The 115,343-nt window shown below is 40.5% G+C and carries 121 protein-coding genes (1 of these 121 only partly in view); 28 read left to right on the top strand and 93 right to left on the bottom strand.

The features are described 5' to 3' along the window. The 10 genes in view from H0Z31_00890 to H0Z31_00845 are tightly spaced (at most 13 nt apart) and all read right to left on the bottom strand, a layout consistent with a single transcriptional unit that may run on beyond the window. Positions 1–1,302: the 5' portion of an NADH-quinone oxidoreductase subunit M gene (locus H0Z31_00890; GenBank protein ID MBO8175993.1), read on the bottom strand. It extends 195 nt beyond the left edge of the window; 1,302 of the gene's 1,497 nt are visible here — the first part of the coding sequence; its start codon is at positions 1,300–1,302; its stop codon lies off the left edge, out of view. 1 nt (position 1,303) lies between these two features. After that, on the bottom strand, positions 1,304–3,097 hold the full coding sequence (gene nuoL / locus H0Z31_00885) for an NADH-quinone oxidoreductase subunit L (protein ID MBO8175992.1): 1,794 nt from the start codon (positions 3,095–3,097) through the stop codon (positions 1,304–1,306). Between the two features lie 12 nt (positions 3,098–3,109). Continuing rightward, a complete protein-coding gene (gene nuoK / locus H0Z31_00880; GenBank protein MBO8175991.1) occupies positions 3,110–3,424 on the bottom strand; it encodes an NADH-quinone oxidoreductase subunit NuoK in 315 nt (104 codons plus the stop codon). Beyond that, positions 3,421–3,933: an NADH-quinone oxidoreductase subunit J gene (locus H0Z31_00875; protein MBO8175990.1), complete on the bottom strand. Its 513-nt coding sequence runs from the start codon at positions 3,931–3,933 to the stop codon at positions 3,421–3,423. The genes nuoK and H0Z31_00875 overlap by 4 nt, the downstream gene beginning before the upstream one ends. After that, the gene (gene nuoI / locus H0Z31_00870) at positions 3,930–4,349 is read right to left on the bottom strand and encodes an NADH-quinone oxidoreductase subunit NuoI (protein MBO8175989.1); all 420 of its coding nucleotides are present in this window, start codon (positions 4,347–4,349) and stop codon (positions 3,930–3,932) included. Before nuoI ends, H0Z31_00875 begins: the two co-directional genes overlap by 4 nt. A gap of 13 nt (positions 4,350–4,362) precedes the next feature. Continuing rightward, complete coding sequence (gene nuoH / locus H0Z31_00865; GenBank protein ID MBO8175988.1) at positions 4,363–5,358, bottom strand: NADH-quinone oxidoreductase subunit NuoH; 996 nt, start codon at positions 5,356–5,358, stop codon at positions 4,363–4,365. Next, positions 5,358–6,455, bottom strand: coding sequence for an NADH-quinone oxidoreductase subunit D (locus H0Z31_00860; protein ID MBO8175987.1), 1,098 nt, complete (start codon positions 6,453–6,455; stop codon positions 5,358–5,360). The genes nuoH and H0Z31_00860 overlap by 1 nt, the downstream gene beginning before the upstream one ends. 3 nt (positions 6,456–6,458) lie before the next feature. Continuing rightward, positions 6,459–7,346, bottom strand: a complete 888-nt coding sequence (locus H0Z31_00855) for an NADH-quinone oxidoreductase subunit C (GenBank protein MBO8175986.1) — start codon at positions 7,344–7,346, stop codon at positions 6,459–6,461. Then, the gene (locus H0Z31_00850) at positions 7,282–7,794 is read right to left on the bottom strand and encodes an NADH-quinone oxidoreductase subunit B (protein ID MBO8175985.1); all 513 of its coding nucleotides are present in this window, start codon (positions 7,792–7,794) and stop codon (positions 7,282–7,284) included. The genes H0Z31_00855 and H0Z31_00850 overlap by 65 nt, the downstream gene beginning before the upstream one ends. Further along, the gene (locus H0Z31_00845; protein ID MBO8175984.1) at positions 7,785–8,150 is read right to left on the bottom strand and encodes an NADH-quinone oxidoreductase subunit A; all 366 of its coding nucleotides are present in this window, start codon (positions 8,148–8,150) and stop codon (positions 7,785–7,787) included. Before H0Z31_00845 ends, H0Z31_00850 begins: the two co-directional genes overlap by 10 nt. A gap of 215 nt (positions 8,151–8,365) precedes the next feature. On the opposite strand from H0Z31_00845, the gene H0Z31_00840 reads away from it, so the two are divergent. The 3 genes from H0Z31_00840 (at position 8,366) to H0Z31_00830 (ending at position 10,721) form a co-directional block, all read left to right on the top strand. Next, on the top strand, positions 8,366–8,920 hold the full coding sequence (locus H0Z31_00840) for a hypothetical protein (protein MBO8175983.1): 555 nt from the start codon (positions 8,366–8,368) through the stop codon (positions 8,918–8,920). 126 nt (positions 8,921–9,046) lie between these two features. After that, positions 9,047–9,910, top strand: coding sequence for a hypothetical protein (locus tag H0Z31_00835; protein MBO8175982.1), 864 nt, complete (start codon positions 9,047–9,049; stop codon positions 9,908–9,910). Between the two features lie 160 nt (positions 9,911–10,070). Further along, complete coding sequence (locus H0Z31_00830; GenBank protein ID MBO8175981.1) at positions 10,071–10,721, top strand: DUF2642 domain-containing protein; 651 nt, start codon at positions 10,071–10,073, stop codon at positions 10,719–10,721. 83 nt (positions 10,722–10,804) lie between these two features. Here H0Z31_00830 and H0Z31_00825 read toward each other — a convergent pair whose 3' ends face one another. The 34 genes from H0Z31_00825 to H0Z31_00660 form a co-directional block, all read right to left on the bottom strand. Then, positions 10,805–11,209 (bottom strand): F0F1 ATP synthase subunit epsilon, encoded by a 405-nt coding sequence (locus tag H0Z31_00825; protein MBO8175980.1) that lies wholly within the window; start codon positions 11,207–11,209, stop codon positions 10,805–10,807. Between the two features lie 25 nt (positions 11,210–11,234). Then, a complete protein-coding gene (gene atpD, locus H0Z31_00820; GenBank protein MBO8175979.1) occupies positions 11,235–12,656 on the bottom strand; it encodes a F0F1 ATP synthase subunit beta in 1,422 nt (473 codons plus the stop codon). An 80-nt stretch (positions 12,657–12,736) separates the two neighbouring features. After that, positions 12,737–13,597 carry a F0F1 ATP synthase subunit gamma gene (locus tag H0Z31_00815; protein MBO8175978.1) on the bottom strand — a complete coding sequence of 287 codons (861 nt, stop codon included), beginning with the start codon at positions 13,595–13,597 and terminating at the stop codon, positions 12,737–12,739. A gap of 83 nt (positions 13,598–13,680) precedes the next feature. After that, complete coding sequence (locus H0Z31_00810) at positions 13,681–15,189, bottom strand: F0F1 ATP synthase subunit alpha (protein ID MBO8175977.1); 1,509 nt, start codon at positions 15,187–15,189, stop codon at positions 13,681–13,683. Positions 15,190–15,216: 27 nt separating this feature from the next. Continuing rightward, the gene (locus tag H0Z31_00805) at positions 15,217–15,753 is read right to left on the bottom strand and encodes a F0F1 ATP synthase subunit delta (GenBank protein ID MBO8175976.1); all 537 of its coding nucleotides are present in this window, start codon (positions 15,751–15,753) and stop codon (positions 15,217–15,219) included. Next, positions 15,750–16,277 (bottom strand): F0F1 ATP synthase subunit B, encoded by a 528-nt coding sequence (gene atpF, locus H0Z31_00800; GenBank protein MBO8175975.1) that lies wholly within the window; start codon positions 16,275–16,277, stop codon positions 15,750–15,752. Before atpF ends, H0Z31_00805 begins: the two co-directional genes overlap by 4 nt. A 152-nt stretch (positions 16,278–16,429) precedes the next feature. Continuing rightward, on the bottom strand, positions 16,430–16,642 hold the full coding sequence (gene atpE / locus H0Z31_00795; GenBank protein MBO8175974.1) for a F0F1 ATP synthase subunit C: 213 nt from the start codon (positions 16,640–16,642) through the stop codon (positions 16,430–16,432). Between the two features lie 60 nt (positions 16,643–16,702). Beyond that, positions 16,703–17,413 carry a F0F1 ATP synthase subunit A gene (atpB, locus tag H0Z31_00790; GenBank protein MBO8175973.1) on the bottom strand — a complete coding sequence of 237 codons (711 nt, stop codon included), beginning with the start codon at positions 17,411–17,413 and terminating at the stop codon, positions 16,703–16,705. Positions 17,414–17,435: 22 nt separating this feature from the next. Next, entirely contained in the window at positions 17,436–17,810 is a 375-nt protein-coding gene (locus tag H0Z31_00785; protein MBO8175972.1) for an ATP synthase subunit I, read from the bottom strand. 5 nt (positions 17,811–17,815) lie between these two features. Continuing rightward, positions 17,816–18,037 (bottom strand): AtpZ/AtpI family protein, encoded by a 222-nt coding sequence (locus tag H0Z31_00780; protein ID MBO8175971.1) that lies wholly within the window; start codon positions 18,035–18,037, stop codon positions 17,816–17,818. Positions 18,038–18,504: 467 nt separating this feature from the next. Beyond that, on the bottom strand, positions 18,505–19,629 hold the full coding sequence (gene wecB, locus H0Z31_00775) for a UDP-N-acetylglucosamine 2-epimerase (non-hydrolyzing) (GenBank protein ID MBO8175970.1): 1,125 nt from the start codon (positions 19,627–19,629) through the stop codon (positions 18,505–18,507). Between the two features lie 18 nt (positions 19,630–19,647). Further along, positions 19,648–20,277, bottom strand: a complete 630-nt coding sequence (upp, locus tag H0Z31_00770) for a uracil phosphoribosyltransferase (GenBank protein MBO8175969.1) — start codon at positions 20,275–20,277, stop codon at positions 19,648–19,650. A 266-nt stretch (positions 20,278–20,543) separates the two neighbouring features. Beyond that, a complete protein-coding gene (locus tag H0Z31_00765; protein MBO8175968.1) occupies positions 20,544–21,557 on the bottom strand; it encodes a PTS sugar transporter subunit IIC in 1,014 nt (337 codons plus the stop codon). A 49-nt stretch (positions 21,558–21,606) separates the two neighbouring features. Next, on the bottom strand, positions 21,607–22,581 hold the full coding sequence (locus H0Z31_00760; protein ID MBO8175967.1) for an L-lactate dehydrogenase: 975 nt from the start codon (positions 22,579–22,581) through the stop codon (positions 21,607–21,609). Positions 22,582–22,897: 316 nt separating this feature from the next. After that, a complete protein-coding gene (locus H0Z31_00755) occupies positions 22,898–24,139 on the bottom strand; it encodes a serine hydroxymethyltransferase (GenBank protein MBO8175966.1) in 1,242 nt (413 codons plus the stop codon). Between the two features lie 99 nt (positions 24,140–24,238). After that, complete coding sequence (locus tag H0Z31_00750) at positions 24,239–24,814, bottom strand: TIGR01440 family protein (GenBank protein ID MBO8175965.1); 576 nt, start codon at positions 24,812–24,814, stop codon at positions 24,239–24,241. A gap of 30 nt (positions 24,815–24,844) precedes the next feature. Further along, on the bottom strand, positions 24,845–25,291 hold the full coding sequence (gene rpiB, locus H0Z31_00745; protein ID MBO8175964.1) for a ribose 5-phosphate isomerase B: 447 nt from the start codon (positions 25,289–25,291) through the stop codon (positions 24,845–24,847). A gap of 323 nt (positions 25,292–25,614) precedes the next feature. Beyond that, entirely contained in the window at positions 25,615–26,898 is a 1,284-nt protein-coding gene (locus tag H0Z31_00740; protein ID MBO8175963.1) for a methyl-accepting chemotaxis protein, read from the bottom strand. Between the two features lie 22 nt (positions 26,899–26,920). After that, complete coding sequence (locus H0Z31_00735; GenBank protein ID MBO8175962.1) at positions 26,921–27,367, bottom strand: low molecular weight protein arginine phosphatase; 447 nt, start codon at positions 27,365–27,367, stop codon at positions 26,921–26,923. A gap of 619 nt (positions 27,368–27,986) precedes the next feature. Beyond that, the gene (locus H0Z31_00730) at positions 27,987–28,541 is read right to left on the bottom strand and encodes a manganese efflux pump (GenBank protein ID MBO8175961.1); all 555 of its coding nucleotides are present in this window, start codon (positions 28,539–28,541) and stop codon (positions 27,987–27,989) included. A 123-nt stretch (positions 28,542–28,664) separates the two neighbouring features. Beyond that, positions 28,665–29,714 carry a threonylcarbamoyl-AMP synthase gene (locus H0Z31_00725; GenBank protein ID MBO8175960.1) on the bottom strand — a complete coding sequence of 350 codons (1,050 nt, stop codon included), beginning with the start codon at positions 29,712–29,714 and terminating at the stop codon, positions 28,665–28,667. Positions 29,715–29,934: 220 nt separating this feature from the next. Further along, complete coding sequence (locus H0Z31_00720) at positions 29,935–30,378, bottom strand: hypothetical protein (GenBank protein ID MBO8175959.1); 444 nt, start codon at positions 30,376–30,378, stop codon at positions 29,935–29,937. A 146-nt stretch (positions 30,379–30,524) separates the two neighbouring features. Next, positions 30,525–31,202: a stage II sporulation protein R gene (spoIIR, locus tag H0Z31_00715; GenBank protein MBO8175958.1), complete on the bottom strand. Its 678-nt coding sequence runs from the start codon at positions 31,200–31,202 to the stop codon at positions 30,525–30,527. A gap of 125 nt (positions 31,203–31,327) precedes the next feature. Next, positions 31,328–32,191 carry a peptide chain release factor N(5)-glutamine methyltransferase gene (gene prmC, locus H0Z31_00710; GenBank protein ID MBO8175957.1) on the bottom strand — a complete coding sequence of 288 codons (864 nt, stop codon included), beginning with the start codon at positions 32,189–32,191 and terminating at the stop codon, positions 31,328–31,330. Further along, positions 32,188–33,267, bottom strand: a complete 1,080-nt coding sequence (gene prfA / locus H0Z31_00705; protein MBO8175956.1) for a peptide chain release factor 1 — start codon at positions 33,265–33,267, stop codon at positions 32,188–32,190. The genes prmC and prfA overlap by 4 nt, the downstream gene beginning before the upstream one ends. Before the next feature lie 118 nt (positions 33,268–33,385). Then, positions 33,386–33,814 (bottom strand): hypothetical protein, encoded by a 429-nt coding sequence (locus H0Z31_00700; protein ID MBO8175955.1) that lies wholly within the window; start codon positions 33,812–33,814, stop codon positions 33,386–33,388. Between the two features lie 57 nt (positions 33,815–33,871). Further along, positions 33,872–34,489 carry a thymidine kinase gene (locus H0Z31_00695; GenBank protein ID MBO8175954.1) on the bottom strand — a complete coding sequence of 206 codons (618 nt, stop codon included), beginning with the start codon at positions 34,487–34,489 and terminating at the stop codon, positions 33,872–33,874. Between the two features lie 160 nt (positions 34,490–34,649). Next, the gene (gene rpmE / locus H0Z31_00690; protein MBO8175953.1) at positions 34,650–34,850 is read right to left on the bottom strand and encodes a 50S ribosomal protein L31; all 201 of its coding nucleotides are present in this window, start codon (positions 34,848–34,850) and stop codon (positions 34,650–34,652) included. Between the two features lie 186 nt (positions 34,851–35,036). Then, positions 35,037–36,320, bottom strand: a complete 1,284-nt coding sequence (gene rho, locus H0Z31_00685) for a transcription termination factor Rho (protein ID MBO8175952.1) — start codon at positions 36,318–36,320, stop codon at positions 35,037–35,039. A 553-nt stretch (positions 36,321–36,873) separates the two neighbouring features. Beyond that, complete coding sequence (gene glpX / locus H0Z31_00680) at positions 36,874–37,839, bottom strand: class II fructose-bisphosphatase (GenBank protein MBO8175951.1); 966 nt, start codon at positions 37,837–37,839, stop codon at positions 36,874–36,876. Positions 37,840–37,937: 98 nt separating this feature from the next. Then, positions 37,938–39,224, bottom strand: coding sequence for a UDP-N-acetylglucosamine 1-carboxyvinyltransferase (locus tag H0Z31_00675; protein MBO8175950.1), 1,287 nt, complete (start codon positions 39,222–39,224; stop codon positions 37,938–37,940). A gap of 188 nt (positions 39,225–39,412) precedes the next feature. Then, positions 39,413–40,060: a fructose-6-phosphate aldolase gene (fsa, locus tag H0Z31_00670; GenBank protein ID MBO8175949.1), complete on the bottom strand. Its 648-nt coding sequence runs from the start codon at positions 40,058–40,060 to the stop codon at positions 39,413–39,415. Positions 40,061–40,235: 175 nt separating this feature from the next. Beyond that, the gene (locus H0Z31_00665) at positions 40,236–41,096 is read right to left on the bottom strand and encodes a fructose-bisphosphate aldolase (GenBank protein ID MBO8175948.1); all 861 of its coding nucleotides are present in this window, start codon (positions 41,094–41,096) and stop codon (positions 40,236–40,238) included. 159 nt (positions 41,097–41,255) lie between these two features. Next, on the bottom strand, positions 41,256–41,627 hold the full coding sequence (locus H0Z31_00660; protein MBO8175947.1) for a response regulator: 372 nt from the start codon (positions 41,625–41,627) through the stop codon (positions 41,256–41,258). A 249-nt stretch (positions 41,628–41,876) separates the two neighbouring features. On the opposite strand from H0Z31_00660, the gene H0Z31_00655 reads away from it, so the two are divergent. Further along, entirely contained in the window at positions 41,877–42,404 is a 528-nt protein-coding gene (locus H0Z31_00655) for a DUF2529 domain-containing protein (GenBank protein MBO8175946.1), read from the top strand. Positions 42,405–42,685: 281 nt separating this feature from the next. Here H0Z31_00655 and H0Z31_00650 read toward each other — a convergent pair whose 3' ends face one another. From H0Z31_00650 to H0Z31_00605, 10 genes are all read right to left on the bottom strand, one after another. Further along, positions 42,686–44,287: a CTP synthase gene (locus H0Z31_00650; protein MBO8175945.1), complete on the bottom strand. Its 1,602-nt coding sequence runs from the start codon at positions 44,285–44,287 to the stop codon at positions 42,686–42,688. A 248-nt stretch (positions 44,288–44,535) separates the two neighbouring features. Next, the gene (locus tag H0Z31_00645; protein ID MBO8175944.1) at positions 44,536–45,084 is read right to left on the bottom strand and encodes a DNA-directed RNA polymerase subunit delta; all 549 of its coding nucleotides are present in this window, start codon (positions 45,082–45,084) and stop codon (positions 44,536–44,538) included. A gap of 146 nt (positions 45,085–45,230) precedes the next feature. Continuing rightward, the gene (locus H0Z31_00640; GenBank protein ID MBO8175943.1) at positions 45,231–45,419 is read right to left on the bottom strand and encodes a hypothetical protein; all 189 of its coding nucleotides are present in this window, start codon (positions 45,417–45,419) and stop codon (positions 45,231–45,233) included. A gap of 170 nt (positions 45,420–45,589) precedes the next feature. After that, the gene (locus H0Z31_00635; protein MBO8175942.1) at positions 45,590–48,856 is read right to left on the bottom strand and encodes a methylmalonyl-CoA mutase family protein; all 3,267 of its coding nucleotides are present in this window, start codon (positions 48,854–48,856) and stop codon (positions 45,590–45,592) included. Beyond that, complete coding sequence (locus tag H0Z31_00630) at positions 48,834–49,508, bottom strand: TetR/AcrR family transcriptional regulator (GenBank protein MBO8175941.1); 675 nt, start codon at positions 49,506–49,508, stop codon at positions 48,834–48,836. Before H0Z31_00630 ends, H0Z31_00635 begins: the two co-directional genes overlap by 23 nt. Positions 49,509–49,538: 30 nt before the next feature. Next, entirely contained in the window at positions 49,539–50,678 is a 1,140-nt protein-coding gene (locus H0Z31_00625; protein MBO8175940.1) for an acyl-CoA dehydrogenase, read from the bottom strand. A 43-nt stretch (positions 50,679–50,721) separates the two neighbouring features. Then, positions 50,722–51,858, bottom strand: coding sequence for an acyl-CoA dehydrogenase (locus H0Z31_00620; protein ID MBO8175939.1), 1,137 nt, complete (start codon positions 51,856–51,858; stop codon positions 50,722–50,724). A 27-nt stretch (positions 51,859–51,885) separates the two neighbouring features. Next, complete coding sequence (locus H0Z31_00615; GenBank protein MBO8175938.1) at positions 51,886–52,737, bottom strand: 3-hydroxybutyryl-CoA dehydrogenase; 852 nt, start codon at positions 52,735–52,737, stop codon at positions 51,886–51,888. A gap of 15 nt (positions 52,738–52,752) precedes the next feature. After that, complete coding sequence (locus tag H0Z31_00610) at positions 52,753–53,943, bottom strand: acetyl-CoA C-acetyltransferase (protein MBO8175937.1); 1,191 nt, start codon at positions 53,941–53,943, stop codon at positions 52,753–52,755. A 253-nt stretch (positions 53,944–54,196) separates the two neighbouring features. After that, on the bottom strand, positions 54,197–56,311 hold the full coding sequence (locus H0Z31_00605; protein ID MBO8175936.1) for a 4Fe-4S dicluster domain-containing protein: 2,115 nt from the start codon (positions 56,309–56,311) through the stop codon (positions 54,197–54,199). A gap of 265 nt (positions 56,312–56,576) precedes the next feature. On the opposite strand from H0Z31_00605, the gene cls reads away from it, so the two are divergent. Together cls and H0Z31_00595 are read left to right on the top strand one after the other, a co-directional pair. Further along, positions 56,577–57,773, top strand: coding sequence for a cardiolipin synthase (gene cls, locus H0Z31_00600; GenBank protein ID MBO8175935.1), 1,197 nt, complete (start codon positions 56,577–56,579; stop codon positions 57,771–57,773). Between the two features lie 55 nt (positions 57,774–57,828). Then, positions 57,829–58,491 carry a diphthine--ammonia ligase gene (locus H0Z31_00595; protein MBO8175934.1) on the top strand — a complete coding sequence of 221 codons (663 nt, stop codon included), beginning with the start codon at positions 57,829–57,831 and terminating at the stop codon, positions 58,489–58,491. A 270-nt stretch (positions 58,492–58,761) separates the two neighbouring features. Here H0Z31_00595 and H0Z31_00590 read toward each other — a convergent pair whose 3' ends face one another. The 5 genes from H0Z31_00590 to speE (H0Z31_00570) form a co-directional block, all read right to left on the bottom strand. Next, entirely contained in the window at positions 58,762–58,941 is a 180-nt protein-coding gene (locus tag H0Z31_00590; protein MBO8175933.1) for a DUF1427 family protein, read from the bottom strand. A gap of 18 nt (positions 58,942–58,959) precedes the next feature. After that, the gene (locus tag H0Z31_00585) at positions 58,960–60,630 is read right to left on the bottom strand and encodes an arginine--tRNA ligase (GenBank protein ID MBO8175932.1); all 1,671 of its coding nucleotides are present in this window, start codon (positions 60,628–60,630) and stop codon (positions 58,960–58,962) included. Next, on the bottom strand, positions 60,627–61,073 hold the full coding sequence (locus H0Z31_00580) for a DUF1934 domain-containing protein (GenBank protein ID MBO8175931.1): 447 nt from the start codon (positions 61,071–61,073) through the stop codon (positions 60,627–60,629). Before H0Z31_00580 ends, H0Z31_00585 begins: the two co-directional genes overlap by 4 nt. Positions 61,074–61,262: 189 nt before the next feature. Beyond that, on the bottom strand, positions 61,263–62,135 hold the full coding sequence (gene speB / locus H0Z31_00575) for an agmatinase (protein MBO8175930.1): 873 nt from the start codon (positions 62,133–62,135) through the stop codon (positions 61,263–61,265). Between the two features lie 31 nt (positions 62,136–62,166). After that, the gene (gene speE, locus H0Z31_00570; GenBank protein MBO8175929.1) at positions 62,167–62,997 is read right to left on the bottom strand and encodes a spermidine synthase; all 831 of its coding nucleotides are present in this window, start codon (positions 62,995–62,997) and stop codon (positions 62,167–62,169) included. 344 nt (positions 62,998–63,341) lie between these two features. Between speE (H0Z31_00570) and H0Z31_00565 the strand changes: the two genes are divergently transcribed. Continuing rightward, complete coding sequence (locus tag H0Z31_00565) at positions 63,342–65,435, top strand: penicillin-binding protein (protein MBO8175928.1); 2,094 nt, start codon at positions 63,342–63,344, stop codon at positions 65,433–65,435. Between the two features lie 161 nt (positions 65,436–65,596). Here H0Z31_00565 and H0Z31_00560 read toward each other — a convergent pair whose 3' ends face one another. Both H0Z31_00560 and H0Z31_00555 read right to left on the bottom strand, forming a co-directional pair. Further along, on the bottom strand, positions 65,597–66,109 hold the full coding sequence (locus H0Z31_00560) for a YwhD family protein (GenBank protein MBO8175927.1): 513 nt from the start codon (positions 66,107–66,109) through the stop codon (positions 65,597–65,599). A gap of 30 nt (positions 66,110–66,139) precedes the next feature. Beyond that, on the bottom strand, positions 66,140–66,808 hold the full coding sequence (locus H0Z31_00555; protein ID MBO8175926.1) for a site-2 protease family protein: 669 nt from the start codon (positions 66,806–66,808) through the stop codon (positions 66,140–66,142). Positions 66,809–66,975: 167 nt separating this feature from the next. Here H0Z31_00555 and H0Z31_00550 point away from each other — a divergent pair, with 167 nt between their 5' ends. Continuing rightward, positions 66,976–67,161 carry a 4-oxalocrotonate tautomerase gene (locus tag H0Z31_00550; GenBank protein ID MBO8175925.1) on the top strand — a complete coding sequence of 62 codons (186 nt, stop codon included), beginning with the start codon at positions 66,976–66,978 and terminating at the stop codon, positions 67,159–67,161. A gap of 38 nt (positions 67,162–67,199) precedes the next feature. Here H0Z31_00550 and H0Z31_00545 read toward each other — a convergent pair whose 3' ends face one another. The 3 genes from H0Z31_00545 to H0Z31_00535 all read right to left on the bottom strand — a co-directional run bounded on the left by H0Z31_00545 (position 67,200) and on the right by H0Z31_00535 (position 69,516). Next, a complete protein-coding gene (locus H0Z31_00545) occupies positions 67,200–67,709 on the bottom strand; it encodes a YwgA family protein (protein ID MBO8175924.1) in 510 nt (169 codons plus the stop codon). Positions 67,710–67,741: 32 nt separating this feature from the next. Continuing rightward, positions 67,742–69,055: an HD domain-containing protein gene (locus H0Z31_00540; protein ID MBO8175923.1), complete on the bottom strand. Its 1,314-nt coding sequence runs from the start codon at positions 69,053–69,055 to the stop codon at positions 67,742–67,744. A gap of 236 nt (positions 69,056–69,291) precedes the next feature. Then, positions 69,292–69,516 carry a DUF1450 domain-containing protein gene (locus tag H0Z31_00535; GenBank protein MBO8175922.1) on the bottom strand — a complete coding sequence of 75 codons (225 nt, stop codon included), beginning with the start codon at positions 69,514–69,516 and terminating at the stop codon, positions 69,292–69,294. A gap of 222 nt (positions 69,517–69,738) precedes the next feature. Between H0Z31_00535 and H0Z31_00530 the strand changes: the two genes are divergently transcribed. Then, positions 69,739–70,425 carry an RsfA family transcriptional regulator gene (locus tag H0Z31_00530; GenBank protein ID MBO8175921.1) on the top strand — a complete coding sequence of 229 codons (687 nt, stop codon included), beginning with the start codon at positions 69,739–69,741 and terminating at the stop codon, positions 70,423–70,425. Between the two features lie 298 nt (positions 70,426–70,723). Here the strand turns inward: H0Z31_00530 and H0Z31_00525 are convergent, their stop codons facing one another. Together H0Z31_00525 and H0Z31_00520 are read right to left on the bottom strand one after the other, a co-directional pair. Further along, the gene (locus tag H0Z31_00525; GenBank protein MBO8175920.1) at positions 70,724–71,566 is read right to left on the bottom strand and encodes a lipoate--protein ligase family protein; all 843 of its coding nucleotides are present in this window, start codon (positions 71,564–71,566) and stop codon (positions 70,724–70,726) included. A 117-nt stretch (positions 71,567–71,683) separates the two neighbouring features. Beyond that, complete coding sequence (locus H0Z31_00520) at positions 71,684–71,923, bottom strand: hypothetical protein (GenBank protein ID MBO8175919.1); 240 nt, start codon at positions 71,921–71,923, stop codon at positions 71,684–71,686. A 113-nt stretch (positions 71,924–72,036) separates the two neighbouring features. Between H0Z31_00520 and H0Z31_00515 the strand changes: the two genes are divergently transcribed. Further along, on the top strand, positions 72,037–72,234 hold the full coding sequence (locus tag H0Z31_00515; GenBank protein MBO8175918.1) for a hypothetical protein: 198 nt from the start codon (positions 72,037–72,039) through the stop codon (positions 72,232–72,234). Between the two features lie 421 nt (positions 72,235–72,655). On the opposite strand, the gene pta is transcribed toward H0Z31_00515, so the two are convergent. Beyond that, positions 72,656–73,627: a phosphate acetyltransferase gene (pta, locus tag H0Z31_00510; GenBank protein MBO8175917.1), complete on the bottom strand. Its 972-nt coding sequence runs from the start codon at positions 73,625–73,627 to the stop codon at positions 72,656–72,658. Between the two features lie 227 nt (positions 73,628–73,854). Between pta and H0Z31_00505 the strand changes: the two genes are divergently transcribed. From H0Z31_00505 to gerQ, 3 genes are all read left to right on the top strand, one after another. Next, positions 73,855–74,607, top strand: coding sequence for a heme-dependent peroxidase (locus H0Z31_00505; GenBank protein ID MBO8175916.1), 753 nt, complete (start codon positions 73,855–73,857; stop codon positions 74,605–74,607). Positions 74,608–75,008: 401 nt separating this feature from the next. Continuing rightward, on the top strand, positions 75,009–75,437 hold the full coding sequence (locus tag H0Z31_00500; GenBank protein ID MBO8175915.1) for a cell wall hydrolase: 429 nt from the start codon (positions 75,009–75,011) through the stop codon (positions 75,435–75,437). A gap of 114 nt (positions 75,438–75,551) precedes the next feature. Further along, a complete protein-coding gene (gerQ, locus tag H0Z31_00495; GenBank protein MBO8175914.1) occupies positions 75,552–75,920 on the top strand; it encodes a spore coat protein GerQ in 369 nt (122 codons plus the stop codon). Between the two features lie 159 nt (positions 75,921–76,079). Here the strand turns inward: gerQ and H0Z31_00490 are convergent, their stop codons facing one another. Genes H0Z31_00490 through H0Z31_00475 form a run of 4 tightly spaced genes read right to left on the bottom strand, consistent with a single transcriptional unit; the run spans position 76,080 to position 77,377 of the window. Beyond that, entirely contained in the window at positions 76,080–76,217 is a 138-nt protein-coding gene (locus H0Z31_00490; GenBank protein ID MBO8175913.1) for a hypothetical protein, read from the bottom strand. Positions 76,218–76,250: 33 nt separating this feature from the next. Next, a complete protein-coding gene (locus tag H0Z31_00485) occupies positions 76,251–76,622 on the bottom strand; it encodes a DUF423 domain-containing protein (GenBank protein ID MBO8175912.1) in 372 nt (123 codons plus the stop codon). Positions 76,623–76,641: 19 nt separating this feature from the next. Further along, positions 76,642–76,923 carry a YwdI family protein gene (locus H0Z31_00480; GenBank protein ID MBO8175911.1) on the bottom strand — a complete coding sequence of 94 codons (282 nt, stop codon included), beginning with the start codon at positions 76,921–76,923 and terminating at the stop codon, positions 76,642–76,644. A 34-nt stretch (positions 76,924–76,957) separates the two neighbouring features. Further along, positions 76,958–77,377 (bottom strand): two pore domain potassium channel family protein, encoded by a 420-nt coding sequence (locus H0Z31_00475; protein ID MBO8175910.1) that lies wholly within the window; start codon positions 77,375–77,377, stop codon positions 76,958–76,960. Positions 77,378–77,757: 380 nt separating this feature from the next. Between H0Z31_00475 and speE (H0Z31_00470) the strand changes: the two genes are divergently transcribed. Beyond that, the gene (gene speE, locus H0Z31_00470; GenBank protein ID MBO8175909.1) at positions 77,758–78,606 is read left to right on the top strand and encodes a polyamine aminopropyltransferase; all 849 of its coding nucleotides are present in this window, start codon (positions 77,758–77,760) and stop codon (positions 78,604–78,606) included. Between the two features lie 41 nt (positions 78,607–78,647). On the opposite strand, the gene H0Z31_00465 is transcribed toward speE (H0Z31_00470), so the two are convergent. Then, entirely contained in the window at positions 78,648–79,328 is a 681-nt protein-coding gene (locus H0Z31_00465) for a uracil-DNA glycosylase (protein MBO8175908.1), read from the bottom strand. A 187-nt stretch (positions 79,329–79,515) separates the two neighbouring features. On the opposite strand from H0Z31_00465, the gene pdxK reads away from it, so the two are divergent. The 6 genes from pdxK (at position 79,516) to H0Z31_00435 (ending at position 84,119) form a co-directional block, all read left to right on the top strand. Beyond that, entirely contained in the window at positions 79,516–80,316 is an 801-nt protein-coding gene (gene pdxK, locus H0Z31_00460) for a pyridoxine/pyridoxal/pyridoxamine kinase (GenBank protein ID MBO8175907.1), read from the top strand. A gap of 20 nt (positions 80,317–80,336) precedes the next feature. Beyond that, on the top strand, positions 80,337–80,684 hold the full coding sequence (locus H0Z31_00455) for a YojF family protein (GenBank protein MBO8175906.1): 348 nt from the start codon (positions 80,337–80,339) through the stop codon (positions 80,682–80,684). Between the two features lie 22 nt (positions 80,685–80,706). Beyond that, positions 80,707–81,384 (top strand): bacillithiol biosynthesis deacetylase BshB2, encoded by a 678-nt coding sequence (gene bshB2, locus H0Z31_00450; GenBank protein ID MBO8175905.1) that lies wholly within the window; start codon positions 80,707–80,709, stop codon positions 81,382–81,384. A 318-nt stretch (positions 81,385–81,702) separates the two neighbouring features. Then, positions 81,703–82,431, top strand: coding sequence for an ABC transporter ATP-binding protein (locus H0Z31_00445; GenBank protein ID MBO8175904.1), 729 nt, complete (start codon positions 81,703–81,705; stop codon positions 82,429–82,431). Next, positions 82,421–83,437 (top strand): ABC transporter permease, encoded by a 1,017-nt coding sequence (locus tag H0Z31_00440; GenBank protein MBO8175903.1) that lies wholly within the window; start codon positions 82,421–82,423, stop codon positions 83,435–83,437. The genes H0Z31_00445 and H0Z31_00440 overlap by 11 nt, the downstream gene beginning before the upstream one ends. 31 nt (positions 83,438–83,468) lie before the next feature. After that, a complete protein-coding gene (locus tag H0Z31_00435) occupies positions 83,469–84,119 on the top strand; it encodes a TetR/AcrR family transcriptional regulator (GenBank protein ID MBO8175902.1) in 651 nt (216 codons plus the stop codon). Positions 84,120–84,400: 281 nt separating this feature from the next. Here H0Z31_00435 and H0Z31_00430 read toward each other — a convergent pair whose 3' ends face one another. Together H0Z31_00430 and H0Z31_00425 are read right to left on the bottom strand one after the other, a co-directional pair. Continuing rightward, on the bottom strand, positions 84,401–85,270 hold the full coding sequence (locus H0Z31_00430) for an HAD family phosphatase (protein ID MBO8175901.1): 870 nt from the start codon (positions 85,268–85,270) through the stop codon (positions 84,401–84,403). A gap of 68 nt (positions 85,271–85,338) precedes the next feature. After that, complete coding sequence (locus H0Z31_00425) at positions 85,339–86,001, bottom strand: DNA alkylation repair protein (protein ID MBO8175900.1); 663 nt, start codon at positions 85,999–86,001, stop codon at positions 85,339–85,341. 168 nt (positions 86,002–86,169) lie between these two features. Between H0Z31_00425 and H0Z31_00420 the strand changes: the two genes are divergently transcribed. After that, a complete protein-coding gene (locus tag H0Z31_00420) occupies positions 86,170–87,492 on the top strand; it encodes a short-chain fatty acid transporter (GenBank protein MBO8175899.1) in 1,323 nt (440 codons plus the stop codon). A gap of 38 nt (positions 87,493–87,530) precedes the next feature. On the opposite strand, the gene sda is transcribed toward H0Z31_00420, so the two are convergent. From sda to H0Z31_00405, 3 genes are read right to left on the bottom strand one after another with little or no spacing between them, the layout of a single operon-like run. Continuing rightward, entirely contained in the window at positions 87,531–87,704 is a 174-nt protein-coding gene (sda, locus tag H0Z31_00415) for a sporulation histidine kinase inhibitor Sda (protein ID MBO8175898.1), read from the bottom strand. Between the two features lie 36 nt (positions 87,705–87,740). Next, complete coding sequence (locus H0Z31_00410; protein MBO8175897.1) at positions 87,741–88,775, bottom strand: ABC transporter permease subunit; 1,035 nt, start codon at positions 88,773–88,775, stop codon at positions 87,741–87,743. Then, a complete protein-coding gene (locus tag H0Z31_00405) occupies positions 88,772–89,641 on the bottom strand; it encodes an ABC transporter permease subunit (GenBank protein MBO8175896.1) in 870 nt (289 codons plus the stop codon). The genes H0Z31_00410 and H0Z31_00405 overlap by 4 nt, the downstream gene beginning before the upstream one ends. A 391-nt stretch (positions 89,642–90,032) precedes the next feature. On the opposite strand from H0Z31_00405, the gene H0Z31_00400 reads away from it, so the two are divergent. Continuing rightward, a complete protein-coding gene (locus tag H0Z31_00400; GenBank protein MBO8175895.1) occupies positions 90,033–91,385 on the top strand; it encodes a YjiH family protein in 1,353 nt (450 codons plus the stop codon). Between the two features lie 226 nt (positions 91,386–91,611). Here the strand turns inward: H0Z31_00400 and brnQ are convergent, their stop codons facing one another. From brnQ to H0Z31_00380, 4 genes are all read right to left on the bottom strand, one after another. Further along, complete coding sequence (gene brnQ, locus H0Z31_00395; protein MBO8175894.1) at positions 91,612–92,961, bottom strand: branched-chain amino acid transport system II carrier protein; 1,350 nt, start codon at positions 92,959–92,961, stop codon at positions 91,612–91,614. Positions 92,962–93,211: 250 nt separating this feature from the next. Then, positions 93,212–94,162 carry an L-threonine 3-dehydrogenase gene (locus H0Z31_00390; protein ID MBO8175893.1) on the bottom strand — a complete coding sequence of 317 codons (951 nt, stop codon included), beginning with the start codon at positions 94,160–94,162 and terminating at the stop codon, positions 93,212–93,214. Between the two features lie 115 nt (positions 94,163–94,277). Next, entirely contained in the window at positions 94,278–95,468 is a 1,191-nt protein-coding gene (locus H0Z31_00385; GenBank protein ID MBO8175892.1) for a glycine C-acetyltransferase, read from the bottom strand. Between the two features lie 298 nt (positions 95,469–95,766). Then, positions 95,767–97,314 (bottom strand): AbgT family transporter, encoded by a 1,548-nt coding sequence (locus H0Z31_00380; GenBank protein ID MBO8175891.1) that lies wholly within the window; start codon positions 97,312–97,314, stop codon positions 95,767–95,769. Positions 97,315–97,615: 301 nt separating this feature from the next. On the opposite strand from H0Z31_00380, the gene H0Z31_00375 reads away from it, so the two are divergent. Beyond that, positions 97,616–98,836, top strand: a complete 1,221-nt coding sequence (locus H0Z31_00375; protein MBO8175890.1) for an amidohydrolase — start codon at positions 97,616–97,618, stop codon at positions 98,834–98,836. A gap of 53 nt (positions 98,837–98,889) precedes the next feature. Here the strand turns inward: H0Z31_00375 and H0Z31_00370 are convergent, their stop codons facing one another. Next, positions 98,890–99,963 (bottom strand): hypothetical protein, encoded by a 1,074-nt coding sequence (locus tag H0Z31_00370; GenBank protein ID MBO8175889.1) that lies wholly within the window; start codon positions 99,961–99,963, stop codon positions 98,890–98,892. 392 nt (positions 99,964–100,355) lie between these two features. Here H0Z31_00370 and H0Z31_00365 point away from each other — a divergent pair, with 392 nt between their 5' ends. The 3 genes from H0Z31_00365 (at position 100,356) to H0Z31_00355 (ending at position 103,945) form a co-directional block, all read left to right on the top strand. Then, positions 100,356–102,020, top strand: coding sequence for an alpha-glucosidase (locus H0Z31_00365; protein MBO8175888.1), 1,665 nt, complete (start codon positions 100,356–100,358; stop codon positions 102,018–102,020). A gap of 266 nt (positions 102,021–102,286) precedes the next feature. Next, positions 102,287–103,462 (top strand): glycosyltransferase family 1 protein, encoded by a 1,176-nt coding sequence (locus H0Z31_00360; GenBank protein ID MBO8175887.1) that lies wholly within the window; start codon positions 102,287–102,289, stop codon positions 103,460–103,462. Positions 103,463–103,597: 135 nt separating this feature from the next. Beyond that, entirely contained in the window at positions 103,598–103,945 is a 348-nt protein-coding gene (locus tag H0Z31_00355) for a DUF4260 domain-containing protein (GenBank protein ID MBO8175886.1), read from the top strand. Between the two features lie 5 nt (positions 103,946–103,950). On the opposite strand, the gene H0Z31_00350 is transcribed toward H0Z31_00355, so the two are convergent. The 4 genes from H0Z31_00350 to H0Z31_00335 form a co-directional block, all read right to left on the bottom strand. Continuing rightward, the gene (locus tag H0Z31_00350; protein ID MBO8175885.1) at positions 103,951–104,283 is read right to left on the bottom strand and encodes a hypothetical protein; all 333 of its coding nucleotides are present in this window, start codon (positions 104,281–104,283) and stop codon (positions 103,951–103,953) included. Positions 104,284–104,301: 18 nt separating this feature from the next. Then, positions 104,302–104,733 carry a threonine/serine exporter family protein gene (locus H0Z31_00345; GenBank protein MBO8175884.1) on the bottom strand — a complete coding sequence of 144 codons (432 nt, stop codon included), beginning with the start codon at positions 104,731–104,733 and terminating at the stop codon, positions 104,302–104,304. 18 nt (positions 104,734–104,751) lie between these two features. Then, positions 104,752–105,510: a threonine/serine exporter family protein gene (locus tag H0Z31_00340; GenBank protein MBO8175883.1), complete on the bottom strand. Its 759-nt coding sequence runs from the start codon at positions 105,508–105,510 to the stop codon at positions 104,752–104,754. A 250-nt stretch (positions 105,511–105,760) separates the two neighbouring features. Further along, on the bottom strand, positions 105,761–106,675 hold the full coding sequence (locus H0Z31_00335) for an EamA family transporter (protein ID MBO8175882.1): 915 nt from the start codon (positions 106,673–106,675) through the stop codon (positions 105,761–105,763). 201 nt (positions 106,676–106,876) lie between these two features. On the opposite strand from H0Z31_00335, the gene H0Z31_00330 reads away from it, so the two are divergent. After that, positions 106,877–107,767, top strand: a complete 891-nt coding sequence (locus H0Z31_00330; protein ID MBO8175881.1) for a TetR/AcrR family transcriptional regulator — start codon at positions 106,877–106,879, stop codon at positions 107,765–107,767. A 2-nt stretch (positions 107,768–107,769) separates the two neighbouring features. Continuing rightward, complete coding sequence (locus H0Z31_00325; protein ID MBO8175880.1) at positions 107,770–109,374, top strand: MFS transporter; 1,605 nt, start codon at positions 107,770–107,772, stop codon at positions 109,372–109,374. A gap of 134 nt (positions 109,375–109,508) precedes the next feature. Here H0Z31_00325 and H0Z31_00320 read toward each other — a convergent pair whose 3' ends face one another. The 7 genes from H0Z31_00320 to H0Z31_00290 form a co-directional block, all read right to left on the bottom strand. After that, positions 109,509–110,324, bottom strand: coding sequence for a hypothetical protein (locus tag H0Z31_00320; protein ID MBO8175879.1), 816 nt, complete (start codon positions 110,322–110,324; stop codon positions 109,509–109,511). 124 nt (positions 110,325–110,448) lie between these two features. Further along, a complete protein-coding gene (locus tag H0Z31_00315) occupies positions 110,449–110,616 on the bottom strand; it encodes a hypothetical protein (protein MBO8175878.1) in 168 nt (55 codons plus the stop codon). A 133-nt stretch (positions 110,617–110,749) separates the two neighbouring features. Further along, on the bottom strand, positions 110,750–111,235 hold the full coding sequence (locus H0Z31_00310; GenBank protein MBO8175877.1) for a DinB family protein: 486 nt from the start codon (positions 111,233–111,235) through the stop codon (positions 110,750–110,752). 59 nt (positions 111,236–111,294) lie between these two features. Further along, positions 111,295–111,915, bottom strand: coding sequence for a hypothetical protein (locus H0Z31_00305; GenBank protein ID MBO8175876.1), 621 nt, complete (start codon positions 111,913–111,915; stop codon positions 111,295–111,297). Between the two features lie 9 nt (positions 111,916–111,924). Beyond that, positions 111,925–113,121, bottom strand: coding sequence for a ParM/StbA family protein (locus H0Z31_00300; GenBank protein ID MBO8175875.1), 1,197 nt, complete (start codon positions 113,119–113,121; stop codon positions 111,925–111,927). A gap of 752 nt (positions 113,122–113,873) precedes the next feature. Continuing rightward, positions 113,874–114,725, bottom strand: a complete 852-nt coding sequence (locus tag H0Z31_00295; GenBank protein MBO8175874.1) for a CPBP family intramembrane metalloprotease — start codon at positions 114,723–114,725, stop codon at positions 113,874–113,876. 356 nt (positions 114,726–115,081) lie between these two features. After that, positions 115,082–115,327, bottom strand: coding sequence for a hypothetical protein (locus tag H0Z31_00290; GenBank protein ID MBO8175873.1), 246 nt, complete (start codon positions 115,325–115,327; stop codon positions 115,082–115,084). Between the last annotated feature and the right edge of the window lie 16 nt (positions 115,328–115,343).

Here is a 115,343-nt window from a genome sequence, read left to right as displayed (position 1 = left end):
GTAGACCACTGTAAGTAAAATGCCACCAATCCCTAGAACACCAATCATTGGATAAGGATCGAAAACGCCGATAAACGTCATTAGCTCGCTTATAAACCCTGAAAGTCCAGGTAATCCGAGGGAAGCAAGTCCAGCAATGAAGAAGCAAGTCGCTAGCTTTGGCGTCGTTTTCATCAGACCGGACAATTGACGAAATGAAGTTCCTTTCTCTCTTTCTTCTAACACACCGATGATGAAAAAGAAGATCGCTGCAAGTAAACTGTGGGAAACGACTTGATACATCGCTCCTTGGAGTCCCGCTTCGTTGAAGGCACCGATTCCCATCAAAACGAGCCCCATATGAGAAATGGATGCATAGGCGAGCATTCGGCGCAGTTCGGTTTGAACAAGGGCGGCAAAAGCACCAAGCAGGAAGTTTACGACGCCCCATACGACAAGCACCAATTGAAGTGACGAAAAAGATGTTGGAAACAATTCTACACCGAAGCGGTAAAGGCCGTATGCCCCTATTTTTAATAGCACACCAGCATGAAGAATAACGACCGATGGCGGTGCTTCCACGTGAACGGAAAGGACCCACCGATGCAAGCCAACAATTGGCAGTTTCAATCCAAAAGCCAGAAAAATTGCTACTAGAAGCCAACCTGTCATTTTATCGGACACGTACGTTTCATCGCCTAAGAAAAATTGCAGTTCATCGAACCGGACCGTACCAGTTCCCGCAAATAACGCAACAACGACAAGTAACAAAAACGCCGAACCTAAACCGTTATAAATAAGAAAACGATACGCTGCCTTTTCCTTATCAAACCCGCCCCATTTGCCGATTAAGAAAAACGTTCCAACTAACGTGAATTCAAAAAACAGGAAGAACAACAGCGCATTATTGGCTAAAAAGACACCGAGCATACTCGTTTCTAACAGTAAGAATAGGAGGAAAAAGCCTTTTACTTCCGAACGGATAACCAAAGACGCAATCGCAGCAACAGCCGATAACAAAGCCGTTAGGGCGACCATGAGAAAAGAAATCCCGTCAAGCCCAAAGTCGAAACCGATACGATACACGCCTTCACCAAACAACGTCCACTTTCCTAGATTCAACCAAGGAATGGACACGTCCCACTGTGACCAAGCCGTCCCTTGCCCCCACCAAATCGGGAGAACCCCAATAAGCGGAAAAAATGCTGTACTCACTCCGATGATCCGAATGTGTCGCTTTTTGTCTTTCGGAACGAACAACAAGAGAAATAAACCTATCAAAGGGGAAAAGAGTATCCAAAACACCACCAATAAATGATTCATTTTACAGCCCCCCTATCCATAAATAAATCGCAAAAATAATCGTTCCTCCGACCCAGGCGACCGCCCCGTATGTTTGCACGTGCCCATTTTGCCAATGCGTAAAGCGATCTGATCCTTTTTCCACCCAAAACACGACACTAGAAACGATCCATTCGACAAACCCATCATCGAACCGTTGAACTATTTTTCCCTTCCAATCGACAATAGGAACCAGCCATTGTTCATACCATCGGTCCAGTAGATCTGTCCACGCCACGCCAACTACTTTAGCTCTTCTTCCATACAACCAGTACGCTAAGCCAATCCCCCCGAGTGAAAACATCGAGGCCACCCATGGGAGCCAGCTTGGTCCAGCGACACCTGCCGCTTCCCCTGTTAAAAACGCCGTAAACGGAGACCCTAGCCATCCGCTTCCGATGGCTAATACCGCTAACAACGCACTGGCCCACCCCATAACAGACGGTATTCTTCGAAGTGGAGCGGTCAGCCTTCCATCTCCTAAAAATGCGAGGAAAAAGAGGCGGAACATATAGAGAGACGTTAGTAAACTCGTTAATAACGCCAGAACGAACCAAATGTAGTCCCCGTGTTCCCACACCGTATGAAAAATGGCTTCTTTACTATAAAATCCGGACAACAACGGAACCCCACTTAATGCAAGCGCTCCAATCAGAAAGAGAATACCTGTCCCTTTTAGTGACGACCATAACCCGCCCATTTGCGACAGCTGTTGTGTTCCCGTGGCATGAATGAGCATCCCTGCCGCCAAAAACAATAAGGCTTTAAAAAATCCGTGGGTCGACAAATGAAACATCGCCGCCCCATAACCGACACTTCCAAGGGCAAGCATCATGTAGCCAAGTTGGCTAATCGTCGAATATGCGAGCACGCGTTTAACGTCCGTTTGTTTCCAAGCAAGCCACGCCCCATACAACAACGTAACCGTTCCAATCGTTCCAATGGTCGCCAACACGACAGTACTGCCGGTAAATACCGGGTAGAGCGCACTGACCATGTACACTCCAGCCGCTACCATCGTGGCAGCATGAATAAGTGCTGATACAGGAGTCGGTCCTGCCATGGCATCGGGAAGCCACGGATGCAACGGGAACTGTCCCGATTTTCCAATCGCCCCAAAAAAGAGGAGTAAGCCAATGACCGTGACCATAACGTCAGCAATCTGTCCTCCCTCCACCGCACGGAAAATGGCATCGTATTCAAAACTTCCGACATGTAGAAATAGAAGGACTAAGCCAACAAAGAACCCCACATCACCAATACGTGTCATGACAAACGCTTTTTTCGCTGCATGGCGAGCTTCTTCTTTTGTAAAATAAAAACCGATGAGTAAAAAGGAACCTAAGCCTACTAATTCCCAGAACACATAAAGCTGCAGCACGTTTGGCGACAAGACGAGGGCTAACATCGCGAAGGTAAAAAAGCTTAAATACGTAAAATATGTCCCTTGCCGATTATCACTTTTCATATAAGCAGTCGAATACCAATGGACGACACTACTAATAAACGAAACAAATAGTAACATCCAACTATTCAACGGGGTTACCGCAAATCCAGCTGTTACATCGAGTGCCCCAATGGAGAACCATTCCCACTGAACCGTTAACTCCTCACCTTGCCACACATTTGTAAAGATGATGGCAGCAAGAACGGTTGCTAGGACAGTACCCCCTGTTCCAATCCACCCGCTCCTTTTTCCTAGTTGTCTTTGAAAAAAGAATAGGAGAAGAAACGACAAAAACGGAACGAGTGGGACGATCCAGGCTAATTTCACCATAAACGATCCCTCCTATCCTTTTAACTGACGAAACGAATCAATCGAAATATTGTCCACATGACGGGACAACGCGATTAACAACGCTACCCCAACCGCTACTTCACAAGCGGCAATCGTCACCACAAACAGTGCAAAAACTTGTCCGCTTACAGAAGGAAAATAGCCAAAGCGGTTAAAAGCAATGAAATTCAGCACGACCCCATTGAGCATTAACTCGATACTCATCAACACAATTAAACTATTTTTCTTCGTTAATGCTCCAAATATGCCGATACAAAACAAAATGAGGGCAAGCGCTAAATAAGCCGTTAATGGAATTTCGTTCATCGTTCATTCCCCTCTTTTTTTGCTAAAATCACCGCACCAACTAACGATGCTAATAACACCACGGACGTTAATTCAAACGGAATGAAATATTTCGTAAACAATTCCTTGCCGATCGTAGCCACTGCATCTGGTGGTAACGTCAGCTCGCCAGCTATGGCTGGCAATTGGAGAATTCCAGCATAGACCATCACACCAAATCCAATCGTGCTTAGCGTAACGAGGACATACCGTAACGATGTTCGGGTAAACACTGGTTCTTCTTCTTTGTCTTTTGAGAGCATTAAACCGAATAGCAGCATAATGGTAACGGCCCCTGAATAGAGCAAAATTTGTACTACAGCCATAAATTCAGCAGATAAAAACACGTAAATTCCCGCTAGTGAGACAAACGTTAACACGAGGGACATCATCATATGAACCACTTTTCGAAGAAGAAGGAGCATAACGCCCCCAGCAATCGTTCCTCCGGCGAGAACGACAAACAGGATCCAAGCTCCGCTGATCGTCATGTTTTGTTCTCCTCTCGCACATTCGTATCGTTTTCATCCAGCCATTTCATATCTTTAAACAATTCGTCCCGGCTATACGCGGCAAGTTCAAAGTTGTTCGTCATGACGATTGCTTCTGTCGGACACACTTCTGTACATAAATCACATAAGATACAAATCTCGAAATTGATGTTATACGTATCTATAATTTTCCCTTTTTTATTCGGGTCGGGATGCGGCTTTCCGGTCAGTTGAATACAGTCTGTGGGACAAATAAGCGCGCACTGATTACAAACGATACATTTTTCCGGATAAAATTTTTGAATGCCACGAAATCGGTCCGGAAGCTCCATTGGTTCATTCGGATAATCGTACGTCACTTTCTTTTTGGTTATGTTTTTTAACGTATATTTAAAACCTTTCGTCCACCCTAACAAGACGTTCCCTCCTTTACACGAACGGCTGGATGAGCGCGGTAATGATTAAATTAAATAAGGCGACAGGTAAAAGAACCTTCCAACCAAATTCCATTAATTGATCTATGCGAACCCGCGGTAACGTGACACGAATCCAAATCAACACAAAAACAATAGCTGAAAACTTGATTGCAAACGTAAGCGGTGCTGGTAAAAAACTAAGGAACGGAAACGGCTGCCACCCACCGAAAAAGAGAATGGTCATGATAGAAGCCATCGCAAACAAGTACACATATTCAGCGAGCATAAAAAACGCCCAACGAAAGCCGGAATATTCCACATGGTAGCCCGCTACTAATTCCGACTCGGCCTCTGGTAAGTCAAAAGGCGTCCGATTTAACTCAGCAAGCGAAGAAATGAGAAAGACAGCAAACGCGATCGGTTGCAGAAAAATAAACCAAACTGACTTTTGAGCTTCCACAATCTCAATAAGGTTTAACGAACCGGTTAATAAAATAATGCCCACCACACTTGTCACAAGAGGAATTTCATACGAAATCATTTGAGCCGCAGCTCGCATGCCCCCAAGCAACGCATATTTATTGTTGGATGCCCAACCTCCGAGTAATATACCAACGGTTGAGAGTCCTGAAACGGCGATGTAATACAGTAAACCTATCCCGACATCGGCAAAATGGAGGTGCTCCGTAAACGGAAGGACCGCTAATACTAAAAATGCCGGCGTAAAGGTGAGAACCGGGGCTAATATAAACATTGGCTTATCTGCTACTTTCGGAATAACGTCTTCCTTCATTAAAAGCTTCAGCACATCGGCGACGGTTTGCAATAGGCCAAAGCGGCCGCCAACCACATTCGGGCCGTGACGAAGCTGCATAAATCCCATTACTTTTCGTTCAGCTAAAATGGCATAAGTGACAAATCCAAGTACGGCAAACAAAAGCCCGATGCCGATGGAAAGAAAAATAAAAAACGTGCCCCATCCAGGTGTTTGTGTCAACAACTCGCCCACTACCCATCCACCTCCCCTAGCACGATGTCAATCGCTCCTAAAATCGCCACTAAATTGGCGATATTTTCGCCTTTCAATAAATTTGGAAGAATCTGCAAGTTGTAAAAGGATGGGCGGCGGAATTTAAGGCGATATGGTTCTTTTTTCCCTTCACTCGCAATATAACATCCAAGCTCACCACGTGGAGATTCGATTCTTACATACGTTTCTCCCTTTGGCGGTTTAATCACCCGCGGAACTTTCGCCATAAACGGTCCTTTCTGTGGGAATTGGTCGATGGCTTGTTCGACGATTTTAATCGATTCCTCAATTTCGGCCATTCGGCAACGATAACGTGCCCAACAATCGCCTCCTTCTTGTACGGGCACCTCAAACTGAAAGCGGTCGTAGATTGAATACGGATGGTCTTTTCGTACATCTCGTTTCACTCCGGTACAGCGCAAGTTCGCTCCAGATAAGGAATAAGTCAGTGCCTCTTTCTTGGTGTATGTCCCGATTCCTATTACACGCTTCATAAAAATTTCGTTACCAGAAACAAGCTCATGGTAGCCTTTTACTTGTTCTTTTAAATATGGTAAAATCTCTTTTACTTTGTCGATCCATCCTTCAGGAGCATCCCATTTGACCCCGCCGACACGCATGTAATTAAACGTAAGGCGAGCGCCGGATAATTCCGTTAATAAATTTAAAATCATTTCCCTTTCCCGGAACGCATATAAAAATGGACTGACCGCCCCGATATCGAGTAAATACGTCCCCCACCAAACGAGATGACTCGCAATCCGTCCGAGTTCCATCGCAATGACCCGGAGGTACTCAGCTTTTTCCGGAATTTCTAACCCCATCATCGTTTCTACCGCATGACAAAGGACATAATTGTTCGTCATCGCTGATAAATAATCCATTCTGTCGGTGTAAGGGATGATTTGTGTATATTGGAGCCCTTCGGCAATTTTTTCTGTCCCTCGATGTAAGTAACCAATGACTGGTTTCGCTTCTTGTATGATTTCTCCATCAATTTTAATAATGAGTCGAAAAACGCCGTGCGTGCTCGGGTGCTGTGGTCCGACGTTTAATAGCATTTCTTCTGTTCGCATCCATTACACCTCCCCGTCATACGGTTTGTAATCTTTTCGTAACGGATAACCGACCCAATCTTCTCCGAGAAATAGTCGGCGTAAATTCGGATGTCCTTCAAAACGAATCCCGAGTAAGTCATACGCTTCGCATTCCGGCCATTCTGCTCCTTTCCAAATCGAAGTAACCGACCGAATGACCGGATTGTCCCGCTCAAGTTTCACTTTTACACTCAAAGGGGTTAAATGTTCGCTCGATTCGAGGTATAAAAAGAGCTCCATATGGGATTCGTAATCGGTGCCGTGTAGTTCCCCTAGACGATTGAATTGAAGTTCTGGATGATAATACAGCACGTGACAGACGTCAAAATACGCCGGTTTGTCCACTTCAATAACAGGTAAGTCGTTGGCTAACCGGTTAATGGTTGCATCGATGATGGTGTACTCCCCAACTTGTTCATTTACAATATCCACGACTTTATCTAGGAACGGTTGGTTTGGAGATGAAGGAGCGAGTGGTTCTTCAGCTTCTTTTTGTTCAGCGAGCTTCTTCATTTTTGCCGCCGCTTTCGCCTTGGCTGCAGCAATCGCTTTCTTTTTGGCCTCATCTATGTCGTTGGAATCGTCGTCACCCAATGAGGTTGAACTTGCCTCGGATAGCTCTTTTTTCGCTCGTGCGTCCGCCTTTGCTTTCGGAGCTGCCGTAGCTTTAGCTTTTGCCAATGCTTGAGCTTTGGCCTTAGCAGCAGCGGCGGCTTTCGCTTTCGCTAATCGGAATTGTTCCTCTTCATCTTCTTTGGAAGGTTTCGCATCTTGTTCTACTTGACTTTTTTCATCTGCCATCGGCTTAGCGAACCCTCCTTCCTGTTTTTGCTTCTTCACGGATTTTATCTTGAAGCTTATTGATTCCATAAATTAACGCAGCAGGGTTCGGTGGACATCCTGGAATATACACATCGACCGGAACGATTTGGTCGACTCCTTTGACGACCGAATAAGAGTGAATATACGGTCCACCAGCGGTTGCACACGATCCCATAGCAATGACCCACTTCGGTTCAGGCATTTGGTCATATAGTCTTTTTAAGACCGGTGCCATTTTTTTCGTGACCGTACCGGAAACAATCATCACATCGGATTGTCGTGGAGAAGTTCTAAAAAAGGAGCCAAAGCGGTCTAAGTCATAATGGGACGACCCAGAGGTCATCATTTCAATGGCACAACACGCTAATCCAAATGTGAGTGGCCAAATTGAATTGCCCCTCGCCCACGCTTTTAATTGCTCTAATGTGGTGAAAAAAACGGTTCGTTTCACTTCTTCCATTTCATTGTCATAGACGTGGTTTTGATTTACATCCATTTCAACACCTTCTTTTTCCAAGCGTATAGTAATCCGATGAGCAGCATAACGAGAAAAATGACCATTTCAATGAGAGCAAAGATGCCTAACTCATCATAAGCAACCGCCCAAGGGTACAAAAATACCGTTTCCACATCAAAAATGACAAATAATAATGCAATCATGTAATACCGTACATGAAACGGTACATGCGCTTCATGAAACGGCTCGATGCCACTTTCATATGAGGTGGTTTTTTTCTCATTTGGAGCATGCGGCCGTAACCATTTCCCAATTGTTAACGCGACGATGGGCAGTATCATGCCAATTAAAAGAAAGGCAGTGACAATTAAATAGCTATTTACATACTCGTTCATTGTTTATTGGCTTGACCTCCTTTCCATACGTACAAGCCATATTTCAATACCATGTATATGTCTTTAACTAACGCGTTATCACTTCGATTTCCTAATTCTAACTTCCTAGACATTGTCCTTATTTTTACTTTTAGGGAATTTCCCTAGTACCTAGCTCACGCATTACACATATACATATAGTGAATATACAATATAAAGAAAGGAGTCTATATATCTTGAACAGTGAATCGCTATTACCTTATCAAGGGAAAGTCGTCAAAATTAATCGCGGGGGGCCGGAGGCAAAGGAAGGGCTACTTCTTGAAGTGAGCTCAGATTATTTAACATTGTTAACGAAAGACGAGGGGCTCATCTATTATTCGAACGCTCATATCAAAAGCGTGACCAGTAATACAAAATCTATGGAAGATTGGGACCTTGAAATTCCAGAAGATTTTACGTTTAAACGGGGTTCATCTTTTGTGGATCTTGTTAATAATCTGAAACACATGTGGGTAAAAATCAATCGCGGGGGGCCAGAAGCAGTCGAAGGAGTTTTAGAAGGCGCAGATAACAACTTTGTTACAATTATTAACAATGAGCAAGTGATTAATATGTCGACGTTCCATATTAAGAGTATAAGCTACGGCTTAAAACTTGAGTCGACAGAAGAAGAAAATAACAATGACAACAACGATAGCTCAAACGACAATGTGAAAGTTTCCTCCAATAATCGTAAAAAAATGTCAAATAAACAAAAAGTGGCCGAAATTATTGAGGACTTAACGTAAGCTCAAACGAATCAAATCCATTTGTATTAAACGAGTGCCACACTGGTAAACTTATTAGCCAACAAATACAAAAAAGGAAGTGTTATAATCTTCTTTTTGTAGTTTTTCTGGGGAGGTAGACCATTTATGAATGATTTTATTGAAGCTCTCCAATCGCTAATCGGCTACTGGATCGATATTTATTCACGCGATCATAAATGGATTCGCGGAAAATTAGTTGATGTGAAACATGATCATCTTGTTTTAGAAGATGAATATGGTCATGTACTTTACGTCAACCTTCTATTAATTGAAGGTGTATCTAACCAATCGACGCAAATCCAACCGGAAAAGTTCGATTGCGATTATATTAATGAAAAAGCTCTTCATCAATTGTTGGATCAATTTAAACATCGCTGGGTGACTATAAATTGCCATAACGACCAATCTTATCGAGGGATTTTAAGTCGAGTGTTTGAAGATTATCTTGTGCTCATTAATGCCGATCAAATTTATCGAATCAAAAATGAGGCAATCTCTAACTTCTTTCAAGGAGATTTTCAACTTCCATCTACTAATAATTCCTCAAACGAAGAAAATAACAATGATTCATCTGAAGCTTCCACAGGCTTTACTTCATCCACTCAAAATTATTTGACAACGACACAGCAACATGATTTCCCTTCTGACGACGAAAAAGCCGACGACTTTACCCGTTTAATAGATGAAGTTGAAGCAACTGATAACCATCATAATAAGATAAACAATGAAGGTGAACAATCGAATACAACTGTTACTGAGACAGTTACTTCCTTCCAAGATAACGAAACATCGATTCCCTACGGTCTTTTCGTCGATCATGAAGAATATGATGATGAAGATGAAGAGAAACCTTCACTATACGTTCGTTATGTAGATGATGATGTTCAACATTTGGAACAACAATACTATGCGTTAATGAAATACACTGAAAAAATGTATCACTATTACAGAAACAAACAAGAAAACTAATCTAATAGGTAGTAAAAAGTGCAGAATGTTTTGATGACTTGCTACCTATTTTACCTGTTTCCTTCGCACTTTGAGTGCTTAGACATAGTAAGGGGACGATTTTTTTTAGAGGTAATATACAAACATTTTCGTTGGAAAGAAGGTGTGCGCACATTTCACCATGAACAAGGATGCGATTGATCAATATATTAGTATAGAACTTTCCGGAAAAAAACTGTTAAATGGGAAAGTCATAGATGTCGGTTCAGACTTACTCGTTCTATATAAACACTATGAATACTTGTATATACCGTTTTCTCATATCCAACATTACAAATTTCCTGTTAACAACGAAGAAGACCCAGAACCAATAGAAGAATGGATTCCAGAGGAAGATTTGTCACTTCGGAAAGTCTTAACGAACGCAAGGGGACGTTTTTCCGAAATATATGTAACCGGCAACCAACCACTACATGGCTACATTACACAGATCATGAACGACTATTTTGTTTTTTATTCGCCTGTTTTTAAAAATACGCTCGTTTCTATTCACCATTTAAAATGGGTCATTCCGTATACGGACCAAAGAAGGCCGTACGGACTAGATGATCAAAACCTTCCAGTCATGCCTTCCAATGTCTCTTTTTCACGAACGTTCGACGTGCAATTGAAAAAATATTTGGGGAAACTCATTGTTTGTAATTTAGGAGATAAAGAACATTATATCGGTACGTTAAAGGCAAAGACAAATCATTTTGTCGTTTTACAAAACGCTCGTTGTGAAGACATTTACTTACAGTTATCTCATATTAAAACCGTTCACTTGGCGTAAAATAAGTGGTGATGATTCGTTCCCTTATTGTTCTCATACAAAAGTAAAAAAGAGCCGACCCAGAAGAGTCAGCTCTTTTTTCATTATATTCTGCCTTCGTATACGTTGATACGGTTCATCGCACGTTTTAGGGCAAGCTCTGCACGTTTGAAATCAATGTCTTCTTGTTTTGCTTGTAAGCGGCGTTCCGCCCGTTCTTTCGCCGCTTTTGCACGTTCAACATCGATTTCGGATGCTTTTTCGGCTGCTTGCGCTAAAATCGTTACTTTATCAGGACGCACTTCTAAAAATCCACCGCTAACGGCTACAAGCTCAGTGTTTCCGCCTTTTTTCAGACGTACCGCACCGATCTGTAGCGGGGCCACCATTGGAATATGGCCTGGTAAAATTCCTAGCTCACCGCTTTGAGCTTTTGCACTTACCATTTCCACATCTGATTCATACACTGGGCCATCCGGAGTTACGATACTGACAGTTAACGTCTTCATTTTTTATCCTCCTGGTCCCTTGTTATTATACCTCTACACCCATTTGTTTCGCTTTCTCAATAACATCCTCAATTGGACCTACGAGACGGAACGCATCCTCTGGGATATGGTCGTATTTACCTTCGAGGATTTCTTTAAATCCACGAACTGTTTCCTTAACCGGAACATAAGAACCTGGTTGACCAGTGAATTGTTCAGCTACGTGGAAGTTTTGTGATAAGAAGAATTGGATACGGCGAGCACGATGTACGACAAGCTTATCTTCATCAGAAAGCTCATCCATACCAAGGATCGCAATGATATCTTGTAATTCTTTATAACGTTGTAATGTTTGTTGTACTTGACGTGCTACCCGGTAGTGCTCTTCACCAACGATTTCCGGTGCTAGTGCACGAGAAGTTGATGCAAGAGGGTCTACCGCAGGGTAAATACCCATCTCAGAAAGTTTACGCTCTAAGTTTGTAGTTGCATCTAAGTGTGCGAACGTAGTCGCTGGTGCTGGGTCTGTATAGTCGTCCGCTGGTACGTAAATTGCTTGGATAGACGTTACGGAACCAACGTTTGTAGATGTGATACGTTCTTGCAATTGACCCATCTCTGTTGCAAGCGTTGGTTGGTAACCTACCGCAGATGGCATACGTCCAAGTAGGGCGGAAACCTCAGAACCTGCTTGCGTGAAACGGAAGATGTTGTCGATAAAGAATAATACGTCTTGTCCTTGTTCATCACGGAAGTATTCTGCCATTGTAAGACCTGTTAACGCAACGCGCATACGTGCTCCAGGCGGCTCGTTCATCTGACCGAATACCATCGCTGTTTTACCGATAACGCCGGAATCTTTCATTTCATGGTAAAGGTCATTACCTTCACGAGTACGCTCACCTACACCAGCGAATACAGAGATACCACCGTGCTCTTGAGCGATGTTGTTAATAAGCTCCTGGATAAGAACCGTTTTACCTACTCCTGCACCACCAAATAGACCGATCTTACCACCTTTGATGTATGGTGCTAGAAGGTCAACGACTTTAATACCAGTTTCTAAAATTTCTACTTCTGTAGAAAGTTCCTCAAACTTTGGAGCTGGTTTGTGGATCGCATCACGACGAGCATCCGCAGGAATTTCTCCTTCTAAGTCGATTGGTTCACCAAGTACGTTGAACACACGACCAAGCGTAACGTCCCCAACTGGTACAGAGATTGGCGCACCTGTATCTACAACTTCCATACCACGTTGTAGCCCGTCAGTAGACGACATCGCAATTGTACGAACAGTATCATCACCTAAGTGAAGGGCAACTTCTAACGTTAAGTCAATGTCGACTTCGCTTTCTGTTTGCGCTTTATACTCAATCTTTAACGCGTTATAAATATCAGGAAGCTGTCCGTTTTCAAACTTTACGTCAACAACCGGACCCATGACTTGAAGAACGCGTCCTTTGTTCATCTTTTTCCCTCCTAACATGCTTTTGACGACAATCGATCATTCAGGGAGCTACAGCAGCAAAGCTACTGCAGCTAAAATATTTACTCAAGAGCCGCCGCACCGCCGACGATCTCTGTAATTTCTTGCGTAATGGATGCTTGACGTTCACGGTTATATTGAAGCGTAAGCGTGTTAATAAGCTCTTTCGCATTGTCCGTCGCATTTTTCATCGCTGTCATCCGAGCAGCGTGTTCACTTGCTTTTGCATCAAGAAGCGCTCCGTAAATTAAGCTTTCTGCATATTGAGGAAGTAACGTGACTAAAATTTCCTCTGCAGACGGTTCAAACTCGTACGAAATAAGCTTGTTGTTATTAGCCGCTAAGTCTGTTAATGGAAGCAACTTTTTCTCTGTTACATCTTGTTGGATCGCGCTGACATAATGATTGTAATACATGTACAGCTCATCGAACGTTCCATCGGCAAACATGTTCACCGCTTTGCCCGCAATCGCTTTAATATCAGCAAAAGACGGTTGATCTGGTAAACCGGTAATATCTAATACCACGTTCATGCCGCGCTTTTTGAAAAAGTCACGTCCAATACGACCGATTGCAATAATCGCATACTCGTCTTGAGAAGTATGGCGTTCTTGAATGGTACGGTACACTTGACGCAATACATTGCTGTTGTACGCTCCTGCCAATCCACGGTCAGACGTAATGACTAAATAACCGGTTTTCTTTACAGGGCGTGTTACGAGCATCGGATGCGTCACATCGTTGCTACCAAGAGCGATGCTGGCTACAACTTCTTGTATTTTTTCCATGTAAGGTACGAACGATTTCGCGTTCAATTCCGCACGGTTTAATTTAGAAGCTGAAACCATCTCCATCGCTTTTGTAATTTGGCTCGTCTTCTTCGTCGAGTTAATGCGACCTTTAATTTCGCGTAACGATGCCACTGGTTCTCACCACCCTCGTTTTAAGATTGTTAGACCGATTGACCGAAACGCGACCCCTCCAACGACCGGAGAGGCTGCGTCAATTATTCAGATTTAACGAACGTTTTCTTGAATTCGTTGATGGCTGCAGCCATATCATCATCCGCAGGAAGATCGCCAGTTTCGCGGATGTGGTCTAACAGGTGAGTATGATTATGATCTAACCAGCTTAAGAATTCGTCTTCGAAGCGACGGATATCTTCCACTGGAATATCATCTAGGAATCCACGAGTTAACGCGTAAATAATCATTACTTGCTTTTCTACTTTTAACGGTTTGTGAAGATCTTGTTTAAGAACTTCAACTGTACGAGCACCGCGAGCAAGTTTTGCTTGTGTCGCTTTATCTAAGTCAGAACCGAATTGAGCAAACGCTTCAAGCTCACGATATGACGCTAAGTCAAGACGGAGCGTACCTGCTACTTTCTTCATCGCTTTAATTTGTGCCGCACCACCTACGCGGGATACAGAAAGACCTGCGTTGATTGCTGGGCGTACACCAGAGAAGAAGAGGTCAGATTGTAAGAAGATTTGTCCGTCTGTAATAGAGATAACGTTTGTCGGAATGTAAGCAGAAATGTCACCAGCTTGTGTTTCAACGAATGGTAACGCTGTTAAAGAACCTGCACCTTTTGCATCGCTTAATTTCGCTGCACGCTCTAATAAGCGAGAGTGTAAGTAGAATACGTCACCTGGGTAAGCTTCACGGCCTGGTGGACGACGTAATAATAGAGAAAGCTCACGATAGGCAGCTGCTTGCTTAGAAAGGTCGTCGTATACAACAAGCACGTGTTTACCGTTGTACATGAAGTATTCACCCATTGTTACACCAGCGTAAGGAGCTAAGAATAACAATGGAGCTGGTTGAGAAGCAGATGCCGTTACAACGATTGTGTAATCAAGCGCACCGTGCTTACGAAGTGTTTCAACTGCTGTACGAACAGTGGATTCTTTTTGTCCAATCGCTACATAGATACAGATCATGTTTTGATCTTTTTGGTTAAGAATGGTGTCGATCGCTACAGATGTTTTACCTGTTTGACGGTCACCGATAATTAACTCACGTTGACCACGACCAATTGGGACAAGCGCGTCGATCGCTTTAATACCTGTTTGAAGTGGCTCATGGACAGATTTACGATCCATTACGCCAGGTGCTGGGCTTTCGATTGGACGAGTTTTTGTGGTGTTGATTGGACCAAGTCCGTCAACTGGTTGTCCAAGAGGGTTTACTACGCGTCCAATTAACTCTTCCCCTACTGGAACTTCCATGATACGTCCTGTACGACGTACTTCGTCCCCTTCACGAATGCCTGTATATGGTCCAAGAATTACGATACCAACGTTGTTTTCTTCTAGGTTTTGGGCCATACCCATTACACCGTTAGAGAATTCAACAAGTTCCCCTGCCATGACGTTGTCAAGGCCGTGTGCACGAGCAATACCGTCACCGATTTGGATAACTGTTCCAACATCGCTAACTTTCATTTCTGCCTGATAGTTTTCAATTTGTTTCTTTATCAGCGCGCTAATTTCTTCAGCTTTGATGCTCATGAATTTCACCCCTTATATCTACGAATCTTAACCGATAAGTTGACGTCCGATATCCTCCAATTTACCGCGGATTGTGCCGTCAAAAATCCGGTTACCAATTTGGAGTTTCACGCCACCTAAAAGTTCTTTATCAATGATTGTTTTAATTTTTAATGATTGTTTTCCGACTTTATGTGCAAACGCTTTGGATAAAGCGTCCTTTTCGTCTTCTGTTAATTCACGAACGGAATATACAGTCGCTTCTGCTACACCGCGCTTTTCATTGGCTAAATGAATAAAAGCATCGGCCACTGCAACGATTTCGCCTTCACGATGACGATCAATGAGTAGCATAAGCGTGTTTAAAACATAAGTAGAAAGTGAAGCAAACGCTTCCTTTAAAAGCTCTTTCTTTTTGTCTAAAGAAAGCTTCGGTGATTTTAAAACGGCTGTTAAATCTTTATTTTCAACAAACACTTGTTTAACGACGCGAAGTTCTTCTTCCATTTGCTCAATCGCTTGTTGTTCTTCAGCGATTTGGAAAAGAGCTAGCGCATATCGCTTGGCAACCGTAGTTTGGCTCATCGCTCTTCTCCTACCTCTTGAATAAATTCGTTAATCAGCTTGTCTTGATCTTGAGCCGTTAATTCTCGTTCAATCACTTTAGATGCTACAAGGACGGATAAAGACGCCACTTGTTCGCGTAACGCAGCCATCGCTTGTTCTTTTTCTTGTTGAATTTCACGTTTTGCTGCTTCTTTCATGCGCTCAGCTTCTTCACGAGCTTGAGCAATAATTTCTTCGCGTTGTTGATCGCCTTGTTTTTTCGCATTTTCAATTAATGATTGCGCTTCTTGACGAGCTTGTTTTAAGAGCTCACGTTGTTCTTGTAACGCTTTTTCTGCTTCTTTACGACTATTTTCTGCTGCATCAATTTGACTTGCAATATGCTCTTCACGTTGCTTCATGATGCCCATTAACGGACCCCATGCAAACTTCTTTAGCAGCGCTAACAAGATAATGAACATTAACAACTGGAATACGATATCACCAGTATTCACACCAGCATGAGCAGCCGATGCTCCAAGCACGAATCCGCTTGTTAACACGCTACGTTCACTCCCTTCAAGAGTCAATTGGAACCATTTCTTTTATATCAATGAACAAAATTTCCTTCTTATTTCATACATTATGGACATAAAGGAATGGCGAAGGTTCGCATGGAATGATCTTCGCCATTTTGGAACGTGTGTAATTGCAATTATTGACCTTGTACCATGAACGCGATAACTACCGCGATGATTGGAATCGCCTCTACTAATGCAACCCCGATGAACATTGTAGTTTGAAGCATACCGCGTGCTTCTGGTTGACGTGCGATACCTTCAACTGTACGAGATACGATAAGACCGTTACCAATACCAGCACCTAGTGCCGCTAATCCAATTGCAATTGCTGCTGCTAAAAGACCCATTAGAAAGTTCCTCCTTTAAATTTATGAATTAGTTTAGTTTTTACTAAAAAATGTTTATGATTAATGGTCATGACTCACTTTGTGTGCCATATAAACCATTGTTAACATTGTAAAGATAAACGCTTGGATCGCACCTACAAAGATCGAGAATCCTTGCCATGCAATCATTGGAACAATCGCTGCTAGGTGTCCACCTACGCCTGTTGCTAAGCTACCAGCTAATAGTGCTAGTAAAATCTCACCAGCGAAGATGTTTCCGTAAAGACGGAGACCTAGTGTCAGCGTGTTTGCAAACTCCTCAATAATTTTCAGCGGGAACAAGAACCACATTGGTCGTACGAAATCACGCGTATATTCGCCAAATCCTTTCATGCGAATTCCATAGTAGTGAGATAATCCAACTACCATGGTCGCTAATGTTAAGGTAACAACAGGATCCGCTGTCGGTGATTTCCACCAAAGTTCTCCATCGATGACCACGGAAAATGGGAGACCTAACATGTTCGCTACAAAGATGTACATAATTAGCGTCATCCCGAGTAAGTGGAAACGCCCGCCCGTGTTCCAGTCCATGTTACTTTTAATGATACCTTTAACAAAGTCCATAACCCACTCCATAAAGTTTTGCATCCCAGTTGGTTTCATTGCCAAACGTCGAGTGGAAAGGACTGCAAGAATAAACACAATGACTGTTGTCACCGTGATCATTAAAATATTGGCTAAGTTAAAAGTTAATCCAAGCCATTCTACGGTAGGAGCTCCGTGATGCAACCTATTTCACCTCTCTTCCCCGCTATTTACGTGTTTGAATCATGTAAATAAAATAATCTATCATAATGACAATATAAGATGTCATTAATCCCAATACAACACTTAGTAAATGGAAATACGTTGGATAACGTGTAGCAATTAATACGGCTAACACAGCGACAGCCATTCGAGATAATGTCCCTAGCGACCGTACTTTTTTCCCTTGAACGACCAAATCGCCAAACCGTTCGGTTCGCTTTACCATCAACCAATGATTGAAAAAGCTTAAGCTCGTCCCTAATATTAATCCAAGGAATATGGTCTGGTACGGAGTAAATCCCCAACCAAGAACATAGAGAGAGAGCAAGTAGAATATGTATTTTTTATGCCTTTGAAATAATATGGATAGTTCTGGCATAAAAACTAGTCTCCTGCATTGAAGTGTTTCACTGTTCGAAGCATGGCATAAATTCCTGTAGCAAGACCTAGGAAAAGTCCAATGATCATAAAAAGCGGTACTGTTCCCATCACTCGATCGAGCCATCTTCCTCCGAAGATACCGACAAGAATGGAACCGACAAGTTGTGAAAGAATGGCCGTATATAACGCCATCGCCTGGAAAGGACGCTTTCCATTTTTACTCATTTTGCATCCTCCCCTACTGAAAGGAATGGAATTATTGAGGGGAATATATTATTTCCACTATGTAAAAAGTGAAAATGTTGTTTTCGTTGAAACGCTATGAAAACCCTATCATTCTACACCCTTTGTAAGCATACAATAGCCCTTTGTCAATGTCAATGTCTTTCAATTGAAAAGTTTCACAACCGTTTTCCAGTTTTATGGTTTGTTCACAAAATAGTCAAAATTTAATAATAAGGAAATATTATTTACTATTTTTCTTAACTTGTCGTATGCATCCACAACATTCTATCCCCTATAATCCTTATTTTGTTACATTTTTTTCTATTTTAGTATAGTTATGCATGTATCCATCGATTTGCTCTTTTATGCAGTAATTTTTCCCTTTTCAAGAGTATTTATTTTAAACAGATCATTAAAAAACACTACCTTCTTTCACTGAAGGTAGTGTCAGCTTGTCCTCATGGTCCTTAGCTCGATCTCTTTTCAAAATACGATTCGATGGCATCGCATATTCGGCGGGAAGCTTCGCCATCACCATATGGGTTAACGGCTTTCGCCATTTTTTCATACTCTTCTTTGTCGGTTAGCAGTTGTTTTGTAAGCTGATAAATCGTTTCTTCTTCGATACCGGCAAGTTTTAATGTTCCCGCTTCAATTCCTTCTGGACGTTCAGTAGTATCACGCAATACGAGAACTGGAACTCCTAAAGAAGGCGCTTCTTCTTGTACCCCGCCAGAATCCGTTAAAATGAGGTACGAACGAGCAGCGAAGTTATGAAAGTCAATCACATCCAAAGGTTCAATGAGATGGATCCGCGGGTGGTTGCCTAAAATTTCATTCGCAATTTCCCGAACAACTGGATTTAAGTGTACCGGATACACCACTTGAACGTCATCATGCTCTTCGACGATTCGCTTCACTGCACGGAACATATTTCGCATTGGTTCACCTAAGTTTTCGCGACGATGAGCGGTTAATAAAATCAGACGATCTTTACCGATTTGTTGTAAAATCTCGTGCTCGTATTCGTCTTTGACCGTTGTTTTGAGTGCATCGATGGCCGTATTACCTGTCACAAAAATGCGTTCTTCTGGCTTGTTTTCTTGTAATAAGTTTTGAGCTGACTTACTCGTTGGCGCAAAGTGTAAATCGGCCATCACACCCGTTAATTGACGGTTCATTTCTTCTGGGAATGGAGAATATTTATTCCACGTCCGAAGACCTGCTTCAACATGTCCAACGACAATTTGGTTATAAAAAGCCGCTAAGCTAGCAACAAATGTTGTCGTCGTATCTCCATGGACAAGAACAATATCTGGTTTCGCTTCTTTCATTACACGATCCAAACCTTCGAGTCCACGAGTCGTCACATCGACTAACGTTTGTCGATCCTTCATAATGTTTAAGTCATAGTTTGGTTTAATACCAAAAATCTCGAGTACTTGATCGAGCATTTGTCGATGTTGGGCCGTTACAGCTACGATCGGTTCAAAGGTTTCTGGACGTTTTTTTAACTCTAATACAAGCGGAGCCATTTTAATCGCTTCCGGTCTTGTCCCAAAAATGGTCATTACTTTAATCGGTCGGTTCATAAAGGCACCTACCTTCTGTTATTTTGTACCGAATAAACGGTCTCCAGCGTCACCTAATCCTGGGACGATGTAACCTTTTTCGTTTAATTTCTCATCCAATGCAGCAATATAAATATCTACATCCGGATGAGCTTCTTTAATAGCTTCTACTCCTTCAGGAGCCGCGATTAAACACATAAATTTAATATTTTTCGCACCGCGTTTCTTTAACGAATGAATCGCTTCAACGGCAGAACCACCTGTAGCTAACATCGGATCGACCAAAATAAAGTCACGTTCTTCCACGTCGCTTGGCAGTTTCACATAATACTCGACCGGCTTTAATGTTTCTGGGTCACGGTATAAGCCGATATGACCAACTTTGGCGGCTGGAATTAATTTTAGAATACCGTCAACCATCCCAATGCCGGCACGTAAAATCGGGACAATTCCTAATTTTTTACCGGATAAAATTTTCGCTTTTGCACGGCTTACAGGAGTTTCGATTTCAATTTCTTTAAGAGGCATATCGCGGGTAATTTCGAAGGCCATCAGTGTAGCTACTTCATCAACTAATTCACGGAATTCTTTTGTTCCTGTATTTTTGTCACGGATAATCGTTAATTTGTGTTGGATGAGCGGATGATCAAACACATATACTTTTCCCACGGCTACTCTCTCCTTTTTATTAGTTAACTGACGATGCTTTTGTTAGAAATGGGCAAAAAAAATTCCGCACCGACTTCTCTTAATTCTTTCACACTTCGTTTTATTTTACAAAAAAGAACCGTTTTCATCAATATTGTGGAGATATCTGTAAACAATTATTAAAGAAAGGGAAACTTCAAAGGTTTTCTTTATTTTAAATAGCCCTTAAATTGTAGAAAAAACCGGGATTTCATTGATATTATCCCGGCTCTTTCCATTCCAAATATTTAGTTCGGTAATGTCAGGTCATGTTCTTTTATCTTTCCAACCTTTTTAAGTATATAGTATACTCCGTAAGAAATTACTGCTGGTATTACAATATAAGTGATTAACATAGCTGGAACGATAAATTCGAATTCATATGTTGTTAACAACTGTATAGGTGCCACGAAAGAGCTTAATCCCATACCCGCAATTTCTTTTCCGGCTTCAATTTTGAATACTAAGGCGGAGATTGGTCCAACAATCGCACTTGCAATCAAGGTTGGCAATAAAATGTAAGGGTTTTTTGTAATATTAGGCAACTGTACTTTTGGAGTACATATACCTTGCGCTAATATTCCGCCTAGCTGATTTTCCTTCCAGGATATGATGGAGAATCCTATAAAGTGTGCGGCACACCCTGCTAAAGCTGCTCCCCCTGCAATGCCGCTTAAATCTAAGGCCATCGCTAATGCCACAGATGATGCCGGTGAAATTAGGAATAGGCCCCAAACAACGGCTAAAATAATCGAAGATAGTAATGGATTCCCGGCAGTTGATGCTTTAATCAATCCACCTACCGTTGTTAACAGCGGAGCAATAACTGTTGATAGCCATAAACCAGCAAGTCCAGCAATTAAAATCGTTCCTAATGGTACAACCATCATGTCAAGAGGTGTTTTTCCACTAATTCGCTTACCTACATACGTTGCGATGGTAGCTGTTAGTAGTGCTCCAATGGGTTCCCCTGCTTTAATAAAAACACCTGCTTCTGTAATGCTTAAAGCCCCAGCCCCGACCGCCGCTGCGATCATCGCTGAGAATATAACGAGAGCGTTGGCTCCCATCATTAAGGCGATTCCCGTACCGATGGCTGGTGCCATCAGACTAATTGAAATCGTACCAATTTGTACAAGTGCTTCAATTCCAAGACTCGTTCCAATGTTTTTAATGAGCAGACCAATACCAAGCGTTACAAAAATTCCTTGCGCAATCCCTGTGGAGGCTTTAAAAATTCTTGGCATCACATACTCTTTCATAAGAAGTGCCTTCTTTCTATAGATGATCATGTTTTATTACAAAGGAGAATTAAACAAATGCTAACATCTTTTGTCCGTAACCAATGCTATCCATATATTCCCTTAAAACCGCATTGGATTTTCTGAACTTTTCTTGTTCTTCTTCAGTTAGTCGAAGTTCTACAATTTCTTTGATTCCTTCACGTGTAATCATCGCCGGAACTCCTGTACAAATATCCGTCTCGCCATACTCGCCATCTAACACGCAAGATAAGGCAATGATTTTATGATCGTCATTAAAAATCGATTTTGTAATATAAGCCAATGTACTTCCGATACCGTAGTAAGTTGTCCCTTTTCTTTTTAAGATCTCAAAGCCAACCTTTCTAACCATGTCGACCATTTGCTCTAAATCGATTTCACCGATTTCTTCTTTACGTTCCTCTAAGATATCTAGAAGGGGCTTTCCGCCAACGTAAGTGTGAGACCAGACGGCAAATTGTGAATCACCATGTTCCCCCATCATGTAACCGCTAATACTTCTTGGGTCGACATCTAAAATTTCAGATAAAAATGTTTTTAATCTTGAAGAATCTAATGAAGTACCTGTTCCGATTACTCGATTTCTTGGCAAACCGGATAGTTTCCACACATGATACGTGATAATATCAACTGGGTTTGAAGCAATTAAGAATATTCCATTAAAACCGCTCGCCATAATTTGTGGAACGATATCTTCCATAATTTTTGCGCCAATTCCTAGTGTATCAAGGCGAGTTTGTCCTGGTTTTGGCGGTGGACCAGCAGTAATAATGGCTACATCGACATCTTCTAAATCGCTATATGATGCCGCACGAACCTTCGTTCTTGAATGTACAAAATCAATACAATGCGATAAGTCTAATGCTTCACCGAGTGCCCTTTCTTTGTTTATATCAACCATTAATAATTCATCACAGATTCCCTGATTAATAATAGAATAGGCTGCACTTGAGCCAACTAATCCTGTACCGATGATTGCAACTTTTCTAGTAAGTTTTTTCATGCTAGTCATCTCCTATAGAAATTAGTAGAAAGTAATTCTTTTGAGTATGTGAAATACTTCACATAAATTTTTAAAAAAATAAACTGCTTAGTTTTTTATTTGTGAAGTATTTCACATTTTTATATTATAATTTTCTCTAACTATATTCAATCATAGAAAGCGGTAACATTTTGAACAAAAATTGAAAAAAAGTAATGTTCATTGAAATAAAAAGCGGAAGTGCCTCAATACTCTAGGAACTTTTACTCTATAGATTAACACGCATGCCAGCGCACCACAAAAAAGACAGGCTACGATTTAGCCTGTCTTGAACAAGTTATTTTCCTTCATAAAGGGGATATTTTTTTGCCAAAGCTTCTACTCGCTTCCGTGCCTGTTCTAATTTTTCTTCGTCCTCATGATGTTTTAACGTATAAGCAATAATCGAAGCGATTTCATCCATATCCTCTAATCCAAAGCCTCGGGTCGTAACGGCGGCTGTTCCGATACGGATACCACTTGTGACAAACGGGCTTTCTGGATCAAACGGAATCGTGTTTTTATTAACGGTAATACCGATATCATCTAATACCTTTTCCGCTACTTTTCCTGTTAAGTTTAAGGAGCGTAAATCGACTAATAATAGATGGTTGTCTGTACCGCCAGATACGAGGTCTAGTCCTTCGTTCTTCAAGGCTTCAGCGAGACGTTTCGCATTATCCACGACTTTTTGAGCATACACTTTAAAGTCGTCTTGAAGGACTTCACCTAACGCTACCGCCTTCGCCGCAATAACATGCATAAGCGGACCGCCTTGAATACCCGGGAAGATCGCTTTGTCGATTTTCTTTGCAAATTCTTCTTTACATAAAATCATTCCGCCACGTGGACCGCGTAACGTTTTGTGTGTCGTCGTTGTGACAAAATCCGCATACGGTACTGGGCTTGGATGAACGCCGGCGGCAACTAAACCAGCAATATGGGCCATGTCAACCATTAAATAAGCTCCTACTTCATCCGCGATTTCACGGAATTTTTTAAAGTCGATGATTCGCGGATAGGCACTTGCTCCTGCAACAATAAGTTTTGGCTTGTGCTGACGAGCTTTTTCTAGCACATCGTCATAGTTAATCGTATGCGTTTTTTCATCCACACCGTACTCGACGAAGTTGTATTGAATCCCACTAAAGTTAACTGGGCTTCCGTGAGTTAAATGCCCGCCGTGAGACAAGTTCATACCAAGAACCGTATCGCCTGGTTCTAACACCGTGAAATAAACCGCCATATTGGCTTGGGCACCGGAGTGAGGTTGAACGTTTGCATGGTCAGCGCCAAAGATTTTTTTTGCTCGCTCTCTTGCTAAATCTTCCACTACGTCAACGTATTCACAACCACCGTAATAGCGACGTCCTGGATAACCTTCCGCGTATTTATTCGTTAATACCGACCCTTGGGCTTCCATGACCGCTTCGCTAACAAAGTTTTCGGAAGCAATTAATTCAATTTTGGTCTGTTGACGTTGTAACTCATCTTGTATCGCTTGATAAACTTCCTTATCTTGTTGGGCAATTTTGCTCATCCATATCCCCCTTTTCTATCGTTCAATAACAATTTCCTCAATTTCGAAAATTCTTTTTTATTTTATCATGAATTGTTCAGATTGTAAGTAACCTACTGTTTATGAAGAGCAGCTTTCATTCTCTGTTGTTCGTTCATACACCGCACGAGCCCCACCAATTAATTTCGGGCGTGTTTTCGCTAACGTCACATGGGCATGGCCGATCTGCTTTAAGGAAGTTCTGACAGGTACCGCCACTCTCTTTAAGTGCATCCCAATGAGCGTATCTCCGATGTCGATCCCGCCATGTGCTTGAATTTGTTCAACTACGACTGGGTCTTGGAAATGTTCAAACGCATACGTAGCCATCGCCCCTCCCGCTTTACGCACCGGAACAACCGTCACTTCTTCGAGTTGATACCGTTCGGCAACTTCGCGTTCCACGACAAGCGCACGATTTAAATGTTCACAGCATTGAAACGCTAAATGAAGCGAATGATCTTTAGCAAACGATTGGAGCTGTTCGAAAATCATTTTCGCTATTTCTAATGTGCCCGCTGTACCAATCCGCTCGCCGACAACTTCTGATGTAGAACAACCAACAACAAACAGCTGCCCTGGTTTGAGCTGAGCTTGGGACTGATATTCTCGTAAAATCGTCTTTAAATCTTCCTGCCATTGACGTAACGGTTCCATATTAAAGCCCCCTTAATGAAGGACATTCGATTATTGATTTTGCTCCTCGATTTGTTTAATTTTTTCCACACGACGTTCGTGACGCCCACCTTCGTAGTCCGTTGTTAACCAAACTTTCGCAATTTCACGTGCTAAGCCCGGACCAATCACTCGTTCTCCCATGGCTAAAATGTTGCTGTCATTGTGTTCACGTGTGGCTTTTGCACTAAATACATCATGAACTAACGCACAGCGAATCCCTTTTACTTTGTTAGCAGCAATGCTCATTCCGATACCTGTTCCGCAAATTAAAATGCCGCGGTCAAACTCACCCTTCGCTACTTTTTGGGCGACTGGCAACGCATAATCCGGATAATCGACGGACGTTTCACATTCACAACCGAAATCTTCGTATTCGATGCCCATTTCTTCTAACAATTTTTTTATTTCGTTACGGATATTCACACCACCGTGATCCGATGCAATGGCTACTTTCATGATGCTCCTCCTTTTTTTACCTTAAATGTATCTTCTCCTATTTTGACACAGGGTTGAAAAAATATAAAGGAAATTAGATGGGGATGAGCATTTGACTAACGAAAAAAAAATATTTCGTAACAGGAGTCATTTTACTCATAATGATAGTTTTTTGCTCATAACTTGAGTTTTTTTGCTCATAACATATGAAATTTTTCTCATATTCGAATGTATTTGCTCATACCTATACAAAGTTACCCTTATTTATAGTTTTTTACTCTTATCAACTCGAACGCTAACCAAAAAAAGCTGCCCCTGATAAGAGCAGCATTTATCTAACCACATTATAAATGAAACCGCGTAATGGTTCCTTTTAACTTTTCGGCTTGTTCTTTTAATTCGTACGCTAGTTTTTCCACGTTGTCCATGACTTCGGCTTGTTCTTTGGTCGCTGCATTTACTTCGCCAGCACCAGCTGAAGTTTCCTCAGCAATAGCCGCTACTTCTTGCGACTGCATAGATGTTTGTTGAATACTAGACATTTGTTGATCGACGAGATTCGAAATGAATTTTACCGCATCAGCGACTTCATGGATTGTATCCGTCATTTCTTCAATGACGCGGTTCGTTTCCGTTCCTTTTTTCGCCTCTTCGTTCGCTGTTTCGACTTGTACTTTAATTTGTTCAACGACATGTTGCACTTCTGTTTGGATGTTTTTAATGAGATCTGAGATTCCTTGAACCGCTTTGGCACTTTCATCCGCTAGCTTACGGACTTCTTCAGCAACGACGGCAAAACCTTTTCCATGTTCACCAGCACGTGCCGCTTCAATGGAAGCATTCAATGCAAGTAAGTTCGTTTGTTCGGCAATATCCCCAACAAGCTGAATAATTTGCTCGACTTTCTTGGCGTTGTCTTCTAAGCGATGTACTGCTTCTAACGATTGCTGATTGTCGTTTGCTAACCGTTGAATACCATCAATTAAAGAGCGAATAACTTCCTTACTGTGATACAATTCGTTGAGCATCGTTGTGGAAACTTCTTCAGAGGCTTTCGCTTTTTGTTGTACTTCTTCAGCAAGACGAGTAACGTCTTCAATTGCTTCTGCTGTTCGTTGAATCGAAATGGCAGAGCTTTCGGCGCCCGCTGAAATTTCGCTAATCGTCTTAGCAATTTGGTCCGCCTGTTCAGCAGCTTTGGTGGAAGCCGTTGAAATAGCAACCACTTTTTCATTCGTTTGCTGGAAGTTGTCTTCGATGTTATGAACCATTTCGCGTAAGTTACCTAACATTTGGTTAAATGCCAGTGCCAGTGAGCGAATTTCATCATCGGCTTTTGGCACATCGACATCGTTATGTATATTCCCATGAGACGCTTCGATGGCTGCCTTTTCCAGCTTTTTCAATGGTCTGGTAATAAATCCAGCCATGAAAAATGTTAAAATTCCCGTCCATAAAATCCCTAGAGACAAAGTCGTAATGGTAAAAATGCCTTCTCCAATCGTTTGGGATACATACGGATACACAACATAAATAAAAAATGCACTCGTAGAATAAGTAATGAGAGCTAGTAATGTAGTGAAAAGAACTAACTTTTTCCTTAGACTAAACCTGTACTTCTTTTTCATCTCTTTTCCCCTCTCAGATTCTTTACTCCTTTTTCAATTTTTGCACAACTTGCTCGATTAGTGTTTGTAGCTCTTGAAATGTTTGACGATACACGTCGATATCCCCACCAAATGGGTCAACTACATCAAGATCATCTTCATCTTGTTCAACAAATTCTTTTAACGTAAACGTTTTCCCCTCTGCTTCTTCAAATTGGCTAAGAATCATGTTTTTATGACTTTCGGTCATGGTTAAGATGTAAGTTGCCCACTCTACTTCTTTTATCGTCACCATTTTTGAAGAATGAACATGTTCGATATTATTTTCTTGTAAAACTAACTTAGCATTTAATGACGCGTCGGAACCTTCCATAGCAAAAACACCTGCTGATTTTACCGATACCCCTTCAATATTATGGGACTTTAATATCGCTTCTGCCATCGGACTACGACACGTATTCCCTGTACAAACAAACAAAATATTAATCATTTTCTTTCCCCCTTAATGACCATTATAAAGGAATTTATTTACTTTCCATAGTAGACAGTTTAAAAGTTTTTATAAAATTTGGCTAAATTTAAACAGTTTTTGAACATGAAAAAGGACCTACTGAAACAGGTCCCCTTTAATAAAAAAATTTGCAGTTTCTAGAAATTTCATTTAAGCCGGAAAGGCGGATTATAAATTTTTGTGACGTGATACAGAAGTTTCATTCTATATAAGTTGAGGTGTTCTTCGAGTCACTTTGTTCCGTGTTCTAGACACATTTTTTTATTAATTTCAGACCAATTTTTTAGGCTCTACCTTAAAATAACTGTGGATAACTTTTGCTGTTATTTTATTCATCGATGTACCCAATGTCAATTGGCATGAATGTCTGTTAAAAATACTGTTAATATTTATACATTTCGCTTGTGGCGGACGCTTTTCGAGGCAAGCCGCTTCCCTCGCTACGCTCAAGTATGGGTCTTGCGGCTTCTTGATCCCGCTGGAGTCGCAACCTTTCGCTTCACTGTGAATAACTTGCTAAAAATCAACAATGACATTTATCCTAGCCATTTTTTAAAATTGTAGATAGAACATTGCCTTGCACTAGAAAATGGTCCTTTTAAAATGGCCAAATCAATTGGATCCCGAAAGCAAATAAAATACTTCCCCCGAGCGCTTCGCTATAATTGCCAATCCATTTTTGAACATTTCGTCCGATAAGTAATCCGCTCCATGTAAGCACCATTGCCATGATTCCGAAACCTGCAATAGCAATGATTGTTCGGGCACCGAAAATGCCTAACGTAAGACCTACCGAAAAACTGTCTAAACTAACGCTTAAAGCAAACAATAATATGCCCACCCCTTTTGGAGTCACCCGTAGCTCATCATTGTCCAGAAAGCTAGAAAAAATCATTTGTAGTCCTAAGACGATTAATAAGCCTCCACCAACAAACGTGGCAAATGTACCGAACTTTTGCGACAAAAATTTTCCTGCCATAATCCCTAACAGCGGCATCCACACATGAAACAATCCGACCATAAAACCTATGTATAAAAACTGTTTCAGTCGAAGTCGAATCATTCCCATTCCTAATCCAATGGAAAAGGCATCCATTCCTAAGGCAAATGCCATCATGAATAATGTAATCCATTCCCCCACATACGCTGACAAAAATGATTCCCCCCTTGGACGTGCCTACTCACAATATATGCACTTAAACCCAATTTAGAATAGGGGGACAATAACAGAAAAATGCCCATCGTCATCGACATTGATGGACATTCCTCAGATACATTATTCTTCTTGTTTTAAATATTGATAGGATGCTGCTTTTAATAGGCGATTCATAATCGCTAAGCCAACACCTTCCGTTGGAAACACTTCTGAAACAATCATGTCGACTCCGGATTCATCAAACGTTCGTAACGTATCGTACAAAGAAGCCGCAACCGTTGCTAAATCTTCTCGCTGACCACACGCCAGGACAACGTCAGCCCTGTAATCAGCAACATGCTCTTCTGTTGTTAACACACCAACCTTAAGCCCTTCATTTCGCTTATCATGAATCCATTGTTGAATCCACTCACGGTCCCCATCAAGTAAAAATAGGGGAGCGTCTGGGGCATAATGAGCATATTTCATTCCTGGAGATTTCGGTGTTCCCATTCCTGTCTTTAATGTCGGATCCACTTCTACCTTACCAACGACTTCTTCCAGCTGCTCTTTCGTAATTCCTCCAGGGCGCAAAATTTGCACTACACTTCCAGTACAGTCCACAACGGTCGATTCGACCCCTACGCCTGTTTCGCCACCGTCGATTAGTCCGGCAATTCGACCGTTTAAATCATTCCATACGTGTTTCGCGGTCGTTGGACTCGGTTTCCCAGATCGATTTGCACTTGGAGCGGCGATTGGAAGCCCTGCGCAACGTATTAATGATAACGCCACCGGGTGATCAGGCATCCTGACGGCAACCGTATTTAATCCCGCCGTCACTTTTTCGGACAACACTCCGTCCTTTTTATAAAAAATAATCGTGAGCGGTCCTGGCCAAAATGCGTCCATTAACTGTTGTGCTTGTTTCGGAATGTCGGCGACGATTTCTTCTAGCTGATCCTTTGAAGCGATATGCACAATAAGTGGATTATCGGACGGTCTTCCTTTTGCTTCATATATTTTTTGAACCGCTTCATCCGATTTAGCGTTAGCTCCCAGTCCATACACCGTTTCTGTCGGAAATGCGACGACTTCATTTTGCTGTAAAAAGTGGGCTGCCTGTGAAATTTGTGGACAAGTACCTAAATTATCCACACCTTTATCCACAATCCACTGAAACGTTTTCATGGTCATTCTCCTTCTTCTATCTACCGTTCGACAATACGATTGTCCGCTGTCTCGATATTATTCACTGTTGCCAGTATAAAAGATGACGCCGTTGAAAACAAGCACCGACTCCGTATGGGGAAAAATGTTACACATTCTGTGGATAAAACTGTGGATATATGTGGATAAAATCAACAATCTGTGAATAAATTACTTGATTTATTCACAGTTTATCCTCAACTTAGGAGAAGTCTCTTTTCATCCAATACCGATTTGGCTGCTCTAATAAGCTGCGACCATGCTCCAACGACTGTAACGCAGATGGTAGCTGTTCTTTTTCTACCCATTCAAACCCAAGTCCTTGAAAAATAGGTAGAACGGACAACTTATCTGTGGCTAACACCACCGTTTCGATGGCTTGTTGTTTACTATACTGGAACACTCGTTCAAATAAAGAAAATAAATGGATATCATTCATTCCCACTTTAATAACGAAAGAACGCAATAATCCGACCGATTGTTCAAAGTCAATGCCTAATGCTGCAAGCAATTCATTCTGCTCATTTTCGACGATAAAAAAAACGTTGTTGTCATGATCCATCCCATTAGCAGATACGTTACCATCTTGCAAAAACTCTTTTAACTTTTGAAAGTCTTCTTTTTCAGCGACACGAATCGTTCCCATTTTCATTCCCCCTTTAGTTCTTACTCTATGAATATGTTTTCATAGAAATAATAGAACAATAGAACGGAAAAACTTTTTCCTATCCATAAAAAAAGAAGCTCCTTTTCCACAGAGCCCCTACTTATCCACAAGTTATTCACATTTATTCACAGAGCGAACAAGTCTTTAAACAGCTCCCAGACGAAAAACTTTACTTCCACTTCTTGCGTTTCATCACCTGCATACACCGGTTTTTGCTCTTTTGAATCTGTTGTTGGTTCAGAAGCGATTTCAACCGTTTCATTCGTTTGTTCTTCTTCTTCAAACCCTGGACTTGTCGCAACGCTGTTAGAAAAGTCCAAAAAGCAGAGGGGCGGGTATAAAACACACCACCAATTGGCACCTTTTCCTTCGCCCAGTGTAATTAAAATAGCCTCATATTCCCCGGCAGGATAAAGAAATTGACCGTATAGCTTTGTAGGAAACGATACTTTCCCAAAATTGACCGAAACTGGTTGAATATTTTCTTCCTGTTCCATCACATCTTTGGCAATTTCTTCTAAAAGAGGTAAGTTCGCTTGAAGTACAGCTCTCGCTTCTTCAATAGAAGTCAAATCTTGTACCCATAATGTAATTTGTTCATTCACGGCATCGCGAATTTTCCGTTTCAGCTCTTGGTCTTCTTTTCCGTTGCTATTTGCTAAAATTCGTAATCGAATCGCTTCTGCAGGTATAACCTGTACGTCTTCGGCGATCGTCTTTGTAGTTGGCATATGTAAACTAATCATTGTTCCGACAGAGATTAAAAAAATATACATCCACGCTAAAAAGGTTGCTTTTTTCATTTTCTCCACCATCCCTTCAGTAGCCATTATGGTCTAAGATGGTGAATAGTAAACTATGAAATTAAAAAAAATATGGGAAGAACTTGTTAAGGTTCTCCCCTCTCTCATCCGAATTGAGTTTTTCCTTACTCCGACACATCCCACGTTACAAAAACCATCCGATCTTTCCCGTTTATGTCGAACACGACCTCAACATCGCTTTCCGGAAACGCGTGTTGAAACATGTGTTTGACCGCTTCACCTTGCCCGGCCCCAATTTCAAAACCGGCTAAACTTCTCTTTTTCATCACTTTTGGCAACTCACGAGCAAAGCGACGGTAAAAATCGAGGCCATCTTCTCCTCCAAACAACGCCGTATGTGGCTCATGGTCTTTCACGACAGGGGACAGAGCTTCTTTTTCACCCACCGGTATATATGGAGGATTAGACAATAAGACATCGAGCTGTATACCTCGTTCAATGAGCGGTTGCAACAAATCTCCGCGGAAAAATTGAACATCTGCTTGTAACGATTGAGCGTTTACTTTCGCTACTTCAAGTGCTTTTTCTGATATATCAACGGCCAGCACTTGTAACGAAGGTTGTTCTAACTTCATTGTAATAGCAATCGCGCCACTACCAGTTCCAATATCAGCAACCGTTAATGTATCTTTTGTTGGGAACATTGTCCGTATACGGCGTAGCATGCCATCCACTAATTCCTCCGTTTCGGGACGGGGAATTAACACATGAGCATTCACTGAAAACGTTCGTCCAAAAAATTCTTCTTTTCCGGTAATGTGCTGAACTGGAACTCCTGTGGCATGTTGGTGGACATATGTTTGAAACGTTTGTAACTGTTCAAATGGAATATCCATCCTTATGTTCGCTAATAATTGCGAGCGATTCATCCTAAGTACATGCTGTAATAATAGTTCTCCCGCATTTTCGTCTCGACCGTACGTTTTTAAAAAAGAAGAAGCCCATTGGAGGGCTTCAAACACTTTCATTGCTTTTGCTCCTGTACACTTTGTAGTTTTCTAGATTGATCTTCTAAAATGAGCGCATCAATAATTTCATCGAGCTTTCCTTCTAAAATTTGGTCGAGCTTTTGAATCGTTAAACCGATACGATGGTCGGTTACCCGATTTTGCGGGAAGTTATACGTACGAATGCGCTCGGAGCGGTCTCCAGTACCGACGGCAGATTTACGCTGTGCATCGTATTCTGCCCGTGCTTCTTGTTGGTATTTATCATAAATACGGGCACGTAATACTTTCATCGCTTTTTCTTTATTTTTTATTTGGGACTTTTCGTCTTGACACGATACGACAATCCCCGTTGGAATGTGAGTTAAACGAACAGCGGACATTGTTGTATTTACGCTTTGTCCACCTGGACCACTGGAAGCAAACGTATCCACCCGGATATCTTTTTCGTTAATTTCTACTTCTACTTCTTCGGCCTCAGGTAAGCAAGCGACCGTTGCCGTAGACGTATGAATCCGTCCACCTGATTCCGTTTCAGGAACGCGTTGCACACGGTGTGCACCGTTTTCAAATTTTAACTTTGAATAAGCCCCTTTACCGTTAATCATAAAAATAATTTCTTTATATCCACCTAAACCAGTTGGGCTCGCTTCAATAACTTCTGTTTTCCATCCTTGTGACTCCGCATAACGGGTGTACATGCGGTAAAGGTCACCAGCAAATAGGGCTGCCTCTTCCCCACCGGCTGCCCCACGAATTTCCATAATAACGTTCTTTTCATCGTTCGGGTCTTTTGGTAAAAGTAAGATTTTTAATTTTTCTTCTAACTCCTCAATCCGCTCTTCTAGCTCGGAGATTTCCTCTTTTACCATTTCCCGCATTTCAGGATCCAGTTTCTCTTCAAGCATGGATTTCGCATCCTGATATTGTTCACGAACCGATTTATACTCACGATACGTCTGTACCGTTTCTTCAATATCTGATTGTTCTTTTGAATAATCTCTTAATTTTTTTGGATCACTAACCACTTCCGGGTCACTTAAAAGCTCATTTAGCTTTTCGTAGCGCACTTCTACTGCTTGTAATCGATCAAACATGGCCATTCACCTCTAATTTATGTCCATAACATTATAATTATAGTATACCCGAAAGATTCAGTAAAGGAAAGAACGGGCAGTATCTCGAGGCCATGTCCTATTCAACGAAGCTGTGATTTTAACCGCCTTCGACGATTTTGACTTCAAATTGATAGCGAGGCAGCGCATTTAATAATTTTTTCCGCAGTTTCGCTTCTTCTTTTAACCGTTTTTCGTGACCGTAGGTCTGAGTAGCTGTGGCTTTTACCCACATCGTATTTCCGTTAATCCAAATGGAATCGGGTTCATACCCTGCTTGTACCACGATATCTGCAGCCATTTCCACATCATCATCGTTATTGACAGCTGTCCGTTCTGGGAAATGGAGCAAGTTGGGATTTTGATAATACTTTCCTTCATCTTCGTATCCTTCCCAGTTCGTTTCCCGGTTTGAGACAAAGCGTTGTCCGTTTCGGTCTTCTTCCCTTTCGAATGAACGATCTAGCATGCCACAACCAACGAACGAACTAATGATCAAAACACCTACGATATAATAAATAATTTTCATAAAAAAACACCTCCTTCGCTTATCTTGTCCGCAGCGAAAGAGGTTATGCGCATAACCTTATAGGCGTTTTTGGACAGTCACCGTGGATGCTTCTTCTGTTCTAATAGGCACTTCATGATGATGTCGACAACGTGGCTCGTATGCTTCTGAAGCACCAACTAAAATAACTGGGTCATCATAGAAAGCAGGCTTTCCGTTAATCAGACGCTGTGTTCGACTCGCCGGTGAACCACATACGGTACATACGGCTTGTAATTTCGTCACTTGTTCGGCAATAGCCATTAAATATGGCATAGGTCCAAACGGTTCACCACGGAAATCTTGATCCAACCCAGCAAGAATCACTCGATGACCATTGTTCGCTAAATTTTGAACAACCGGAATAATCTCTTCGTCAAAAAATTGCACTTCATCAATGGCCACCACATCAACGTTTTCTTCGACATATTGTTCAATTTCCCGGGAAGTTTCTACAGGTTTCGCTAAAACTGAATGACCGTTATGGGAAACAACCGATTCTTCGCTATAACGATTGTCCAATTTCGGCTTAAACACCATGATTTGTTGTTTGGCAAACTGTGCGCGACGCACACGACGAATTAGTTCTTCTGATTTACCGGAAAACATGCTTCCGCAGATGACCTCTACCCATCCTGACTGCTTCATAACATACATGAACCTGGCGCTCCTTCCTCGTTGAAATCTCCCCAATATATTTCAAATAGCAAATTCTGATCTATAAAATGAGCAAATGTTCACACACTCTTATACATTCCTCAATATGTACTAATAAAAAACAGGCAAGGAATGATTTCTTGCCTGTTTTAGTCGGTTATTACTTAAGGCCGTATTTTTTATTGAATTTCTCAACGCGACCTGCTGCGCTAGCGAATTTTTGACGACCTGTATAGAAAGGATGGCACTCGGAGCAGATCTCAACGCGTACCTCGTCTTTTACAGAGCCGCTTTCAAATTCGTTACCACATGCACATTTTACAAGAACTTTCTTGTATTCTGGATGAATTCCTTGTTTCATTCTTTTCAACTCCTTCCGCCCTGAATCATTTCGAAACAGAGTTCTATATTTCGATGCGGACCTATACCGACCGCAATCACTCAAAATACACACTGACCCCATTATAGCAAGTTCATTTTGGAATTGCAATAATGGAATTTACCAACAAATTGCCACGAATGCTGAGTAAAGTTGCTCTATTCGCTCTTATAATAATTTTTTCCCGTGCCCGTTCACTTTCATTTCTTCGGCTAATAAGGCAAAAAATTCTTCGTTCGATTTCGTCTGTTTTAGTTTTCGTAAAAACTTCTCGGCAAAATCTGGTGCATCAGACATCGTCTTACGAATGGCCCATAAGTACTCTAAATGTTCTTTCGGAATAAGGAGCTCTTCTTTTCGAGTTCCCGAACGACGAATATCAATGGCAGGGAAAATACGTTTTTCCGCTAACGAGCGGTCGAGATGAAGCTCCATATTTCCTGTTCCTTTAAATTCTTCATAAATGACATCATCCATACGTGAACCGGTATCAACTAAGGCGGTTGCTAAAATCGTTAAGCTGCCACCTTCTTCAATGTTACGGGCGGCTCCGAAGAAGCGTTTTGGACGGTGGAATGCAGCTGGGTCAATCCCCCCTGATAACGTACGTCCGCTCGGAGGAATAACTAAGTTATACGCACGTGCTAATCGAGTAATACTATCCATCAAAATAATCACATCTCGTTTGTGCTCAACTAGACGCATCGCTCGCTCAAGCACAAGCTCGGCTACTTTAATATGGTTTTCCGGGACTTCGTCAAACGTGGAGCTTACGACTTCTGCATCGACAGACCGTTCAATATCAGTTACTTCTTCTGGACGTTCATCAATTAATAAAACAATGAGTTCAGCCTCCGGATGATTGGTCGTAATCGCATTCGCAATTTCTTTTAATAACATCGTTTTACCTGCTTTTGGAGGCGCGACAATTAATCCACGTTGACCAAATCCAACCGGTGTAATTAAGTCCATAATGCGCGTTGATAAATTATTCGGTGTTGTTTCTAGTTTGATTTGGCGATTTGGATATAAAGGGGTGAGCCCTGGAAAGTGTACCCGTTCTTTAGCAATTTCTGGGTCTTCTCCGTTAACGGCTTCCACATGCAGCAAACCATAATAACGTTCGTTTTCCTTCGGCGGACGCACCTTTCCTGATACTTTATCCCCGTTTCGGAGGTCAAAACGACGAATTTGGGAAGCCGAAATATAAATATCTTCGGAACTTGGGGAGTAATTAATTGGACGTAAAAATCCGAACCCCTCGGATTGAATAATTTCTAGGACACCTTCCATAAAGAAGTAGCCCTCTTGTTCAGCACGAGCTTTTAAAATGGCGAAAATTAATTCTTTTTTCGTCAATTTACTGTAATAAGAGATTTTATATTCTCGTGCAAGTTCATATAACTCTTTTAATTTCATATTTTCGAGACTTGAAATTGTTAATTCTTCCATGTCGACACCACACTTTTCTTTTTTCAACTTTTTGTTTTTATGAAGCTAGTTAAATACAAAGAATTGATTTTCATAAAGAATTCAACTTGAGCAAGAAAGGAAAGAAGCGAGTGACATTCCTTGAAGGTGAACAAGTAAGAAGATGATCAAAGGACGGACGTAGTTGTTCCCTAAATTCCCCATGTTTTCTTACTTTTCTACTGGGTAAGTGTTTTTTCAAATCGCTTACAAAAAACAACCTCTATTTTAACCACAAGTTATGAAAAGAATCAATGAGAGCATCATAATTTTTATTAAAAAATGAGAATTAGGAAAAAGCATGTGTAGATTAATAAGGAAAGCCGACAGTATCAGGAGGCTGTATCGCATCCCTCTTTTATTCGATCGAGCTGGGAAAACGTGAAGATAAAAAGGAGATGAAGGGCATCCTCGACCACCATCGTTAAGAGACATGCCGCACCTAAAAACCGTTTATTGAACATGGAGGCAAGCGACATGCTTGCCTCGATTGAATTTCTTGGGAAGAAAGGGTTTCCAATCGTCGCTAAAAAAATTAAGGTTTTATAACAAGATGAGGTTTTTTCTTCAAACTATGGCGTCCTTCAATAAAACGGACCGTTCCAGATTTTGCTCGCATAACAACGGAATGGGTTAAGCCATAGGACCCTTTAAATTGAACACCTTTTAATAATTCACCATCCGTTACACCAGTAGCGGCAAAAATGGCATCGTCCCCACGAACTAGGTCTTCCATTCGTAGAACTTTTTCTGTATCAAGACCCATTTTCCGACAACGCTCCACTTCTGCTTCATTTTGTGGTAACAAACGTCCCTGAAGTTCTCCACCTAAGCATTTCAAGGCGACAGCGGCAATAACTCCTTCAGGTGCTCCACCAGAACCGAATAAAATATCAACACCTGTATGGTCAAAAGCGGTATTAATCGCGCCTGCTACATCTCCGTCATTAATTAATTTAATACGCGCTCCCGCTTCGCGCAATTGTTGAATAATGTGTTCGTGACGCGGGCGATTCAAAACGGTAGCCACGACATCCTCAATATCTTTATTTTTTGCCTTTGCGACCGCTTTTAAATTATCGATAATCGGAGCGTTGATGTCAATTTGACCAACCGCTTCTGGGCCTACGGCGATTTTATCCATGTACATATCAGGGGCGTGTAATAAGTTCCCGTGATCGGCTACTGCTAATACGGCTAACGCATTCCAGCCTCCGGAAGCAACGATGTTTGTTCCTTCTAATGGATCGACTGCAACATCCACTCGCGGTCCATAACCGGTCCCTAGCTTTTCACCAATGTACAACATCGGAGCCTCGTCCATTTCTCCTTCACCAATCACCACTGTTCCTTTCATTGGAACCGTATCAAACACGTCACGCATGGCTGAAGTTGCGGCTTCATCCGCTTCATTCTTTTTTCCACGACCCATCCAGCGAGCTGAGGCTAACGCAGCGGCTTCGGTGACACGAACTAATTCCATTGATAAGCTTCTTTCCATTAATTATTCCTCCTGTGTTACAATCCCATCTTACCCTTTTATTCGTATAACACATATCCATATTTATTGTAACACATTTTCGCAGTTGAAAGAGGAATTTACATATTTTTTAACTGTTCAATTTCTTCCTCTGTCATTTTTTCACGCCAAACGGTTGCTCCAAGACCAGTGAGCTTTTCGACCAGTTCGCAATACCCACGATCAATATGTTCTAAACCGGTTACTTCTGTAATTCCATCTGCCATTAATCCAGCGATGACTAACGCGGCACCAGCTCGGAGGTCACTCGCTCGAACTTTTGCACCTTGTAATTGAATCGGCCCATGCACGATGGCTGAACGCCCTTCAACTTTAATATCAGCGTTCATCCGGCGTAACTCATCGATATGTTTAAATCTTGCGGAGTAAATGGTATCGGTTACAACGGACGTTCCTTCTGCTTTTGTTAAAAGAGAAGTAAACGGTTGTTGTAAATCTGTAGGGAAACCAGGATACACAAGTGTTTTTACATCGACGGCTTTCAAATGATCAGCCCATCCCACAAAAATTTGATCGTCACCAACTTCAATAGGTACGCCCATTTCGCGTAATTTCGCTGTCACCGACTCTAAATGTAGGGGAATCACGTTATCGATAAACACACCTTTTCCTATCGCTGCTGCTAAAATCATGAACGTTCCTGCTTCAATTCGGTCAGGGATAATCGTATGACGGCAACCACTTAACGAATCCACACCATCAATCCGGATTACATCCGTACCTGCCCCTTTAATTCGAGCTCCCATATTCGTTAACAATGTGGCTACATCAATAATTTCTGGCTCTTTCGCCGCGTTTTCAATGATGGTGCGGCCTTTCGCTAATACCGCAGCAAGCATAATGTTAATGGTTGCTCCGACACTGACAACGTCCAAATAAATTCGAGCACCACGAAGCTCATCGGCACGTAAATAAATGGCCCCTTGCTCGTTCGTCACCTTCGCACCTAACGCTTCAAATCCTTTAATGTGTTGGTCTATTGGTCGTGGTCCTAAATGACATCCGCCAGGTAAGCCAATGACCGCTTTTTTAAAGCGCCCGAGCATGGCTCCCATTAAATAATAAGAAGCCCGTAACTTTTTCACATTCCCATTTGGAAGAGGCATGGGAATCATTTGGGATGGGTCAACGGTCATTTCGCCATCACTTAATTGGACTTTACCACCAATTTCTTCAAGCAAGCTTTTTAAAATATGAACATCCGAAATATCTGGTAGACCTTCAATTGTGACAGGAGAATCAGCTAAAATCGTAGCAGGAATTAATGCAACGGCACTGTTTTTTGCGCCGCTAATTTTGACGGTTCCTTGTAATGGTGATCCTCCTGCTATTTTTAACTTTTCCATTTTTGACTCCCTTCTCCACATTTCCATTCGAAATGCTGCTCAGTTATCACCCATTGCATAGACTCGATTACGTTTTCCACAAGATGTATGTCTAGTTTTCACTTAGTTTACTCGTTTTACACCTTAACATGTATTAATTGGAAAATTTTTAAACGTATACTTTTTTGCAAAAAGGCGTGAGTCGATCGTTATTTGTTAAATGCTTGATTCCAGTCAGCTAAAAATGCTTCAATCCCTTTATCTGTTAATGGATGTTTAAACAGTTGCATTAAGACTTTATACGGTACCGTCGCAATGTGAGCCCCACGTAATGCTGCTTCTGTGACGTGCTGAGGATGGCGAATAGATGCTGCAATAATTTCAGTTTCAATCCCATGAATATCGAAAATATGAGCAATTTTTTCAATTAAATCTAAGCCGTCATGACCGATATCATCTAGACGTCCTAAAAATGGGGACACATACGTTGCGCCTGCACGTGCTGCTAGTAACGCTTGGTTTGCGCTAAATACGAGCGTCACGTTCGTTTTGATTCCTTCTTTGGAAAACGCATGAACAGCCTTTAATCCATCTGGTGTCATTGGTACTTTAATCGTAATGTTTGGAGCGATTTGAGCGAGTTCTTTTCCTTCTTTAATCATCCCTTCTGCATCTGTGGCAATAACTTCGGCACTGACAGACCCCGATACAAATGATGTGATTTCGCGAAGACGATCGTGAAATGATACGTTTTCTTTTGCCACAAGCGATGGGTTGGTTGTTACACCAGCTAAAATACCAAGCTCATGTGCTTCTTTAATTTCGGCAAGGTTCGCTGTATCAATAAAAAATTTCATGTTTTCTATTCCTCCTAATGACGGTAGCAAATTCGTTTGTAATAAAAGTCGGATGGAAAAATCTAGTGAAATTAAACCTATAGAATCGCAGGAGAACAAGCGGACAAAATCATTTTTCCATTTGAAGAGAAGACCTGACAAAGGGGGATCCCCTTGACAGGTCTTGATCCGTTCATTATTCAGCTTTTCCAGAAGAACCGAACTCGCGCATTTTTCCTTTTACAGTTTCTTTAATCGCTTCACGAGCAGGTCCTAAATATTTACGAGGATCGTATAGGTCTGGTTTTTCTGCTAAAATTTCACGAACTTTTTTCGAAGATGCGATTTGGTTTTCCGTATTTACGTTGATTTTCGCTGTACCAAGGGAAATCGCACGTTGAATATCTTTTGTTGGAATTCCAGTTCCACCATGAAGAACGAGCGGTACACCTGTACGGTTGCTGATTTCTTCCATTTCCGCAAATCCTAAGTTAGGCTCACCTTTGTAAGGGCCATGTACAGAACCTAATGCTGGCGCTAAGCAGTCGATTCCTGTACGTTTTACAAGCTCTTCACACTCATCTGGATCGGCGTAAATGATGCCATTAGCCACTACATCATCTTCTTGACCACCAACGACACCAAGCTCTGCTTCTACGGAAACACCGTGGATATGGGCTAATTCTACTACTTTGGAAGTGATTGCTACGTTTTCTTCAAATGGATGATGAGAAGCGTCAATCATAACAGAAGTAAATCCAGCATGAATAGCTTTCGCACAAGATTCGAAGCTAGAACCGTGGTCTAAGTGAATCGCTACTGGAACGGTCACATTGTATTCTTCCATGAGCGCTTTTACCATATTCACAACGAGTTTAAAGCCACCCATGTAACGTCCAGCACCTTCAGATACACCAAGGATGACCGGTGACTTTTCTTCCTGAGCTGCTTGTAAAATTGCTTGCGTGAACTCAAGGTTGTTTAAGTTGAACTGCCCAACAGCATAGCCTTCTTTTTTTGCTTTGTTCAACATTTCAGTCATGGAAACTAAAGGCATTTTTCTTCCTCCTTAATAAATTCAAAAAAGTCCGCCAGAACCTCATCGTTTGAAATATGTACTCATCTGGTAGACTTACTTTTAAAATTCATTAGTATGATACCAAAATCATGCCCATTTTACCAACAAGTTCGAACGATTAACAAAAATATTTTGCAATTAGTTTGAACGAATTGGTAAGTATTCCTTGACTGCTTGACGAATATCATCAATATCAAACGGTTTCGCAAAATGCGTAAGCGCTCCTAAGTCCTTGGCCTCTTGAATCATATCCAATTCACCATAGGCGGTCATAATGATCACACGAATATCTGGATCTTTTTCTTTCATCCGTTTTAATATTTCAATCCCATCCATTCCAGGAATTTTCATGTCTAACAATACTAAATCTGGTGAATTTTTTTCTAAAATTTCTAATGCCTGAATACCATTTGCGGCTTGAAACGTTTCATATCCTTCTTTTTGCAATACTTCGTTCAACAAAATACGAATGCCAAACTGGTCATCAACGATTAAAATTTTTTCTTTCATTCCTTTCACTCCCTTATCCTCGTTCCCATAGCCCAAAAGTTCCTACCTACATCCCATTATACGAAACTATTGGTATTGGTTAAATAATACTTCTTGTTTTTCCTACTATTTCCTGCTCCTGTCTTAAAAAGATTTTCGACAGAAGTCATCATCCTCTTTTGCTTTTCCCCTCCATCACTTTTATAATGAGAGACGACACTTATAAATAATATTCGTTGACAATCCTACCATTTTAAGGGGTTGATTAATTTGATTAAAATGTTCACTACTCAATTATCTGGGTTAATGAACCGTATTTTCGATAAAGAGGAATTTTCGATTGAAGACGGTGCCCGATTGTTAGCACAAGCAGCAGTAGGCGAAGGCAACATATACATTTGTGGGTTTGGCGAAATGGAAGTTGTGGCAATTGAAGCGTTAAAAGGAAAAGAACCTCTAGCCAACGCTCGAATTTTAGCTGCTGATCAACTCGATGAACTAACTTCTGCCGATCGGGTACTGCTTGTTAGCCGATTCAGTACCGACGAGGATGCACTTCAGCTAGGACAACAGCTTGTAGAAAAACAAATTCCGTTCGTGGCGGTGTCAGGTGCTGTTTCGTCTGATAGCGCAAAAGACTTAACGACATTAGCGGATGTACATATTGATACAAAAGTGATTAAAAGTATGCTTCCTGACGAATCAGGCGAACGAGTAGGCTTCCCGGCAACCATCGCTGCGTTATACATTTATTTCTGCCTAAAGTTTACTTTGGAAGAAATGTTGAACGAATATTAAAATTCGTTCAGAAGAGCTGGCCTTTAGATTCGGCTAGCTCTTTTTTATAAACTTCGGAGTTTCTTAAAGGCACATAAAGTAGAGATACGGCACAAACCGTGTCACAAATGGCAAGTAGAGAGTAAGTTCGGAACCATGTTATTAGTTTTCCGGACACTTTTTAGTCAATTTCACTTTGATTCTAGACACCTACATCGGTATAACAGACACTTGCGTAGATGTTCTAGATTATTTTCTCTCGATAAAAAAGGTTCAAGGATTCCCTTGAACCTTTCTATATATTATTGTTTTGTGCTAATGGCCGCTTTGACAAAGTCGCGGAAGAGCGGCTGTGGACGTGTTGGGCGGGATGTGAATTCTGGGTGGAATTGGGAAGCGACAAACCATGGGTGATCTTTTAATTCGATAATTTCTACTAAACGTCCATCTGGGCTTGTACCAGAGAAGACAAAGCCCGCCTCTTCCATTTGTTGACGGAACATATTATTAAATTCATAACGGTGACGATGGCGTTCATAGACAACTTCTTTATTGTACGCTGCATATGCATTTGTTCCTGGTACTAACTTACAAGGATATAAACCTAGGCGCAACGTTCCTCCTAAATCTTCGACATCTTTTTGCTCAGGTAATAGGTCAATAATTGGGTATTTCGTATTTGGATCAATTTCAGCGGAATGCGCTCCCTCTAAGTTAAGCACGTGCCGTGCGTATTCAATGCAGGCGATTTGCATACCTAAGCAAATACCGAGGAACGGCACTTTATTTTCACGAGCATATTGTGCAGCGACAATTTTTCCTTCGACACCGCGATCACCGAATCCACCTGGAACGAGGATACCGTCCACATCGCCTAACAACTCGGATACGTTTTCTTTTGTCACATGTTCGGCATTAATCCATTTAATTTCCACATCTGTATCAAATGCATAACCAGCATGTCTTAATGCTTCAACAACGGAAATATAGGCGTCTTGTAAAGCCACATATTTACCAACAAGTGCAATTTTCGTTTTGTTGGACAAGTTGCGAACTTTGTCTACTAGCGCTTTCCATTCGGTCATATCCGCTTCTTGACAATCTAGTTTCAAATGTTCGCAAACGATTTGGTCTAATTTTTGCTCTTGCAGTGCTAGTGGTACAGCGTATAATGTATCTGCGTCTCGCGCCTCAATCACCGCTTTCGGATCGATATCACAGAATAACGCGATTTTGTCTTTCATCTCTTGGGAAATTGGCATTTCTGTACGAACGACAATCACGTTTGGCTGGATGCCAAGGCTACGTAATTCTTTCACACTATGTTGAGTTGGCTTCGTTTTCATTTCCCCTGCCGCTTTAATGTATGGAACAAGCGTACAATGAATGTACATAACATTATCACGGCCAACGTCGCTTTTGATTTGACGAATCGCTTCTAAAAACGGCAAGGATTCAATGTCTCCAACCGTACCACCGATCTCAGTAATGACGACATCGGCGTTTGTTTCTTTTCCGGCACGAAAGACGCGTTCTTTAATTTCGTTTGTAATATGCGGAATCACTTGAACTGTTCCACCTAGATAATCTCCACGACGTTCTTTTTTCAGAACCGTTGAATAAATCTTCCCTGTCGTCACATTGCTATATTTGTTTAAATTAATATCAATAAAACGTTCGTAGTGACCTAAGTCTAAGTCTGTTTCTGCTCCATCGTCTGTCACGAATACTTCACCGTGTTGATAAGGGCTCATGGTCCCTGGGTCGACGTTAATGTATGGGTCAAACTTTTGAATCGTTACGTTTAAACCGCGGTTTTTTAGTAGCCGTCCTAGAGAAGCTGCTGTAATTCCTTTTCCTAAAGATGATACGACGCCACCTGTTACAAAAATGTATTTTGTCATACTAGTTCCCCCTTTAGTATGTTTTCCTACTTCGATGAACGAGGCACTAGGTCCCTCTTCGTTCTCCATAGCTCCAGCGAAACTTATTTCAAGTATGCACTGAAACCATTCAAAATAATTTTTTTGGGGGAGAAAATAGAAAACGCTCCGCTTACAAATGGTAAGGGAGCGTATCATTTTCATTTCAGTTCCTTTTTTAAGGAGCCCAAATAAAATACTATCGTCTTCACCAAAGGAAGTCAAGAAGATTATAATTCTTCTTCGTCATCCTCAATGTCTAGCTCATCTTCATCCTCTAACTCATCATCTAAGTCGTAGTCATCCTCGACTAGATCTTCATCAAACTCGTCTTCTTCGTCCAGTTCTTCATAATCGTCATCATCTACATCATCAACTAAGTCGTCATCGTCGTAGTCGTCGAGGTCATCAAAGTCAAGGTCCTCATCGTCAAGATCTTCGAAATCATCGAGATCTTCATCAACAATCTTTTTCGCCTTTTTCTTCTTCGGCTTGATCGTTGGAGCGGTTTCTTCTTCAATTTGCTCTACTGGGTACCATGCACGCAAGCCCCACTTGTTTTCCCCAATACATAAGAAGCGACCATCGATATTTAAGTCTGTGTAAAATTGAACCATTTTCTCACGAATTTCGCTTTCCGAACGACCTGTCAATTGAGCAATTTCAGTTAACAGGTCATGAAAGGATAGCGGTTGTTTCTGGTTGTTTAAAATGGCATGAGCAAGTTCGATAAGCGACATTTCTTGCAATTGTTCTTGAGATAACTGATCCAAACTCAACATCTGCACATCCTTTCTATATTTCACACTCAAATATTCGAGTGAAAAAAGACAAACTAATAGAATCGTCGAAAATCCATAATACTCATTATAAACAAATCCAAATCATTTATGCTAGATAGAAGTGAGTTTCTTGCTAAAGAAAATTACGAATTGCTCGCCCGTTTGCGCCGGTCTTTCGTGTGTGCTCGTTCTTTCCTCAATTCTTTTATCCCTAAGTAGAAAAAATAAACCGCAAATAATAAAAAGGGAATCGCACCTAATTGGTGAAGATACAACTGTTTTGTCACATATACAAGTAAGCCAATGATGAGTACGTAGCCAAATTTTTTCACCTAAGACACATCCTACACATAATAATAACCCCTACGACCAAGGAGCGAGCAATTACGGCCAAACATATTTTCGAATCGTACATCTCGTTTTCCTTCACTTCTATTATACCCATTAATAAAAAAAGGGTCATGCCCCTCTTTAAAAAAAAGGAGAATGACCTTATCAAAAATCACATGTTTCGGCGATATTGACCGCCCACTTCGTAAAGGGCTTTAGTAATTTGGCCGAGGCTCGCCACTTTGACGGTTTCCATGAGTTCGGCAAAAATATTACCTCCGGAGACCGCCGTTTCTTTTAAGCGTTTTAGCGCTTCATCTACTTTGTCTTTATTTCGCTCGTGGAACGCTTTTAAATTACGAATTTGTGTTTCTTTCTCTTCTTTTGTTGCACGCGCTAATTCCATGTTATTTAATTCTTCTTCTGAAGGAGGATTTGGATTTAGATACGTATTGACACCAATAATCGGTAGTTCACCTGAGTGTTTTTTCATTTCATAGTACATCGATTCTTCTTGAATTTTGCTTCGTTGATATTGTGTTTCCATCGCACCGAGTACACCGCCCCGGTCGTTAAGACGATCAAACTCTTTTAAAACCTCTTGTTCAACTAGGTCGGTTAACTCTTCTATAATAAATGAACCTTGAAGTGGGTTTTCGTTTTTTGATAACCCGTGCTCTTTTGTAATAATGAGCTGAATAGCCATCGCTCGACGAACCGATTCTTCCGTAGGTGTCGTAATCGCTTCATCGTAGGCGTTCGTATGCAAGGAGTTACAGTTATCTTGAAGGGCCATTAACGCTTGTAAAGTGGTACGAATGTCATTAAAGTCGATTTCTTGTGCGTGTAACGAACGACCGGATGTTTGCACGTGATATTTGAGCTTTTGGCTTCGTTCGTTCGCACCATATTTTTCCCGCATCACCGTTGCCCAAATACGACGGGCGACACGACCAATCACCGTATATTCTGGGTCTAAGCCGTTAGAGAAGAAGAACGATAGATTCGGTGCAAAGTCGTCGATATGCATACCACGACTTAAGTAATATTCGACGTACGTAAACCCGTTAGCTAGCGTAAACGCTAATTGGGAAATCGGGTTCGCTCCCGCTTCGGCAATATGATATCCAGAGATGGATACGGAATAATAGTTACGAACACCGTTTTGGATAAAGTATTCTTGGACATCGCCCATCATCCGAAGAGCAAATTCGGTAGAGAAAATACACGTATTTTGTCCTTGGTCTTCTTTTAAAATATCCGCCTGGACCGTTCCGCGAACCGTACGAAGCGTATAGGCTTTTACTTCCTCGTACTCTTCTTTTGTTAACGGCCGTCCTAACTCTTGCTCTTTTTTCTCTACTTGTTGGTCAATGGCTGTATTCATATACATCGCTAAAATAATCGGCGCTGGACCGTTTATCGTCATCGATACGGATGTGAGCGGATGGCATAAATCGAACCCGGCGTACAATTTTTTCATATCATCGAGCGTACAGACGCTGACCCCACTTTCGCCGACTTTTCCGTAAATATCTGGACGGTAATCTGGGTCTTCCCCGTACAAGGTGACTGAGTCAAACGCTGTACTTAAGCGTTTCGCTTGATCATCTTTGGACAAGTAATGGAACCGTTTGTTCGTCCGTTCTGGTGTTCCCTCCCCGGCAAATTGACGCTTTGGATCTTCCCCTTGTCGTTTGAACGGGAAGACACCTGCCGTAAACGGGAATTTTCCAGGAACATTTTCTTTGTACACCCATCGTAAAATTTCGCCATAGTCTTTAAACTTCGGTAACGCCACTTTTGGAATGCGCAAACCGGATAAGCTTTTCGTTGAAAGTTCGGTGACGATTTCTTTATCTCGAACTTTCGTCACGAACGTTTCTCCCGCATAAAGGGCTTTCATCTCTTCCCAGCCGGCTAAAATTTTTTTCGATTCAGGAGTTAATTTTTCTTCCACTTCTTTCTTTAACGTTTGGAGTGAACGGATAACATCTTCGTTTCCTTCTTGTTCTTTCAGAGCTTCAATCGCACCTTCTAATTGGAACAACCGACGGCCGAGCCGGACTTGCTCATCGACGTGTTTATGATAGTTGCGTACCGTTTCTGCAATTTCTCGCAAATAATAACGGCGTTCGTTCGGGATAATGACGTTTTGCTTCACTACTTTTTCATCTTTGGAGTACGATGTCTTCCAGTCAAATCCCATTTTTTTGTTTATTTTCTCAATTAAAGCCGCAAATAACGCATTCGTTCCTGGATCGTTGAATTGACTCGCGATCGTACCGTACACAGGCATTTCCGATAAGTCTTTGTCAAATAACATATGGCTGCGCTGGTATTGCTTTTGTACTTGACGAAGTGCATCTTCTGAACCTTTTCGTTCGAATTTGTTAATGACAATTAAATCAGCATAGTCAATCATATCAATCTTTTCAAGCTGGGATGGCGCGCCAAACTCGCTCGTCATGACGTACATCGCCACATCGGAAATGTCACGAATTTCGGCGTCCCCTTGACCGATTCCGCTCGTTTCGACAATGACTAAGTCAAATCCAGCGGCTTTAACGACCGAAATGGCATCGCGAATGGCTAGTGAGAGCTCGTTTTTCGACCCTCGTGTGGCGAGCGAACGCATATAGACTCGTGGTGAGAAAATCGCATTCATTCGAATACGGTCTCCTAAAAGCGCGCCTCCTGTTTTTTGTTTCGTTGGGTCCACAGAAAGAACCGCTACTTTTTTATCTTCAAATTCGTTAATAAAGCGACGAATTAATTCGTCTGTTAATGAACTTTTTCCGGCTCCCCCTGTTCCGGTAATCCCGAGTACTGGAATGGAGTGTGCTAACGAGCGGACTTCTTTCATCACCGCTTGAGCCGTTGCCGCTACTTCCTGCTGTCCACCAACTTGATATTCGGCTAACGTAATCAGTTTGGCAATGGCATTAACGTTTCCTTCTTTTAATTTTTCCACTTCTTCTTCTATTCCGCTCGTCACCGTTGGAAAATCACATTCTTTTAACATGAGGTTGATCATACCTTGTAGACCAAGCTGTCGACCGTCTTCAGGTGAAAAGATTCGGGCAATGCCGTATTCGTGAAGCTCCTTAATTTCCTTCGGGATAATAACACCGCCCCCGCCCCCATAAATACGGATGTGAGGAGCCCCTTTTTCCTTCAACAAGTCGTACATATATTTAAAAAATTCCATATGTCCGCCTTGATACGAAGAAACCGCGATTCCTTGAACGTCTTCTTGAATCGCCGCATTCACAATTTCTTCGACCGAACGGTTATGGCCTAAATGAATGACTTCGGCACCGCTTGCTTGTAAAATACGCCGCATAATATTGATGGAAGCATCGTGTCCATCAAATAAACTGGACGCCGTGATAAATCGAATGTGATGCTTTGGCTTATACACTTCGATTGTACTCATGTTTATCCCCCTGTTCGTTTTTGTTTCTATACCCCTTTATTCCTGATATCAATAATCTCGTCTGCAATTGAATGTATTGATCAAGCGTATACGTTTTTTGTAAAGCCCAGCGACGAAAGCCCCACATTTGTCCTTGAACAAAAATGTTATGAGCAATAAGGTGGATTTGGTCCTCATCTAAGTGGATTTCCCCGTTCTCCACACAACGACGAATAATCGTCTCAAACATCCCGACCATTTCCATTTCCTTTTTCAATACGTACGGTAAAGCGTCTTTCGATAACGATTTCGCCTCTTGATACATGACTAACACTTCATCTTGCATTTCGTCCATGACTTTAAAATAGTTTGAAATCGCATCGACCAAACTATCTAACGTACCCGCCTTTAAATCCATACTTTGTTGAAGACGTTCACTAACTTCTTCATAGATGCGGTCACATACTAAGTACAAGACATCTTCTTTTGTTCGAATATATTCATAGAGGGTGCCGATACTAAACCCGGCAGCCCTCGCAATTTCCCTCGTCGTTGTACGATGAAACCCTTTTTGTTTGAACAAGCTGATCGCCCCGTGAATCATTTGGTCTCTTCGAATTTTCACGAGACGTTCATCTTTTACAGAAGCTTGGACTTCTCTTTTTTTACTCACTTCATCGACCACCTTTTCACAGGATGGTTGTTAGCGGGTTAACATACGCGAAATAACGAGACGTTGAATTTCTTGAGTTCCTTCGTAGATTTGCGTAATTTTCGCATCGCGCATAAACCGCTCTACTGGATAATCTTTCGTATAACCATACCCACCGAAAATTTGTACCGCTTCGGTAGTCACTTTCATCGCAGTATCTCCGGCAAACAATTTGGACATGGCTGATTCTTTTCCGTACGGTAGCCCTTGGGACTCTAACCATGCCGCTTGGTACGTGAGTAAGCGAGCCGCTTCAATGCTTGTCGCCATATCAGCTAGCTTGAACGAAATACCTTGGTTAGCAGCAATCGGTTTTCCAAATTGATAACGTTCTTTTGCATATTCAATCGCCGCATCTAAGGCTCCTTGGGCAATTCCGACAGCCTGGGCAGCAATCCCGTTTCGACCACCGTCTAACGTCATCATTGCAATTTTAAAGCCTTCGCCTTCTTTTCCAAGTAAATTTTCTTTTGGTACTTTACAATCCTCAAAAATAATTTCCGTTGTTGGCGATGAGCGAATGCCGAGCTTTTTCTCTTTCTTTCCAACTCTAAAACCTTCAAAATCTTTTTCAATGATAAAGGCACTCGTCCCTTTATGCTTTTGCGATGGATCGGTTAAGGCAAAGACGACGTAAATATCAGCCACTCCGCCGTTGGTGATGAAAATTTTCGATCCGTTTAAAATATAGTAATCTCCTTCTAGGCGAGCGGTCGTCTTCATCGCTCCCGCATCGGAACCAGACCCCGGTTCTGTTAAACCGTAAGCCCCGATTTTCTCCCCTTGGGCCATCGGCCGTAAATATTTTTGCTTTTGTTCTTCCGTACCAAACTTATAAATTGGCCAACCGGCAAGTGACGTATGTGCAGACAGCGTCACACCTGTCGATGCACATACGCGAGAAAGCTCCTCAACTGCAATACAGTATGCTAAATAGTCGCTACCGATACCCCCGTATTCTTCCGGCCATGGAATTCCCGTTAATCCTAGTTCGGCCATTTTGTCGAAAATTTCCCGATCAAACCGTTCTTCTTCATCCCGCTCCGCTGCTGTTGGTGCGACTTCGTTTTTTGCAAAATCGCGCACCATTTTTCGTATCATTTCATGCTCTTCCGTTAGTTGAAAATTCATCTTCCATCCCCCATTCGATTCGTCAGTTGCTTTTAAAAGACATTTATTTTAACAAATGCTTTCCAATAACAATCCGTTGAATTTCGCTTGTTCCTTCATAAATTTCAGTAACTTTTGCATCTCTAAACAGACGCTCGACCGGATATTCTTCTGTATATCCGTAGCCACCGTATACTTGAATGGCTTCTGTCGTCACTTCAACAGCCGTTCTTGAAGCAAATAATTTGGCCATCGAAGCTTCTTTCCCGCAAGGCAATCCTTTTGTGCGTAAGTCCGCCGCTCGATACACTAGCAGTTTAGCGCCTTCGATGCTAGTTGCCATATCAGCGAGCTTGAAACCAATCGCTTGCTGCGCGGCAATTGGCTTACCGAACTGATGACGTTCTTTCGCATACGCCACCGCATGTTCATAGGCTGCTTCAGCAATTCCTAACGCTTGGGCAGCAATGCCGATACGACCTACATCTAAGTTCGCCATCGCAATTTTAAAGCCTTGTCCTTCTTCCCCTAATAAGTTTTCAGCAGGCACTTTCATGTCTTCAAATGTTAATTGCACCGTACGTGACCCGTGCAAGCCCATTTTCTTTTCGTCTTTTCCTACGATGAGTCCTGGTGTATCCTTTTCTACGATAAAAGCAGAAACTCCACGACTTCCTGCCTCCGGGTTGGTAGAGGCAAAGACGATGTATACGTCTGCTTCACCCCCGTTGGTAATAAACACTTTCGAACCGTTAATGATATAGTGATCCCCTTGTTTGACCGCACGTGACCGTAAGCTTTTGGCATCGGAACCTGCGCTTGGCTCCGTTAAACAAAACGCCCCTAAATATTCTCCGGAAGCAAGCTTTGGAACGTACTTTTGTTTTTGCTCTTCCGTTCCGAAATAAAGAATTGGGTTGGTGCCAACGGATGTATGAACGGATAAAATCACGCCGACCGTTGCACTTACTTTCGAAATTTCATGAATGGCGATAATGTAGGACATAAAGTCCATTCCAGAGCCGCCGTAGTGTTCTGGAACGGTAATTCCCATGAGACCTAGTTCAGCCATTTTATTTAAAATGGGCCGTGGAAACTCCCCTTTTTCCATGTGTTCGACAAATGGAGCAATTTCTGTTTGCGCAAAATCACGTACCATTTTCCGCATCATATCTTGTTCTTCCGTGAATCGTAAATGCATCCCAGTCCCCTCCTGCTGTTCAATAAATTACTCATATGTGTAGAACCCGCGACCTGTTTTTCGACCTAACCAACCTGCTTTCACATATTTCCGGAGAAGCGGACAAGGGCGATACTTGTCGTCTCCAAATCCTTCATGAAGCGTTTCCATAATGTATAAGCACGTATCAAGTCCGATAAAGTCCGCTAAAGTTAGCGGTCCCATCGGGTGATTCATTCCTAGCTTCATCACTTCATCAATGGCCTCTTTTGTTGCTACCCCTTCGTATAACGTGTAAATCGCCTCGTTAATCATTGGCATTAACACCCGGTTCGAGACGAAGCCAGGGAAGTCATTTACTTCTACCGGTACTTTGTTTAACGATTTTGTCATATCTTCAATTGCTTGATACACATCGTCTCTTGTTGCTAAACCACGAATAATTTCGACAAGTTTCATAACCGGTACCGGATTCATAAAGTGCATGCCAATCACTTGTTCTGGACGTTTCGTCACCACAGCAATTTCCGTAATTGGTAACGAAGACGTATTGGACGCTAAAATGGCATGTGCCGGTGTAATTTCATCTAGTTCTGCAAAGATTTTTTGCTTAATCTCCATATTCTCGACGGCTGCTTCAATGACGAGATCGACGTCATGACCGTCTTTTAAATCTACAGAAGAAGTAATGCGTGCTAATACGACTTCTTTTTCTTCTTCTGTCAGGCGCCCTTTATTGACTTGACGAGACAAATTTTTCGAAATAACCCCTAAACCGCGCTCCACAAACTCTTGCTTTAAGTCGTTTAAAATGACTTCATATCCTGCTTGTGCACACACTTGGGCAATGCCTGAGCCCATTTGTCCTGCCCCAACGACCATTACTTTTTTAATTGCCATATTCCCAATTCCCCCTTATGCTTGCTTTGGAACTTCAATCATGATGGCGTCTCCTTGACCGCCGCCGCTACAAATCGCCGCGATTCCAATACCACCGCCACGACGCTTTAATTCATGAACGAGTGTTACAATGATTCGAGCGCCACTTGCACCGATTGGGTGACCTAACGCAACTGCACCGCCATTCACGTTTACTTTTTCTGGGTCGAGTTGAGCAATTTTTCCACTCGTTAACGCCACCGCAGCAAACGCCTCATTTACTTCGAATAAGTCAATGTCATCAACCGTTTTTCCGGTCTTTTTCAGCAACTCATTAATCACTAAGCCTGGCGTTTTCGGGAAGTCTTTTGCTTCTACCGCAATCGCTGTATGCGCTAATATTGTTGCTAGTGGTGTTCTTCCTTCCCGCTCGGCCCGCTCTTCGCTCATCAGAACGAGGGCACATGCTCCATCGTTCACGCCTGGCGCATTTCCGGCCGTAATCGTACCATCATGATCAAATACCGGTTTTAACTTCGCGAGTTTTTCGATGGATGTATCTTTTCTTGGTGCTTCGTCTTGGTTTACAATGAGTGGTTCCCCTTTTCGTTGAGGAACTTCAACAGGAACAATTTCTTCACTTAATTTCCCCGCTTCAATCGCTTGGATCGCCCGTTCATGGCTTCGTAACGCCCACGCGTCTTGTTCTTCTCTTGTAATTCCGTATTCTTTCGCTGTGGCGTTTCCGTACGTTCCCATATGAACACCGGAAAAGCTACAGGTGAGGCCGTCATAAACCATTAAGTCTTTTACCGTAGAGTCGCCCATCCGAAATCCCCAGCGAGCCTTCGGCAACAAGTACGGTGCGTTGGACATCGATTCCATTCCACCGGCAACAATGACTTCTTCATCTCCAGCACGAATGATTTGGTCTGCTAACGTGACACTCCGCATTCCTGAAGCACACACTTTGTTGATCGTTTCGGTTTTCACTTCCCACGGAATACCGGCAAAACGAGCTGCTTGTCGTGAAGGAATTTGACCTTGTCCTCCTTGTAGAACGGTTCCTAAAATGACTTCATCAACGTCTTCCGGTTTCACATCCGCTCGTTTTAACGCTTCTTTAATGGCAATTCCTCCAAGCTGCGACGCGGTTAAAGAACTTAATGCCCCACCAAACTTACCAAAAGGTGTTCGTACCCCACTTAAAATGACCGTTTTTCCCATCCATCTCAGCTCCTTGTTTTGGATTTTATCGACAAATAAAAACAGGAAACGCTTACATTTTTCGACTGAACGCTCGCTCAAGGGACAGCCATAACATAGCAATCTACTTATCTACTTCCTTATTGTAAGGTAGAATTATCAAAATTGAAACACTTTACAAAAAATTCTTACTAACATTGTTTTAGATAAACGCCCGTGAACCAAGTAAATGGTTCACGGAGCGTTTATTTCCCATATTGGTTGTATTGGACCATTACATCGCAAGTCGTTGATGTTCATCGCCACAAACTGCTTTTTCAAGCAACTCGGCGACGTCGTACGTTTTCACTGTATCTTCGACTTCTTTCGCTTTTGTTCCATCGGAAAGCATCGTGAGGCAGTATGGACATCCAGAGCTAATGATACTTGGGTTAACGGCTAAAGCTTGTTCGGTACGAGCCACGTTGACGCGATGACCCGTATCTTCTTCCATCCACATGAGTCCACCGCCGGCACCACAGCACATGCCTGTTTCGCGGTTTCGTTCCATTTCCACTAATTTTACACCTGGAATCGCTTTTAAAATTTCCCGTGGTGGATCATATACTTCGTTGTAACGACCTAAATAGCAAGAGTCGTGGAATGTAATCGTTTCGTTCACTTCATACTTCGGCACAAGACGCCCTTCTTTGACGAGTTTCGCAAGAAGTTCGGTATGGTGGTAAACTTCTGCATCTAATCCGAAATCTGGATACTCGTTTTTAAAGGTGTTGTAAGCATGTGGGTCGATTGTGACGATTTTCTTTACGCCGTTCTTTTCAAATTCCGCGATGTTTTGCTGTGCCAGCTCTTGGAATAAAAATTCGTTTCCTAAGCGACGTGGCGTATCTCCAGAGTTTTTCTCTTTGTTTCCGAGAATGGCAAATTTCACGCCTGCTTCGTTTAATAGTTTGGCAAAGGATAACGCAATTTTTTGGCTACGGTTATCAAAGGAACCCATCGAGCCAACCCAGAACAAGTACTCAAATTCTTCTCCTTGTTTCTTTAATTCTTTTACTGTCGGTACGTATACATCTTCACGAGCGTCACGCCAATTTTCCCGTTCTTTTCGATTCAGACCCCACGGATTTCCTTGACGCTCAATGTTTTGCATCGCACGTTGAGCATCTGGATTCATTTTTCCTTCTGTTAATACGAGGTAACGGCGTAAGTCAATAATTTTATCGACGTGCTCGTTCATGACTGGACATTGGTCTTCACAGTTACGACACGTTGTACATGCCCAAATTTCTTCTTCCGTAATGACATCCCCGATTAAACTAACTTCTTCCCCGTAAGTAGCTGCAACCTCTTGTGCACCTTGAGTGGCTGAAGCAAGCGCCAGCTGATTCCCTTTTGTATTCCGGAACGCAAATGTTGGAACCCAAGGTTGTTTTGATGTGACAGCTGCTCCGTAGTCCGTTAAATGATTACGAAGCTTTACGATTAAATCCATTGGTGAAAGCATTTTTCCGGTTCCTGTCGCTGGACACATATTCGTACAGCGCCCACATTCGACACAGGCGTATAAATCAATGAGTTGCAGTTGCGTAAAGTCGGTAATCTTCCCTACCCCAAATGTTTCTTGGGTTTCGTCTTCAAAATCAATCGGACGAAGTTTCCCTGGTGCATCAAGGCGATGAAAGTAAACATTCGCTGGTCCGGCAATTAAGTGCGCGTGCTTTGATTGTGGAACGTAAACTAAAAACGCCAAGAGTAATAATAAGTGGATCCACCAAGTAATATAAAATACGACAATCGATGCGGTTTCACCTATCCAACCAAAGGCGAAGGCAATGACCGATGCCACTGGTTCAGTCCATGTCAGTTCTTCACCGTGCCAAATGATGCTCATTCCGTTTCCTAATAGAACAGATAACATTAGCCCGCCAATAAAGAGTAAAACTAATCCAGATTTAAAACCGCGCTTTAATCGGACTAATTTCTCGATATAGCGACGATAGAACGCCCAACAAACAGCAAATAAAATCATTAACGTAACTAACTCTTGGAAAAAGGTAAACCCTGGATACAACGGACCTAAAGGAAGGTGAGAACCAGGTACAATTCCCTTCCAAATAAAATCGATGGCACCAAACTGAACAAGAATAAATCCATAGAAGAACATGACGTGGATGGCACCACTCTTTTTATCCTTTAAGAGCTTTTTCTGTCCAAACACGTTCACCCAAATTTTTTCTAAACGCTCTTTGACTCGATTATCAAATTCAACTTTTTTTCCTAGTTTAATAAATTGAATCCTAGTACGAACCACATATATAAATAATCCAACAGCATAAGCGGTAACGAGTAAAAAGGCAATTAGGTTGATCCATTGCAAACCGTTCATGACCTTCTCTCCACTCCTTTCCGTAACGTCATCCGACTCTCCCCCTTTGATTGACTTTTATTAACTATTTTATTTTTCAGAAAGTTTCCTTATTTCCATTATATAATGAATGAGCATTCAGTCAATATTTTTTCAATAAAATATTTTTAACATTATTTATTTTCATAAAATTTAACATTTTAATAGTAAGACTGACGTTTATATTTTCTAATATTGAAGGGTAATCTAACTGTACTGAAACTAGAAGAGAGGGAGCATTATGAACATTTTTTTCATTTTAATCATCTTGGTTCTTATCATCGTTAGTTGGGGGTATTTAGATTACTCTATAGGAAAAAAACGTTATTTTAACAAAATGAAGAAACGTTCCTATCCAATGCGACAAAGTCAAATAACGTTTATTGGCGAGGGAGAGGAATTATTCGAACAACTTTTCCGTGATATTGAACAAGCGAAATCAAGTATTCATGTCCTTTTTTATATTGTCAAAACGGATGAAACGAGCCGGGACTTTCTCATTCGATTAAAGCGGAAGGCAAAAGAAGGAGTGACCGTACGTCTTCTTCTTGATTGGGTAGGATGCTTCCCTTTATCAAGAACGTGGATTAACGAATTAGAATCTGCTGGCGTTCACTTCTCCTACTGCCACCGACCACGATTTCCATTTTATTTGTATACTTTGCACCAACGAAATCACCGTAAAATTGCGGTCATAGACGGTTCGATTGGGTATTTAGGTGGGTTTAATATCGGAAAGGAATATGTAAATCAGCATCCTACATTAACACCATGGCGAGATTATCATATACGATTGGAAGGGGAAGGTGTGGCTGATTTACAAACAGAATTTTTATACGATTGGTACCGTGAAACGAATGAACAGTTATGGGAAGAACCTTCTTTGTTCCCTCCTTTACCTAAGGGACCAATTTCTCATCAAATAGTCCCATCTGGTGGGAATCAAGTTGAAGAAGCGTTCAGGTCATCTATTCAACGGGCAAAGAATAGCATATTTATTGGCTCCCCTTATTTTGTTCCAAGCGAAAAAGTATTTCGTGCGTTAATAGGGGCTGTACGCCGCGGGGTTCAGCTGACGATTCTCGTCCCGTTTCATTCGGATCACATGTTAGTTAAAGAAGCTAGCTATCGGTATTTCCGAGTTCTATTACCGTATGAAAATGTCACCATTTATCAATACGTTAAAGGGTTTTATCACGGGAAAGTAGTGATCATTGACGATAAAGTAATGGATATTGGATCAGCAAACTTCGACGTTCGAAGCATGAATCTGAATCACGAGCTCAATTGCTTTATCTATGATAAAGCGTTCATTCAAACCGTAAAGGACTATATCCATAGAGATTTGCTGCTTGCTCATATTTTAACCGATACCGATTTACAAGTCGGCTTTAAAACAAAAGTAAAAGAATGGACAGCCCAACTTGTGACCCCATGGTTATAGACTCATTGGCTCCCCCATGTTTTCCTGATACACTTTTAACAAAAGGGGGATGGCGATGAAAATAGCTCTTTCATGGAGCGGCGGTCGCGATAGTATGATGATGCTCCATACGTTAAAAGACAAGTGCGAACCGGTTGTTCTTATTACTACGTTTGATGAAGTGACAAAAAAAGTGATGATGCATCACATTCCGTTTGAATTAATGGAAGCGCAAGCAAAGCGGTTGCGACTCGAACTGTTCCCGATTTGGCTACGTCCACCTTATGATAATGACACGTATGAACGGACGATGAAAGACGCATTAGAACAGCTGAAAGAACGAAGTATTACTCACGTTGCGTTCGGAGATTTGTTTTTGGAAGATATTCGTTCGTATCGGGAACAGCAGATGGCACGAATGGGACTGACCCCTATTTTTCCATTGTGGGGAAAAGAAACAAAAAGCCTCGCAGCGGATTTTATCCGGTTGGGGTATCAAGCGAAAGTGATATGTGTCGATTCAGAACAGTTGTCACCAGAGTTTTTAGGCCGTGAATATGACACATCGTTCATCCATGAGCTACCAGATGAGGTCGATCCGTGCGGTGAAAACGGGGAGTTTCATTCCTTTGTGTTTGATGGGCCGCTGTTTCAAGAAGCCGTTCCGTTTTCAACACGAGGTTCATATGTGACATACGACCGCTTTTATTATTGCGAACTAAAAATGAGGAAAAAATGACCGATGTATGTCGGTTTTGAAAAATATATTTTTTTGAAGGGAAATAGTGGATTTTTCATATATAAGACACCTTTTGACGACGTTTTTTGCTCTAGTTCAATGCTTTACATCGAACTGGATTTTTTTGAATCCATTTAAAAATATTTGCACTTCAATAACGCGTTTTTGCACGTAGAATACCTCTTATAAAGCGCAATATCCGTTTATCCACCAAACACCATATCATAAAGAAAAAGTGAGCGACTTCCATCAGAAGTGCTCACTTTTTTCCTACTTCAACAAATTGCTTATGACTGGACCAACGATTTCAAATGCTTTAAAACCTAAGTAAATGCCAACAATCCCCATAATTCCAGCTAAAGCGGGAGGTGCTGGAATCGGTAAGCGGAACATGGCAAAAATGAAACCAACGAAAAATCCGGTCAATAAGGCGAAAATGATTTCTTTCAAAAGGTTCCCTCCGTGACATTACATTTTCTCAGGAGCAGAAACACCGATGAGAGCTAACGCATTACGTAACGTAATTTGAACAGCTTTAACAAGTGCCAAACGAGCTTTTGTGCGATCCATTTGTTCCTCATCTAAGACTTTTTCCGCATTGTAGAAGCTGTGGAACGTGGACGCCAAATCATTAATATAAAGAGCAACACGGTGAGGAGTACGTTTTTCTGCAGCATCGGCAATGACTTGTGGGAATTCCCCAAGTTTTTTCAAGACGTCTAATTCTTTTTCAGAACCGATAACAGATAAATCGGTCTCTTGGTCAATCGTAATGCCCATTTCTTCGCCTTGGCGCAAAATGCTGCAAATACGTGCATGCGCATATTGAGCATAATACACAGGATTTTCGTTAGACTGAGAAACTGCTAAATCAAGGTCAAAATCCATGTGCGTATCGCCGCTGCGCATAGCAAAGAAATAGCGAACAGCATCTAATCCTACCTCTTCCACTAGCTCGCGCATCGTAACCGCTTTTCCTGTACGCTTACTCATTTTTACTTTTTCGCCGTTTTTGAAGAGGTGAACGAGTTGGATAACTTCAACTTCTAAGTTATCTGGATTAAATCCAAGCGCCTCAATGGCTGCTTTCATACGTGGAATGTATCCGTGGTGATCCGCTCCCCAAATGTTAATCACTTTTTCAAATCCACGCTCGAATTTATCTTTATGATACGCAATATCTGGCGTTAAATACGTATACGAACCGTCGTTTTTAATTAACACGCGGTCTTTGTCGTCACCAAATGTTGTGGAACGGAACCATGTCGCTCCATCTTTCTCGTACACATGTCCATTTTCACGAAGTACACGTAAGGCTTCATCGATTTTTCCGTTATGATAAAGAGACGTTTCGGAATACCAAACATCAAACCGTACACGGAACATTTCCAAGTCTTTTTGTAATTTTTCTAACTCATATTTTAAACCGTATTCCCGGAAAAATTCGTACCGCTCTTTTTCATCGGCATGGATGTAGCGATCACCAAACTCTTCCGCTAACCGTTTTCCGATTTGAACGATGTCTTCCCCGTGATAACCGTCTTCAGGCATTTCTTTGTCGTATCCTAACGCTTGGAAATAGCGCGCTTCCACAGAAAGAGCTAAGTTGTGAATTTGGTTTCCGGCATCGTTAATATAGTATTCACGAGTGACGTCGTATCCTGCTTTTTCTAACACGTTACATAATGAATCACCAACTGCCGCGCCACGAGCATGTCCTAAGTGTAAGTCACCAGTCGGGTTAGCGGATACGAACTCCACTTGTACTTTTTGACCTTGTCCGGCATTGGATTCACCGTAGCGATCGCCTTGTTCTAAAATCGTAGGAATTAAGTTCGTTAAGTATTGATTATTCATGAAAAAGTTAATAAATCCTGGACCAGCAATTTCGATATTTTCAATCGATGCTTGTTGTTGATCGAGGTGTTGCACAATATCTTCCGCAATCATTCGAGGTGCTTTTTTCGCAATTCGAGCTAATTGCATTGCCATATTCGTTGAATAGTCCCCGTGTGATTTTTCTTTCGGTTTTTCTAATAGAACCTCTGGTAATTGTTCTTCTGTTGCCAGTCCAGCAGCCACAACCGCATTTTTAATCGCTTCCTTTAACGTATGCTCCACTTGTTCAACAATGTTCATTTGGACGATTTCGCCTCCTTATACGTAATGGATAAATCATACGTCCCCACGTAGGATCCATGACTATGAAGATGGTATTTTAACCGAATGGCTCCCTCTAAGGTATCCTCTTCGTTTTGTTCCCAGGAAAGGACGTCCGTTTTCGTTGTTAATAACATCGTACCAAACGGGCTTTCATATGATCCAGGCATTTCTTCCTTTTTGGAAAAAGACATACGCATGTTCACGGCCCCTTTTCGTAAGATGACCGCTTCATATTCTTTTACTTTGACAACCGAATGAATCGTACCTTCTTCTTGCACTTCTTCGTATTGTAAGTAAATTGCGTCTTCTTTTTTATAATATCGACCAAAAAGGACTAATTCAAAAGTTTCTTGTTCACCATCTTGCCATACGGTTGTTTTTAGTTCAATTTTTACGGGAGTATGTGTTTGTTGTGCCATCGTTCACACCCTTTGCCTGACAAAATAATATCGGGGCATCCCCCGATAAGTTAAAACATGTTCCGACAACGGATGGACCATTCATCGTCTCCCTAACGTCTTCTCATTTTGGAATATGTATTATTATAAAACATTCATGAGAAATAACGGAATCCTTTCCACCTAAATTGATGGAAAGGATTCGCCTACTTACTTAATCCATCCTAAAATCATTTCTCGAATCAGCTTACTTGCGGTATTGGCTGTTTGTTCAGAGTGATCATAAATCGGTGCGACTTCCACAAGATCGGCTCCCACAACGTTGACTTCAGAACGCGCAATCTCGTGAATAGAAGCAAGTAACTCTTTCGAAGTAATTCCTCCGCTATCAACCGTCCCTGTTCCAGGAGCGTGAGCTGGGTCTAATACGTCGATATCAATGGTTACATAAACCGGTCTCCCTTTTAATTTCGGTAACACTTCTTTTAACGGCTTTAATACCTCAAACTTCGCGATATACATTCCGTTTTCTTTCGCCCATTCGAACTCTTCCTTCATTCCAGAACGGATACCGAATGAATAGACGTTTTCAGGACCCATTAACTCCGCTGCCTTACGAATTGGTGTGGCATGAGATAGAGGCTCTCCTTCGTAATCGGTCCGTAAATCCGTGTGTGCATCCATATGAATAATGGCTAAATCAGGATACTTTTTGTACATCGCTTTAATAACCGGCCAAGAAACTAAATGTTCTCCCCCTAATCCTAATGGGAACTTCCCGTCCGCTAACACTTTGTCGACAAATTCTTCAATGAGTTCAAGACTGCGCTCTGCGTTACCGAACGGCAACGGAATGTCACCTGCATCAAAATATTTCACTTCTTCTAATTCACGGTCTAAATAAGGACTATACTCTTCAAGTCCAATCGATACTTCCCGAATACGCGCAGGACCGAAACGAGAACCTGGACGATAGCTTACCGTCCAGTCCATTGGCATCCCGTAAATGACCGCTTGACTTTCTTCGTAACTTGGGTGGCTTTTAATAAATACGTTTCCTGAATACGCTTCATCAAATCGCATGCGCATCATCCTCCATCTATGGACTATACAATTACTCAGTTAAGTCTTTCACGAATTTCGGTAAAACGAACGCTGCTTTGTGCAATTCTTTTGTATAGTACTTCGTGTCAATGTCATGGAAGCGCTCGTCCGCTACTTCTAGTGGATCATATTTTTTAGAACCTAATGTAAACGTCCACATACCGCTTGGATACGTTGGAATGTTCGCAATATATAAACGAGTGATTGGGAAAATTTCACGCACATCGCGTTGAACGTTACGGATTAAGTCAGCTTTAAACCAAGGGTTGTCCGTTTGGGCTACGAAAATACCATCCTCTTTAAGCGCTTTGGCAATACCTGCATAAAACCCTTTTGTAAATAAGTTTACCGCAGGTCCTACCGGTTCTGTAGAGTCCACCATAATCACATCGTATTCGTTCTCACTTTGAGCGATGTGCATAAAGCCGTCGTCTACTTTTACCTCCACACGTTCGTTATCTAACTCGCCAGCGATTTCTGGTAAAAACTTTTTCGAATACTCAATAACCTTCCCATCAATTTCAACAAGCGTTGCTTTTTTTACACTTGGATGTTTCAGCACTTCGCGGATCACACCGCCGTCGCCACCACCAACGACAAGCACGTTTTCTGGGTTTGGATGCGTAAATAATGGGACGTGAGCAACCATTTCATGATACACAAATTCATCTTTTTGAGACGTCATTACCATGCCATCTAATAAAAGCATGTTGCCCCATTCTGCGGTTTCTACCATATCAAGCTTTTGGAAATCTGTTTGTTCTGTATGTAAAGTGCGATTCACTTTCATTGTAATACCAAAATTTTCTGTTTGCTTTTCTGTAAACCAAAGTCCTCCCATATGTATTCTTCCTTTCTTTCATCATTGTATATTTGTCCCAAAACCAAAACTTACATGCATTACGAAAAGAGGGACGTTCCCTTCATATCCTTCCCTAACATCATAAATACAAACATGAGAAAAAGTATAGTGGAATTTAGCAAAATTTCAAGAAAAATTTATCCAGCAAATCCCCACCTCTAGATGGTGTCTGAATCAAAGAAGATTCGTAGGCACAAAAACCCGTAAACGTTCGATTCGTTCAACTATATTTTCCTAGATACGTTTAAAATTGCACTTTTTTTTTCATACTAACAATTAAGAAATAAATGGTCGTATTGTTAAAAATTACTTTGATTTTATAAATGGAGGTGGCCCTCGTGGAACCGATGGCCTACGAACGTTTTCATAAAACGATTAAATATTTAAGGGCAGTCGTAATTATTTCTTTACTTTCGTTGTTCATGGTATTCCTTTTTATGATAGGTGTCTTTGTGTATGCCAAAATTTTAGGTGCCCCACCACTTGCCGTCCCTCAGTCGAATCTATATTTTTCATCAGAGGGGGACATTATCGGTGAAAGTCATAACGGACAAAAACGATACTGGGTTCCATTAGAAGATATTTCCTCCAACGTCATTCAAGCAACCATCTCCATCGAAGATAAAAATTTTTACGATCACCACGGTTTTGACTATAAACGAATGGCCGGGGCGATTATTGCCGATGTAAAAGCGATGGCGAAAGTACAAGGGGCAAGTACGATTACCCAACAATACGCCCGCAATTTATTTTTAGGTCATGAAAAAACTTGGATGCGGAAACTGAAAGAAGCGTTTTACACCATTCGTTTAGAAATGAACTATACTAAAAAAGATATTTTAGAAGGATATTTAAATACGATTTATTATGGTCACGGAGCTTACGGCATTCAAGCCGCCAGCCAATTTTACTTTCAAAAAAACGCCGATGAATTAACAGTAGCAGAAGCGGCCCTGTTAGCCAGTATTCCGAAAGGCCCAAGCTATTATTCTCCCCTCGTATCGTATGAGCGTACCAAAGAACGGCAGGCAATTGTTCTATCTTCTATGAAAAAAAACGGTTTTATTACGGAAGAGGAAAAACAAGCTGCGCTTAACGAACCACTAGAAATCGTCGGACAGCATCAGTATCAAAAAGCTGAAATCGCTCCTTATTTTCAAGATGTTGTCCAATACGTATTAAAGGAAAAACTCGGTATTGACCATCAAACGATTGAAATGGGAGGCTTGCGTGTATATACAACGCTAATCGCGAACCATCAACAAATTGCCGAACAAGTGATAGCTGATACCATCGCCCCTGATTCCGACATTCAAATCGGTTTTATTGCGATGAATCCACATAACGGTTACGTAACGGCATTGGTCGGAGGACGCGACTACAAAGAGAGTCCATATAATCGCGCCGTTCAAGCAATTCGTCAACCAGGCTCAACGATTAAACCGCTCCTTTATTATGCAGCCTTAGAACAAGGATTTACACCGAGTACAACGATGCGTAGCGAACAAACGACCTTTCGGTTTGACGAAGGTCGGGCGGAATACACGCCACATAACTTCAATAACAAATACGCTCACGATGAAATTACGCTAGCGCAAGCATTAGCATTATCAGATAATGTGTATGCGGTGAAAACCCACCTGTTTTTAGGAGAAGAGACGCTTGCCCAAACGGCGAAACGATTCGGTATTAAAACACCGATGAAACAAGTTCCTTCTTTAGCATTAGGGACGTCGGGTGTCCGTCTCATCGAAATTACGAATGCGTATAACATGTTTGCAAACGGCGGGCAAAAAGTAGCACCCGTCTTTATAACGAAAGTCGAAAATCATCAAGGGGAAATCATTTATGAATACGAAGCGGAAAAGGAACAATTACTAGACCCGAACGTCGCATTTGTAACTGCCCATTTGATGACAGGCATGTTTGACCCGTCTTTAAACGATTACGCAAACGTAACGGGAACGACCATTTTAAAAATAATTACCCGACCGTACGGTGGAAAGTCCGGTACGACGGAATCTGATAGTTGGATGATTGGATTTGCTCCTCAACTAACTGCAGGGGTATGGACCGGATATGATCAAGGTGACGAAATTACGAAAGTCGCCGATAAATTATATGCCAAAAACGTCTGGGTACAATTTATGGAACAAGCATTAAAAGATGAGCCGGTTCTTACGTTTAGACCACCGAAAGGAACGGTTGGGGTATACGTCAATCCGGATAACGGGTTACTCGCTACGAAAGATTGTCCTGTTGCTCGGCTCACCTATTTTGTAAAAGGTACAGAGCCGACCGATTACTGCCACGACCATATAGAAGATGGAGCGGACTCAAAAGCGCCTGCATCAAGTCCAGATAAGGAGCCACATAAATCGTGGTTCCATCGATTTATCGAATGGTTTGGTTCCTGACCATGAAAAAACTCGGAGAAGGGTCTCCGAGTTTTTTCAGTCCTAGTTTTATATGTGCGTAACTGTGATTTAAGTTTACTTTTTTTTCATACAATCAGCAAGATTTGACAATGAAATTCGAAAAACTGTCACAGTTTGTTCAATTTATTGGTAAAAATTGTCTATTCCACTAATAACCCTTTATGAAGCGCTTCACTTGAACGGTTCCACATGCCTTCATCATGGTTTTTTAGAAATTCAGCTAATACTTTTTTCGACTTTTCGTCCATATGATCTACGATAATATGACGCTTTAACGATTTATCCATTTTATTGACGTGTTCAGGGAGTGATTTATAGCCTCGGCGTGTTTCGCGATTCACGATCATCTCACACGCGGTTACTCCTGCGTAATAAGGGCCTCCTTCGTTGCGGTCAACCGTCACCCATACGAGCCAATACGGTTTTCCGCCAGGTGCTTCCTCACGGTTCGGCGTAAATTTAATTCCGCGTTCAACAGCGCTTCGAGCATGCATTGCTCCGATGTCAATCATTGCTTCTCCTTCTTCAATATCAATAATCACTGGAGTCACATTGTCTAAGCTTAAGGCACCTATGCCAAAGCCCCCATGCCCATCCGTTGGGTCACTTTTAATAATGTTAAACTCAATTTTTTTCTTTTTGTTTTCCATCAAGCTGGCCTCCTTTATCGTCTTTATGTACCGTTAAGCAAATAGGTGAAAAAAAATCGTTTGTAAGCCTTGGACAAGCCCTCTTAATACGACGTTAAAGATTGGGTCAATCGTATATGCTTGTAGGGGGGTAATAATTAGAATAAGAAAAATCAATATCCCGTATTGTTCCCATTCCACCATTTTGACGCGGATATGCGTTGGCATAATGTCTTCAATGATTCGATAGCCATCCAACGGTGGAAGTGGAAGTAAATTAAACACGAATAATACTAAGTTTAACCAAATAAACCAGTCTAAAAAATGGGTCATCCAAACGGGCATTTGCCAGCCCCATGAAAATGAAGCAAACGTGTACAATAAAAGAAATCCAAGCACGGCCAACAGAAAATTACTCATTGGTCCAGCGAGCGATACAAGGATGCTCCCGAGGCGCGGTCGCTTCAGTTTAAACCGATTTACCGGAACCGGACGCGCCCAACCGAAGCCTGCTAAGAACAACAACAATGTACCGAACGGATCAAGATGTTTTGCTGGATTTAATGTTAACCGGCCTTCTTCTTTCGCTGTATCATCCCCAAACGCGTAAGCAACTGCGGCGTGGGCAAATTCGTGGACGGTAAAAGCAATTAACAACACCGCCGCAATATATGGTAAGTCATTGAGAGAAAAGGCTAACCACTGTTCTAAACCTCCGAGTATTCCTTCCACAAGTATATCTCCTTTATCCAAAGTTTTTGCCCCACTTTTATTCCTAGTATATCAAGAAGGAAAGCTCCTATATACCATTTTAATAAATTACTTGGTAGCGTCCATCTATGATACACTTATCTAATGAAGTAGTCTATGTACTAGAAGGGGGATTTTCCATGCCATATGTAACCGTTAAAATGTTAGAAGGTCGTACAGAAGAACAGAAAAAAGCCCTTGTTGAAAAAGTCACCGAAGCGGTAAGTGAAACGACAGGTGCTCCAAAAGAAAAAATCGTTGTGTTCATTGAAGAAATGTCCAAAAACCATTATGCCGTTGGTGGGAAACGATTAAGTGACGAATAGCGGTTCAATCTTTAACATTAGTAAAAAAAGCTAAGCCATTACTGGGGCTTAGCTTTTGTTTTGAGCTTGTCGATATAATCATAGGCTTGATCAATTTCTTCGGCCGTATATTTTTGCTTACTTTTCAACGTAAATACTTTTTCGTACACATCTTCTTTCGGTAATTCTTCAAAGTAAAGAATCGTGGAAACGAGCTCTAAAAAGCGTGCCGATTGCCCGTTCATATCTTCCATGCATTCCTTTATTTGTGGCATCTCAACTGCATACAAAGATAAAAAATCGCTGCCTTCTTCCGTGAGTGAATACCGATATTGAAAATACCCGCCTTTTTTTTCTTTCACTTCCTGAATAAAGCCCATGTTACACAATTCTTCGATTCGTAAGGTGAGCTCTTCGGAGTATGGTCCAAAAAAATGAAATTGATATTTTTCTTGAAACGGAAAGGATAATTTTTTTAATATATAAATCATTTTTTGAAATTTTTTTCGTCCAATAATTTCACCTGAAGCAGCTAATGCGCACATAATCTTCGCGTGTTCCTTTAACAACTGTACTTCATCTCCTACTCCCTATTAGTCCCTCAACTTTTTTGTGACGGTAGCTCTAGAATTTCGCGTATATGTCGCTTAATATTTCGTTTTGTTGATTCGTCATACAAGAAGTCATCTGGGAAATACAATTTATGATCCGTGCGACGCTTTCCAGAAATGGCATCGACAATGTCTGATTCTCTTGATAATTCCCGTAATTCTCCGTTTGGCATTAATAAATGAATCGGCAGGCGCTCCTCCTCTTCTCCTGGACGATAAAAATCGTACGGTAAATCGGAAGAAGAGTCGACGACTAAATAATAGTTCGGATCTATGCCCGCTTTTATAAATAACGCCTCAAGTTCACTATGTTTTCGGTACTCTTTAGCTGGATCAAACTCGACGTATTTAAACAAGTTTCGATCCATAAAGCGTTGACATAGGTCGGACAATATCGGGTCTTGTTCCTCTTGCCATATTTGGAAATAATATAAAATCACCGCTTCATCGAGCTTTAAATAATCATCAATAGAGACATTTCCTTCAAACAAGGAATAAAAATGATGTGGCTCATAACGGAACAAATAATTATTTTGATATAATTCTTTTGCACGATGTAAAATTTTTGTCAAAATGACCTCTGCACTACGAGTTACTGGATGGAAATAAACTTGCCAGTACATTTGATAACGGCTCATAATGTAGTCTTCCACCGCATGCATTCCACTTTGTTTGATAACGACTTGGTCTTCCCGCGGACGCATGACCCGTAAAATTCGTTCCATGTCAAAATGACCATAACTAACCCCTGTAAAATACGCATCACGTTGTAAATAGTCCATCCGATCAGCGTCTATTTGGCTTGAAATGAGGCTAACGACAAGTTTATTTTCATACGTTTTGGCAATGACTTCAGCGACTTTTTTCGGAAAGTCAGCGCTCACTTTTGATAACACGTGATTGACTTCTGTACTTCCTAAAATGATTTTTTGGGTAAACTGTTCATGGTCTAAATCAAATACCTTTTCAAATGAATGGGAAAACGGACCGTGTCCTAAATCGTGAAGCAGCGCCGCACATAAGGAAAGCAGTCGTTCCTCTCGATTCCATTCCGGACGTCCGTCAAATACATCATCCACAATTCGACGTACAATTTCATATACGCCTAACGAATGGTTAAAACGGCTATGTTCGGCTCCATGAAACGTTAAATACGTTGTCCCAAGCTGTCGAATACGACGCAATCGTTGAAATTCTTTTGTTCCAATTAAATCCCATATGACTCGGTCACGCACATGTACATAGCGATGAACAGGGTCTTTAAATACTTTTTCTTCACTTAATTTTTCGTTGGCATATCCCATTTTTTACCCTCTTCCTACACTAACATGACTCTATTATATCGACATTTTAATCGACATTCACGGGAAATTAACAAAAAATTCTTTCATTTTCAAACGGTGCGAACGAACTGCTTATATTCTAGAGGTGCTGTTACGTTAAGGATGACAGTAGTATAATTCGCAAATTAGAGAAGCATATGCGGCGAGGACGTTTTCTAAGCGAAAAAAATCACCTTTTCCAGGTCAAGGCGATTTTTTTATTTTTTTAACTTTTTTTGAATTTTTTCCATTAGTTCTTCTTCCGTTAACGCAGCCACCGGACGGTTATTGACGAAGGCAAACGTTTTTTTACGACCGGGACCACAATACGATTGACAGCCAATTTCAATCGTCGCTTCGGGATCTAATTTTTTTAATTTAGGAAGAAGCGTCTTTAAATTAACGGCTTGACAATCGTCGCAAACTCGAAATTCGTTTGCCATGGTAAAACAATCCTTTCAAGTAGATTCTCAATAGCTAAACGGTATTTTACATTTTATTAATCATCTTTGCAAGTTTTCTCACTTGCCAATTCATAGAGCTTCGTACCACTCTATGGAAAAATTGAAAACTACTAGCTTTTGAAACACGAAGGTATAATTTTTTTATTTTTTGTCCATGCTTTAACTAAAGTGAAAGTTTCATAATCAAAAAGGGAGTTGAGAATATTGAAAACTCGGCAAGATGCATGGACAGAAGAAAACGATTTGTTGTTAGCTGAAACAGTGTTACGCCACGTTCGTGAAGGAAGCACCCAGTTGAACGCGTTTGAAGAAGTCGGTGACAAGCTAAACCGTACCTCGGCGGCTTGTGGCTTTCGATGGAATGCGGTCGTTCGTCATCGCTATGAAAAAGCGTTGCAGCTAGCGAAAAAGCAGCGGAAACAACGCCAACGACTACTAGGAAGAGAACAAGGTGGAAAAAAGAAACTATTGTATCAACCACCAACACCATCACCAGAAGAAATCGAAGCAATTTCTCTTCCAGTAACAGCTCAACAAGAAGTGCAAGCGGAATCTAGTATAGGTCAAAGTCAGCAAGAAAACCTGACATTATCGCAAGTCATTGTTTACTTGCAACAACTGAATCAATCGAACTTCCAAGTAGATGCCTTAAAAAGTGAGAATGAGAGATTAAAACTAGAGAACAATGATTTAAAAAAGAAAATAGAGGAACTGGAGAACAAAATAAAAGAATTAGAAGAAAATACAACCACGATGCAAGAAGATTACGAAACGTTGATGAAAATTATGAATCGCGCCCGCAAATTTGTGCTGTTTGAAGATGAAGAACGACCGAACACCAAATTTAAAATGGACCGTAACGGCAATTTAGAAAAAGTGGCGGAATAACAAAAAGGGGTTTTGACACCCCTTTTTGCTGTTTCGGCCCGATTATTCTGTTTTTAGATACTCTATTTTACAGAAGACTCTGTTTGATCATCCTAATTGCCGATGCCGCTATTTTATTTCCCTTTAGGCCATCTTTATTACCAGTTACGGCTACTTTTTTGTACTCTGGATGGTTTTATTTCCCAGTTCCCGTCAGTTTATTTGCACTTTATTTATAGTTCAAACATTTTATTTGTATTTTTTCCTTTTTTTGAAGTTTAGCCGACTTTATTTGCAGGTTCGGCCGTTATTAGGAGGATTACACCCCTTTTAACATTTTTTCATTCCGTTCAATAATCCTCGTATAATAACTCTCGTACCAAGCCATTTCGTGCTCATCTAAATGGCTCGCGTAAATCCGGTCGCAATTGGCCTTTAAAACGTTCAAAAAGCGAAGCATCACATCCGGAACGGTTAGGGAGGTCCCCAACAATTCGGACAAGGAGGCCATCACTTCTGGACGAATGTTAGGGTACGAAAATTTCGTTTCCGCATCTTTTTTACCTTCTTCATAAAACTGTTGAATGATTTTTGCTCGTTCTGAGCCGCTGCCGTCTACACATAAATAAATTTGGACAGCGACACCGTTGCGAATGCGCCGTTGTGAAATACCGGCAAATTTTTTTCCGTTAATGCTTAAATCGTAACTTCCCGGACAATACGAACCGACAATTTCCTTTGCTTCAATGGTTGCAGGAAAATCGGCAAACATTTCTTTCACAAGCTGCCACACCGCATCATAGCCTCGATTAATATCGATGCCTTTATCTTTTTCAGGAAGCACAAGGGATAAGTTTAATACCCCTTCGTCGAGGACAACGGCGAGGCCTCCAGAATTTCGAACAATGTACCGATAGCCTTTTTCTTCTAACGTCCGAAGCCCGTCCGCCAAATAAGGAAGCTTTGTATCTTGAATCCCGAGCACAATCGTCTGATGGTGGACCCATGCCCGCGCTACTGCTGGTGAATGGCCCGTACCAACAGATGTGCAAAGGGTATCGTCCATCGCAAACGATTGCAATGCCTCAAAATATGGACCTAAGCTCGATTGATCAATAATTCGCCATACAGGTTGTTGTAGCAATTGTTTCCCCTGTTCCATCTGCTTGTTCTCCTTTAGTCAACTGCTTCATGTATACGAACGTATTATATCATAACGATCGAAATCAAACCCCCTGGCGATTTTATCCTTTATCCGTTAGCCTTTTTGAAAAGGCTCTTAAATGATACTGTTGATATTTATCATTTCGCTCCAGGCGGACGCTTTCCGCGGGCAAGCCGCAAGCCGCTTCCTTCTACGCTCAGTCCAGGGTCTTGCGGCTTCTTGTTCCCGGTGGAGTCGCCGCCGTGTGAACAACTTACTAAAAATCAACAATGTAACATAACATAGCCTTTGAAAAAGAAATGCCTGCCATAAATAAAGGACCCCTACTAAGTAGACAGGAATAAAAAAGCACATTTAAGCACCCTGAGTCCTATATACATAAGGACTCAGGGTGCTTAATTTCTTTTGGAAACGGTGGTTATCTGTCTACTATATGGGGATCCTATCATATTAGGAGGTGTTTATTTATGAAAGAGCCAAAAGGAAATCGTGACATGCCTGATTTTAAACAATTAAACGATCGGATTATCGTAGAACCTTCGGATGAACCCGCTCTTGTAATCAAAACCAATCTTGATCCAAAGGATCCTACAGTGGAAAATCCCTATTTTTCTAAGGATACAAAAGATAAAGAAGTATTTAATGACTTTTTTGATGAAAGGTAGCATGGGTTCAAACGTTACTGTATTTACATGAAATCTTATCCAATTACACCAATCGCTATCCACGGGAAAAGGATATATGAAAAAATATTCATTCGAAGGGGAATTTGCCCGTAATTTAAATGAAATCGATTTTCTAGAAAAGTGCTGTCCGAAAAATTTAAGTACGTTAATAGAGGAATAAGATAATAAACGAGTACGAGAATTGAATAACGTGTATGAGCGTTTATCAAAAAATGGAATTGGTTTACGTACCAATTCTTTTTTGTCTTTCAGACCGAGTAGGCATGTATTCTTTGCTATTATTTAACTTTACATTATATGTTTTTTTTATTTTCCCCATTAAAAAAATCCCCTCCATAGTAGACAGATTAATGTGCTTTCTTTTTTCTGCCTACTATAAGGGGACAGGATGGGCTTCTTCTTATAACGATTGTGCCGCTGTAATTAACGCAAGCTTATACACATCTTCTTCATTACAACCACGAGAAAGATCGTTCACGGGGGCGTTTAACCCTTGTAAAATTGGACCTACTGCTTCAAAATTCCCTAACCGTTGAGCAATTTTGTACCCAATATTTCCGGCTTCTAAGCTTGGGAAAATAAAGACATTGGCATCTCCTTGAATAGGAGAATCCGGTGCTTTTTTCTTCGCCACCGACGGAACAAAGGCAGCGTCAAATTGAAATTCACCGTCAATCACCAGTTCAGGCGCACGTTCTTTCGCTAACTCTAGAGCTTTTACTACTTTTTCTGTTTCAGGAGACTTCGCGGAACCTTTTGTCGAGAAGCTAAGCATTGCTACACGTGGCTCAATATCAAACATTTGAGCTGTTTTCGCACTTTCAATCGCAATTTCCGCTAAATCTTGACTATCTGGAGAAATGTTGATTGCGCAATCGGCGAACACGTATTTTTCATCTCCGCGAACCATAATAAATACGCCAGACGTTTTTCGAACGCCTTCTTTCGTTTTAATAATTTGCAATGCCGGGCGTACGGTATCAGCTGTGGAATGAGCCGCTCCGCTTACCAGCCCATCCGCTTTTTTCGTATAAACAAGCATCGTACCAAAATAGTTAACGTCCTTTAAAATTTGACGAGCATCCTCTTCTGTTGCTTTTCCTTTCCGGCGCTCCACAAAAGAAGCAACGAGCTCATCCATTTCTGCATAATTGTTCGGATCGTAAATCTCAATTCCTTCTAAGGAAACGTTTAACTCGCTTGCTTTTTGCTGAATGTCGTTCACGTTACCAACCAAAATCGGTGTTAACACTTTCTCTTCCGCTAGACGGCTAGCCGCTGATAAAATACGCTCATCTAATCCTTCAGGAAACACAATTTTACGATCTTTTCCTGCAACTTTGTCTTTTAAAACGGTAAATAAATCGCTCACAGCTACGTCCTCCTTCATGTACTTTCAAGTTTAGCATACCCCACTGTAATGAAAATTCAAGAAAAAGGTAGGATGACAACGGTTTCATTAAAAAGTCTTTCTTTTGAAAAAATTCTTATAACAAAAGTACATTTTTGAATATTTATCGACCATTTGGGTAGAATTCGCTTACAAAAGGAAAACTGTGATATAGTAAAGTTGGACAGATTAATATAGGAGTGATGAACATGAGTGAACCAGCACAAACACTCGATGGTTGGTATTCGCTTCACGATTTCCGGACGATGGATTGGTCCGTATGGAAAACGTTATCCAGTGATGAGCGTCAAGCGGCTATTCACGAGTTTTTACAGTTTTTAGACAAATTAAACAAAACACAAGAGAAAAATAAAGGTAGCCACGCGCTATACACCATTGTCGGACAAAAAGCCGACTTTATGTTGATGGTTCTTCGCCCAACAATGGAAGAGCTCAACGAAATTGAAACAGAATTTAACAAATTAAAACTTGCTGAATACACGATTCCAAGCTATTCGTACGTATCAGTTGTCGAGTTAAGTAACTACCTGCCTTCCGATGAAGATCCGTACGAAAACCCACATATTCGTGCGCGATTGTATCCGATTTTACCAAAAGCGAAACACGTCTGCTTCTATCCAATGAACAAACGTCGCCAAGGAAGCGACAACTGGTACATGCTACCGATGGAGGAGCGCCGTGAACTTATGCGCAGCCACGGCATGATTGGTCGTAAATATGCCGGCATCGTAAAACAAATCATTACGGGCTCTGTCGGATTCGATGATTATGAATGGGGTGTCACCTTATTCTCTGACGACGTTCTTCAATTTAAAAAGCTCGTCTACGAAATGCGTTTTGATGAAGTAAGTGCTCGCTACGGCGAATTTGGTTCATTCTTTGTTGGTAACCTTTTAGAAGAAGATCGCATCGCTCAGTTTTTACATGTGAATACGCTATAAAGTGATCGAAGACCGACTTCACAAAGTTATGTGAAGTCGGTTTTTTTGTATAAAAAGGCGATTTATCAAAAGATGATGTTTCCTTGATAATTAAAATCGTTTTTTTATAAAAATGAGTGAACACTCGAGAGATTAGGGAGATTTCTTCTCTCTTCTGGTTTACTGCCAGTTTTTCCAATTTACTTACCAGAGTACCAAGTTTATTAGCCAATTACGATCCTTAACCCCAAACGGATATTTACTTACCACTTTTTTTATAACAATCCGCTATTTATTTGCCACTTGCTAGAACTTTCCTTGTTTAGCGCCTCTTTCATTCAAACATATTTTTCATATCTGTCGCATACATATGGAATAGTGTATTCATGCGTAGTCATGTATTCACAAAGCGAGGTGGTTAAGTGGCGGTTGTTGCGTACAACGAAGAAGAAGTGAAGCTGTTGGCTCGGTTAATGCGGGCAGAAGCAGAAGGTGATGGGCAGCTTGGAATGTTAATGGTAGGAAACGTCGGCATTAATCGCGTCCGCGCAGATTGTTTAGATTTCCCACAAATTCGTACCATCAGAAGTATGGTGTTTCAATCACCTGGGGGATTTGAAGCCGTCCAAAAGGGATATTTTTATCAGCGGGCTCGACAAAGAGAAATTAATTTAGCAAGAAGAGTGATTAATGGGGAGCGTTTTCATCCTGCGACGTATTCATTATGGTTTTTCCGTCCTGATGGAAGTTGTCCTGCCCAATGGTTTGGCCAATGGAATTCTGGTCGATTTAAGTCTCATTGCTTCTTCTCACCAACTCAATCCGACTGTCCAAGTGTGTATAGATATTAAATAGGAGGCGAGCATATGACTCATTGGTATTATCCTGTTCAATGGTCCTATCCTACTCAGTGGTATGAACAAGTTCGACAAAATGGGGGGTATCCACAGCAATATTATCCACAAATGTTCCAACAGCCAGCGGGTTCACAACTCCAAGTACCACAACCGTTGGATGCACCTTCTAAGTCTCAACCCATTCCAGGCATGCTTCCAATTGAAGAATCGTATATTGAAAACATTTTGCGTTTAAACAAAGGGAAGCTTGTTAAAGTCTACACGACATTTGAAAACAACCAAAAATGGAATGCAGTAATTTTTAAAGGACTCATTGAGGCTGCGGGACGCGACCATCTCATCTTAAGCGATCCAGAAACAGGAAAACGTTATTTAATACCTATGATTTACCTAGACTATGTCGAATTTGAAGAGGAAATTGAATACGAGTATCCGTTTAATAGTACGATGCAATTGGCGACATATTCTCCAAGATAAATAGGAAAAAAGGTGACAGGAAAAGCTTCAAAAAACCTGTCACCTTTTTTTTATAAAGGCTCTACCCTGAAATAACTGTGGATAACTTTTGCTGTTATTTTATTCATCGATGTGCCAATTTTATTGGCATGGGTGTCTGTTAAACGATACTGTTGATATTTATTCATTACGCTTATGGCGGACGCTTTCCGCGGGCAAGCCGCAAGCCGCTTCCCTCGCTACGCTCAAGTATGGGTCTTGCGGCTTCTTGTTCCCGCTGAGTCGCCGCCGTGTGAACAACTTAATAAAAATCAACAATGGAAATATAACATAGCCTTTATAAAAAAATAATTACATCCACTTCAAGGCAGCAAAAATTAATAACAACCAAGCAACAAGGAACGATACGCCTCCAATTGGAGTAATTGCCCCTAAAATACTTATTCTAGTAACACTTAATACGTATAAGCTACCGGAAAATAGTAAGATTCCAAGAAACATAAGCCAGCCTGACCACGAAATCAGTGAGCTTGCTGGAATGTTTCCAGCGAAGATCCCAATAATTAATAACCCAATCGCATGAAACATTTGATATTGAACACCTGTTTTCCATATTTCCAAATACTTTGGTTCTAATTTTCCTTCTAACCCGTGGGCACCAAAAGCCCCTAAGGCTACGGATAAAAAGGCATTTAAAGCCCCTAATATAATAAATATTTTCATGTCGTTCGACTTCCTTTCATTAAAAATCAAAAATCGATTCTCCATTGGCTCCATCGTCAGTTGTTAATACTTGTGAAGACAAGGACGGTGGCTGAATGGTCGTAGAAGATATCGTCTTTACTTTGGACTGAGCTGTTTCTATCATGGCTGCTTGAGCTTCTTCTTGTTCTTCTAACACGAGTTCACACAAAGCTTTAATCGCCTGGACATGCTGTCGAATCGATTGAAGTTGTCCCGACTGTTTGGCCTGATGTAACTCTTGTTCCATTTTTCGTAACAATGTGGCGTAGGATACGTTCAATGATTACACCTCTTTTTCTTCTTTTACAGCTTGTTCAAACAATTGTAGCTGTTGTTAATTTTACTATTAACTCTTCAGCTTTATCAATGAAGACCGCCGGAATCCCTTTTTCCAGTAATTGAATCATTACTTGTTCCCCAACATGAACCGAGTCCACAAACATCATATAATTCGATAATTGTTCAATCGGATTTTCCAATCTTTTTCTCCTTACCGCTTGTGAAAAATCCCCTTCGATTATCAATGCTGTCATCGAACCGATGACATATGTATCAATACCTATACCCATCGGAATAATCAATAAAGCAAATACATTCCCTGCAAATGAAGTCGGGACCGTATCACCATAGCCTACCGTCAACACGGTTACCACGGTTATCCAAAATGCATCAAAAAGCGTCATTTCCACGAACGCCATAAAACCGAACGTACCTAACAAAATAACGGCAACCATTAAGCCAATTCCTAATCGCAAATGTTAAAAACTACTCATGATGAACCTCTTATTTTTGTTTTTTTATAAATTTTAAGCACGGCTGACCTGATGCATGCAACACCACTTGTGACGGAATTGCTTTTGATTTAAAGCTATACGCTTTACATCCTCGTGGATGAATAGGATTCCACGTGACGTAAAAGAAACGACATTGAAAGCAATTAACCTTAATCATACCATTCTCTCCCTGACTCAACTTGTTTAACAAAATTCGTTGTTTTTTTTACACAAGAAGGTTGAATTTGTTACAATAAAGGTCGTGTATATTTATTCTATCAAACAGAATTAGAAATGACTGTTAATTTTCTTATAAATACCAATAACATAAGGAGGTTATCATGAAACAATACCCAGAATGGATTCAAGAATTTGATGGAAATCTATGGTTAACTGAAAACGACCGTGACAATTTAAAAATAAGCTATCGTCTGAAAGAAGTCGTGTTTTCTGAGCAATCTCCTATTCAACACGTGATGATTGTAGATTCGCACGATTTCGGACGGATGTTGATTTTAGATGGCGTTGTTCAAACGACAGCGCTAGATGGTCATATTTATAACGAAATGATTACCCACGTTCCTATTTCACTTCATCCAAATCCAAAGAAAGTTTTAATTATCGGCGGTGGCGACTGCGGTGCGGCACGCGAGGCGGCAAAATATGAAGAGCTAGAACAAATTGATATGGTTGAAATTGACGAGCTCGTGGTTCAAGCATGTAAAGAACATTTACAAGAAGTTTCTGGAAACTTATCTGACCCACGTGTAAATTTCTTATTTACTGACGGATTAAAATTCGTTGCAGGTAAAGAAAACGAGTACGATGTGATTATCGTTGATTCTTCCGACCCAGTGGGACCAGCTGAGCAATTATTCTCCTATGATTTTTACGCCAACATACAGAAGGCATTAAAAGAAGACGGTATAATGGTTTGTCAAAGCCAATCTCCTCTTTTCCATCAAGATGTGTTAGGACAAACGCAACGTCACATTGCTGACTTATTCCGCCATTCCGCAACTTATAAAGCAGTTGTTCCAACGTATCCTGGAGGATTATGGAGCTTTACGATTGGTTCAAAAGTGCACCCTATTACTCCAGAAAACGTAGAAATTCGTCCATTAAATACGAAATATTTTAACCAAGACATTTTAACGAGCTGTTTCTCTTTACCTGAATTTATGAAGTGATAATAAAACGACATGTTTCACGTGAAACATGTCGTTTTTTGTTACATGTTCGGAAGCTCCCATTGAATTTCTTCCTCACCGATTTGGCGTAAGAAAGCGTTAGATTTGGAAAACGGACGACTTCCGAAAAAGCCTCGATTAGCAGACAGTGGACTTGGGTGCGGAGATGTTATGACAAAATGTTTACTCGTATCAATTAAAGACATTTTGGTTTGAGCAGGTCGTCCCCATAAAATAAATACAATCGGTCGTTCCCGTTCAGATAATAAGGTAATAATGCGATCTGTAAATTGTTCCCATCCCTTACCGCGATGGGAGTGGGCTTGACCTCTTCGAACCGTCAATACTGTGTTTAACAGGAGAACCCCTTGCTTCGCCCACGACACAAGGTGCCCATGGTTCGGAATCGAGCAACCGAGATCATTGTGCAATTCTTTAAAAATATTTTTTAACGATGGCGGTGGTTCCACTCCTGGTTGAACAGAAAAACTTAATCCGTGTGCTTGTCCAGGTCCATGGTATGGGTCTTGCCCTAAAATTACAACTTTCACTTGATGATATGGCGTAAAATGCAAAGCATTAAATATATCATACGGGTTCGGATACACTGTTTGTGTCGCGTATTCTTTTTTTAAAAACTCACGTAATGCTAAGTAGTACGGTTTTTGAAACTCATCTTCGAGCAATGGTCCCCAGTCGTTATGTAATATTTTTTTCTTCATTGAACCTTCTCCCCAGTTTGTATCTCTGTTTCTTATAGTATAACAAACGATTCAAGAATCAGTGTGGCCCAATTGGTCTTCGAAATAGGTGAACTTTATTCATATTGTTTGTCACTCTTTGGCATTTTCGTATATGCTAAAATACAAATACCTTTTTGTATAGAACTAGTATAAGGAGTGATACATGATGACTTTACATAAAGCATTAACAATCGCCGGTTCTGACACAAGTGGTGGAGCTGGGATTCAAGCGGATTTAAAAACGTTTCAAGAACTAAATGTTTATGGAATGACTGCCCTTACAACAATCGTGACGATGGACCCAACCGACTGGCATCACCAAGTGTATCCGATTGATCTTTCTACGTTAGAGGCCCAATTACAAACCGCTTTTTCTGTTGGAATCGATGCGTTAAAGACAGGAATGTTAGGCTCTGTAGATGTAATTGAACTAGCGGCTTCTTACATCGACAAGCACGACATGAATCGCGTCGTTATCGACCCGGTAATGGTCTGTAAAGGAGAAAATGAAGTACTTCATCCAGAAACGACGGATGCGCTACGCGACATTCTGGTGAAGCGAGCAACCGTGGTGACGCCAAACTTATTTGAAGCTAGTCAATTAGCTCAAACTCGTCCAATTCAAACGATCGATGACATGAAAGAAGCTGCCCAAATTATCCATTCCCAAGGAGCGAAATACGTTTTAATAAAAGGCGGAAAACAGCTGGCTCATGACAAAGCGGTGGACCTGTTATATGACGGTCAAACGTTCACACTTTTGGAAGCGGAAAAAGTGGACACAACGTACACTCATGGAGCTGGATGTACGTATGCCGCGGCGATCACCGCGGAGTTAGCGAAAGGACGCACTGTAAAAGATGCGGTTGGACTCGCGAAACAATTTATTTCCAAAGCGGTTCGCCACGGATTCCGTCTGAATGACTTTGTTGGACCTGTGATGCACGCTGCTCACCGACGCTTTTAAGTATTCAAGGAGGAATTGGAATGAAACCCATTGAGCTTGCCGACGTTCAAGCCGAAATTAATCGTTTTGCGAAAAAAGAAGTATATGTACACTTAGAAACGACCAATGGGGCTTATGCCTCCCACTTTAATAAAACGTCTTTTTCTTCAGGAGCGTATATACGGAACGCAAAAGTCACGTACGAGCACGGCAAAATCGTCGGTAACGGACCGTATCGTGTCGGCCTAAAAATGCCATTTGGTTGGATCTATGCTGAAGGTCTTACACATTATGAAGTGGACGAACTAGGACGCCTACTCATGGCTGGTCACGATTATGAAGGAAAGCTAGCTGTCGCCCTTCAACTCAGTTTGACCCCATTTGCATAAGGGGAGAGAGGAGTTCATCAAAATGGTTCAAAAAGAACGACACGTGTTAGTTATCTTCCCTCATCCAGATGATGAAGCATTTGGCGTTTCAGGGACGATTGCTATACATGTAGAAAATGGGACCCCCGTCACCTATGCGTGTCTAACGTTAGGTGAAATGGGACGAAATATGGGGAATCCCCCGTTTGCTACAAGGGAGTCCCTTCCCCTCATCCGAAAGAAAGAGCTACAAGAAGCGGCCAACGTACTTGGTATTCAAGATTTACGGATGATGGGTCTTCGCGACAAAACGATTGAATTTGAAGACGAAGAAAAATTAATTCAAATGATGACCGATTTAATTAACGAGACGAATCCATCTTTAGTCATTACGTTTTATCCAGGCTACTCCGTTCATCCCGACCACGAAGCAACGGGACGTGCTGTCGTTCGGGCGATCGAGAGGATACCAGAAACAAAGCGACCGAAGTTACATTGCGTCGCCTTTTCGCACAATTGCCAAGAAGAGCTCGGTCCGCCTGATATTATCGTCAATATTGAAGCGGTAAAAGAGAAAAAAATGGCGGCGATGCGGGCGCATAAATCGCAAACAGCATGGATCTTAGCTGATATTGAACAAAAAATCGCCAACAACGATCCTGAAGGACTTCGATGGGTTCAATACGAACGGTTTTGGTCTTATCAATGGTATCGCCATTAGAGTTGAATTCAAGGACATTTCCTTTAGTTACAAGAGCATAGTTAGATCAAAAAAACAGGGTGATACGTTTTTCACCCTGTTTTTTTGCAGATAGAAACAATTAGGGAAAACGCTAGTTTTATGAGAAAATCCTTTCAAATAAGAGAAATTTTTTAAAATTTATGAGAAAAAATCTCTAGATTATGAAAAAAAATCCAAAGTTATGAGTAAATTTGATAAAATGAGTGATTACTCACTTCATAAATCAAGATAAATTATGTATGATAAAAGTGAGTAATCACTCACAAATATGTTCAAAAGAAACGGAAGGTGGTTGTAATGACCAAACTCATCGATATTCAGCACCTATCGAAGTCGTTTGGATCGCTGAACGTGTTACGCGACATTTCATTATCCATTTCGGCTGGTGAAATTTATGGCTTGTTAGGACCATCTGGATCAGGAAAAACAACACTCGTCAAAATTATGATGGGTCTTGAGCAAGCTGATAGTGGTGCGGTGTGGATGAATGGAGTCAAAATGCCGTCTTTACAAGCGATGACCTCGATCGGTTATATGGCCCAATCGGATGCGTTATATAACGAACTCACCGCCAAAGAAAACCTAGATTTCTTTGCTTCTTTGTATGGATTAAAAGGTAAACGAAAAAAGGAGCGTATTGAATCGGTGATGGAAACCGTTGATTTACTCGACCATTTACACAAACCGGTTCACCTGTATTCTGGGGGAATGAAGCGTCGTCTTTCGTTAGCGATTGCCCTCCTTCATGAACCTTCTTTATTAATTTTAGACGAACCGACTGTCGGCATTGACCCCTTATTACGTCAGCAAATTTGGCAGCAGTTTCAACAATTAAAACAGCAAGGAACGACGATTTTTGTGACGACTCACGTCATGGATGAAGCCGAACGATGCGACCGACTTGGACTCATTCGAGACGGTTCATTACTTGCGAATGATTCCCCTGAAAACATGAAAAACCATCACCAGGCCAGTTCGATAGAAGAAGTGTTCTTAATGTTAGGAGGGAAGGCTCATGCGAATTAAAGCATTAGTGGTTCGTATTTTACGACAGTTTTTACGGGACCGCCGAACATTGGCTTTATTAATTTTTGCCCCTATATTTATTTTAACCATGTTATGGCTTGTCTTTGACCAAGGGGAGATTGATCCAACGATTGGTGTAGTTCCGGTCATGGAACCATTCATTGAAGAAGATAACGAGACATTTATCTTGTACGATTCGGAAAAAGAAGTTGAAGAGTTGCTACAAGAAAGAGAAATCGATGCTTACTTGCTTATGAATCCTATCCCTGTTTTAAAACTGGAAGGAAGCGATCCATCCGTAAATCGAGCGGTTATTCAAGAGGTACAAGAATGGTTGAAAACACTGCAACCAAAAAAGGATGAGCTATCACTTGATGTCCAGTTTTTACATGGCTCAGCCGATATGAAGCAGTTTGATTATTTTGGTCCAGTTTTATTAGGCTTTTTCGTGTTCTTTTTCGTCTTTTTAATTAGTGGGGTTTCCTTTTTACGCGAACGGACGTCCGGTACACTTGAACGGTTATTAGCAAGCCCTCTTAAAGCGTGGGAAATTGTCATAGGGTATGTGCTTGGATTCGGTATTTTTACCGTTCTTCAAGCTTCCTTGATTTCGTGGTACGCCATTTACGTGCTCGATATGATGATGGAAGGAGCGTTTTGGCAAGTCTTACTTGTCATCTTGTTATTGTCATTTACCGCCTTAACGATTGGTATTTTACTATCCGCTTTTGCCAAAAATGAGTTACAAATGGTGCAATTTATCCCTCTTGTCGTTGTGCCACAAATTTTCTTTAGCGGCCTGTTCAATATAGAAACGATTCATCCGACGTTACAATGGATCGGTCCATGCACACCGCTTTATTATGCAGCAAACAGCTTACGAGATGTGATGATTCGAGGATATAGCTTATGGGATACATCCATCCATTTAATGGTCCTGGCTGGGTTTTCATTCCTTTTCATTCTCTTAAACATTGCTGCCTTAAAAAAATATCGTAAAATATAAGTACAAATTGATCATATAAGGAGTTTATTCCATGCAAGAATATCAAGACATGCTGGACGTTATATTAGAAAACGAAGAAAAGATTACAGAAAAACAAAAGAAAATTTTAGAGGCGGCCATTGAGATCTTTTCTGAAAAAGGATTCGCTTCCACGTCAACAAGCGAAATCGCTAAAAGAGCTGGCGTCGCCGAAGGAACGATTTTCCGTCATTATAGAACTAAGAAAGACTTGCTGTTAGCCATTGTCGGACCGGTCATGTCCAAAATTGCCGCCCCTTTTGTTACTCGTGGTATTCATAAGCTGTTGGATACCGAATTTGACTCGTTCACTGACTTACTTCGGGCAATTATTCATAATCGACAAGAATTTTTGCGAAACAACATGCCTCTATTTAAAATATTTGTTCAAGAAATCTCCTTCCATCCGGAGTTAAAAGATCAGTTTTTTCAGCATGTGTCAAAACAATTAGCTAATCGAATGTTCCATATTATTAAATCCTATCAAGAAAAAGGACAGCTAATCGATTTACCGCCAAAGTATATTTTTCAATTCATCCTTTCGGTTATCTTCGGTCATTTAATTGCTCGGAACGTGTTATTTCCTGATAAAAACTGGGATGATGAAAAAGATATTGATATCATGATCCAGCTCATTATGAATGGTATTGGAAAAAAATTTTAAGGGGAGACTAACCTCCCCTTTTTTTGTTTTCTATTTTTCTTTGTAACTGGATGGCAACGGTGATGACAAAGCTCACAATTGCCAGCAGGTAGAACGTATCTATTTGAGTCCAAGTAGCTAACGCTAGCCATCCAAACAAGAGTGCACGAAAGATATGCTCATAAAACAGCCATTTTTCGTTTTTTGGTTGGAAAAAGCAATAATGATATCGAACAAGAAAACGACTAAAAACAAGACAAAAGCCCAGTTCATGGTTTTTCACCTTGTACTCTATAAAAACGTTATTTTCCTACTTTCTGTAGCGCCATTTCAATTGCTTTGGCAACACCGTCTTCATCATTTGTCACTGTTTCATAACGGCATTGCTTTTTAATATCATCCAAGGCATTTCCCATCGCGACCGGGTAGCCGACGATGTTAAACATGGATACATCGTTATAGTTGTCTCCAATTGCCATCGTTTCTTCTAAAGCAATGCCTTGTTGTTCGACAAGTTTTTTTAGTGCGACTCCTTTTTGCGCTTTCTGATCGGTAATTTCTAAGTTTTCACTACCAGAAGAACTAATGGCAATCGACGAAATAGGTTGCAAGCGCTGATGAGCCAGCTGTAATTTTTCCTTGTCAGCTGAAAACACTAAAAATTTATAAATGTGAATTTCGTTATCTGACATGATGTCGCTGTAGCTTCCGATTTCACGAATAAATCCTTTTTCTAATCGCTCTTTGGCCATTTGGCGAACAAATTCTTCTGGCATCGGTGGATTCGTCGTTGTAAAAATATCAATAACGGTTTGTAATCCTATTTCGTAATTCTCTGTAAACGTTCCTTTGTTCGTATATAACTCAAAATAAATGTCGATTTCTTTTAGGATGTTCATAACTTCTTGAGCATCTTTTTTATCAAGACTATGTACATGAACAACCGTTCCATTTTGGTCGCGGACTTCTGCACCGTTGACACAAATGATTGGCGTATGAATGCCGGCTTCTTGTAGCACGTATCTTGCTTCTTCGTATGACCGGCCGGTAGCAATGACGACTTGAATACCTTCCTGCTGGGCTTTTAATATTGCCTCTCGATTAGCCTCACTAATGGTTTGTCGACTATTGATTAATGTACCATCCATGTCAGATGCGATACAACGAATCATACTGTCACCTTCTTTGTTGTTATTCCAGTATATGGTCATTGTATCACGTCCCCTTCATCTTTTCCATTCTACACGTACTTAGACCCCTCGCGCACACTTAGCTTTGGTAACGGATGCTGTTGAATAAAGGCTCTGACGGAATCAGGGTTCGTTTTTGAGTATTCTCGTAGGGCCCATCCAATCGCTTTTTGAATGAAAAACTCGTGATTTGTAGCATTTTTTAAAATATTTCCATATAGTCGTTGTTCGTCCGTCTCCCCTTTATACTTTAATTGGTATATAATTGCCGTTCGCCGAAGCCACATATTGTCATCCGTTGGCCACTTGTCAACAGTCGGTAACACCTCTTCCGGGAACCTTTTGGCCAATGTGCCGACTAAATGGCTCGCGATATGATCGACGGTATCCCACCACGATTTTTCCGTTATTAAGTCATGGCATAATGTTAAATCCTCCGGTTGCAACTCTTTCTTCTTACGGGTCATATAATTGAGTGCGGTGTATTGAAATTCTCGTTCTTCCTTCTTCCAAAGTGTTCGGACAAACGAACGATCAAACGGTTTCTTTAATAAACCGGTGTCCTGGTAAAAAGTTGACAGCAGCTTATTTCGTTCAGGGGTTTTGATTCCGATAAAGGGAAATAAATTTCTCATGTATTTCTCCATCGCCTGGGCATTTTCTTTATTTCGTTCAGCATACAAACGATGTTCTAATTCGTTGATGATGTCCATTACTTGTCCCCACCTTTTCAACATTATTGTTCTAAATTCTTAATCAAATCGCCACCAAGAAAATTTTTTATTAAATTTATTTTCATAATAAAAGGAATTTTCTAATATTAATAGAATTTATTTAAAGATGTAAGCGCTTTAAAAACAGACAAACAAAGGGGGAATTAGATGAAAAGCTTAATTCATTTTTCAAATCGCCTCATGCAACGTTATTTACCAGATCCATTTATTTTTGTAGTTCTTTTAACATTTGTCGTTTTTGTACTTGGATTACTTTTTACCGATAGTACTGCCGGTCAAATGGTTCAGTATTGGGGAGATGGATTTTGGAACTTATTATCCTTCTCCATGCAAATGGTACTTGTCCTTATTACCGGATACGTTCTAGCAAGTAGCCCTTTTTTTAGAACGTTGTTAAACGGTTTAGCGAGAGGAGCAAGAACACCGGGTGCAGCCATCATTTTTGTCACGGTTGTCTCGATGATTGCAAGCTGGATTAACTGGGGATTTGGGTTAGTCATTGGGGCCCTGTTTGCTAAAGAATTAGCCAAACGGGTTCCAAACGTGGATTATCGACTATTAATCGCGAGCGCTTACAGTGGATTTATCGTCTGGCACGGAGGATTTTCGGGATCTATTCCTCTATCCATTGCAACGGAAGGACATCCATTCGCCGAACAAATCGGTGTAATTTCTACCAACGAAACGATCTTCTCTACGTATAACTTATTCATTGTCGTGGCATTATTCCTCATTCTTCCTTTATTAAATCGGTTTATGCATCCAGAGAAAGATCAAACAATTACGATTGATCCAAGTTTGCTTGATGGAATGTCTACTCAAGCGGCTACTGTTGAGGAAGTGCGTACGCCTGCGAATTGGTTAGAAAATAATTTTCTAGTTTCGTTATTGGTCGGACTTTTAGGTCTTTTTTTCCTTTTCTATTACTTTATTGAAAGCGGTTTTTCCTTAAACTTAAATATTGTGAACTTCTTATTCCTTTTCCTAGGTATTTTGTTCCACTGGACGCCAAAACGGTTTCTTCAAGCTGTGAATGAGGCGGTGAAAGGTGCGAGTGGTATTATTATTCAATTTCCGTTTTATGCTGGAATTATGGGAATGATGACGGCATCCGGTTTAGCGGTCGTCATGTCTGAAGCCTTTGTGAATATATCGAATGATGTTACCTTCTATTTCTTTGCGTTTATCAGTGCTGGTATCGTCAACTTCTTTGTACCTTCTGGAGGTGGCCAGTGGGCTGTTCAAGCACCAATTATGATTGAAGCGGCTCAGTCGCTTGACTTATCCATTGCAAAAACTGCGATGGCTGTGGCTTGGGGAGATGCGTGGACAAACTTAATTCAACCGTTTTGGGCATTACCAGCTTTGGCGATTGCCGGATTAAAAGCGAAAGATATTATGGGCTTCTGCCTGATTGTCCTGTTTATTAGTGGAGTTATTATTTCGATTGGACTCTTCCTATTTGCCTAATGAAAAAAAGCGTTAAGGTGTATTCCCTTAACGCTTTTTTACGTATATTGCAATTCTCTAATTTTCACTCCACGGTTTTCAATTTCTTTTTTTAGCAGCGATATGAACTCCATCGATAGCGAGTTTCGAACCGCTTTTTTATAAGCATAAATTAATTCTTCATCTGAAAGTAATTGTAACGTATTTCGATACAGTTGAATATTTCTATACACAGTTTGTCCTCCTATTCCAAGTATTTATATGATACGTTAGTTACTTTCTTTTAAAGAATGGCGCTTGACCAATTCGAAATGAAATGAAGCAGCTGTCGTTTCTGCATTTTGGCGAGATATCATTTTTTCCTTTTTCTTTTTCGTAAAGTAATATGAATATCCGGCTGTGGCTCGTACATACCCTTCCATCATGAAAGCGGTGGCCAACATCGTAAGACCAAAAAAGGCAATAGGGCCAAACAACATCCAAGGAGCTGTTTTGAAATACGGTAAGGAACTCCCAATAAGCCCCGACCATTCATTTGAGATGGAAAGAGGTGGATCTTTAAAGAGTGGATCATAGGATACATTCGTTCCACCGAAAAATAATTGTAATAAGCCCAAATGTGAGAGGATAATTAACGTTTGCATCACTTGTTGACCAAAAATTAGAACGAGTTTTTCCTTCATCATTGGAATCAAATGCTTTCGTATGATTCGAAATGTGGAAGCACCAAGCGTCTTCGAGCAAACGATAAATTCCTCTTGTAACAACCGTTCTGCCTCATTTCCTACTAATACAACTACAACTGGAACGGTTAATAAGGATAAGATCATTACTTCATAGACAATTCGCTCCATTAAGGTTGTTTGAAACCCTTCCCTTGGCTCCCAAAGAACAGGAAACAATAAATAAAAGGCGACCACCGTTAACGGTACATAATGAAACGAATCAACAAAAGCGGTTATCCATCGTTTGTAGCGCTGTCCATAAATCCCAACAAGAAACCCAAGAGGAATTCCTAAACCAACACGAATAAGTGCCACTGCTAACGCCCCTAAAATCGTAAACTTTGCTCCTATAATGATTTTAGATAACATACTATATCCATACATATCAGAGCCTAATGGCATCTTCCAATGCGGAGATAAAGGAGAAACATCCACTAACTTTCCATTTGCGTCGTATAAAAAGTTCGTTTGTGGAATTTCTCCATTCGTCATCCACGAATAAACAAAACTTAATACTAGCAAGCCACTGAGAAATGTGAACCCAGTTAGAAACAATGGCTGTCTCCATACGGAATTCATATTCTAATCAACCCCATTTTTCGAAAACACCATTCCCCAAATGTATAAATGATGAATATTGGAAGAAAGATAGCAATCATAGAATACGAGAACACTACTGGATGCAAATGTTGTTTCAAAAATGTAGCTATTCCTCCTAAATTAAAGAAATATTCAATGACAAACAAGTTCGAAAGCATAAACCAAATCGTCTTTTTTGACTGAAAAAATAAACTTACTACAACGTTTCGAAATATATGTTTTACAACAATTACCACTCTTTTTAACCCAATAGAATGAGCTAAGGTGACATAGTCTTTCCGCCATTCGTCTTCCAAAAGAACCATCACATGTCGGTAGAGCATAATGGTAGGTAAAATGGACAAACAAACAATCGGAAGAACGTATATTTGTTGTTCTCCTAACGTAGCTACGGAACTAAGTAAAATCCCTGTTTTCTTAAAAATAAAAACGATAAACATTTGAATAGAAACTATCACTAATAAATCAGGAAGTGATTCCAATAAATATAGAAAGAAACTAAACTTTTTTCGAATGTTGTAAGGAAAAAGCATGCTTATGATTGCCAAAAGAACGGCCAATAAAAATGCGAAAACTATTGCACAAAATAAAATGGTCAATGAATAAATAACACGATCCATCAATACTGGAAGAAGCAATTGTTTGCTATCCCCTATGGTTACGGTTTGTTGTAACGGGTGAATAAAAGAATAGACAATCTGGACAATAGCCTCTCCGTAATATCTCCATCCATATTCTCCAGATATGGTCGCTTGAATAAAATACGGTAAACTTGCTAAAAGGATGATACCGAAGACAGAAAGGACGAGTTGTAATATAAAGCGTAACAATGGTCTTGCGAGCATTATCCTATACCCCCAGATTTAAAGCGGATACATATAAGCTCTCATAGTCATTTATTCATTCGACATATAGACCAAAATTCCTACTTATTTCCAAAATTTTTTTCTAATAATTGATGAAAACTATATTCTTTTCAACATAACTAGTTTTTTGTATAATAAAAATTATCAGAATTTAAACAGGTTTCTGATTTTAATTTCTTACAAATCATTTGATATTTATACACTTAAAAGGGGGGTGTGATAGTTTTTGTAAACGTTTTCAGTTATTTGAATTGTTTTTATAATAAAATTTATACAATAATTTATAATATCCTAGACAAAAAGGTTTATTTGAATTAAAATTAGTCGTGCTTTATATTTATACATTCTTTTGAAAAGGGTGATGGGTAGAATGAAACAAGCCAATTTTAGTTTGATAGACTCATTGAGGTTTTTGATTCCTTCGTTACTCGGTATCTTTTTATTTATGACTCCGATTCCACATGACGGAGGAATTACCATTCCAATTGCGATTTTATCCAATGCGTTGCAAGAATTATTAGGTGATCGAATCCCGATTCTCATGACGTATATCATTGTTCTGACACTTATTGGAACAATTGTCGCAAAATTATTTAAACCGTCGTTTATTGAAAACTCTCCTTTCCTTAAAGCCTTACTTGATGTAAAACCTGTTTGGTTGGTAGCACGACTACTCGGTGCGATTTTTGCATTAATGACGTTATATCAATGGGGGCCAGAATGGATTTGGTCTGAAAATACAGGTGGACTGTTACTCACAGGACTACTTCCAATCTTATTCGCTGTCTTTTTATTTGCCGGGATGTTTCTTCCGCTGTTATTAAATTTTGGTCTACTCGAACTGTTTGGAGCAATTCTTACAAAAATTATGCGTCCGGTCTTTAAACTACCTGGACGTTCTTCGATTGACTGTTTAGCGTCATGGCTTGGGGATGGAACCATTGGTGTCTTATTAACAAGTAAACAATACGAAGAAGGTTATTATACCAAAAAAGAGGCTGCCATTATTGGTACGACTTTCTCGGTTGTTTCAATTACCTTTAGCTTAGTTGTCATTTCCGAAGTAGGGCTTGAAAGCTATTTCGTACCATTTTATTTAACCGTCACACTTGCAGGATTTGTAGCAGCCATCATTATTCCACGTATTCCGCCATTATCGAAAAAACAGGACACATACGTGGATGGACGACCTGGTGATAAAACTAGCGAGGACATTCCAGCAGGATATTCTCGTATCGGTTACGGCTACGAACAAGCGTTACTTCAAGCAAGGAAAAATAATAGCCTGAAAAAATTCCTTCAAGATGGAACGAAAAATATTTTAGATATGTGGATGGGTGTCGCTCCAATCGTTATGGCATTAGGTACGCTTGCGTTAGGAATTGCCGAATATACAAGCTTTTTCGCTTGGTTAGGTAAACCGTTTATTCCGATACTTGAACTCATGCAAATTCCAGAAGCAGCGAAAGCGTCAGAAACGTTACTTATCGGGTTTGCGGATATGTTTTTACCAGCGTTAATCGGATCTGGTATTGAAAGCGAATTAACGCGCTTCGTCATTGCCTGCTTATCTGTTACACAGCTCATCTATATGTCTGAAGTCGGCGGACTGCTACTTGGTTCCAAAGTTCCTGTAAATATGAAAGATCTCATCATTATTTTCTTATTACGTACAATCATTACTTTACCGATTATTGTTCTTGTCGCCCATTTCATTTTTTAGTGTTTCGAGTCGAGTGTGAAACAAATTGTTTTTACACTCTATTTTTTTGATCTTTTCGCCATCGGGCAAATAACATAGTTTGACCGGCAAGTGAATTTTTCAGAATATGTAACCAAAAATGAAATACTTCCATATCGACAAGGGCTTCAATTTGTTTTTACAATAAATATAGAAATGACAAAAAAGGTGACCACTCATGTGATCACCTTTTGTTTTATCGGTCGGCTTAGGATGCTTTTTTCAATGCATTCGAACCGTTTTGTTTATTACCTAATTGAGCAATGATGTAACCCATGATCGCTCCAACAAGAGATGGTACTAACCAGCCGACCCCTTGGCTATATAATGGTAACAAAGACAAAACATCTTGAAGAGCAGATACATCTAGTGATGTATACGCAAGTCCATCAACGATGCTCACTACCGCAGCTCCGATTAAAGCAAACACGTAAACCGGAGAGTGACCAGAAATAGATTCTGGTAAGAAAGATAAGAACATAATGACAATCGCTAACGGATACACCATTAAAAGCACTGGAATCGAAATTTGAATTAATTGTGTTAAACCGACATTAGCAATAATCATGCTAAAGATAGATAAAATGATAACAAATGTTTTATAAGAAACCTTCGGGAAGACTTTACTAAAATATTCACTACAAGATGATACAAGGCCAATGGATGTCGTTAAACACGCAAATGTAATCGCTAATGCTAAGATGGTTGTACCGATGGAACCAAATAAGTGCGTTGCCGAACCAGATAATATAACCGCACCATTATCCGCTTGTCCTATCACATTAATAGAAGTTGCCCCTATATAAGCTAAAGATACATACACAAGCGCTAATCCAGTTGCTGCAATGGCACCTGCTTTAATGGTTGCCTTCGCTAACACTTTGTTATCTCTTATACCAAAATTTTTAATTGCATGAATAACCACAATTCCGAAAACTAAGGACGCCAGCGTGTCCATTGTTAAATACCCTTCAATAAATCCTTTAAAGAAAGCTCCAGATTGGTAAGCCTCTGCTGGTTCTCCGATTTCTCCCATTGGAGTGATTATAGCTTTAATGACGAGCGTTGCTAAAACGACCACTAGAATAGGTGTTAAAATTTTACCAACGCGGTCTACTAATTTAGATGGGTTCATGGCTAACCAAAGCGTAATCCCAAAGAACACGACTGTTGTTAAGAATAGGGATAAATTTCCCCCTTTAGCGGCTTCGGATAAAAACGGTGTGACACCAATTTCGAATGACACCGTCGCTGTGCGCGGAATCGCAAATAACGGACCGATGACAAGATATACTATAAATGTAAAAATAATTCCGAATATTGGGTGCACACGTGAAGCTAATTTTTCTAAGTCACTACCTGTTAACGCAATAGCGGTAACCCCTAATAACGGCAGACCTACTCCAGTAATTAAAAATCCTACAATGGCAACCCATACGTTTGATCCAGCTGCTTGCCCTAATGCTGGAGGGAAAATCATATTACCTGCACCTAGAAAAAGAGCAAACAACATTAAACCAACTGCCAACACTTGCTTGCCTGAAAGTTGTGTTTGCATGATTATCCTCCTTATTTTTAAGTTATATCAAAATTTTCAAACAACTATGAATAAAACCGTTTATATCCTACCACATGTTTTAAAAAAATAAATATATTAATAAAAAGTTTTAATTTTAAATTTATTATAAAATTTCTGTCGATTTATTTCAATATTTTCGAATAATTTTTTATTATGTTTATATAATATTTATAGTATTTTACAAAAAAGGCACACAAATCTTTGCTGATTTGTATGCCTTCTCCTCTATTTATACTGATAATTTTTCTCTTAATTTGGTTAGCATATCTTCCGTCATTTTCGCTAAATCGTATTCAGCTTTAAAGCCCCATTCTTCTTTTGCACACGTAGCATCGATGGAATTTGGCCAGCTTTCCGCAATGCTTTGGCGAACAGGATCTACATCGTAATCTAATTCAAAGGAAGGAATATGCTTTCTAATTTCCGCTGCAATTTCTTCTGGATCAAAACTCATCGCGGTTACATTAAAAGAGTTCCGGTGCTTCAATTTCGACGCATCGGCTTCCATTAAGTCGATAATAGCGTTCAACGCATCTGGCATGTACATCATATCCATGTACGTACCTTTCGCAATGTAAGAAGTATACTTTCCTTCTTGTAGCGCTTTATAATAAATCTCTACGGCATAATCGGTTGTTCCACCTCCAGGCGGTGCTACGTAAGAAATTAAACCAGGGAAGCGCAAGCCACGTGTATCGACACCGAACTTATAGAAATAGTAGTCACAAAGAAGTTCTCCAGCTACTTTATTCACCCCATACATCGTTGTCGGACGTTGAATTGTATCTTGTGGGGTATTGTCTTTGGGAGTCGTTGGACCGAATGCTCCGATTGAACTTGGTGTAAAAAATTGACATTTAAGTTCTCGTGCCACTTCAAGTGCGTTGACTAGCCCACCCATATTTAAATTCCATGCTAAGAGCGGATTTTTTTCAGCTGTTGCTGATAACAGGGCCGCTAAATGAATAATGGAATCTACTTCATACTTTTTCGCTACTTCAAACATTTTATCCGCGTCCGTTACATCTAAAACTTCAAACGGGCCGCTATTCACAACGTCATTGTCCACTTGGCGAATATCGGTGGCAACGACGTTTTGGTCACCGTACACATCGCGAAGCTTCATGACTAATTCTGTTCCAATTTGTCCAAGGGCTCCGGTGACTAAAATTTTCTTCATGAATTTTTTCCTCCTCTACCTTTTTAATCAACACCCAAATTGTCAGTTAAGTTCGAAAATACGGAGTAAAATGTAAGAAAACTCGGCAAAGGCGCCGAGCCATTTTGATTCTTCGTTATGAAATTACGCCCATTTCTTTTCCAACTTTTTCATAGATTTCGAGCGCTTTGTCTAACATTTCCTTTGTATGCGCAGCTGTTGGCATGTTGCGAACGCGTCCTGTACCACGTGGAACTGTTGGGAAAACGATCGCTTTTGCGTATACACCTTCTTCGTATAATCGTTTACTAAATTGTTGCGTTAACTTTTCTTCACCAATAATACATGGGGTAATTGGCGTTTCGCTTTCCCCAATGTCAAACCCTAACGACTTTAATCCTTTTTTGAAATAGTTTCCGTTCTCCCACAGACGATCGTGTAATTCCGTACTATTCATTAACATATCAATCGCTTCCGTACAAGCAGCGACATCAGCTGGCGTTAAAGCAGTCGAGAACAAGAACGGACGTGAGCGAACCTTTAACCAATCAATAAGCATTTGCTTACCAGCGACATACCCACCAACAACACCAATCGCTTTAGAAAGCGTACCAATTTGGAAGTCTACTTTGTCTTGTAAGCCGAAATGCTTGACTGTTCCCGCTCCTTTTCCAAGTACACCAGAGCCATGGGCATCGTCTACATACGTGATTAAGTCAAACTCCTCAGCAATTTCGACAATTTCAGGAAGTTTGGCGATGTCTCCATCCATTGAGAATACACCGTCTGTGATGACCATTATTTTCTTATATTGACCAGACTCTTTTGCTTCTTTCGCTTTGGTGCGAAGGTCGTCCATATCGGAATGGTTAAAACGAATGATTTTTGCCTTCGACAAGCGACAACCATCAATAATTGACGCATGGTTCAACTCATCGGATAAAATGGCGTCATTTTTATCCATAACGGCTGAAATCGCTGCCATGTTACAGTTAAATCCAGATTGATACGCAATCGCTGCTTCGGTTCCTTTAAATTCTGCAATTTTTTCTTCCAATTTCACGTGTAAGTCTAACGTCCCGTTAATTGTACGAACGGCTCCAGCACCCACACCATGAGAATCAATTGCTTTTTTCGCTACCTCTTTTAAGCGTTCGTTCGTAGCGAGACCAAGATAGTTATTAGACGATAAGTTGATAAGCTGTTTATCTCCAATGGTAATGATCGGTCCATTGGCGCCTTGAACAGGGTCAATGACATTGTATAGTCCACGGCTTTTTAAGTCCTCTAAATTTTCTTGTAAAAATTCATCTAATACTTTTGACATTTTCTTCCCTCCAAAAAGGTGTAATTTCTCCTATTGTCCCCTTTGTTCGGCCTTTCTATCAGACACAATTGTCCGTGCTCAAAGGACACTAACACTCATTTTTCTTCATAGTTTACTTTATAATTTATCATATTTTTCGTTGAATGTTTATACCTGATGGACAGATTTCAAAATTCTTTCGTAGCTTTTTATGAAGAAGACGAGGAAATATCGTGGTTATTGGGGAAGTCAATTCTCTGATGGTAAGGAAAACGAGGAGGCGTGACAACCATTCCATTGGACCGCTCTCCTCCTTACATTACATATAGATACTTGCACCAGGACCAAGTGGAAGTCCAAACACAAACCAAACAATAAATAAAGCAATCCATCCAATAGCAAACACAACAGAATAAGGAATCATCACCGCAATTAATGAACCGAGCCCCATATTTTTATCATACTTTTGGGCCAGTGCGAGCAAAATTGCAAAATAAGCAAACATTGGCGTAATAGGGTTGGTAATAGAATCACCAATTCGATAAGCCATTTGCGTAAATGCTGGACTATAATTTAACTGCATAAACATCGGGACAAAAACGGTTCCTAAAATGGCCCATTTCGCTGAGGCACTACCAATAAAGATATTTAATAATGCCGAAATAAGAATAAACCCAATAAATAGAGGAAGACCGGTTAAACCTAATTCTTTTAATACATCTGCTCCTTTAATCGACATAACGATTCCGAGATTACTCCAGTTAAAATACGTAATAAATTGGGCCGCAAAGAAGGCTAAAACAATGTATAGGCCCATAGTTCCCATCGCATTCCCCATCGCTTGAGCAACATCTTTATCGGAGCGAATTTCTTTTGTCACGATTCCGTACGCTAACGCTGGAAAGAGGAAAAGCCCCATAATAATCGGAACGAGGGAACTCATGAATGGAGAAATGATAATTCCCCCATTTTCTCCTCTAAGTGGCGCTTGTTCTGGAATAATGGTTATAGCAATAAAGACTAAATAAATAATTGTTACAATACCAGCCCACTTAAGCCCTTTCTCCTCTATTGGCTTTAGCGGTTGGAACGAAGCTTGTTTTCCTTTATAAGCTGGTAGACGTGGTTCTACGACTCGATCGGTTACCCAAACAGCAAGTGGGACGATGATAAAACATGATACCGCTAAAAAGTACCAGTTCATGGCTGGATTCGCTACATACGACGGATCGTTAATTCGTGCAGCAGATTCAGTAAAACCCGCCAGAAGAGCATCGAGCATGTTGACAATTAGGTTGGCACTAAATCCCCCAGCTACCGAGGCATATGCAGCGACCATCCCAGCAATCGGATGTCGTCCGACACTTAAAAAGACCAGGGCAGCAATAGGAGGAAGAACAATTAATCCTGCATCCCCCGCCATATTCGCTAAAATGCCAGAAAATACAATAGCAAACGTAATCAGCTTTTTCGATGTCGATAACACTATTTTTTTCAATAAAGCGGCTATTAGTCCTACACCTTCAGCAACACCAACGCCAATCATTGTGACAAGAACCAGTCCAAGAGGAGGAAATTCCGCAAAGTTTTTCACCATGTTCGTCATAATCTTCTGGAAACCTTCCGTTGTTAACAGGCTGATGACTGCTACTTCTTCGTTCGTGGCCGGGTTTACTGCTTTCCATCCAGCTAATGCTCCTACATGAGAAAGAAGAATGACGATGAAGGCAAATGCAATAAATAACGTAATCGGATCGGGCAATTTGTTCCCAACTTTTTCGATACCGTCTAACATTCGATGAAAAATTCCATGTTGTACGACTTCTTGTTTTGACGTTTCCACAGATGTTGGTTTAACTACTCCCATTTCCACCCCTCCACTTTCTAAATTTTCTAATTAGTAAAAACAATACCACATTCACCTACATATTCCTACCCGGTATTTCTTTTGAAAACGTTTTTATTTAAAAAAAATTTCAACTCTTTTATTAAGATTGGAAAACACTTGTAAGAAGTGGTTACTTGTAAGAAGGACACAATAAATTTTAAAGTTTACTTCCAAAGTTTCAAAATTTTGAACACTTTTTGACTATTTTCATAGTGTTTTTTTCAAATGATTGTTATAATATTGAATAATTTCAAACAAATGAGAGGAGGATGGGTTGACTGTGCTTTCATCCTTGTTCCAACGATTAGAGGAATTGTTCCCTGAAACGGTGGATTTACGTAGGAATTTCCATCAATATCCTGAATTATCGTTTCATGAAGAAAAAACCCCTCAAAAAATCGCGGATTATTTAAAAAGATTAGGAATTGAAACACGAACCAATGTCGGAGGAAGAGGTGTTGTCGGTACGATTAAAGGGAAGCATCCTGGAAAAACGGTTGCCTTACGTGCTGACTTTGATGCTCTTCCAATCCAGGATGAAAAAAACGTCGAGTACCGTTCAAAAGTACCTGGAGTAATGCATGCGTGTGGACACGATGCCCATACGGCTACGTTGCTTACGGTCGCAAAAGTGTTACAAGAACATCGCCACTTACTAAAAGGAAACGTCGTGTTAATCCATCAGTTTGCCGAGGAAGTTGCTCCAGGTGGGGCAAAACCAATGATTGAAGATGGTTGTTTAGATGGAGTGGATGTTATTTTCGGAACCCATTTATGGTCCCTATTACCGGTCGGACAAATTGGGTATCGTAAAGGCCCAGCGATGGCTGCAGCGGATAAGTTTGAAATCGCCATCCAAGGGAAAGGCGGTCACGGAGCTGCCCCTCACGATACGGTCGATGCAATCATGCTAGGTACATCATATATTCAAATGCTTCAGCAAATTGTGAGCCGCCGAATTAACCCACTTGCACAAGCGGTCATTAGTGTTGGACAATTCCAGGCAGGAAATTCGTTCAACGTCATTGCAGACAAAGCGACAATTATAGGGACCGTCCGGACATTTGACGGAGCGATTCAAGACCAAATCATTCTCGAAATGGAATCGCTATTAAAATCGCTATGTGATCATGCAGGGGCTACGTATGAATTCCTTTATGAAAAAGGATATCCTCCATTAATCAATCACGAACAAGAAACTGACTTCCTTATTAAGTGCGCCTCCTCTATTGTTGGAGACGAAAACGTTGTTTCTCTTGAACCAAGTATGGGAGGAGAAGACTTTGCTTATTATTTACAAAAGGTACCGGGAACCTTTTTCTTTACCGGTGCTGGTAATCCTGAAGTAGGGGCAATGTATCCACATCATCATCCGAAGTTTGACATTGATGAACGATCAATGTTATATGCTGGAAAAACATTAATTGCCGCAACCGTTCGTTTTCTGGAACAACATGCCGAACAACCGTCGGCATCCACAATAAACTCTACTTCTTCATAAATGAAACATGGAGCTGGTATAGGAAACGATCGCCAGCTCCATCTTTTTTAAGATTATCCAATCCATTGATTACGAATTTGTTGCTGAATTTCTTCTACTTTTTGTGTATTAATTACTTTTTTAATATAGTTTTTCCACTCATCCCATTTTTCTTTTGCCGTCCATAACTTTTTCGTTCCTTCATCCATTTTTTCTTTATACCTTGAAATAATATCAGCTAATTCATCCTTATACGTTTCATCGGTGGTCGGGTCAATCACTGTTCCATAAAATTCGATTATTTCATCTCCTTTTCGTGAAGGAAAATATTCATGAGGGGCCGTACTATCAAAAATGGTAAAATTTAATTCTCTTACCATCACCATATCGAGACTGTAAGGATCTAACCCGCAATGGTACACTTCGACATCATACCCAAGCTTTTCTGCATACGAAACAACTTTTTTTAACATCGTTGATTTTCCTGATCCTGGTCGTCCTTTAATGTAATAGCGGTGCGGTACATCATCCGTCAAATTCGGAATAAAGTCAACAGGACCATACGGTGTGGCTGCCCCTAAAAAACGATGAACGGTCGATCCTTTTTTTTCATGACTCGGTTCAGGAAATAAGCGTTGAATCCATTGTTCGGTTAATCGGTTGGCTTCTTCAAAATCGAGATGGGAAATGTAGATGTCCTCCCACTCATCATGAATGGTTAGCGCTTCTCCAAATGCTCGGTACGCTTGGGAACAGCTTTCCTCAATTTCTTTATGAATTTCTTCTAACTTCGGGGCCAATTTTAGCCAATGCGACTCATCTAAAGCATCAAATAATGATATACGCGAAATCTTTTCCGCTGGTAATGGAAATCTCATTTGTAACGTTCCGTCTAAAAAAACAACTAATTGATCACGTTGAATGACACCAACTAGCTCATTTGGATTCATTGCCGAAAAAATACATTCGACTGACATACCTTGGTTTAGCCAATGATCACGAATCGCTTGCAAAATCTCCTTCTGACCGGAGTAAGGAGGCGCTTCTAGAACAATTACTTGTAGTCCCTCAATGTTAGAAGAAAGCAAATTGTAATACCCTCTCGCTGTATTACCGTTTACAAAGTAACGGTATTCTTTTCCTTTCATCCATTTCACCCTTTCGTTGCTTTCAACTGCAAAATATGCAATGGCTAACAAATGGGTGAATGTCTATATCAAACATTGATTTCCAAAAAATATCGAGAAAATAGTTGTATTCCTATCCTGGTTTATTTTACAATAGGCGTATGCAAACGATTGCATAATTCATAGTATATCCTATCTGTAATTTAAACTATATGACAAGTTTACGTTAAGATGAATGATCATATAATGATTGATAAATGATTACGTATAGATATGCAAACGATTGCACTTGAAGTGTCTCTTACCATGTATTGTAATCGTTCACAAAATCAGTTTATCTCTCTTTTCGTAGAGAGAAACTATTTCTAGAGGAAATCCCCCATAGATTTAGTCTATTAAAGGAGGGAACGCCAATGAAAAAAGTTTGGTGGAAAGAAGCGGTTGCCTATCAAATCTATCCACGTAGTTTCCAAGACTCAAATGGAGATGGAATCGGTGATTTGCAAGGAATCATTCAACGTCTCGACTATATTAAAGATTTAGGAGTTGACGTCATTTGGATTTGCCCGATGTATAAATCTCCGAATGATGATAATGGGTATGATATTTCCGATTACCAAGACATTATGGAAGACTTCGGAACAATGGAAGATTTTGAACAACTGTTAAAGGAAGTACATCTACGAGGGATGAAATTAATTATTGACCTCGTGCTCAACCATACGAGTGATGAACACCCGTGGTTTATTGAATCCCGTTCTTCTAAAGACTCCCCAAAACGAGATTGGTATATATGGCGCGATGGAAAAGACGGCAAAGAACCGAACAACTGGGAAAGTATTTTTGGCGGCTCTGCTTGGCAGTACGATAAAGCAACCAATCAATATTATTTACACGTCTTTTCTACTAAGCAGCCGGATTTAAACTGGGAAAACGAAGAAGTGCGAAATGCGTTATACGAGATGGTTAATTGGTGGTTAAAAAAAGGGATTGACGGATTCCGTATTGATGCGATTAGCCATATAAAGAAGCGTCCCGGTCTTCCTGATATGCCGAATCCTAAAGGGGAGCGGTATGTCTCTTCATTCGATATGCACATGAACCAAGAAGGAATCCAAGAATATTTACAAGAATTGAAGGATCAAACATATGGCAATTACAATGTGATGACCGTCGGAGAAGCAAACGGGGTCACCATTGAGGAAGCTCCCCTTTGGGTTGGAGAAGAAGAAGGAAAAATGAATATGATTTTCCAATTTGAGCACATCAGCTTATGGGATGCTGAAACGAATCCGGAACTTGATGTCGTTGCGTTAAAAAAAGTGTTAACGAAATGGCAAAAAGGATTGGAAAACAAAGGATGGAATGCGCTATTTATTGAAAACCATGACCGTCCCCGAATCGTTTCCACATGGGGCGACGATAAAGAGTATTGGCGAGAAAGCGCAACCGCCCTTGGCACGATGTATTTCCTTATGCAAGGAACACCTTTTATTTACCAAGGGCAAGAAATCGGCATGACAAACGTTCAATTCCCATCGATCGATGACTATGATGATGTCGCAACCAAAAATTTATATCGGATTAAGCGTGAAGAAGGAGTTCCGCATGAAAAAATTATGAAATACATTTGGGCTTCTTCCCGCGATAATAGCCGGACTCCAATGCAATGGTCGGATGAACCAAACGCTGGTTTTACGACCGGTACCCCGTGGATGAAAGTAAATGACAATTATCGGGAAATTAACGTCCAAAAACAACTAGAAGACGAAAAGTCCATTTTAAACTTTTATAAAAAAATGATCCGATTGAAAAAAGAAAATGACGTGTTTACCTACGGTACTTATGATTTAATCAATGAGGAGCATCCACAAATTTATGCCTATACAAGAACGTTAGGTAACGAAATAATCGTCGTTATCGCGAATTTATCCAAAAAAACAGCCGAGTTTCATAACCCTTCCCTTACTTTACATGCTGACCGCTTATTATTACACAACTATGATGTTGTTCAGCATGAAGCGACTCATTCTGTCATTTTACGCCCTTACGAAGCTCGAGTCTATCGCGTACAATAAATATTAAGGGGGACACATCTTATCCATGCGGATGTGTTCTCCATTTTTATTTTTAAAGAGTAAGGAGTTTTTTCAACATACGAGAGATTGTCCCTACTATTTCTTCATATTTTGTAAAAATTTTAACCTATCGTTAATTTACCATTAAATTCTAGTAAAAAGAGTGTTTTTTTACAAAATTTTTAATACAATCAAAATGAATGTAACCTTTAGTCAGGTATGGGAACGGTATGTAAAAAATCATACGAATAGGAGATGTTCCTGACATGAAGATTGTGTTCGTTACAGAAACGTTTTTACCTTCAACGGACGGTATTGTTACCAGATTATGTACGACGATTGACTGGTTACTTGAGCAAGGCCATGAAGTTCATGTGATTGCTCCAGACGGTGGAGTCACAGAATACAATGGAATCGCCATCGACTTAATTCCTTCCCGTACGTTCTTTTTCTATCCTTCCAAAAAATTCAGTTTACCTAATGTTCGTGTCAAACAACTTCTCGTCTCATATAAACCGGACATCATTCACGTCGTGAATCCTGCCTTACTTGGAATATCCGGTATTTATTACGGAAAGCAATTAAACATCCCTACCATTGCCTCTTACCATACAAATTTAGCTCAATATTTAGATTATTATCGAATGCCCCTCTTAAAACCGCTCATGTGGACCTATTTACGTCTTCTTCATAATCGTGCCGATATAAATCTATGTACTTCTAAATCCGTGTTACAAGAGCTTACTGAACGAAAATTTAAAAACGTCTTTATTTGGGACCGGGGAGTTGACCTCCATCGTTTTCATCCAAATAAAAAAAGTGAAGAAATGCGTGATCGCTTAACGGACGGTCATCCGGAGCAGCCGCTCTTATTATTTGTCGGTCGCCTTGCGCGTGAGAAGCAAATACACGAATTACGTCGTGTAATGGATGAGCTTCCAGATGTGCGGTTAGCCATAGTTGGCGACGGACCTTATCGTGAAGAGTTGAAGACATTATTTGAAGGAACGAACACCGTGTTCACAGGATTTTTACACGGAGAAGAGCTCGCTCAAGCGTACGCCTCTGCCGATCTGTTTGTGTTCCCTTCGACTACCGAAACGGTAGGGCTTGTTCTGCTAGAAGCAATGGCATCTGGTCTACCAGTCGTGGCGGCTAAAAGTGGTCCGACGCTCGAACAAGTTCGCCACGGGGAAACCGGCCTTTTATACGAACCAGAACAGGTAGACACCTTCCCCCAACTCGTGAAAAAAATGATGAATAACACCTTGCGCTCGCAAATGAGCATCAAAGCGCGCAAACATATGGAAAAAATGGGATGGCACCACGCCATCGAAAAATTATTTCGCATATATGAGCTTACGGTTAAAGAAACAAACGTACCGTCTGCTGTTTCCAACATTTCTTCTTCAAAATTAGGAAACTCACAATCATTGAAATAAAATCATATACAAAAAACGAACAAGACGTGTGAATGGATTACCATTTTCACACGTCTTGTTTTTGTAAAAGGAAAAGTTTCCTTTATGAAGAAAATAAAAATTGGAACATCTCATGTTACAAAGGGGGAGATGTTTTTGAATAAAATACTTTTACATATCGAAGGATTGGCTATCTTTATTTTAAGTGTTTATGTGTACTCCTATTTTGAATTTAGTTGGTTATTGTTTTTTCTTTTATTATTGGTGCCCGATCTCTCTATGTTAGGGTATTTGTTGAATAATCAATTCGGTGCATTTAGTTATAACTTGTTTCATACCTATAGTTTTCCGATTGTTTTTTTAGTTTTAGGAGTCATATTATCAAGTCCATTCATGTTAAATATCGGATTAATTTGGTCGGCACATATTGGAATGGATCGATTCATTGGATATGGTTTAAAATATCCAACCAATTTTAAAGACACACACTTCCAACGGATATAAGAACGCTAATCGATTTCAAAATACAAATGATAATGATTTTGACAACCTGGATTAAACGAAGCGTCGCAATACGGACATTGGGAATGACAAGTCATGTATTGGTGAATGGTCAGCTCGTTACCACAATTTCCACACAATATCGCTTTCATTTTCCATTCATCTTTTGTCCATCGTAATGACCGGTGATCTGCTACTTCTGCATGGCAAAAATAACACGGATAGTACGTTTTGCAGCATTTAAATTTGATAGCGATTATATCTCGCTCGGAATGATAATGGATACAACGGGTCTGTTCGTCCACTAATTTTCCTTTGACAATCGGACGAGCTTTTTTCATCGTGTTCTCCCTTTCCATTTATTGAGATTGGCGATTACGGAAATATTGGTTAATCGCTTCTGAAAAGACCAACCCGACGGCAATCGCCCCGGATATTAAAAAAGCTTTCGCGGCCAATTGAATCGCACCGTTGTAATCGTTGATCACAAAATGGCGCATTGCATCGTATGCTAATCCTCCGGGGACTAATGGAATAATACCTGAAACACTAAAAATAATCATTGGCATTTTGGCTACTTTAGCGAAAAGCTGACTTAAAATCGCTACTGCGAGCGATGCCATAAATGTCGAAAAAACGGGATCAAACGAAAAGTGGACAAGGAGAAAATAAATCATCCATCCGACCATTCCAACAAATCCACATTTGATTAACGAGCGATTTGGAACATTAAAAATAATGCCAAAGCCACTAGATGCGATAAAACTTGTCACTAACTGCTCCCATATCATCCAAAATTCACTCCAACCTTACAAAAATGAAAACATCACCGCAATTCCGGCACCGATGGCAAAGGCCGTTAAAAAAGCCTCTGCTCCTTTCGATAACCCGGCGACTAAATGCCCAGCCATTAAATCCCGAACTGCATTGGTAATGAGAAGTCCAGGGACGAGCGGCATAACCGAACCGATTATGACTTTATCTAATTCATGTCCGATTCCAACATATACAAGAGCAAACGAACAAATGCCTATTATAAATGAAGCGATAAACTCAGCAACAAACTTTATTTTTAACAGTTCGTGGACGTACAAAAAGACCGTAAAACCTAAGCCCCCAGCAATTATCGCCGGAACAAAGTCGTTCCAACCTCCTTGGAACATAATTACAAAGCAGCCGCTTGCTATAGAAGCAGCCACAATTTGGAGCCAAATGGGATATCCCATCTTTTTTAGTTCAATATGCTTTAACGCTAACGATGCTTCTTCTAAGGAAAGCTTGCCAGCAGCGATCTTACGGGAAATACTATTGACTAATACGATTTTTTCTAAATCGGTCGAGCGTTCCATCATGCGGACTAATTTGGTCGGCCCGTCATTGACTGAGAAAAGAATGCCAGTCGGTGTAACAAAACTATGCGTTTCTTTTAAACCGAACGCTGCCGCAATCCGCATCATCGTATCTTCCACACGATACGTTTCCGCCCCGTATTGGAGCATAATTTTCCCAGCCAATAAACAAAGGTTTAACACTTGATTGGTGTATTCTTCTTCGTTGATTCGCTCCATGTGCAACCTCTCTTTCTGTTCCTTTTTCTTACTTCTATTATTAACCGATATAGAATTAAAATAGAATGGTTGATTTGATATTCTTTTACTAAAAAACTATTTCCTTTGTCGTTTTGAACTAATATTTTTCTATTTCAACCTAGTTTATTTTCCGTTTGACGCGGTTTACTTTCCAATTTTATCGAAATACTTGCCAATATTGGGATTTTACTTGCCTATTCTGTCGATTTACTTGCCAACCTCCGCTGATTCATCTTCTATCGTGAGACGAAATGGTGGTATTCTCATCTACCGAAACAGGACGCCGCCTTCTTACAGGAAATGTTAACCATGAAAGTCCTAATAAAAGCAAAACTATTCCAAACCAAGATAAGCCTGAGAGACGTTCACCGACAACAAATACACCTAACAAAGAAGCGGTTAGCGGTTCGGCTAAAGATAACGTCACCGCCGTTGAAGATGGAACGGATTGCAATCCCTTGGCAAAAAGAATATAAGCCACACTTGTCGCCATGATTCCTAAATGTAGACTGACGAAAAGTCCTTGTTTCTCGAATATCCACGACATGTCATACACGAAAAGAAGCGGGCTTAACAAAACAGCACTGAGCGTAAACACAACCGCTACGACCGATAGTGGAGAGTGCTGATTCAATAATCGCTTGTTTACAGACGAATAAATGGCAAAGGATAGTCCAGCCCCCATTGCTAACCCGACTCCGCTCGGATCAACGCGAACAGCTCCTTGATGACTAAACAACAACACACATCCTAAAACCGAGAGGACAGTTGCCAGCCACCATCTGTTGGACGGTCGTTTTTGAAAAAACATCCATTCAATGAATCCTGATAACACGGGGGCACTACCGATGCCGACAACCGTCCCTATAGCGACACCTGTTAAATGAACCCCAGAAAAGAAGAGTGGTTGAAAACAAGCCATACAAAGAGCGGCAATTCCTGTTTTTTTCAGCGGCCAGTTAGACCGACGAAATTGCCCGGAAAGGAGTAACACGAGCAGTAATGAAAATCCTCCTATCGCTAAACGAATCGCTCCGATCGCTACTGGATGAGCTCCCTCTGGTGCAAACGTTTGGGCTGTTCCTGTCGTTCCCCATAACATCGCCGCTACTAATATCATCCAAGCAGATGATTTATTTCCCATCCCCCTTATCCCCCCTGTTATTCTCATGTACTTCTATCATACTTTATCACGAGAACAATTGGATATAAAATACAAAAAGTCTGATATTTCTCTCTTACAAATACTTTTCTTTGACGACTTACCTCCTTTTATGTAAAATGACTTATAAGTTCAAAAAATGACCTATTAGTCATATGTGTTTAACAGAAGGCGGTGAAAAAAATGGATCCAAAAAAACAGCTCATTATTGAAACAGCCATCTCTCTTTTTTCTCAAAAAGGATATTACACCACATCCGTTCAAGAAATTGCAGAACAATGCGGGATTTCAAAAGGATCGTTGTATAAATATTTTCCGTCAAAAGAAGAACTCTTTATCGAAGTATGTGAATATTATCAACACATCCTTTTTGAAAAATCTCGTTTTGTCGATATTCACCAATTTGCTTCCAAACGGGAGTGGTTAATTGAGCAAATCTCCTTACAAATGGAAGATTTTCTCGAACGGAAAGACTTTTTAATGATGGTTTTTAAAGAAATTGGGACACAACATAATGAAAAATTCCAACAGTTACACCGACGGATGAGGGCAAACATTCTTTATTGGCAAAGAGAGCGACTGTTAACGGCGTATGGGAACGTTATTGAACCGTATGTATGGGATTTGGTCATTTCTCTTCAAGGTATGATCAAAGAATATTTACTATTCCTAATGTCCTTACCACACCACCCACCCATTAAACAAGTAGCAACGTATATTTCCGAACGTTTAGATACAATCATTCAAGACATTTTGCAAAACGAGCCGACACCTGTGATGACTGAGGCGGTCGTTCGTCACTTTTTACCAGAAGATGTGTTTTTTGAATCACGGGTAGAAGCATTAAACTCTATTTTGGAAGAACTTCAAGAGCGTATTAATCATTTGAAGGATGAAACAATGAAACAACGGATGTTATCGTCCCTTGACTTGTTACAAACCGAACTACAAGCAGAACAACCGCGAACATACTTAATTGATGCGTTGTTTACTTACTTAGAAAAAGAAGAATCGCTAACGTTTCACGTGAAACAAGCTCGATTACTAACGAATATTCCATGTGAGGAGGAATAAAATTGGAACATTTAGAACATCGCCAAAAAGTTATTATAATGCTGGCGGTCATGGCGGCTATGTTTTTTGCGGCTGTGAACATGACTATTGTCGGTACCGCCTTACCGAAAATTATTGCCCAAATCGGTGGATTGGAATACTTTGACTGGGTGTTCACCATTTATATGTTAACAGCTACCATTACCGCGATGCTCGTAGGAAAACTATCTGATATATACGGAAGAAAAATCTTCATTTTAATTGGTATTGCTGTTTTTTCTTTAGGTGCCTTTTTAAGTGGAACGTCTAACACGATTATTCAATTAATTGTTTATCGCGGTATTCAAGGGTTTGGTGCTGGAATGATTATGTCTGCAGCTATTACAACCATTGGTGACTTGTTTACCCCCCGCGAGCGTGGCCGTTGGCAAGGAATGATGGGAGCTGTTTTCGGATTATCAAGCTTATTTGGTCCAACGCTTGGTGGATACATTGTTGATAACTACGATTGGCATTGGGTATTCTGGGTATTTTTACCAATCGGTTTGATTGCTTTCGGATTAATTGTCAAACTATACCCGTCTCATGCGAAAAAAGAAAAAGAACCAGTCGATTATCTTGGCTCTATTTTGCTTTCTATTTTCATTATGACGCTCTTACTCGGATTTTCTTGGGGCGGGGGAAAATACGATTGGATGTCAGTGGAAATCATTGGACTATTTGCAACAGCTGTCCTCTCATTGATTCTATTCATTTTTGTCGAGCAAAAAGCGAAAAGTCCTGTATTACCTTTATATCTCTTTAAAAATAGCGTATTTACCGTCTCTAATATTGCCGGCATGCTCCTTGGTATGGGGATGTTTGGAACCATTATGTATGTCCCATTTTATGTTCAAGGGGTCCATGGGGAATCCGCAACGGTATCCGGTTTAATCGAAATGGTGATGACCATTGCGATGGTTATTTCCAGTGTAATTGTCGGAAACTTAATTACCAAAACAGGCAAATATAAAATTTTCGCTTTAATCGGCTTTGTTGTCATGATTATCGGTTTGTTCCTGAATTCGATGCTAGAAGTTGAGTCATCATTAACACGACTTATCGTTCAGTTAATTATTATTGGCATTGGCTTAGGAATGAACATGCCAACTTTCCAAATTACTGTCCAAAACGCTGTTAGTCATCGTTATTTAGGGGTTGCCACATCTGCCATGCAAACGTTCCGACAAATTGGAGGTACGATCGGTGTCGCCATTTTCGGTACTGTCATGAATCATATCATGGTGAAAGAATTACAAGCGTCCGAGCTTTCCAACATTTCACAAGCAGCTCCGAACATGGACGTAAATATGAACCAATTACAAGATCCTCAAATTTTAATGAACACACAACTGCTTGATAATATTCGGACGTCACTTCCAGCTGAATTTGCCCCGTTCTTTGATCAATTTATTCAGCTGTTAAAAGAAGCACTGAATGTTTCCTTAACAGGTGTATTTTTAACGGGTGCGGGTGTAGTTGCTTTAGCCTTCATCACGACAATTTTCTTAAAAGAAATTCCGCTTCGTACAACCAATCAAGACGATGAACAATCTGCACCTATAACAAATAACCCTCAAGAAGCGTAAATCATAAAAAAACATCCCAATCATCTTATCGTAGATGGTTGGGATGTTTCATATGTTAAATCGTTACGTTGAAGATACATAAAAAGCGAACTCAACTATGGCTATTACCCGCTCACGTAAAGCTTTCTACCATGCTAAGAAATAATCTTATTTGATGTAATTGGTGAGGTAGGGAAAGGTGGCATAAATTCACTTAATAAATATTTATAAATGGCTTGTTCTACAGATAAACCTTTTGAATGAATGCCTTGATTACCAAAAAGAACATTAAATTCTAGAATATAATACTTACCGCCGCTTACCATGACATCAAATCCAGCATGATTGATATTTAACTCGTTTGCTACCTGAAGGACGAGATCACATGCTTCTTGTGGAATAAAATCAAAGCAAAGTTCGCCACCCTGTGCTACATTATGAAGAAACTCTCCTTCTAAACCGACTCTCCAATAAGACGTAAAAATTTGATTACCCACTACACATATTCTCAGGTCTTTTCCATCATTCTCTAAATATTCTTGAACGTAAAGAACCTCGTTCCGTTTCGCATATTCATAAAAATCTTTTTCTTCTTTAATTAAAAATGTCCCTTTTCCCATTGAATTTCTAACTTCTTTAGCGACAAATGGATAAGGAAACGTTTCTAAAATATATTCGATGTTACTTGGGGTATTTGCCAAAATTTCTGTATAAGGAACGTGTTCTGGAGCAACTGTCCACAAGGCTCGTGTCATTTCGGCTTTACTAAAGCCTAATTGTAATGTTTCAATACTTGGAAAAATTTTTTTCTTTAACCCATAAACAAGAGCGGGTACTTGCCACGTTTCCGGAAAAAGAACAATATCCGCTTGTCGAATGGTTTCTATTTCTTTAAACATATGTTCAGGCTTAATATAGTGAACACCTGGAATACCAATTGTTCGGTATGCATTAAAAGAAACCATTTTCATAAATGCATGACCACACTCCAGTGAATAAAATAATCTTTTGAATAATTAAATAATAGCACCTTTGTAAAAATTATCAATTAGTATTTTTAAGGTAATTTTGCTTACTTTTTAAAAATAGGCTCTGTTAAACGATACTGTTGATATTTATACATTTCGCTGCAGGCAGACGCTTTCCGTGGGCAAGCCGCAAGCCCGCTTCCCTCGCTACGCTCAAGTATGGCTCTTGCCTGGCTTGCTGTACCCGCTGGAGTCGCCGCCGTGTGAATAACTTGCTAAAAATCAACAAGGACATTTATCATAGCCTAAAAATAAAACAGCTGATTTAGGCTTGCTACTCTTTTCATAGATACACCTTTTCATTATTGTTAAAAGGTCTATAATATGAAAACAGTCACAGCCCTACTAGGACTGTGACTGAAATATCATTATTTATTTTTTTCGAGAATTTTTAATCCGTTTTTTAATCCTTTAATGCCCCCAACATGCTCACTTTCATGGAATAAGGAAAATAATACCAATTCACCAATCGTATCTAGTTTCAATGGCCCAGCTTTAAATGGTTGAGCAATTTTTTCATCTAAGCGATTAGCAAACGTTTGTTTCAAACGGTCCATTTGATCCGAAAGTTGTAAGCGAAGCGTTTCTAAAGTAGGTGGTTCCGTTTTCCAATCTGCAGGGCTCGTTCCTCTCGAAAATAGTTCAGCATATCCTTCAGGTAAATTTACTTGTTCACCTGCAAAGTGGAAGACAATTTGTTCGAGAGATACATAAACGTGACCGATTTGCCAAAGGATGTTATGCGGGAAACCTCCAGGAATTTCTTTGGCCATCTCTTCCGTTACATCATTAATTGTCCGTAAAATCCCTTGGCGTACGAATTCGTACTGAGAAAACAAACTTTGTTCGTTCATTGTGAACACCCCTTCTGGATTTATATTAAAATTCGGATAAATCATTGCCCTGGAAAAGTTTACTTATTCATATGAGCAAGAAAACCTCCGAGCAGATCTTCTATATCCTCTTCTTCATGAACCTCCTGATCCTCTTCCACTGATGAGAAATGCTCTTCGTCCCAATCAAAATTCATCAAATCATCTTCAAGTTCATCTTCAAGGCTATTCATTGGGGGCTGTTTAGGTTCGTCTATAACCTTTTGATTATTAAATTCTAAATCGCGTGTAGACTGTTCTTTTTTTCTATTGATGGTTTCATTCTCTAATAGGTAAAGTGCATCGTTAATATCTAAAGCATTGCTATTAAGAGAGGCTAGAACTGATGTCGCACGTACGGGATCAGCTAACAATTGATAGACAATGCTCCCTAACAATGCTTCTGAATGTGAGTGTTTTAGCCAATTACGCTGTTCTTTATTTAATGGTTTTGGAAGAGGAATGGTGATCGTCTCTTTTTCTTTTGACAGGGAGTTATTTACCCCTTCCAAAACAAACTCTGCTATTTTGCTAGAAAAGTTTCTTCTCTCTGTTTCCTTCAACTTTTGCAATTGCTTGATTATGTGATCTGGGGTGTCAGAAGGGAGACGGAAGGTAATTGCCTGCCCCCTTTGAATCCTAGTCATACCCTTTTTATTCATGAAACCACCCTATTTTTTTACTGTTTGTTTTTCCGCCTCTTTACCTTTTAGTTCTTTATTATTTTTTCTAATAAATTCAGAGATTAACTTATAATAAGCATTTGCCATCATCCAAATACTTTCTTTTTCATCTTCGAAAAATTCAATATTGTAACCATCTAAACTATTATTTAAAGCTTTGATGTAATCCTTCAACACTATTGATCCGCCACCTACAAAATAGCAGATTTCAGTTTGGGAATTTTTTGACCAAACATTACGTAAGATGCGATATTGTTTCTTTGCTAATTCTAAAAGAATTCGATCTACAATATCATGGACATTTGTCCGGCTGCCTTTTACCATGATGTGATTTCTATCATTTTTCCTCGTTATGATTTCAACGACATCTCTCCTACTGTCTAATTCTACCCCATGCTTCGTTCTAATTTCTTCTCTGATGGCTTCTAATGATTCAGATACTCCAATATTAAAACCCTGTGCTTTATCATCGTCCACATTCCGGTTTTTGATGACGGCTATATCAGTGGATAATCCACCAATATCCTGAATAAGTATTCTTTTATCTATTAAATCTCTATTTATAATGTTTAAATCATTGTCCATTACTAAGTTAATAAAGGCAGCAAATCCCTCAGGATATACCTTTACTTGGTCAAATTTTATATTTACCTTTAACCCTTGATATTTCGGGGTTACTAAAAACTCCACTTGATGAACTGAACTTAATAGCCGTGCTCGATATCCTACATCTTTTCCTTCTTTCACTTCACGAAGAGGCAAGCCAGTACCAAGCGTATAATTTGCATCAATAACATTATTATTCTTTTTGAAAAATTCAGAATTTTCGTTTCTTGCTGCGTCTAATGCCAAAGATGCAAACAGCATCACTAATGTTTGATCTTCTTCAGACTTACTACTGCCTGGATCTAATTCATTTGCATTATCAGATTTCGTTGCTAAATTCCCAACACGATAAATCACATTATTTTCTTTTAAAGCTGGTGAGTGAACTCGAATGTGAATACCATCCAATGGATCTTTATCATTTAAATCTTCTATGCCGATTACAGGTCTATCTTCTATGTCTCTTGCAATTACGTTGGGAATGTATAGTTCATAATCAGCCTTTCCAATAGCCTTTCCAAATAACGCCTTAACACAATCATTTCCTACATCAATCGCTGCAATTCTAGAAATACTCATCAAATCACCCCATCCCCTTCAATTAAAAGTAATGAGTTCCAAAAACTAACTTTCATCTTTTATTTATAGGTTAAAGTAGGTTCATATAAGCGTCAATGAGACATTAGTTGTGTTCAAAAAGAAAACAAGTTTTCATTTGGTATACATGTATACAAAGTTGTATACATTCAACTCTAACAGTATGTATACAACTTTGTGTTCATGTATACGTTTTTGTACACAAAATGTAAACGTATTGTTTACTTGTACACATTTTCGTATACAGCTTAAAATTAGTACTTTTTTAACCTAAATATAATACTCTTGTACTTTCAGATACTTCTTACTAAATCGTTGTCAAATAATTAAACAAACACCTCTTAAGGCGGTATAGAATCTGCAACTATCAAACAGGAACATGGCTTGCTTCAGATGGAGGTAAAAGTGAAACATTATTCTTGTCACTACAGCACCCGGAGAAGAAAGTAAATATGTCAATAATCCTATAAGCAGGTGGCCATTTGGAGATATTCCAAGACCATCAGTGTTGTGATATCAAGAAAATAAAATAAATCCAATAATCGTATAAAAAGATGTTGATTTCCATACCAGCATCTTTTAATGGCATTAAACTTATTTATGACACGGTTCACCATTAAATATAAAAATGGGAAATAATTTTTGGACCATGTTTAGAATTTTAAATATAGAATTTTGACTAAATAGCCAAGAGTTTTAGCTTTTACGGAACAACCCTACAAAAATCATTTTCTTTAATAAGTGATTGAATTATTCCTAACACCTGTTTTGCAAAAACCGAGCCCAGCAATTATTAGCACATACAGCACGACAACAGGAAGAGCCACTTCGATACCAAAAGTACCGCCCGTAATCCAAATACTATCTGATTTAAACTGGAGCATTACAAGGGATGAATGGCTTCTGCCTTCCTGCGGAGCAAATTGTACCATTTTTGGGTTCATAAAAAAGTTCCAAATAATATGCACCACGACTGAATTCCATACATTCCCTGTCTTATAAACAATAAGCGATAACATAATACCAACCAAGCTGACAGCGATAAGGACTAAGCAAACATCAACCAACTGTAGCCCACTTACCGTAAGTAAGTGAAGAGCACTGAACACGATAGCAGTTACACAAACAGCGCTAACCACATTCCATTTGTCTTCGATCAGCTTAAACAAATATCCACGGAACAAAAGTTCTTCGATCACCCCGGCGGAGAATGCTGTAATGATTGCACCAATGATAATCGATAACGCAGTTTCCAGAGAAAGTTGTTCTTGCTTTTCAAAAACGACGAATTGTGTAAGTACATAAAATACAATAACTGTAAGTGGCATTGCTAAACCAACGAAAACCCATATTATGCTCGTCTTGAACGGTTTATGTATACGAAAATATGCACTCGATTTTTTTAAGAGCATCCTCGCATACAACCAAAACATTCCGATAGTAAATCCAATACGTATGAATTCTTTGACCACAACTCGTATTGTATCGTTTTTAATCCCGTCAGTTAGCGGATTCACCATAATGGCAGATACCAAAAATATAATAATTAACATCAAGCTATGAATCACTATTCTTCTCCAGTGCATATGTAAAATAGCTCCTCCCTATTTAGTAGCGGTTCAAGAGGTAATATTGAAGCAGGTTAAAATGGAATTACAATTAATTCTATGATTAATCCTCAGTAACATATGATACGGTTCACCTAAACCCCTTAATCCAAAATTTATTACTTCTTCAAATACAAAAAATGCGATCAATCTTTATTTTGACCACATTTTTTGGTAGATCATTTTAGTTTGAAATCAGAATCACTATACTTAATAGTCTTTATTTCAATCATAGAATTCGATCATTCTCTCAGCTAGGAGTTCTGTTTTATACGGGCTTTCACATATGTTTTTATGGTAAATATTTGTAATCTTTCCCTTCCGTTCATCCTTCTTTATGAATGAGAATCTCGATTTCTTACGTACCTTGTCAATTCCGCTGTTATTTCATACCGCATAAACGGGGTAATAAGGTATATGCCTCGAAAAAATTGTAGGGCTGTGTCCACTAGTTCCTTAGCTATTTCCATTCCTTGTGTCCTTGCTTCATCGCCTTCATAGCCTGCCATCCTTGCCCGTACGTCATCCGGAATTCGAATCCCTGGTACTTTGTTATGAAGAAATTCAGCAAATTTGCGCACCCTTTTTTACCTGGGC

The sequence above is a fragment of the Bacillus sp. (in: firmicutes) genome (assembly GCA_017656295.1).
In the GTDB taxonomy this organism is placed as follows: Bacteria; Bacillota; Bacilli; order Bacillales; family JACDOC01; genus JACDOC01.
The sequence above is the reverse complement of the archived record's forward strand: the minus strand, read 5'-3'. Positions and strand labels throughout refer to the sequence as shown.

Bases quoted from the DNA above. Each gene is read 5' to 3' on its own strand.
- nuoL (MBO8175992.1), bottom strand. From the start codon at position 3,097: ATGGTGAAATTAGCCTGGATCGTCCCACTCGTTCCGTTTTTGTCGTTT.
- nuoK (MBO8175991.1), bottom strand. From the start codon at position 3,424: ATGAACGAAATTCCATTAACGGCTTATTTAGCGCTTGCCCTCATTTTG.
- H0Z31_00875 (MBO8175990.1), bottom strand. From the start codon at position 3,933: ATGACGATCAGCGGAGCTTGGATCCTGTTTGTCGTTCTCGCCGGAGGA.
- H0Z31_00860 (MBO8175987.1), bottom strand. From the start codon at position 6,455: ATGCGAACAGAAGAAATGCTATTAAACGTCGGACCACAGCACCCGAGC.
- H0Z31_00855 (MBO8175986.1), bottom strand. From the start codon at position 7,346: ATGGAATCAATAAGCTTCAAGATAAAATCCGTGAAGAAGCAAAAACAG.
- H0Z31_00850 (MBO8175985.1), bottom strand. From the start codon at position 7,794: ATGGATGTAAATCAAAACCACGTCTATGACAATGAAATGGAAGAAGTG.
- H0Z31_00845 (MBO8175984.1), bottom strand. From the start codon at position 8,150: ATGAACGAGTATGTAAATAGCTATTTAATTGTCACTGCCTTTCTTTTA.
- H0Z31_00835 (MBO8175982.1), top strand. From the start codon at position 9,047: ATGAATGATTTTATTGAAGCTCTCCAATCGCTAATCGGCTACTGGATC.
- H0Z31_00830 (MBO8175981.1), top strand. From the start codon at position 10,071: ATGAACAAGGATGCGATTGATCAATATATTAGTATAGAACTTTCCGGA.
- H0Z31_00825 (MBO8175980.1), bottom strand. From the start codon at position 11,209: ATGAAGACGTTAACTGTCAGTATCGTAACTCCGGATGGCCCAGTGTAT.
- atpD (MBO8175979.1), bottom strand. From the start codon at position 12,656: ATGAACAAAGGACGCGTTCTTCAAGTCATGGGTCCGGTTGTTGACGTA.
- H0Z31_00810 (MBO8175977.1), bottom strand. From the start codon at position 15,189: ATGAGCATCAAAGCTGAAGAAATTAGCGCGCTGATAAAGAAACAAATT.
- H0Z31_00805 (MBO8175976.1), bottom strand. From the start codon at position 15,753: ATGAGCCAAACTACGGTTGCCAAGCGATATGCGCTAGCTCTTTTCCAA.
- atpE (MBO8175974.1), bottom strand. From the start codon at position 16,642: ATGGGTCTTTTAGCAGCAGCAATTGCAATTGGATTAGCGGCACTAGGT.
- H0Z31_00785 (MBO8175972.1), bottom strand. From the start codon at position 17,810: ATGCCAGAACTATCCATATTATTTCAAAGGCATAAAAAATACATATTC.
- H0Z31_00780 (MBO8175971.1), bottom strand. From the start codon at position 18,037: ATGAGTAAAAATGGAAAGCGTCCTTTCCAGGCGATGGCGTTATATACG.
- wecB (MBO8175970.1), bottom strand. From the start codon at position 19,629: ATGAACCGACCGATTAAAGTAATGACCATTTTTGGGACAAGACCGGAA.
- H0Z31_00765 (MBO8175968.1), bottom strand. From the start codon at position 21,557: ATGAAAGAGTATGTGATGCCAAGAATTTTTAAAGCCTCCACAGGGATT.
- H0Z31_00760 (MBO8175967.1), bottom strand. From the start codon at position 22,581: ATGAAAAAACTTACTAGAAAAGTTGCAATCATCGGTACAGGATTAGTT.
- H0Z31_00755 (MBO8175966.1), bottom strand. From the start codon at position 24,139: ATGAGCAAAATTGCCCAACAAGATAAGGAAGTTTATCAAGCGATACAA.
- H0Z31_00750 (MBO8175965.1), bottom strand. From the start codon at position 24,814: ATGGAACCGTTACGTCAATGGCAGGAAGATTTAAAGACGATTTTACGA.
- rpiB (MBO8175964.1), bottom strand. From the start codon at position 25,291: ATGAAAGTAGCCATTGCATCGGATCACGGTGGTGTGAATATCCGTAAC.
- H0Z31_00740 (MBO8175963.1), bottom strand. From the start codon at position 26,898: ATGAAAAAGAAGTACAGGTTTAGTCTAAGGAAAAAGTTAGTTCTTTTC.
- H0Z31_00735 (MBO8175962.1), bottom strand. From the start codon at position 27,367: ATGATTAATATTTTGTTTGTTTGTACAGGGAATACGTGTCGTAGTCCG.
- H0Z31_00725 (MBO8175960.1), bottom strand. From the start codon at position 29,714: ATGAAAACGTTTCAGTGGATTGTGGATAAAGGTGTGGATAATTTAGGT.
- H0Z31_00720 (MBO8175959.1), bottom strand. From the start codon at position 30,378: ATGGGAACGATTCGTGTCGCTGAAAAAGAAGACTTTCAAAAGTTAAAA.
- spoIIR (MBO8175958.1), bottom strand. From the start codon at position 31,202: ATGAAAAAAGCAACCTTTTTAGCGTGGATGTATATTTTTTTAATCTCT.
- prmC (MBO8175957.1), bottom strand. From the start codon at position 32,191: ATGAAAGTGTTTGAAGCCCTCCAATGGGCTTCTTCTTTTTTAAAAACG.
- prfA (MBO8175956.1), bottom strand. From the start codon at position 33,267: ATGTTTGATCGATTACAAGCAGTAGAAGTGCGCTACGAAAAGCTAAAT.
- H0Z31_00700 (MBO8175955.1), bottom strand. From the start codon at position 33,814: ATGAAAATTATTTATTATATCGTAGGTGTTTTGATCATTAGTTCGTTC.
- H0Z31_00695 (MBO8175954.1), bottom strand. From the start codon at position 34,489: ATGTATGTTATGAAGCAGTCAGGATGGGTAGAGGTCATCTGCGGAAGC.
- rpmE (MBO8175953.1), bottom strand. From the start codon at position 34,850: ATGAAACAAGGAATTCATCCAGAATACAAGAAAGTTCTTGTAAAATGT.
- rho (MBO8175952.1), bottom strand. From the start codon at position 36,320: ATGGAAGAATTAACAATTTCAAGTCTCGAAAATATGAAATTAAAAGAG.
- glpX (MBO8175951.1), bottom strand. From the start codon at position 37,839: ATGGAAAGAAGCTTATCAATGGAATTAGTTCGTGTCACCGAAGCCGCT.
- H0Z31_00675 (MBO8175950.1), bottom strand. From the start codon at position 39,224: ATGGAAAAGTTAAAAATAGCAGGAGGATCACCATTACAAGGAACCGTC.
- fsa (MBO8175949.1), bottom strand. From the start codon at position 40,060: ATGAAATTTTTTATTGATACAGCGAACCTTGCCGAAATTAAAGAAGCA.
- H0Z31_00665 (MBO8175948.1), bottom strand. From the start codon at position 41,096: ATGCCTTTAGTTTCCATGACTGAAATGTTGAACAAAGCAAAAAAAGAA.
- H0Z31_00660 (MBO8175947.1), bottom strand. From the start codon at position 41,627: ATGAAAGAAAAAATTTTAATCGTTGATGACCAGTTTGGCATTCGTATT.
- H0Z31_00650 (MBO8175945.1), bottom strand. From the start codon at position 44,287: ATGACAAAATACATTTTTGTAACAGGTGGCGTCGTATCATCTTTAGGA.
- H0Z31_00635 (MBO8175942.1), bottom strand. From the start codon at position 48,856: ATGAGTACAATCGAAGTGTATAAGCCAAAGCATCACATTCGATTTATC.
- H0Z31_00625 (MBO8175940.1), bottom strand. From the start codon at position 50,678: ATGAATTTTCAACTAACGGAAGAGCATGAAATGATACGAAAAATGGTG.
- H0Z31_00620 (MBO8175939.1), bottom strand. From the start codon at position 51,858: ATGCATTTACGATTCACGGAAGAACAAGATATGATGCGGAAAATGGTA.
- H0Z31_00615 (MBO8175938.1), bottom strand. From the start codon at position 52,737: ATGGCAATTAAAAAAGTAATGGTCGTTGGGGCAGGACAAATGGGCTCA.
- H0Z31_00610 (MBO8175937.1), bottom strand. From the start codon at position 53,943: ATGGGAAAAACGGTCATTTTAAGTGGGGTACGAACACCTTTTGGTAAG.
- H0Z31_00605 (MBO8175936.1), bottom strand. From the start codon at position 56,311: ATGAACGGTTTGCAATGGATCAACCTAATTGCCTTTTTACTCGTTACC.
- H0Z31_00595 (MBO8175934.1), top strand. From the start codon at position 57,829: ATGAAAATAGCTCTTTCATGGAGCGGCGGTCGCGATAGTATGATGATG.
- H0Z31_00585 (MBO8175932.1), bottom strand. From the start codon at position 60,630: ATGAACATTGTTGAACAAGTGGAGCATACGTTAAAGGAAGCGATTAAA.
- H0Z31_00580 (MBO8175931.1), bottom strand. From the start codon at position 61,073: ATGGCACAACAAACACATACTCCCGTAAAAATTGAACTAAAAACAACC.
- speB (MBO8175930.1), bottom strand. From the start codon at position 62,135: ATGCGATTTGATGAAGCGTATTCAGGAAACGTATTTATTAAAAGCCAC.
- speE (MBO8175929.1), bottom strand. From the start codon at position 62,997: ATGGGAGGACTTTGGTTTACAGAAAAGCAAACAGAAAATTTTGGTATT.
- H0Z31_00565 (MBO8175928.1), top strand. From the start codon at position 63,342: ATGGAGGTGGCCCTCGTGGAACCGATGGCCTACGAACGTTTTCATAAA.
- H0Z31_00550 (MBO8175925.1), top strand. From the start codon at position 66,976: ATGCCATATGTAACCGTTAAAATGTTAGAAGGTCGTACAGAAGAACAG.
- H0Z31_00540 (MBO8175923.1), bottom strand. From the start codon at position 69,055: ATGGGATATGCCAACGAAAAATTAAGTGAAGAAAAAGTATTTAAAGAC.
- H0Z31_00535 (MBO8175922.1), bottom strand. From the start codon at position 69,516: ATGGCAAACGAATTTCGAGTTTGCGACGATTGTCAAGCCGTTAATTTA.
- H0Z31_00525 (MBO8175920.1), bottom strand. From the start codon at position 71,566: ATGGAACAGGGGAAACAATTGCTACAACAACCTGTATGGCGAATTATT.
- H0Z31_00520 (MBO8175919.1), bottom strand. From the start codon at position 71,923: ATGTGCTTTTTTATTCCTGTCTACTTAGTAGGGGTCCTTTATTTATGG.
- H0Z31_00515 (MBO8175918.1), top strand. From the start codon at position 72,037: ATGAAAGAGCCAAAAGGAAATCGTGACATGCCTGATTTTAAACAATTA.
- H0Z31_00505 (MBO8175916.1), top strand. From the start codon at position 73,855: ATGAGTGAACCAGCACAAACACTCGATGGTTGGTATTCGCTTCACGAT.
- gerQ (MBO8175914.1), top strand. From the start codon at position 75,552: ATGTTCCAACAGCCAGCGGGTTCACAACTCCAAGTACCACAACCGTTG.
- H0Z31_00485 (MBO8175912.1), bottom strand. From the start codon at position 76,622: ATGAAAATATTTATTATATTAGGGGCTTTAAATGCCTTTTTATCCGTA.
- H0Z31_00475 (MBO8175910.1), bottom strand. From the start codon at position 77,377: ATGGTTGCCGTTATTTTGTTAGGTACGTTCGGTTTTATGGCGTTCGTG.
- speE (MBO8175909.1), top strand. From the start codon at position 77,758: ATGAAACAATACCCAGAATGGATTCAAGAATTTGATGGAAATCTATGG.
- H0Z31_00465 (MBO8175908.1), bottom strand. From the start codon at position 79,328: ATGAAGAAAAAAATATTACATAACGACTGGGGACCATTGCTCGAAGAT.
- pdxK (MBO8175907.1), top strand. From the start codon at position 79,516: ATGACTTTACATAAAGCATTAACAATCGCCGGTTCTGACACAAGTGGT.
- H0Z31_00455 (MBO8175906.1), top strand. From the start codon at position 80,337: ATGAAACCCATTGAGCTTGCCGACGTTCAAGCCGAAATTAATCGTTTT.
- bshB2 (MBO8175905.1), top strand. From the start codon at position 80,707: ATGGTTCAAAAAGAACGACACGTGTTAGTTATCTTCCCTCATCCAGAT.
- H0Z31_00445 (MBO8175904.1), top strand. From the start codon at position 81,703: ATGACCAAACTCATCGATATTCAGCACCTATCGAAGTCGTTTGGATCG.
- H0Z31_00440 (MBO8175903.1), top strand. From the start codon at position 82,421: ATGCGAATTAAAGCATTAGTGGTTCGTATTTTACGACAGTTTTTACGG.
- H0Z31_00435 (MBO8175902.1), top strand. From the start codon at position 83,469: ATGCAAGAATATCAAGACATGCTGGACGTTATATTAGAAAACGAAGAA.
- H0Z31_00430 (MBO8175901.1), bottom strand. From the start codon at position 85,270: ATGATTCGTTGTATCGCATCTGACATGGATGGTACATTAATCAATAGT.
- H0Z31_00425 (MBO8175900.1), bottom strand. From the start codon at position 86,001: ATGGACATCATCAACGAATTAGAACATCGTTTGTATGCTGAACGAAAT.
- H0Z31_00420 (MBO8175899.1), top strand. From the start codon at position 86,170: ATGAAAAGCTTAATTCATTTTTCAAATCGCCTCATGCAACGTTATTTA.
- H0Z31_00410 (MBO8175897.1), bottom strand. From the start codon at position 88,775: ATGAATTCCGTATGGAGACAGCCATTGTTTCTAACTGGGTTCACATTT.
- H0Z31_00405 (MBO8175896.1), bottom strand. From the start codon at position 89,641: ATGCTCGCAAGACCATTGTTACGCTTTATATTACAACTCGTCCTTTCT.
- H0Z31_00400 (MBO8175895.1), top strand. From the start codon at position 90,033: ATGAAACAAGCCAATTTTAGTTTGATAGACTCATTGAGGTTTTTGATT.
- brnQ (MBO8175894.1), bottom strand. From the start codon at position 92,961: ATGCAAACACAACTTTCAGGCAAGCAAGTGTTGGCAGTTGGTTTAATG.
- H0Z31_00390 (MBO8175893.1), bottom strand. From the start codon at position 94,162: ATGAAGAAAATTTTAGTCACCGGAGCCCTTGGACAAATTGGAACAGAA.
- H0Z31_00385 (MBO8175892.1), bottom strand. From the start codon at position 95,468: ATGTCAAAAGTATTAGATGAATTTTTACAAGAAAATTTAGAGGACTTA.
- H0Z31_00380 (MBO8175891.1), bottom strand. From the start codon at position 97,314: ATGGGAGTAGTTAAACCAACATCTGTGGAAACGTCAAAACAAGAAGTC.
- H0Z31_00370 (MBO8175889.1), bottom strand. From the start codon at position 99,963: ATGAAAGGAAAAGAATACCGTTACTTTGTAAACGGTAATACAGCGAGA.
- H0Z31_00365 (MBO8175888.1), top strand. From the start codon at position 100,356: ATGAAAAAAGTTTGGTGGAAAGAAGCGGTTGCCTATCAAATCTATCCA.
- H0Z31_00360 (MBO8175887.1), top strand. From the start codon at position 102,287: ATGAAGATTGTGTTCGTTACAGAAACGTTTTTACCTTCAACGGACGGT.
- H0Z31_00350 (MBO8175885.1), bottom strand. From the start codon at position 104,283: ATGAAAAAAGCTCGTCCGATTGTCAAAGGAAAATTAGTGGACGAACAG.
- H0Z31_00345 (MBO8175884.1), bottom strand. From the start codon at position 104,733: ATGATATGGGAGCAGTTAGTGACAAGTTTTATCGCATCTAGTGGCTTT.
- H0Z31_00340 (MBO8175883.1), bottom strand. From the start codon at position 105,510: ATGGAGCGAATCAACGAAGAAGAATACACCAATCAAGTGTTAAACCTT.
- H0Z31_00335 (MBO8175882.1), bottom strand. From the start codon at position 106,675: ATGGGAAATAAATCATCTGCTTGGATGATATTAGTAGCGGCGATGTTA.
- H0Z31_00330 (MBO8175881.1), top strand. From the start codon at position 106,877: ATGGATCCAAAAAAACAGCTCATTATTGAAACAGCCATCTCTCTTTTT.
- H0Z31_00320 (MBO8175879.1), bottom strand. From the start codon at position 110,324: ATGAAAATGGTTTCTTTTAATGCATACCGAACAATTGGTATTCCAGGT.
- H0Z31_00315 (MBO8175878.1), bottom strand. From the start codon at position 110,616: ATGTCCTTGTTGATTTTTAGCAAGTTATTCACACGGCGGCGACTCCAG.
- H0Z31_00310 (MBO8175877.1), bottom strand. From the start codon at position 111,235: ATGAACGAACAAAGTTTGTTTTCTCAGTACGAATTCGTACGCCAAGGG.
- H0Z31_00305 (MBO8175876.1), bottom strand. From the start codon at position 111,915: ATGAATAAAAAGGGTATGACTAGGATTCAAAGGGGGCAGGCAATTACC.
- H0Z31_00300 (MBO8175875.1), bottom strand. From the start codon at position 113,121: ATGAGTATTTCTAGAATTGCAGCGATTGATGTAGGAAATGATTGTGTT.
- H0Z31_00295 (MBO8175874.1), bottom strand. From the start codon at position 114,725: ATGCACTGGAGAAGAATAGTGATTCATAGCTTGATGTTAATTATTATA.